The sequence below is a fragment of the Brassicibacter mesophilus genome (assembly GCF_050433385.1).
Lineage (GTDB): Bacteria > Bacillota > Clostridia > Tissierellales > Proteiniboraceae > Brassicibacter > Brassicibacter mesophilus.
The window spans coordinates 288,358-403,700 of sequence record NZ_JBNPXI010000001.1 but is presented as its reverse complement, the minus strand read 5'-3'; the positions used below and the strand labels follow the sequence as shown (position 1 = coordinate 403,700).

Genomic DNA, 115,343 nt, shown 5'->3' with positions numbered 1-115,343 from the left:
ACCAGGTGGCAGATTAGTTTATTCAACATGTACTTTTTCTCCAGAAGAAAATGAAGGAACAATAGAATGGCTTTTAAACGAGTTTCCAGAGTTTGAAGTTGAAGAAATAACCAATATTGAAGGACTTGAAGGTGGAAGACCAGAGTGGATTAATGCTAGAGAGGATATAAGAAAAACCGGACGTGCTTGGCCACACAAGATTGATGGAGATGGACATTTTGTTGCATCATTGCGAAAAAAAAGTGGTAAGAATTCTAAGAATCCTTTGTTTAAAAAAGAAGCACTTGACATAGAAGAATTCCTACTTTTTGAAACTGGAAACTTAAATATCAAGTTTAGAGAAGGGTTGTCGAGAATAGGGAATAGATTATTTGTAGTTCCTAATGATTTACCAGACTTGTCAGGAATAAAAGTTGTTAGCTTTGGATTATATTTAGGTGAATTTTTAAAAGGAAGATTTGAGCCTAGTCAAGCTTTAGCTATGGCTTTAAAACAAGAAGAAGTAATTAATACAATTAATTTTCAAAGTAATAGTATTGAGGCTATTAAATATTTAAAGGGAGAGACTATACTAGCAGATGGGGACAAAGGATGGAAATTAGTTTGTATAGATGGATACCCAGTAGGATGGGCAAAGCAGGTAGAAGGAAGCTTGAAAAACCATTATGAAGCTGAATGGAGAATGAAATAGTTTTAGGAGGTTCATATGCAAAAAAAAGAAAGATTAGACAAAATACTTTCTAACTTAGGTTATGGGAGTAGAAAAGATGTAAAAAGTTTAGCAAAAAGTGGTTCTATAAAAGTTGATGGTGAAGTAATAAAAGATAACTCATTTAAACTAGATCCTAACGTTAGTAAAATTGAAGTAAATGATCAAGAAGTATCTTATAGAAAATACATATATTTAATGATGAACAAGCCAAGTGGAGTAATCTCTTCTACGGATGATTGGAGAGATAAAACAGTACTTGACCTTATTGATAACGAATATAAGGTTTTTAACCCTTTTCCAGTTGGAAGACTTGATAAAGATACTGAAGGACTACTGATATTATCAAATGATGGTCAATTAGCTCATCAAATACTATCTCCTAAAAAACATGTGAAGAAGAAATATTATGTTGAGGTGAATGGCATAGTTACTGATGATGACAAAAAAGAATTTAAGCAAGGTGTAATAATTGATGATGGGTATAAGACTCTTCCAGCAGAGCTTGAAATATTATTTTCTGGTGAAATATCAAAGGTATATTTAACGATAGTAGAAGGGAAATTCCATCAGGTTAAGAGAATGTTTAAAGCGGTAGATAAAGAAGTTACATACTTAAAGAGAGTGGCTATGGGGGACTTGTATCTTGATGAAAGTATTCTATTAGGAGAGTACAGAGAATTAACAGAAGAAGAAATAAGCTTATTACAAGAGCATGATGTAATAGATAGTACCAAAAAGTAGATATATATGGTTATGTTCAAAGTAAAGCAAAATATAAAGGTTTGATATTAAACTAACGATAATATATAATATTAGAATGCAATAATTATATATTATATATTATTAATCTGTATGTTTTTTAAGTAATACATAGTTAGTGCAAAATAATAATTGGAGTGGTATAGAATGAAAATTAAAAGTAAAATACCTAATTTATTTACTCTGTTGAATCTTTCTCTTGGAATATTGTCTATACTGTATATATTTGATAATGATTATTACATGTCAGCACTATTAATTTTGTTAGCAGCATTATTTGATAGGTTTGACGGACTTTTAGCAAGAAAGTTTAACGCTACATCAAGCATAGGCAAGGAGCTTGATTCTCTATGTGATTTAATATCATTTGGAGTAGCCCCTTCAATTTTAGCCTGGCATATTAAATTAATTGATTTTGGAATAATAGGAATTATAATAATTATTCTTTATGCAGTAACAGGAGCATATAGGCTTGCAAGGTACAATACTACAGAATTTCATGGCATATATTTAGGGGTACCCATCACATTAGCTGGAGGGATTGTTGCGATTACCTCATTGTATACAATTAGATATAGTATAAATATATATTTTCTAGCAGTTCTTATGCTTCTTTTATCTTATTCAATGATTAGTACTAAAATTAGGCTAAAGAAAAGGTAAAAGACACAATTTTATGCTATAATATAATATATCAAAATCAGATTAGATAGGGTGTTAGTATTGAAGCAGTTCAAAAGAGAAAATATATTTGATAGATTTTTTAAGCACAGGGATTCTCTAATTATACAATATAAAAATGGTGATATAACTAAAAGAGAGTTTTTACAAGGAAATTTTGATTTTGTTCAAAAAATACGACTAAAGCCTTTTACTAAGGTTGATAGCTATGAAAAAGGGATATATAACTACCAGTACTATAATGTATTAGCAAAGTATTATAATATGCTGGCTGCAGAGATTAAAAATGACGAAAATTTTGTTAAACAGTACAAATCCTATATTAATAAAGCAAATTATTATTATAATGAAAAAGATAAAGCTACGTTAAGATTATTAAGATTTTTAGAATTTCAAAATGTTGAGGCATATTTTATTAAGGTAGAGTCGCAGTACTTAAAAGATAAACTATATGAAATAGTATTAAAAGATTATGAATATGCTATTTTTCATTCTAAAAGCAATTGGCTTATTAAGATACTTAGAGAAAACGGAGTATTTATAGAGAAGAAGAAAACATCTCTTATAGATGGGTATATAAATGAAAAATACTAATTAAGCCTTGCAAAAGGCTATTTTACTTTACAGAATGTCGTTTTGTCAAAAAAAGTCAAAAATTAATTAGAAATTATATTTATCGTGTTGATAGCCGTGTTAATCATATCTGAATTAACATGGCTATATGTTTTCATAGTTATTTTTATTGTATGTCCTAGAAACTTTGCAACAGTTTTTAAATCAATGCCGTTACCAATTAACATAGTCACGTATGTGTGTTTAAGGTCATGTATCGAAACGTCATATCCAAGTCGTCTGTATTTGTAATACAATCTGTTGGCAGTTGATTGTGTAACCTTATCTAAGAATAGCCTTTTGTTCAAGTCGGTTTGAGCAGTTTTCTTGTATTTTATTAATTCACTAAAAGCAGTTGGAGGTAAAGGCACAACTCTATTAGAATTTTTAGTTTTAACATCTCCAAAACCTATAGTTCCATCTTTTAACTTTTTCCACTGCTCATTTACTTTTAATGTTGAACTTTTCAAGTCTATATCATTCCAAGTTAATCCTAGTATTTCTCCAATTCTAAGTCCACATGTAGCAGCTATTAATGTGATAACACGATCCTTTTGAGGATGCACTCTTTGTATCAAATCGTCTAGTTCTGCTTTATTTAATGCTTTTATTTTATCCTTTTTTTGATTCAGGTATCCTTTATATCATTTAAAGCAACGATTATGATTGCAATATTAGTACAAAAGCTTACAAGTGCCGATAAAATTGAAAAATAAGGTAGAAGAGCATAAGGGAATTTATTAAACATAGAAAGAACTTCCATGACAACACCACCTTTCATAATTAATTGAGATCATCATAACATAATGAATTTGTAATAACAATAAATACTTAAGGTGTTGTTAAATCTATAATTAGTCACAATTTAGCTATATTGTTTCATAGCTATTAATACTTAAAGTATGAACATTGAACCTTGATAACTGAATAAAACGGTATTCTTTTTGCGATTATTGTCTATATTAGACAAAACATGGTATGATAAGTTTATCAGATAAAATGTAGATGATGCTTATAATGGGAAGTTGGAGTGTCGTGAGTAAAGTGGCTAAGAGATTAGCAAATAAATTAAAGTTTTGGATATGATACGGGGAATCGTACCATAAGTGACTGCGATTTTTTATAAAAAGGCTTAAGTATATAGAATACAAAAGGAGGAATAAAAATGTTTAAAAAAATAATAGTAATACTTTTATTTTGTTCATTAACAATGTTTCCTATAGTGTATGGAGAAGGCGAGACAAAAATTACTGAGGAAGAGTTAGATTCAAATATCTTATTTAAAACAAGCGAAGAGATAAAATATACTATTAGTACAAATGAAATGATTGATACATATATTATCGCCAGTGCTGTATACATGGATTTTAACAGTCAGATACTAATGCCAAATACTGAGAATAATGCAATATATAAAAGGGCTAAAAATTATTTTAGCCCATATAAAAACCATAAATTTCTGAAGGATTTTGATAAATATGTATTTAATGGAGACATAAATGGAGATGTAATCGGAGTATTATTAAGCTATAGTCCAACACCATCTCTTGATAAAATATGTGAGGTTGATGAAAAGTATAGAAATTATATTTTTAAGGACAATGCAGAAATAAAATCTTTTATAGAAGGGCTTAAATCGTTTTATGAAGATACTAATGCTAAAGAATTCTTTGATAATAATAAAGATTTAATGAATAGTGTGAAAAGTTATGTTAATTACAATATTAAAGACAGTAGATTAATTGAACTTATTAAAAGTACAGAAGAATATGTAAATACTAAGGACAAATATTTTGGCGATTTACCTATAGAATATGAAACTGTGCTAACAATATTTAGACCATCTATGGCAAGTTTCTATTCATACAAGACTGATAGTTCAAATAAAATTGTAACTTTTCAGTCTCTAAATGATTTCACACAGGATCCTTATAAATTAGATATTAATTATATGGTTGAAAATATTATTCATGAATATCTTCATTCATACATAAATACACCAATATATGATATTACAGCTAAAAAATGTGCTGATACAAACAAATATTATTCAAGGTTAACTAATAACAGCTTGTATAGTAATATGCCAATATATAGACAGGTAGATGAATATCTAGTTAGAGCTATTCAAGGAAGAATATACACTCAAACATTTGGTGAAAAATATACATTTAATCGATTACTAAATAAAGAAATTAAATATGGTGGATTTGAACGATTAGAGGATGTCTATAAATACCTATTCAATTACGAGACAAATAGAAACAAATTCCCTACAATTGACGACTTTTTACCAGAGGTAGTCGAGAAGTTAACTAGGAGGTTAGAGTAGAATTTTTTTGCGTTGATTGCAAAAGTAACTGTCACTTTTTCGATGTTATTTATTATTGCAAGGGTAATCTTACCCTTAAATGTATTAAAAAACTGATTAAAGAGTATTATAATGAACTTAAAGCAACTAGTTTTATTAAAAAAATACATGGCAAACAATCAACTGGGCGAAAGTGTGCAAGACTTACTGTCCACTTACCTATAACAGTTTATGGAATGCTGTCTGCCTGCACATTTGCGAACTATTTTTTCAATAATTCTGGTTTTAAAAGAACTTCATCATGGGGTATAGCCTGAAGTTCTAATGCTTTTAAGAAATCATTATCCATTAGCATAGTAGCCAGTTCAAATGGAGTTCTTTCATTAAGGCTGACTCTTGCTATGTTATTGATATGATTTGCCGTTAGTGTTACATCGTGTTGCCCTAATCCATCAAAAGATTTTCCTAAAGATTTGTAATCGTGCATGTTTTAAGTTTGTTCTTTCATATGTAAACTCCTTCCTAGTACAGGCAGGCAACCTAACCTTTATTATACTAGGAATTCGTGCAGAGCTTAATGTCCTTTTTAATATAAAGAACCGCTAAATTATTTTTTCATTTAACTAATTAGATGGTCAGATTCGTCTAATAAGATTTCGTTTATTAGAAGATGAAGAATGATATGTTATTGAAGTTAATAAAGTAATTGTAAGAAATATTGAGAAAATAGCTGGTAAAACAATACATACTTTTAGATGTCAAAGTGTAATAAATGGAGTAGAGAAGGTGTATGAAATAAGATTTATTGCTGACGATATGAGGGGGTATAAGTATGCTTACACGAAAACAAAAAGATGTATTAAGAGCTATTGATTTATATATAAATGCAAATGGAATAAGTCCTATCAAAACATGCATTTGACTATAAATGACGGGTTTTGACTACATATAATATACATAAAAAATATATACATGAAAAATATTAAAAGCGACCGTTGGTCGCTTTTATTTTGCTAATGCTTTAATTATGGTTTCGAGAGAACTATTTCTTTTTATTTCAAATTCTCCGGACTTCAATTTTGTATCTAATTTTAATTCTTGAGACTTTTTGAGAAAATCCATTTTATTGTCTATTAAACCTTTTTCTAATAAAATATTTGCTATAGTTGGGGGAAGCGAGCCATTAGGTATTTTTACAGTTACCACTTCATCTGCTGCAACATCTTGAGCATCATCTGATGAATTATCTTGCTCATCAGGTGTATCTGTTTCACTTGTAGCATCATTATTTTGTAAATCTGCTTTATTGTCTTGGTTATCTTTATTGTCTTCAGTATCTTCATTAGCCTTCAAGTCTTCATCGTCTTTACTTTCAGAATCATTGCTTTCTTCATCTTTATTTTCATTATTTGAATTATTATCCGTTATATGTTCAACAGGAGGTTTGTCCATGTCCTTTGCAAAAAGTATATCCAATCTCCAGCCAATAATTCCAGCTACAGCTACAATTATTACAAAAATTAATACAAAGTCAATTGCGTCATATAAAAAATCCTTAACTTTTTCAATAAATTTTTTCATCACATATACCTCCATTGTTATACTAACTAAATAATATCACATAATATCTATGTTTTTCAACAATATAGATTACCAATATTTGAAAAAATCCTATGAATCCTATGATTGATGTAGGTTTTGGTTTAAATGTGTATAAATATGAGATATTATTATATAAGATAAATTTATAAGTAAATGATTACAATTTAATTAAAATAAGCAGTAAATTTATGATATACATAGAAAGGTGTGTTATAGTTGAAGGAATTACTAATAGATAAAAATGAACATAATCAAAGAATAGATAGATTTTTAAAAAAATATTTGACGAAGGCTTCATCTGGGTTTATTTATAAAATGCTGAGAAAGAAAAATATAAAACTAAATGGAAGTAAGGCTAACCCTGAAGATATCATAAAAGAAGGGGATAAAATCCAGTTATATCTTTCTGATGATACTATTGATAAGTTCAAATCAGAGCCAAAGAAAATAAACAAAGCTATAGGTCTTGATATAGTTTATGAAGATTCAAATATTGTTCTTATAAATAAGCCAAAAGGAATATTATCTCATGCAGTAAATAAAGAATATGAAATAAATGTAGTAGATCAACTAGTAAGCTATTTACATGAAAAGAAAGAGTATATACCTAGATTGGAGAAGACTTTTACTCCTTCAATATGCAATAGATTAGATAGAAATACTAGTGGCTTGATAATTGGTGCAAAAAACTATGTAGCCTTGCAGCAGATAAATGAGGCAATAAGGTTAGGATATATAAAGAAATACTATAGATGTATAGTTAAAGGAAGAGTGAGAAAAGATTTAGACTTAAAAGGGTATCTAACTAAGGATGAAAGAAACAATAGAGTATATATAACTAACAGTTCTAAAGAAAACTCAAAAGAGATAAACACTGTTATAAAGGTAATATCATATAATGATAACTATAGTCTTTTAGAAGTTGACCTTATAACAGGAAGAACGCATCAAATTAGAGCGCATTTAGCTTCCATAGGGCATCCAATTCTAGGTGATACAAAATATGGGGATAAAAGAATAAATAAAATATTTAGTGAGAAATATGGTTTAAATAGCCAATATCTACATGCTTATAGAATTATCTTTAATGGATTAACTGAGTCATTAGATTATTTAAACAATAAGGAGTTCAAAGCCCAGGCTAGTGAAAAAATATCTATTATAGAAAATGATTTATTTAACACAAATGATACTAAAAGTATATAATTTAATATAAGAAAAATGTATATCATTCTGCGTATAAGGGGGCTTATGAGTGGAAGTAGTTGAGTTAAAAAGAAAAGAAATCAACTCATTAGTAAGATTGTGGGGAAAACTTTCAAACTATCATAAAAATTTTGATGACTATATTATGCCTTCAAGTTATTGGAAAGAATATATGAGAGATTATTTTGCAAATGATATGGATAAGCAAAATAAAATAACCTTTATAGCCAAAAACGATAACATTTATGCTGGATTCATCAAAGCTGAGATTAGAACTGCACCTGAAATTTTTGGAGGATCAAGATCAGGATATATCAGTGAATTGTTTATTGAAGAAAAATATAGGGGAAACGGGTTAGCTCTAACCTTAATGGAAAAAGCTATTTCTTGGGTTAAGTCTAAAGATGCGGATTCTATACGATTAAATGTAAATTCAGAGAATTTAAGAGCTATAAGATTTTATGAAAAACTAGGTTTTAAGGAAGTTAACAAAACTCTTAGGCTAGATATATAGTATATTAGAATATGGCTTATAGTTTATATTTATAACTATGTTTAAAAAAAACAAAACTACATATCCTAAATATGAAAATGATTTAGGAGGGTGATAGTTTTGAAAGTAAAAGACGTTATGACTACAAACGTATCTACTGTTAATGAAAGCAATACACTTAAAGAAGTAGCTAGTAAGATGCAAAGCTTAAATGTAGGTTCTATTCCAGTATGTGATAGCTCAAACAAACCAATTGGTATTGTAACTGATAGAGATATGGTTATTAGAGGACTATCTACAGGAATAGAGTCGAGTATGCCTGTTAGTAATGTAATGACTAAAAATATAGTATCAGTATCACCAGATACAGGAATACATGAAGCAGCTAGGATAATGGCTCAAAATCAGATTAGAAGATTACCTGTTGTTGAGAATAATACTATAGTAGGTATACTATCTATTGGAGATTTAGCCGTAAGAGATATCTATATAAACGAAGCCGGAGACGCTTTATCTAATATATCAGAACCAAGTAAGCCTATGATGTAGTAAAATTAGTTCCTGAATTTCAGGAACTAATTTTTTTGATTTGTACTTGTAGGACATGCAGTATGTGATATAGAATAGAGGTTAGTGAGGAATATTATTAAAACATTAGGAGGGGTTGTGGTGAATAGCAACTTCGATAAAATCACTGCTAAAGTACACAATTATGAAGCACTTTCAATAGAGAAGGGCACTAAGCTAAGTAGTATATTAAATAGTATCGGCTTAGGAAAGACAAAGCAGTTTTTAGCAGCCGTAGTTAATAATCAGATCAGGCATTTAAATTATGAAGTTAGTGAGGATAGTAATATAAGGTTTATCGATATTACAGACAAAGATGGTTTAAGAATATATATAAGAACTTTATCCTTAATCTATATAAAAGCTTGTAAGGATTTGTTTAATGACGTAGATGTTACTATTGAACACTCTATTAGCAAAGGTATATATTCAGAGGTACATAAGGAATCAAAATTGACACTAGATGATATTGATAAAATCAAGCAAAAAATGAAGGAAATCATTGCTTCAGATATTGATATTACAAGAGAATTAGTATCGGTAGAACAGGCGAAGGATATTTTTACAGCCCAAAATATGAACGATAAAGTTAGGTTACTAAATCACACCAATAAGGAAAATGTACACATATATAAGCTTGATAAATACTATGATACGTTCTATGGATTTCTGGCACCATCGACAGGATATATAGATAGATTTGAACTAGTATATTATCCACCGGGGATTATAATACAGTTTCCTATAAAAGAAACAAATTATCTGATTCCGAAATTTGAAGAACAGGAAAAATTATCAAAAATATTTAGAGAGTCTGAGCGTTGGGGAGATATACTTGATGTAGGATATGTAGGTTCACTGAATGATAAAATTGATGATGGCTCAATTGAAGATATAATTCGTATATCTGAAGCACTACACGAAAAGAAGATAGCCTATATTGCTGATAAGATATGTGAAAATGAAGATGTCAGAATTATACTTATTGCTGGTCCTTCTTCTTCGGGAAAAACTACTTTTGCTGAGAGATTGTCAACGCAGCTAAAGGTTAATGGTAAAAAACCTATTTCTATTTCATTAGATGACTATTTTGTAAATAGAGAAGACACTCCGTTAGATGAAAATGGAGAATATGATTTTGAATCTATCTACTCTATAGACTTAGAACTTTTTAATATGGATTTAATAAAGCTATTATCAGGTAAAGAAGTTGAAATACCAAGATTTAACTTTGTTACTGGCAAAAGAGAGTATGTTGGAAATAAAATAAAGATAGATAAAACACACCCTATAATCATCGAAGGGATACATGGATTAAATGAAATGTTAACTTCGTCTATACCTCAAAAGAATAAATTTAAAATATATATTAGTGCTTTAACTCAATTAAACGTTGATTCACATAACAGAATACATACCACGGATACCAGACTTATACGAAGAATGGTTAGAGACAGTAAATATAGAGGTTATGATGGAGCTACGACATTAAAACGATGGGATTCTGTTAGAAGAGGAGAAGAGCGAAATATTTTTCCGTTTCAAGAAGAAGCAGATGTAATGTTCAATTCTGCACTAGTCTATGAATTAGCAGTGTTAAAAAAATATGTAGAGCCTTTGCTTGAGAAAATAGATGAATCAAATGAATTTTATAAGGAAAGCAAAAGACTTCTAAAATTTATGAGCTATTTTAAAGATATAAGTCAAGAAGAAAGCATACCATGTACTTCTATTATTAAAGAATTTATAGGAGGAAGCTGCTTTAGAAAGGAATAGGTGATAGGGATGAATAATCTTTTAGACAGAATTGTTGAAAAAAACAGAGCATTTACTGCTAATGGTAAAGTTGCATGTTATATACCAGCTTTAGCAAGGACTAATCCAAATCTTCTAGGAATATGTGTGGCTGATATTGATGGAAATATGTATACAGCAGGTGATTATAACCATAAATTTACTTTGCAGAGTATATCAAAAACAATTTCTTTGATGCTAGCTATTATGGATAATGGTATGGATTATGTTTTTAATAAAGTTGGAATGGAGCCAACTGGGGATGCATTTAATTCTATAATCAAGCTTGAAACCATTTCACCGTCAAAGCCATTAAATCCTATGATTAATGCTGGAGCAATAGCAGTGGCTTCAATGATAAAGGGAAAAGATAATAAAGAAAAATTTGATAGACTTCTTAATCTTTTCAAGAAAATATGTGATAATGAGAACCTAGACATTAATACAGAAGTTTATCAATCAGAGAAATCTACTGGACACAGAAACCGCGCTTTGGCTTACTTCATGAAAGATGTAGGAATAATTGAAGGAGATGTCGAAGAGGTTCTTGATGTATATTTCAAGCAGTGTTCAATAGAAGTAGATTGTATTGATATAGCACGAATAGGGCTATTCTTAGCAAATAAAGGAATAGTACCAAAAACAGGAGAGAAAATAACAACAGAAGCTGTTGCAAGGACTATAAAAACATTTATGGTTACATGCGGTATGTATAATGAATCAGGAGAGTTTGCTATCAATGTTGGTATACCGTCAAAAAGTGGCGTAGGTGGTGGAATAATGTCTACTGTACCACATAGAATGGGCATAGGTGTATATGGACCAGCACTTGATAGTAAGGGAAACTCTATAGCTGGATATAGTTTATTGAAGGACTTATCTAAAGAGCTTAATCTCAGTATATTTTAATCAAATGGTACCATTGAGCAAAAGTTACATAATATATTGTAGACATGATACTATGAAATAGTGGGTGATAATATGGATTTAAAATTGAAGATTGATGGTACCAATGGGAATATAGAGATTTATCTTGGAAAAGATTCAACTAACAAACTCAAAGATTCAGATGGTAGTATAGTATTTACATTCTATGAAGGAAAGTATGTTATGTCTTATCATTCAAAGAGAAAGGGATGGGAGTTCCCAGCTGGAAGAAGAGAAGAAGGAGAAACGGCTGCTGAATGTGCCATAAGGGAAACCTTTGAAGAAACAGGAGCAATTTTAGTAGATGTTATTCCTTTAGGTTATTATTTAGTAAGTAAACATAACAATGTATTTAAAACAGCAGTCTTTATGTCGAGGGTTGAAAAATTTGAGCCAAAGCCTCATTGGAGTGAAACGGACATTGTAAAGCTTTTTGAAGAATTACCTGGAGACATATCATACAAGGATGATGTCTATAAAATTGTTCTAGAATACATTGAAAAAATAGATAGCGGCTGCTTATAGCCGCTATCTTCAATTAGTCAGTACTTATATCCTCACTAAAATCCTTTGTAAATTTTAAATTTATACTATTATCATTAGTCGAAAGTCCTAACATGTAAAGTATAGGACAAAAACGTGTGACACCTTCTGCTACCTTCATAGCTCCAAATGCTATGGCAGGAGTAGATTTTTTTACAATACCTACTCCAAACATTGTTAATCCACCTGTAAGTCTTATGTACGCATCTAAGTCACCTACATTTTTCTTCATAAGTTCACCACCTTATCAATATGAATTAGAATTAGTTTTCCAAAATGTATAAAATATTATTACATGAAAATTGCATCAAAAAAAGAAATAAGGATGTTTAAACATCCTTATTAAAAACTTAATCCATCTTTTTTTACTGCTACGCTTAACGTCAAACCGATACTTATCATATTAGAAAGCATAAAGGTACCACCTTTGCTTATAAATGGAAGTGGAATACCGGTAACAGGCATCAATCCCATAGTCATCCCTACGTTTTCAAGTATATGAAATACCATCATTGAAGCAATTCCAATTACTATCAGAGATCCAAACAAGTCCTTTGAATTTCTTGCTATTTTAATCAGTCTGTATATCATGATAAAATATAGTACAAGTAGAATTACTCCTCCAACTAAACCTAATTCTTCACCAATAACTGCAAAAATGAAGTCAGTCTGCTTTTCAGGTAGATAGCCAAATTGAGTTTGGTTTCCATTATATAGACCCATGCCCAATAGCTTGCCTGATCCAATAGCAATTTTAGATTGTATAACTTGATATCCAGATCCCATAGCATCACGGGCCGGATCAACAAAAACTAAAATTCTATCCTTTTGATATGGAGCAAGAGAAAACCACAAAATTGGGAGACTGATTATTCCAGCAATAGCTGCGTATAAAATATATTTAAAATCAAGTCCAGCTATAAAAAGCATAGTAACTATGAAGAAAATAAAAACTAAAGCTGTTCCAAAATCAGGCTGCATAAGAACTAATCCAACTGGAATAAAGGCGAATACTAAAATCTTAGCTAAAGTAAACAGCTGATTTATTTTATCTTGATTTTTTTCAATATATTTAGCTACCGACACTATTATACCTATTTTAACAAACTCGGCTGGTTGAAATCTTACTGGTCCTATTACTAACCAACTTTTTGCACCCCAAGTATCTTCACCAATTCCGAATACTAAAACAGCGAGTAATAGTAAATTACAGAATACATAAATAACCATATAAAGTTTACCAAAGGTTTCGTAATTAATCATAACTAAAATTACTACTGTAACTATACCTAAAACAAACGCTATACCTTGAGTTTTCAAATCCTGCATACTGTTTTCACCAGCTGTTGCACTTGATAGTATGACTAACCCGTATATGCTGAGTAAAATAACAGTAAAAAACAGTACAAAATCAAATTTCTTCCAAAATTTTTTTCGCTTGTTAGCCATTTATAAAACCTCTCTCATACTAAACTATTACAATTATAACATATACATTCTATATTATAAACTGAATAAAGTAATATGAGTAGTAGTAAATTAGTGCAATTTTTTCACTATATATGCTACAATAAGAAATCGCTAAACATTTTATTGGGCAGTAATTCTGGGGTGTATTCTCCAGTTTCTTGGTTGAAATTATACTGGCTAGCTATATCTTTACTATTTCTACAGATCTTATTAAGCAAGTCAACAAATATATCAATTTCTTGGATGGTATTATACATTCCAAAGCTTACCCTAACTAATCCAGGAATATCTGAAAGTCTATGAAATATTAAATCCTGTTGTAATTTCAATATTTCGCTTGTTGAAAGACCTAACAATCTATGAACATAAGGATGTGCACAGAAGCATCCATTTCTGACGCCTATTCCGCCTTCATATGAGAGCATTGAAGCTAGAAGTGCATGGTTTATATCTTTAACATTAAATGTTATGACACCAACAATCTTTTCAAAATCTCTTTTGTCAGTTTTGGAATATATTATGATATTAGGAATCTGATTAAGCTTGTTAATAAGATATTTTGTCATCTCTATTTCATGTTCTTTTATTTGATCTAATCCTATTTGTTCTAGTACTTTAATTACTTCTGCTAAAGCTATTGCTCCTACAACATTTGGAGATCCAGCTTCTTCTCTATCTGGAGGATCTGTCCAATAGCAATTGTGCTGTGTAACGCTGATAATTGTTCCTCCACCAACATATTCTGGATCACCTTTTTGAAAAACTGACTTTGGCCCAATTAGAGCACCTGTACCAAATGGTGCGTACATTTTATGACCAGATATAGCTAAAAAATCTATATAATCATCATCTTTAAAGCCTTTCATATTTATCCTACGGTGAGGAGCAAGCTGGGCTCCATCGACTAGTATTTTAGTATCATGCTTGTGTGCTAAAGAAGCAACATAGTGAATATCGTTAACTATACCAGTTACATTAGAGCATCCAGTTATAGCCACTAGCTTAACTTTTCCTCTATTGAATTTTAACTTGCTTTCCAGATCCTCTAGGTCTAATCTTCCATCCATCATTACTTTTGCATGCAAAGTCTTAGCCTTATTTCTCCAAGGAAGATCATTAGAGTGATGCTCCATCAACGAAGTAATAACTATATCATCTTTAGTTAAATTTAACCTATAAGAAAGCTTGTTTATAGCTTCAGTAGTGTTCTTAACAAATATCACAGTATTTTTATTAGGATCAGAATTAAAAAAGTCAGAAACTATTTCTCGTGCTCTTTCGTAAGCAGCTGTAGATATTTTTGACTTATAACCTGTGCCTCTATGTATACTAGAGTACCATTCCAAAAACTCATTTACCTTATTTAAAACTGGTGATAGAGTAGGAGTGCTTGCAGCATTATCAAAATTTATATAATTGACTTTTTTACCATCTCTTAAAAAAATCTTTTTGTCTATGCCTACTACATTTCTTCTTATGTTGTTTATTGTATAATTGTTTTTAAACAACATGGTTATCCCCCTAAAGATAAATAGTATATATACTATTAGAATATGTAGTTTGTTTTTTTTTGACACAATAACCTTTATTAATAGTTGGTTTCGATGGTCAAATGTGGGTATAATAGATAAATAGTGAGGATAAAGGAGGCTATAATTTGCTAGAAGTTGTAACTGTGGTTGTTATGATTATTGGATTTATTGGAACGTTCATACCGGCTATTCCAGGGACAGGATTAGTTTTTGTTTCTGCACTTGTTTATGGTATCATTACGAAGTTTAATGATATTACTGTTACTATGACTATAGTATTTGGGGTGCTTACAGTAGTTGCAATAATACTGGATTATTCTGCTTCACTTATAACCACCAAAAAAGTTGGAGCATCAAGATATGGAGTTATGGGTGCAATTATAGGAGGAATAATAGGATTCATCATATTTAATATAATTGGACTCATAATTGGGCAATCTGCAGGAGCAATTGTTGGAGAGTTGCTACGCAGCCGTGATTTAGGCGCATCTATAAAGGTTGGTTTTGCTACGTTTATAGGGTATCTTTTAGGTGTAGTTGCCAATAGCACTATTTCACTAATAATAATAATTAGCTTTTTACTAAAGGTAATATTTTAAGGAGTGATTATATATGTATATAGGAAGTCATTTATCAATTTCTCAAGGGTTTTTTAAAGCTGGGAAAGTAGCTGTTAGTATTAATGCAAATACATTCCAGTTTTTCACTAGGAACCCTAGAGGAGGAAATGCTAAGGCATTAGATATGAAGGATATAGAAAAGTTCAAGGAGCTAATGTCTGAAAATAATTTTGGACCATTATTAGCTCATGCACCTTACACACTTAACATGGCCTCACATAAAGAAGATACATGGGATTTTGCAAAAATGGCATTTAAAGATGATTTGAAAAGATTAGAGATTATACCATGCTCATTATACAATTTCCATCCAGGAAGCCATACTGGCAAAGGTATAGATTACGGAATAGATAGGATAGCAGCTGTATTAAATGAAATAATAACTGGAAATGAGAGCACTATGATTTTATTAGAAACCATGTCAGGAAAAGGAACAGAAATAGGAAGTACTTTTGAAGAATTAAGAAGAATAATCGATAAAGTAAAACATTCAGAACTAATAGGAGTATGTCTAGATACCTGTCATGTATACAGTGCTGGTTATGATATTGTAAATGATTTGGATAATGTTCTAGAGAAGTTTGACAAAGTAATAGGAATAGACAAACTAAAAGCAATACATCTTAATGATAGTATGACAGAGTTTAATAGTAAAAAGGACAGGCATGCAGGTATTGGGGAAGGGACAATAGGACTTGAAGCGATAATAAACTTCGTTAGTCATCCTCAGCTAAAAAATTTACCTTTCTTTTTGGAAACTCCTTATGAACCTGAAGGACACAAACATGAAATTGAAATGATAAAGAGATACATTTAAGGCGGCGAGAATTACTTGCCGTCTTAAATATTTTTTGATGTAAGTTTTATAATATACTTTCACTAGCATTAAATATTTACCATTATCTGTGTTATGTATTATAACAATGAGAAAATCAATAATGAAAAGCAAAAACTTTATTATTATGATATAACACTAAATCACTAGATATAGCATATGAAGTTTACAATATATAGAAATGAGGTATAATTTAGTTAAGTAAGAGCTTAAGATTTGTTTGAGTTACTCGAATGAGGAGGATATTATGAAATTAAAAAAACATATCCATATTTTACTATTGATTGCTATAGTTTTAGCAGGGTCAGTTTTTTTAATAACAAGATTTAGTATTGATAATAATAAGCATAGTGCCTATAGCCTAGAGCGTGTGTTTAGTACTACAGATGAGTTGGTTAAAAACAGTGATGCTATAGTTGTAGGTGTAATTGAAAAAATTCATAAACCTAAAGTACGTCCAGTAGAAACAGATTCTGATATACCTGTTGAAAAAATAGTTGTGAGAATAGATGTGAAACTAGACAAATCGTTTAAAGGTACTTTTTCTAAATAATAATGGCGATTCATACTACTATTTCATAAGCAATATTCAAGGAGGAATAAAAGTAAAGAGTGAAAAATACTCTGATTTTAGTGATGATTATGAAATAAGCATCGATAGAAACTCTTTTCCAATGTTTGATGATAAAATGAAAGTAAAAGAATTAGAAGAAAAAATTAAAAAATCAAAAGAATGAAGAAAAATAATAACCATTGTTATCAAATATATCCACATAAAAAGATACTAATGTAGAGTCTGTAGTAATTAATTGTAAGGCTGCAGTAATAAAAATATTATTTAAATACCTGAAGTTGCTTGTGCAAAAGAAGTTGTCGTTCAAATTTTTTACATATATGGTATAATATTATTTGATTACTAGATTAAAAAATGGGGTGATAGGGTGAGAAAAAAGTATAAAAAGTTATTTATTTCTTTAGGTATTTTCCTGATAATTTTTTCAAGTATAACTATTTATGCTGATGATTTGAAGGAAAATATTGAGGTAATTTTCAACTCAATTAATATTGTCGTAAATGGGCAGAAGATAACAGCAGATAATATAATGTACAAAGATACAACATATGTTCCTCTACGAACCGTTGCAGAAATGCTTGAAAAAGAAATAAACTGGGATTCAAAAACAAATACTGCAACAATAGTTGAACCTGTTAACGATGAACTAAAGATAGTGTATGCTTTTCCGCAAGAGTTTAGTGAAGATGCTTTTTTGCATTGGGGATATTTAGACTTAGTATTTGATAAAGAAATGACAAGGATAAAAGACATTGAAGATATATATCTTGTGGACTGTTTTGGTGAGAGGATGTCTATAGAAAAAGTTATGCCAGGTGTGACAATAAAAACTAATCTTTTAATTATTCCTAAAAAGCAGCTCAAGCTAAATACTAATTACAATCTATTTATCCCTGCATCTACACTTGAAAGTAAAGAAGGCGAAATGTATAAGCAAGATGTGAACCTACATTTTAAAACGGCATATAATGTTTTACAAGGGTAAATAGTATCAGATAAAGATTATATGGATAAGACAGTTTACATTGATAATGAAAGTAACTATTATAAAACAAAAGTAATCGGTAAAGGCGTATTTCTTTTCAAAAACATTAACCCAGGCAAGTATAATATTTCATTGTTAGATGAGAAAGGTGATGTTTTATTTAAAAAGGAAGTCGAAGTGAGTGAAAAAGGGTTGACACATACAAAAATACATTTGAACTCAAACAATAATCCAGATGATATATCTAAATAATAAAATATTTTAAAGAAGTAGTGACATTTTGTCACTACTTTTCTTTAGCTTAAAACAGTATAAACATACACTGAAGAAATAATAATATATATATCTTCACATTATAAGGAGGACATACATGAATGGAATTTTGGTCAGTATTATTGTAGGACTATGTGCTGGTTTTGGATCATTGCCGCTTATTTTTGTAAAAACGATACCTACTGCTGTAAAAAATGGTCTCTTAGGCTTTGCTGGCGGAATCATGGTATTTGCAAGCTCTTTTAATCTAATACAGCCTGCTTTAAAAGAGGGAAGTATTATAGCTGTAATCGGAGGGATAATAACTGGAACATTGATAATAACAATAATAGAGTTTACTGTTCCTCACTTGCATGCTGATGATTATAGAAAAGATAAAAAGAGAAGTTCATTTTACAAGACTTTATTACTAGGAATTGCAGTTGCAATACACAATATCCCAGAAGGATTTGCAATTGGAGTGGGATACGGAACAGGGAAAATAGCAACTGGTTTAAACTTGGCGCTAGCAATTGGAGTACAAAATATCCCTGAAGGACTGGTGGTAGCAGCCTCGATGATAGAAGAAGGAAATTCAAAGTTAAAATCAATATTATTCTCTTTTTTAACTGGACTAGGGGAGCCTATCGCTGCAATATTTGGTCTTCTTACAATTGGCTTCACATCTAAATATATGCCATTTATCTTATCACTTACAGCAGGAGCTATGTTTTATGTAGTATCACACGAGCTAATCCCTGAGAGTCACTGCGATGGAAATGAGCTAATAGCAACATATGGATTTATATTAGGACTTATACTTATGATAGTATTTAGAACAGTTATAGGTGAATAATTTTATTTATGTTTAAAAATCAAATTGAATTTTTTCATATCTGAAAGAATATTATTTAGAAATAGCTTATTTTATTTTTGTAATGATTAAATATTAAAAATAGATATAATATCCGAAAAAAATAGCAATAATACAAATAATAGCGGATTATAAGCGAATATATTTCTATAGATAGGAAGTGTGGATATGAAAAAAGGTCTTATATATGATTTAATAAAAGTGGGCAAAGTAATAATTATTGCATTAATTATCTCAATTTTAATCGAGAATTATATAATTGGACTTACTATAGTAAGTGGAGAATCGATGCTATACACAATTAAAAATAATGATAGAGTTTTAATTAATAAGATATGCTATATTTATAATAATCCTAAAAGAGGAGAGATAGTTGTATTTAATCCTCCTATAGAAAAAAGGCAGCAGGAACTGTTTATTAAAAGAGTGGTTGCAGTTCCAGGAGATAGTTTTAAAGTGGAAAAAAATAGAGTATACATAAACGACCTATTGCTTAATGAAAACTATATATTAGATAATGACTTTAAGGATAGAGACTATAATCTAGTTGAAGGTATAGTTCCCGACGGATATGTTTTTGTTATGGGAGACAACCGTAATAATAGTAATGATAGCAGAATGTTTGGATTAGTTCCTATGGAAAATATTAAAGGAAAAGCAATTACTAAGGTTTGGCCAGTGAACGGAATAAAAAGCTTTGCAGTTCAATATGATGAATAATAATAAAGGATTGGGATAAATGGATTTGAAGAAATATATTATAGATAGCTCAATAGAGCTTGGGATTGATATAATAGGATTTACAAGCTGTGAGCCGTTTGCTCATTTAGAAGAGATGCTCACAAATAGACGAAAGCAAAATCATGAAACAGAGTTTGAACATAGCTCTATATCTGATAGGATAACTCCTAGTATGCTTATGCCAGAATGTAGGACAATCATTGTGATTGGAGTATCTTATAATACTGGATTTAGGAATAAAGATATTAATACTACTCCTCATGGAAAGCTTTCAAAGTCATCATGGGGTATGGATTATCATGATATATTAAAAAATAAAATGGAATTATTGGTAGAGAAAATAAAAAAAGTAAAAGATCTTAGATATGTTATCAGTGTTGATACATCACCAATAATTGACAGAGAGGTTGCAAAAAAAGCTGGCATAGGTTGGTATGGTAAAAACTGCTCAATAATAAATGATGATTATGGTTCATTTATTTTTATTGGTCACATTATAACAGATTTATTAATGCGTTATGATGTGGAGTCAGAATCAAAATGCGGAGAATGTTCACTTTGCGTAAGAGCATGTCCGACAAAAGCGATACAAGAGGGATATAGAATAAATGCAAAACACTGTATATCTTATTTAACTCAGACAAAGGAATGGATACCATATGAGCTAAGGGAGAAGATGGGAGCCAAGGTATATGGCTGTGACGTATGCCAACTAGTTTGCCCTAAAAATAAAGGAGTCAAGCTTGGAAATACAGATGAGTTTATACCAAATATAACCAATGGCAATATAAACATTGAAGAACTTTTTAATATGTCAAATAAAGAGTATAGAGATAAATATGGAAATATGTCTGGTAGCTGGCGAGGAAAAAATATTTTAAAAAGAAATTGTTTAATATCTTTAGGAAATATGAAAGACAAAACCTCATTAGATCTACTAAAAGCAGCTATTAATGATCCAAGTTCGTTAGTAAGGGAATATGCCGCATGGGCTATTTTAAAAACTGATTACAATATAGGATGTGAAATAATTAATTCTCATCTAAATAAAGAAAAAGATGACAAAGTAATAGAAGAAATGAAACGATTGCTAAGATATTTCTCTGATAAATAAAACATAGTGTTATATATTATAATTCCTTTGAAATAGGTAAGACTAATAAAGAATATTTTAAATGTTAAAAAAAAGTAGTAAATGAAGGAGAATAAAGATATATGTAGTATTTTAATAGTAGTATTTTAATAATAGTTTGTTCCATATCTATACATAAGGAGGAGTATAAAATGAGCAATGTCCATGAACTAAGTTTCTTGAAAGAAAAAATTCAAGAGTTAAAGGATCAAGGAGTTTACAGAAAGCTTCCGATATTAGAGGGTCCTAATGAGTCAGAGGTTATATTAAATGGCAAAAAAGTTATAAATCTATCATCTAACAACTACCTTGGTTTTGCAAATCATCCAAGATTAAAGAAAGCTGCAATTGAAGCTGTTGAAAAATATGGTGCAGGTGCTGGTGCAGTTAGAACTATTATAGGAAATATGGATATACATGAAGAATTAGAGGGGCTTCTTGCAAAATTTAAAAGAGAAGAAGCAGCTATGGTGTTCCAATCTGGATTTAATTGTAATGCTGGTGCAATACAAGCTATTACAGAAAAAGGAGATATAATCATATCGGATGAACTAAACCATGCAAGTATTATAGATGGTACAAGACTTAGTAAGGCAGACAGAGCTATTTACAAACACTCTGATATGAATAGCTTGGAGCAGGTTTTAAAAGAGAGTAGAGACAAATATAGAAACATCTTAGTTATTACTGATGGTGTGTTCAGCATGGATGGAGATATAGCTAAACTGCCAGAAATCGTTGAACTGGCTGAAAAGTATGAAGCTATGACCTATGTTGATGATGCACATGGCTCAGGAGTTCTAGGTGAAAGTGGAAGAGGTACTGTAGACCACTTTGGACTTCACGGCAGAGTAGACTTTTCAATTGGAACATTATCAAAAGCTATAGGCGTTGTAGGAGGATATGTAGCTGGTAGCAAGACTATGCAAGAGTGGCTAAATCATAGAGGAAGACCTATATTATTCAGTACTTCTTTACCTCCAGCAGCAGTTGGTTCAATAATGGAAGCTATTAGAATTTTAATGGAAACTACAGAATACACAGACAGGCTTTGGAGAAATGCTAAATACTTCAAACAAAAGCTAGGAAACCTTGGCTTTAATACTGGACACAGCGAAACTCCTATTACTCCAGTAATTATTGGAGATGAGGCTAAAACAATGGAATTCAGTAAAAAATTGTTTGATAATGGTGTATTTGTTTCAGGTATAGTATTCCCAACAGTTCCTAGAGGAACAGGAAGAGTAAGATGTATGGTAACTGCTGGCCACAATGAAGAACAATTAGATAGAGCAGTAGCTGCATTTGAAAAGGTTGGAAAGGAAATGAATATACTTAAATAGGCTTTAAACAAGGTGCAGAGAAAATCTGCACCTTTATTTGTTTAATTGACCACTAATTGGATATCTATATAAATATATTACATATTAAGGCAAGTTGATATCACTATGTAAGGGGGAAACGTTATGAGGTATATGGAATTAATTGAAAACATAAAAACAATTCGCGATTTTAAAAAGGAGTCAGTTTCTCGAGATACTATTGAACAAATAATAGAAACCGGCTATAACAGCTCTGGATTATTAGGATCAGATAACATATCAATCAGATTTATTGATAATATGGAGAGTCTTTTCACTGGACTAAAAAACAGTGCAGGATATTTTGGTAAAATAATAGAAGCACCTCATTATTTAGTTATTACCTCCAAGATGTTTAAAGGACTTATGGAAAACAGCGGATATATTATGGAATCCATGAGGCTAAAGGCTTGGGAGCTTGGTGTAGGCTCATGTTGGCTGAGTATTGAAGACTCAGAAGAACTTAAGAAGGTTTTAAAAATTGATACTGACAATGTAATTACAGCTTTTATAGCACTTGGCTATCAATATAAAGGTATTTTTAAAACTGATACATCCCAAAAAAGCAGTAGGTTAGGTATCGAAGACATAGTATATAAACATAAATGGGGAGAAAAAATCTCATTTGAAGAAATAGACAGTAGAGGATTAAGCAACGTATTCTATTATTCAAAACTTGCACCATCTTGGGGAAACATACAACCTTGGAGGTTTATACTATGTGATGATAAAGTTGCTCTTACTGTATCGCAAAGTAATGAAAGCAATGGACTTGACTCAGGAATCATAATGTTATACTTTGAGAAAGCAGCACATGAGGAAGGTATCACAGGAAATTGGAGCTTATATGATTGCTGCTCTGATGAGTATGATTTGCCTGAAAACTATAAGGCTGTTGCATATTATAGTATTTAATTATTTAAAATAGAAAGACTCGTATCACTGATTTGAGTTGTGGATACGAGTTTTTCCTTTAAGAAAGATAAAAAAATAAAATTAATGTATAATAGTAATTAGTGGTATAAATAAATACCCACAAATTGTTTTTTAGTAAGATATCAAGAGAGGTGTCATAAATGATTATAGGTGCTTGTACAATTGAATTGATGATATACGAAGCTAACTCATTAAAAGATAAGAGACATGTTATTAAAAGTATTATAGGAAAAATACAGTCGAGGTTTAATGTTTCTATTGCAGAGATTGATTTAAATGATAAGTGGAGAAGCTCTATAATTGGATTTGCATGTGTAACAAATGATACTATACATGCGCAACAGATGGTTTCAAATGTACTAAAATTTATTGAAGGTGACGGAAGAGTTGAGATAGTAAATCACCAAATAGAGATACTATAAATATACAGGTTATAGCGAAGCATTTAAAATGAAATATAAAAGGAGAGGAAAATGTTAAAAAAATATGAGATAAATGAGGTTCTAAAAATACTTAATGATTTTTATCCAGATGCGGCGTGTGAGCTAAACTACACAACTCCATTTGAACTGCTGATAGCCACTATGCTTTCTGCTCAATCAACAGACAAGAGGGTAAATATTGTAACAGAAGATTTATTTAAAAGTTTTAAAAAACCTGAAGATTTTTTAAAGCTTTCTGAGGAGAAGCTTGGTGAAATTATAAAGACCATAGGCTTCTATAGAACAAAGAGTAAGAACATATTGAAAACTTGTGAGATATTAGTTAATAATTATAGTTCAAATGTACCTGATGCTAGAGAAGAGCTTGTGAAGCTTCCAGGGGTAGGAAGAAAAACTGCAAATGTTGTAATCAGCAATGCTTTTGGTAAAAATGCTATAGCTGTTGATACTCATGTGTTTAGAGTATCTAATAGGATTGGATTAGCTGACAGTGAAAACGTTGATGATACTGAAAAAGATTTGATGATGAATATTGATGAAAAAGATTGGTCAAAGGCACACCATTTATTGATTTTTCATGGAAGAAGAATATGTAAAGCGAGAAGACCGCTATGCGAGGAATGCCCTATAACTGAATATTGTTCATACTTTAAGAAATATAATAAAAAAGGAGATTAATCTCCTTTTTTTTGTCATAATTAAAGGAAAAAGGTACTTTCTTGGAGAATACTATTTAATTGCTTACTAATTTTTAAAAGGGGTGAAGCTATGGGTCCCGATAATATGATAAATACAAATACAGATGACCTTATATTTTCTTTAGATATAGGAACAAGAACTGTTATAGGAGTTGTAGGCACATATCAAAATAATAAGTTTAAGATTATTGCTAGTGAGATATTAGAACACCAGAAAAGAACGATGTATGATGGACAAATTCATGACATCAATGGAGTAACTGAAATTGTTAAAGAAATTAAAGAAAATCTAGAGAATAAATTAAATTTAAAACTTAGTAAAGTTGCAATAGCTGCTGCTGGTAGGGCTTTAAGAACATATCGAGCTAGAATTGATAGAGAAATTGATATTACTACGGAAATAAATCATAGAATGATTGAGAGTCTTGAGCTGGAAGCGATCCAACACGCCCAAGATACTTTGGACAAGAGCATATCTAAAGATGAAACAAGGTACTATTGTGTGGGATATACTGTTATTAATTATTATTTAGATGATAACTTTATTGAAAATCTAGAATGGCATAGGGGCAATAAAATAGGAATAGATGTATTGGCAACATTTTTACCGCATACTGTAATTGATAGCTTATACACTGTCATGAGCAGAGCTGGATTAGAGGTTGTAAACCTGACACTTGAGCCAATAGCTGCAATAAATGTAGCAATCAAAAAGAATTTAAGGTTATTGAATCTAGCTTTGGTAGATATAGGTGCCGGCACTTCAGATATTGCAATAACAAAGGGTGGAACTATTGTTGCTTATGCAATGGCTTCTATAGCAGGAGATGAGATAACAGAAAAAATTGCTACAACATATTTACTAGATTATGATGAAGCAGAAAGATTAAAAGTCAAGTTAACTTCAGATAATACACACAAATTCTTTGATATTGTAGGAATAGAGCACGAGCTGACAACTGATCAGATACTAGATAATATAGATGAAGCCATTAAAATGCTAGCAAAAGAAATAGCTGATAAAATATTAGAGTATAACGAGAAGGCTCCAAGTGCTATTTTTCTTATAGGAGGAGGAAGTCAGATACCACGTATTAGTGAATACATATCTGATTATCTTGAAATGCCAAAAGAAAGAGTAGTAGTTAAAGATACAGAAATAATAGAGAATGTTTTAGATATCCCTGAGCAAATAAGGGGACCTCATGCAATAACACCTATAGGAATAGCCATTACTGCTGCTAATAAAAAATATAAGGATTTCATAGATGTCATAGTGAATGATCAAAATGTTTCAATATTCAATTCGAATCAAGTAAAAATATCTGATGTTTTAGTTTTAATTGGATACAATCCGCGAAAGCTTATACCTAAACGAGGAGAAGCGCTTAATTATTATATTAATGGTATTAAGAAGAAGGTTTTAGGTGAAGTAGGAGAGTCTGCAAAAGTATATGTTAATAATCATTTAGCTAATTTAGAGCAGATAATTAATGATGGTGATAATATCAAAATAATCGACGCAACTAAAGGTAAAGATGCAAAGATAGACTTATATAGTTGTGTAAATATTGGACAAAAAATAATCTGTAACGATAAGGAGGTCAGCTTAATAAGCAATATCAGAATTAATGGAAATCAAGTTAAAGATAATATACATATTAATGAAAACGATTTTATTGAATTTGATAAAATTGATAATTTAGAACAATTGCTATCATACTTAAAGCTAGCTCCATCTGAATATACAGTACTTAAAGAAGGAAAAACTATTGACTATAACTATTTATTAAAAGATGGGGATGTTTTAACTACTAACTTGAAAAGTGTTAGTATTGATGATCATGATAATAGTGCAGGAGAAAATATAACACTATTCATTAATGGTAAGGAAGTAAATATTAATCATAATAAAGAAAGCTTTATTTTTGTAGATGTTTTTGAATATATTGATTTTGATTTATCCAAGCCACAAGGAAGTTTAACACTTAAGGTAAATGGAGAAAGAGCTGAATACATACAAGACATAAAAGATGGTGACAATATAGAAATCTACTGGGAAAAATGATGTTAATCAACAATAAAGCCATACTACTAAATATTTAGTAGTATGGCTTTATATCTATCTAAAAACCAGCCAATAAAACCAAAACTGCAAATATCATTCTATATATTGCAAATATTCTCATTGGCTTTCTCTTCAAATATGAGATAAACTTATTAATTACAGCTAGAGCAACTAAAAACGATACTATAAAACCTATAGCAAGAGATATTATTTCTTGAGAAGTAAGTATAGATAGACCGCCAATTTTTAAGATTTTCAAAAAGCTCATTCCTACCATAACTGGAATTGCCAAGAAAAATGAAAATTCTGCAGCTGCAACAGTAGAAAGTCCTGATACCCATCCCCCTATAATGGTTGAAGCTGAACGCGACATTCCAGGGATTATAGCTAAACATTGAAACAATCCGATTATCCATGCCTGCTTCATTGTAACATTTAATTCCCGTCCTCTAGTATTATTATTTCTAAATTTCATTTCTGCATATATCATCCATATTCCGCCTAAAAATAAGGTTATAGCTACAGATACAGGTGTAAATAAATACTTTTCTGCTATGTCGTCTAACAGTATTCCGAAAAATCCCCCAGGAATACAAGCAATAACTATCATAAACCAAAACTTGAATCCAGATTTTTCATACCCAACTTTTTGAGGAAAGAAATTTATAAGAGTGTCTTTAATTTTTTTCCAATAAAGTATAATTACTGCAAGTATAGCACCGAGTTGTATTACATATGTATACATTTCAACATAATTAGGAGTTATTCCCTCAAACCCTATCAAATTTTGAAAAATAACAAGGTGACCCGTTGAAGATACTGGCAAGAACTCTGTTATACCTTCTACAATTCCTAATAAAATAGACTTCAATATCAATAATATAGTTTCCATAATCAATGAATACCCCCTATAACATATTAATTTTATTATATATTATTTTATCTTTTTGTTCTGACATGCATCTTACATAATTCTTACTTTTTCTTACTTTTTGCTAAAGGATTTTATGCAAGTAGGCTATCGTAATTTTCTTAGTCTATCATATTATATTTCTATAATGCAAAAGTTTCAAGATGTAGACATGTTTTCTTTGAATAAATTGTTAAGTACTACCTAAAAATAATGTGTAATCACATTAGGGGTATATTTGTATAGCTATAGTAATATCCTTTATTAAAGATAAAACATATATAGTAATTGTAGGTGGGGGTTATATGAAATATTTAAAAGAATATAGTTTTAAAAAAGTAATTATAGCTATTATAATAGGTATGATATTAACTCTATTATTATTTTTATTTTTTGTATTAAACACAACATCAATTCATAAAGGAGTAGCTATTAACGGAGTTTCTGTTAGTGGCAAGAATGCTATAGAGGCTTCTAAATATCTAGAAAATAGATTTCAAAAACAGCTTATGGATAGAAGAATTAATCTGAAATATAAAGATTATATATTAGCAGTTAAGTATGAAGATATAGGTGTTAAATATGATTATTATCTAGCTTCAAAAAAAGCTTACCAAATAGGTCGTGAAGGAAATATACGCGAAAGACTGAAAAGTATTTTGAGTGCAAAAATCTATGGAAAAGATATAAATATGGAAATAATATATGACAATCGGAAGATAAGTAGTATAATAGATATAGTAAAATATGGTGTGAATGATGAAAGTAAAGATGCTGAAATAAGGATTGTCAACGATAAACCTGCTATAACACGTGAAGTTATAGGAAAAAAGGTACAAGAAGATGCTCTAAAGGAAAGAATTGTTAACTCCTTAATGTATTCAGATATTGTTGAAATTCCTGTTATAGAAGATATACCTAGACTTACAAAAGCTACATTAAGTAAGATAACGTCAAAAATAGGGTCATTTTCATCATCATTTAAAGGCAGTACAGCTGGTAGAATACATAACATTAATCTTGCATCAAAATCAATAGATGGAAGGATAATTCTTTCTGGTGAAACATTTTCTTTTAATAATACAACTGGTAGTAGGGATGCAGATGCAGGATATAAAGAGTCTATAGTAATAGTAGATGGTGACTATACATCGGGAGTAGGTGGAGGTGTATGCCAAGTTTCTACTACTCTGTATAACGCACTGCTGTTGTCGAATATAGAAATAGTTGAAAGACATCCCCATTCAATACCTGCAAGCTATGTTAAGCATGGAAGAGATGCTGCCGTTGCGTATAATTATTTAGACTTAAAGTTCAGAAACAGCTTAGATGTTCCTATATATTTACGTGCTAGAACCAGCGCAAATAACCTTATAATTGATATATTTAGTAAAGAAGATGAAAATGGTAAAGCAATAAAAATTGAATCGGATATTGTTGAGAAAATAGAACCAGAAATTGAAGAGAGTATAGATAGTTTATTGAGTCCTGGTGAGAAAATAGTTGTCCAAAAAGGCAGGTATGGATATAAAGTAAAAACATATAAAATTACATATCATAAGGGAAAAGAAATAGATAGAGAATTAATAACAAATGATTATTATAAACCTAAAAAATACATAATTAAAAAAGGACCAGCAATAGAAATTGACACCGAAGAGGAGGCTGAAAATGGAGGAACTATACAATAAGAAAATACAATGCCCATCATGCAATAAGGAGTTTACTTCAAGTAAAGTAAAATCTTCTAGACTAAGAGTAGATAAAAGAGATAGTGACCTCTTAGTTTATTATAAAGGAGAAAATCCTATCAAATATAGTGTCTTTGTTTGTCCGCATTGTGGCTATGCAGCTCAAGAAGCAAACTTTAATTCTTTACCTCAAGGCAAGAAAGATATTATAAAGATAAATATAACTGCTAGATGGTATAAGAAGGAGTACGCAGGAGTAAGGTCAATAGATGACGCAATTATATGCAACAAACTTGCATTATATTGTGGACAGTTAATTGACTTAAAAAAGCTGGACCTTGGGAATATATGCTTAAGAATAGCATGGCTTTATAGAATGAATGAAGATAATGAAGAACAAAGATTTTTACAATATGCAGTAGCTTTATTTGAAGAAGCCTTTTACAGTGAAAGCTTATCAAATAGTGTCATGGATGAAGTGACTTTAGGCTATTTAATAGGTGAACTGTATAGGAGGATTGGGGAAAACAGTGTAGCTATATCATGGTTTGGGAAAATAGTATCTAGCCCTTCAATAAAAACAAATCCAAGAATTGAAAAACTTGTTAGAGAACAATGGCTTATGGCCAAAGAAGATAAAAGGAGAAAAGTTATATGAGAGTATATTATCATAGCTTTAGTACAGATATTGGGGATGTTATGGTAGCATTTAGTAACAAGGGAATTGTTAATTTAAGCTTTCTTACCAATGAAAAAATGGAGTATCCTAGGTATCTTAGCAAATTTTACGATGATATTATTGAGCACAATGGTGATGAAACGAACTATAGTGAGCAAATTAAATTGTTTTTAACAGGCAGGCTTAAGAAAATTGATGTGTCTTTAGACTTACATGGAACTGAGTTCCAAATGTCTGTATGGAATGAATTATTGAAAATTCCATATGGGGAAGTAAGATCCTATAAGGATATTGCTGAGGCTATTGGAAGAGATAAAGCATATAGGGCTGTTGGAATGGCTAACAATAGAAATCCTATTCCTATAATCATACCATGCCATAGAGTAGTTGGTAACAATGGTGACTTAGTTGGGTATGGTGGAGGAATAGACATAAAGATAAAGCTACTTGAACTTGAAGGAATAAAGATTTTTCAAAACAAAATAGTAAGAGCATAACCAAAGCTTAGTCTTTGGTTTTTTATTTTAAAATTCTGAATTCTTATTAAAAAACATTGTAAAATATACACAAATTATAAAAAAATAACAGGAAAACGTTCTCAAGAATCAAGATGTATTTGTTTTATTTGTAAAAAAAACACAAACAGTAAATCAAATAATTTACAAATTAGTAACATCAACCCACATAAAGTAAAATAAAAGAAAAAAATTATTATTTTCAATGAATAATGTTCATAAATTAAATACAAAGGTAAATTAGTAGGGAAATAGAACTCATATGAAGTAATTATAAAATAATACGCAATCCAAAATGGAGGGATAGTATGGCAAGTATTGCTAAAGAACCTATCAAAAAAACAGAAACAAGCTCATTAAGGTACAAGATTGATGACAAGCCTTCTCTAGGTGTAGCGATTCCACTAGCGATTCAGCACATAGTTGCTGCTTTTAGTGGAATAGTAGCAGTTCCTTTAGTAGTAGGTGGTGCACTAGGTTTACCGATCGATGACATGACATTTTTGGTAAATGCCGCATTGTTTATGGCTGGATTAGCTACAATAATACAAGCTTACGGGATAGGGCCAGTTGGTTCAAGACTACCATGTATCATGGGTACAGACTTTACTTTCGTGGGACCATCTATAGCAGTAGGCAGTGCGTTTGGATTACAAGGAATGTTTGGTGCTTCAATGATAGCTGCATTTGTTGAAGTTATTTTAAGTAGATTTATAAAACCTCTTATGAGAATCTTCCCACCAGTTGTTACAGGTACAGTAGTTACTCTTATAGGATTAACTATATTGCCGGTTTCAGTAGACTGGGCAGCTGGAGGATTTGGTTCACCAACATATGGTAGTTTACAGAATCTTTTGTTAGCAGGTATTGTAATGGTTATTGTAATAGTTTTAAATCAATGGGGAAAAGGTTTTATCAGTTCAGCATCAATTTTAATCGGTATTATTTGTGGTTATTTAATATCAATACCAATGGGATTATTAGACTTATCAGCAGTGAGTAATGCTTCTTGGGCAGCAATTCCTATGCCATTCAAATATGGAATTAAGTTTAGTATACCAGCAATTATAGCATTTATACCAGCTTATTTAGTTACAACTGTTGAGACAGTTGGAGACTTAATGGCAGTTGCAGAGGCAAGCGAACATGAAATAACTAGTGAAGAGCTAGGAGGAGGTTTACTAGCAGATGGTGTTGGCAGCTTCTTTGCAGGTATATTTAATGCTGGACCAAATACATCATTCAGTCAAAACGTTGGTATTATACCTATTACTGGAGTAGCAAGTAGATTTGTTGTAATAATTGCAGGTATTATCTTAATGTTAGCAGGTATTTTCCCTAAATTAGGTGCATTAGTTGCAATTATGCCAAATCCTGTACTAGGTGGAGCAGGGATTATAATGTTTGGAACAATAGCAGTAGGTGGTATTAAGATACTAAAAGAAGTTGAATTGACAAGAAGAAATATGTTAGTTATAGCAGTTTCACTAGGATTAGGTCTTGCAGTTGCTTTTAGACCTGCGATTTTAGATCATTTTCCTCAAGCAGTTAAAACAATTCTAGAATCAGGAATCACTACTGGAACATTTGCGGCATTGTTGTTAAATACAGTGCTACCTAAAGATAAATAAGTGAGTTAGTACAGAAGGCCAATTTTAAAGGTCTTCTGTTTTTTTATGTAGTTCCCCAATATATGAGCTTTACATAAAATAATAATATATAAAGTTGGGGAAGTGAAGATATGTTTTATAGAAGAAAATTAAATGTTAAAGATGAAAATCCTGTTGTATTTATTCCTGGCCTTTTTGGTTCTATGGGAAGAGATATAATCCCTGGTACCGGGGATTTTGATTTTGGTATGTCAGAATATATTTATAGGCCGCTGATCGACAATTTAGAAGATATGGGTTACAAAGAAGGAAAGGATTTGTTTGTTGCCCACTATGATTGGAGAAAAAAGAATATATATAGTGCAGAAAAATATCTGATACCAGTCATAAAAAAAGCAAAAGATACTACAGGAAAACATAAGGTAAACTTGATATGTCATAGTATGGGTGGAATTGTAGCAAGATCATATATACAAACACAATTATATAAACATGATGTACAAAAACTAATAATGATTGGAACACCTAATTGTGGCTCAATAAATGCTTACTATTTTTGGAGTGGAGGAATGCTCCCATATGATAAGATAGAAAATAATGTGTTCTACAGATTATTAAAAGCAGGATTTTTGTGGATATTTAAGCTTATTCATGGGACCAGGTGTAATCTAGAAATACTTCGAGGGCTTTTTCCGGTAGTTGAAGAACTACTTCCTAGCTATGAAAATGGAGACTATTTAATTTTAAAAGAAGATAACAAACTTGATAGATACATTCCTATTAGTAAAATGAGTATCAGAAACGACTTACTGAACTCACTCAATAAAAAAGCTAATCTAATATATAGATATGGAATAAAGACCTATCTTATAGTCGGATCAAGTGTAAAAACTAATTATCAAATATATGTTAAAAACTTTAACTCTAACTGTAATACTTGGAAAGACGGAAAACCATTGCATTCAGTTGAGACGCTATATGGAGATGGAACCGTAACTTGTAAGAGCGCTCAAAGTTTTGCAGGCAGAATTAAATATATTAATGGTGATCATATGAATATTTTGACGGATTCAAAGGAAATAATCGCAAATATTTTAATGCGCAAAACTGAAGAAAGCAATATGCGGATAGAAAAAGACAGGGTGGCTAAAATATACAGTATTTTGGCTGACAATATATCTGAAATACAGATAGCTGTCGATAATAAAAAAATAAGCATTAATAAAGGGAAATTTACAGTGAATGATAGTTATATAGTACGCAAAGTTGGTGAGAATATTTATTGGGTGATGCTTAAATCTATAACTGAAAATGAAATAGATTTAAAAATTTACCCTGAAAAAGATAAAGAGTCTCATGTACTAATACTTTGCGGAGAAAAAAATAATAAGATAACTAAGATAAGTGATAAAACTATAAAAAGTAAATTAGTTTTGACTTTGTAAGATTAAATTTCAGTATGTATTACTATGCAAGCTTGAACAATAAAAAAGGATTTGCTATTATTAAATGTGACATATGATATTTTTTATAAAATTACTAAAGTAAGTCAAAATGATGAAAGGAGCATGAAAATGAACTATAGCTTAAAAAAATCAGTTGTGTTGTTATTAGTTCTATCATTGATTATAGGAACTTTTACTGGCTGTATAAAAGAAGAGGAAGAACCTATTAAAAATGATGAAAATCAGAATATAACAGAAGAAGGTGCTCAGCTATATCCATTGGAGGTTGAAGACGATTTTGGATATAAAGCGACAATAGAGAAACAGCCTTCAAGAATTATTTCATTAGCTCCAAGTCACACTGAGATACTATTTAAATTAGGATTAGGAGATAGTGTGGTTGGAGTTACTACATACTGTGATTATCCTGAAGAAGCTAAGGCGAAGGAAAAAGTAGGAGATTCAATGACTGTTAATGTTGAAAAGATTATTGAACTAAATCCTGACTTAGTTATTCAGTATGGTTCTGGAAGTGAAGAGTCAAATAAAAAAATACGTGATGCGGGTATTACTCTTTTAAGTTATGAACCTGAATCTATTGATGAAGTCATATCAGTAATTGAGAAAATAGGAGATATTACTAATAGCAAAATAGCAGCTACAATGGTCACTGTAGATATGATGAGCAAAAAAGAATATATTGTAAATAGGGTTAGTAAAGCCGAAAAGGTAAAGGTGTTTTATGAAGTATGGGATGAACCATTAATGGCAGCGGGTCCAGGATCATTTTTAGACGAGCTTATTACCTTAGCTGGCGGAGATAATATAGCAAAAGATGCTCAAAGTGCGTATGCTCAATTTGATGTAGAGCAGATGATAGAAAGAAACCCAGACGTTTATATAACGGCCAAAGACAGTGAAAATAAAACTGTAGAGTCTATTAAATCAAGGCAAGGGTATGACATAATAAATGCTATAAAAAACGATAGAGTTTATATTTTAGAACCAAACATTATATCTAGACCTGGTCCAAGAATAGTTGATGGATTAGAATTAATAGCTAAAAGTATTCATCCAGAGCTATTTAAAAAATAGAGAATAACTTATTTTAAGATATTTAGGGGTTCAGTCTTTTGAACCCCTAAAATTAATATATAAACCGCTAATAAAAATATTCATAATTAATATGCAAAGTAGGGATAGGTATGATTTTAAAACTAAGTAGAAAAACTAAGTGGAATATTATTATAATAATTCTCTTTGTTGTATTATTCATAAGCGTTGCCTTTTTTGCTACTGTTGGTTCTGCTAATATTACCGTAAAAGATACAATCAGAATTGTTATGTCTAAAATACCGATTATAAACAGATTTGTTGATATAAGTGACATACCAAAGACCCACCAAATTATCATTTTAAATATCAGAATACCAAGAGTATTATTAGGCGTTATTGTAGGTGCTGCACTATCAAGTGTAGGTACTGTTTTTCAAGGGATGTTTAAAAATCCAATGGCAGATCCATATGTAATAGGAATATCATCTGGTGCTGCCTTAGGTGCAGGTATAGTAATAATCACTGGAGCAAGATTTGAAAGCATACCTGTTTCTATGATTACCTTAGGTGCTTTTATTGGTTCTGTAGTGACAACATTTATTGTCTATTTAATATCTAGAGTAAAAAACAAGGTTCCAGTAACAACATTGCTTTTGTCAGGAATAGCAATAGGACAATTTTTAACTGCGATTCTTTCATTCCTAATGGTAATATATACGAAAGATATGCAAAAGATAATTTATTGGACTTTAGGAAGCTTCTCAGGTAAAGGATGGGATGAGCTTCTTCCTATCGCTATCCCAATACTTACTTTGCTAATCGTTTTAAACTTTTTTTCAAGAGATTTAAATGTACTGTTGCTTGGAGAAGAATCTGCCCAAAACCTTGGTATTGAGGTAGAGAAGGTTAAGATATTTATGCTACTAGTTTGTTCGACAATTACAGCTATAGCAGTTTCAGTCAGCGGGATTATAGGTTTTGTGGGACTCATTATACCTCATACAGTTAGGTTAATTGTTGGTCCTGACCACAGAATTTTAATGCCTTCAGCAATATTTGTTGGTGGGATTTTTATGATATTTGCAGATTCAATAGCTAGAACTATAATATCTCCAACGGAGGTACCGGTAGGCATAATAACCGCGTTATTTGGAGGACCATTTTTTATTTATCTTTTGAGAAAGTCAAAAAACAATATCTAGGGTCAGGAGTGAATTAGATGAATTCAAAACTAGAGATAAAAGCCCTTAGCTTTGAATATAGTAGTAACTTGATTTTAAAAGACATTTCCTTTGAAGTAAAAGAAGGAGAGTTTGTAAGTATAATAGGTCCTAATGGCTCTGGCAAGTCTACTTTGTTAAAATGTATTACTAATATCAATAAGCCTAAGAGTGGAGATATTTTTATAGAAGGCAAAAAAATAAATGATCATAAAACAAAGGAACTAGCTAAGAAGGTTGCAGTTGTTCCTCAGGATACATTTATAGATTTTGATTTTACTGTTTTTGATATTGTACTAATGGGTAGAAGTCCATATTTAAGTAGATTTGAAAGGGAAACAGAAGAAGATTTTAGAATTACAAAAGAAGCACTGAAGCTTACTGACACTTTAGGGTTAAGAGATAGAAAAATAAGCGAACTAAGTGGTGGAGAAAGACAAAGAGTAATAATTGCACGAGCACTAGCACAACAGCCGGACATAATTTTACTAGATGAACCTACATCTCATTTAGATATTAATCATCAGATGGAAGTCTTGAATTTCTTAAAAGAGTTAAATAAGCAGAATAAGATGACACTATTGATAGTAATACATGATATCAACCTAGCTGCAAGATACAGTGATAAGCTAGTTCTGCTTAAGGATGGCGAAATACTTGATATTGGAACTCCTGAAGATGTAATAACTTCTGAAAACATGGAAAAAGCATATGAAATGAATATGCTTATCAATCATAATCTATTTACAAATAGTCCTCATATAATACCATTATGTTCAAATAAACATATTCATGAGAAAGTATCAAATAAGAGAGTGCATATAATATGTGGTGGGGGTACAGGAAGCGAAGTCATCACAACATTGGAAATGAAAGGATATGATATTTCTGTAGGAGTTGTAAACATAGGGGATAGCGATTGGGATTTAAGTAAAAAGCTATCGCTTAAGATAGTAGAGGAGACCCCATTTTCAGAAATAACTCCATTATCTTATTCGAGGAATATTGAAGAAATAAGCAAAAGTGATGTAATTGTGCTTACAAGTGTTCCTTATGGTAATGGAAACATAAAAAACCTTCAAGCTGCTCAACATGGTCTTGAGCTCGGGAAAAGTGTACTTCTAATTGATCAATATGATAGATATGATCAATTTGATTATGTTGAAGGAAATGCTAAGAAACTGATAGAAATGATGAAGGAAAAGGGACTTGTTGTAGTTAATAGTGTAGAGAGACTGCTAGAAGTAATATAACTATGGAAGATTTGAAAATACAAAAATCCGGTACATCATTTATAATTGTGTTTTTCTTTATAATGTATTAAATGGATGCACCGGATGATCACTATTTACATTATTTCCTGTTTGAGTATGCTGGGTTTATACCTATTTTTTTTAATATCTCATTAACTCTTATAGCTTTATCAAGAAGTCTCATCAAGAAGTATGCTATAATTATAGCATATTTCTTATGGCATAACGTTTAAATATCCTGTTACAAAATAATTATTAATTAAGCAAGCTCCATCACATACAGGGTCAAATTTACAGCTGCTACATTTATCAGCCCTATCACTACAGACCACTTTTCTTTGATCAAACTTTCTTATGAGATTTAGTCTAGCATTGTTATCCTCACCATTATATATATCACCAATAATAAACATATCACTTTTGCTTTACTACCTACCATTTTTTTACAACTGCATAGAGTATCATCAGTCCCTACACTTGCAAATTTACTAGCATCAATTCCACACCTGCAAAATCCTAATATATTAACCTTTTTACTTTTAAAATCTTCTTTTTTTCTAGCATCTTCAATACGATTTATTTTATAAAATATTTCATTAAAAGGCGAAAAAGATACTTTTCTTCCGTTTCTAGTTAGTTCAATATAATATTCTCCTAAAAGGTGCACTTGTTTTTTTAGTTCTTCTTTTTCACTCTCGCTCCATTGAGAGAAAACATTAACTATGTTAAATGCGTTATTGTATCCATTTTCGATAGAGAACTTATGATTATGAAAGAATTGAACGACGTTATCGCGATTAAAGGTCGATCTAAAAGTCATATTTGGATAATAATTTAGAATCAGATGAATGACTAAGTGAACCACTTACGGAAATGTCGAAAGCGTAGAAATTCCATCAAAACTAGGGGGTAGTCGTTTTCTACGAGTGAACAAAGAAAAGACGACGGTAGGATATATAGGAAAATAAAAATTCTAGGATTTGGATTCTATATATATAAGGAGAGGTAGAAAGTAGAGAGGTACTTTTCAGGGGCTGAGACATTCATAGTAGTGATGAAGTTTCTGTAATGGAAATATGGAATCACTTTCCATAAGTTTGAAGAAGACTTGTACAAAACCTAGAATCGAGTGAGTTCAGGCAGCTACTGCCAGCAACAGTTTTGACAGTAGAGAAACCTAAGAAAAATGGTGGAGTCATGAGACTGGGTGTACCAACAATAGCTGACAGAGTGGCTCAAATGGTAGCCAGAATGTATGTATAAAGAAAAGTTGAACCGATATTTCATGAAGATTCATATGGATATTGCTCAGAGAAATCAGCACTCGATGCGATAGGAACAGCAAGAGAAAGAACGTGGAAGTACAATTCAGATAATTTCAGAAGTATGGTTATTAGAGGTTTGATTAACTATTTTCGAAGATATGACCATCCACTATGAGATACATGATGAGGTTATAGAAAGATGGATTGTGAAGTGGCTATGTGTAACTTTAGGTGAGTTTAAAAGGTGAATGATAGGGTTGTATGAAGGGATATTTTTACATACGGTTTTGTAGTTCGAGGTCAAATTCCTCTTACTTACTTGACTGAGAGGTCGGTAACTGAACTAATCAGCTACCTTCTACTCAATTTAGCGAAAAAATAATTATTGACAAAAGCAGATAATCATAGTAAAATAGACCACGTGGACTAGACTTAGTGGTCTAATTGAAATGAAGGAGATGATTTTATGTGTTTAACAAGTCTTATCAACAATAAAAGATACCTATATCGATTTATGGGAATCAGTTCATTTATTGCTGCATTACTTATTTCTTTTGCCGATTTTATACTGGAATTTAATGAGGAATACGGTGTTTCTACCAGTTCAATTATAGAAACAGGCTGGGTGAACATGGCTCATTGGAGGTTTTCTACATCCATTTATCTCTGCGCTTTTCTAATCCCCCTCTATATACTGGGTTTTTGGCTTTTATATAAAGTATTAAGCAAGACCAACAAAAAAACAGCTTTGATACTTTTTATATTATTTTCTTATGGGGTTATCATGGGATCACCTTTAATCCATGGCTTAATGAGCATGAATGCCATTATCTATAAATTTGGTATAGCCAATGGATTCAATCATGAATTAATGAAGTTGCTCATAGAAGGAGAAATTACCAAAACAATTTTACCGGTATTCTTGATTCATTACACTGTAACATGGTTCATTGCACCTAGTATTTTGTTTGTACATATAATAAGAGGCAAAACACAATTAAAGCGTTGGACAGCTTTTTTGAATCCTTTAGTATTCTTAATTATAGGCATGATCGGTTTGAAAATTGCTCCGGGTCTATTTGTATATCTAACACCAGGTGCCATTAATAAAGGAAATGCAGCATTATTTCTATTAGTGACGATAAAAATGTGGAATTATAGAGGAGAATAATTGTTTCATTATAGTATAATGACTATATTATGTAAAGCATTCAATATCTTATTGGTGCAATAAGCTTAACTAAAAAAGGAAGGTTGATATGAGAAAAGATGATATTGTTCAAGTGGCGTTAAAGGAGTTTTGTCATAATGATTATGACCATGTATCCATTAATACGATTATAAAGGAATCAAAAACCAGTAAGGGTGTATTTTACCATTATTTTAAAAATAAAGAAGAACTCTATTTTCATATTGTGGATTTAATTATAGATGAAAAAATAAGATTTTTCAAGAAAAGAGAAAAACTACAAGAACAACCTAAAGCAGACTCAATTTTCTCTTTACTAAGACAGCAAATTGATAAATCACTAGATTTTTCTTTAGTTTATCCTGAATTTACCATGTTTTGTATTCAGGCAAGAAAAGGTACTAATGAAGGCATCAAGAAAAAAGTATATGAAAAGATGGAATATACGACAAACGAGTATTACGTGAATCTAATAAAAAATAATATTAAAAAGGGTATCATAAGAAAAGACCTTCCAGAAGAATTCGTTGTATCAATAGTAACCTATATGATTCCGATTTTTTTAGATTATGTTTATTCTCAAGGCATTGAGATATCCAGTGAAAATAACCATGTTATAAAAGAATATTACTTGCATTATATTGATTTTATGGAAAATGGATTAGGCAAATAGGTCCACTGTCTATAATGGGAAAGTGCAGTGAAGGTTATAGTGGATTGAACCCTGTAAAAAATGATGATATAATGCGGATGTTAACTATTCTAACAATCTTTGCAGATTATATAAGACTTCAAATCATAATCATAGGTCTGTACTACAATGATTTACAAGATAGACTGAGGAAAAAGTCGACTAGGTAAATTCAATAAGCTAGTAAGAAAATAGATATAGTATTACAGTCATTAGATTATTCTGTTATTGATTATAATCAAAAGGTATTTAAAATGAAATATAGAAATAACTGTTGTAGTTATTAAAACTATTCATTATTTTGAAAAATATAATTTAGTAGAGAGGAGGATGTTCAGAGAGATAACAATTAGGTGTAATCCCTCTGATCAATTATGAATAAAAAATATACTGTATTTAAAGACCTTGTGTTATTTATAGTATTTCTCATTATTGTTGCATCTATAATTAAATCTGTTTTCGGAGAATATTTCTGGATTATCTATTTATTTGGTATAGTGTGTTCTTTTATTATATTTAATGATTATAAAATAGTTATTTATGATGAAGAAATAGAGTTTTATAGCTTATTTAGAAAAATAAAAGTAATTAAGCTAGATGATATAGATAAAATTGAGATAGGTGAAATTAGGATAACTAGTGCTGCTTTAGGATCAAAAAGAAATATGTACATATATATAAATGATGAAAAGTATACTTTCAATATAGATAAGATAGAAAACGAAAATTTTTATAATGATATGAAAAAGCTTAGTGAAAAATATAAGTTTATATATGCACATGTAAAAAAATAAAATTAAAAGATTACTGAGAATTGTAGTAAAATAAAGCAGGCATTATAGCTAAGATAATTTTGCGAAACCATTGAAGCATTCTATATAAAAAATCTATTTTTCCTCTTTTATAATCCCCAAATATTCATCTGTACTATAATCAAATATATATCCTGTAATAGTATCAACTTTGTACTCTCTTATAATTTTATTTTTATTATTTGGCTGTGGTATCCAATGAGTCATAATTAAATAACCAAAAGCATATCCTGATGAGTTGATAATACTTTGTTCTGGATTTTCTTTTATAAGATACTTCGTTAACAACTCTGCAATTTTGGACTCTTCTAATTATATTCAAATTATTTTTGTCAACAAATAAATTAGTTTTCAAGTGATTACTAATATAGTCATAGACGGTACTATTGTAAGGGGCTATCACACAAGTAATATGATCACCATGAATGTTAATGTTTTCTTTAGGCTTAGTATCAAACATATACCCTCCGTTTTCATCATTACCTAAATGTGAAAGATTTAATGAAATATCTTTAGCTTCTGAAGAGTAGCCATAAAGCAGTTTTTGAGCTTGCTCTATTGTAAATCTATCTTTTTTTTGCCTATACTCTCTAATTTATAAGTGCTGCTATTCTTTTGCTCCTTATTGTAGCTAATGAATAGAAAAAAACATCAATACGCATAAAGTAGCAGTTCTATAATTCTTTATTAATTAAATCACCTTCTAAAAGCATAATGTTTTACTAATTACATCTACTGCACCATAATATGCCATAAATTAATATAGTAAACATTAAAATATTACATGAGAAGATGATTATTATTTAATAAAATGATAAATTTTTCATATGTTATATTACGCAATCTTAATAATTTTAAAGAGGAATTATGAGTATTTATATAGAAATAAAATAAATCTGAAAATTAAAAATATTCGCAAACAACAAGGAGGAATACCATGAAAAGTATCGACGTCCTAATACATAATATGAGTAAAGCTATAATTGGAAAAGAGAATGTTACTAAGAAGATTATTATCTGTGTATTATGCAATGGACACATACTACTTGAAGATGTTCCAGGTGTCGGCAAAACAACAATGGTATATTCATTAGCAAAATCACTTGATATGTCATTTAATAGGATTCAATTTACACCAGATTTATTACCATCAGATGTTACAGGGATTTCTATATACAACCAGAAGAATGGTGAATTTGAATTTAAGAGCGGACCTATATTTAATAATATCATCTTGGCAGACGAGATTAACAGAACATCTCCGAAAACCCAGTCAAGTCTATTAGAGGCTATGCAGGAAGGAAAAGTAACAGTAGATGGAAACACATATCTTCTTCCAAGACCGTTTATAGTGCTTGCAACTCAAAATCCCATTGAATATGAAGGAACATTTCCTCTGCCTGAGGCTCAACTAGATAGATTCATGATGAGACTATCTATAGGTTATCCTGATAGAATGAGTGAAAAAATGATAATTAGAAGATACAAAGGTGAAAATTTATTAAACTATATTAAATCTGTCTTAACGGTAGAAGACATATTAGAAATGCAAGAAGAAATTGAAAACATATATGTAGATGAATCTATTGAGAACTACATTATAGATATTATCACAAGAACGAGAGGTGACGAAAATATTGCTTTAGGCGTAAGTCCAAGAGGGTCTATTTCATTATATAAAGCTGCAAAAGGATTGGCGTACATTAATAATAGAAAATATGTAATACCTGATGATGTAAAGGAAATGACCATTCCTGTTTTAAGTCACAGGATAATAATGAAAGCTGAATCAAGAATAAGAGCTGTTGATGAGGTAAGCGTATTAAACAACATACTTGCTAGAGCACCTGTTCCAATGGTGAAACGAGATGAATAAAAGATTACTTGTCATTATATTAATATTGTGTTTAGTATTTGCATTATTAGTTGGAGGAAGATTTTTTTATTTCATGTTTTTCATAGTTTCATCAATAGCCGCATATTCGTATTTTTCAGTTAAAAATGTTAGCAATCAGCTAGTAGGGCTGTGCTGGATAAACACAAATACAGTTGAACGGGATACAAGTGTTGAAGTAAGTTATAAGATATATAACAGCAGTATGCTACCTATACCATACGTAGAGATTGATTATAATATTCCCCATAAGCTGTTCTCAAGAACAGTAAATGAAGATGCATTAACCTTGCTTCCATTTGAAACGATTGAAGTTAAAAAGGAAGTAGAATGTCAGCGTAGAGGAATCTACCATTTAGGCAATATTAAAATTACTATTTCTGATATATTTAGTTTAGTCAATAAGACTGTTTGTTTAAAAGATGATGTTATGGTAACTGTGTATCCCAAAATTTATGAACTAAGTAATTTAAGGCTTTTGGGAAATGAAAGCTATGGGTTATTAAAGTCAAACACCGGGCATGATGAAGACTACTCGAGTATTAGAGATATTAGAAAATACCATGTTGGTGATAGCTTAAAAAGAATTAATTGGAAGGTAACAGCAAGAAAAGGAGAGCTGTTTATTAAGAACTATGATATTTACAATAATATAAAAATCAGACTATATGTAGATTTTGATCTTGATAAATATTGTGATGATGCAGATGGGTTAGTAGAAGAGAAGATAGTTGAATGTGCTATAAGCATAATTAAATATACTTTAACAAGAGATATACCTATTGAATTTACAACTTATACAGAAGGTAGAATTAGTATGTATGGTAAAAACTTAAATAATTTTAAAGGCTTTTTAGAATTATTGACCACAATATCCCCACAGAAGAATATAAGTTTAAAGGATGTAATTGATTTTGAAAAAAAGATACTTCCGTTATCAGATACAATAATCATGATAACCCCTAGAGTAGATGACAGACTAGTAACACTGGCAATTTCATTAAAGAAAAGAGGACATAGTGTAGCGGTAATTAGCGTAGCTGACTTTAAAAAAATACAATCTTGGTATAATAATATAGCTTTGTTAGAGAAGTCAGCAATTGAAGCATATCAGGTTAGAATAGAAGATGATATTGCAAGAGTGTTGAGGTGATGATATGGACAATAACAGCAGCTATGAAAAAAGATTTAAGTATGAAATAGTAATAGCTATTTTTATAAGCTTTTTTATGACGCTAGTCTTATTAGAATCTTTAGATGTAGATAGCAGTATTAAAGTATTAGCAATAGTTTTCGTATCATCAATAGCATCTATTTTATGGTGGAGTATTGTATTTAAAAAGCCGATAATTTTTCCAGCTTTAGCTCTTATATTTTTAATTGCTCTTTTTATTATTAAAAACTATTATGAAATATTATATAATTCATTTATATATATGATGAATGATTTTATTAACTGGACAGTCAGATTTATTTCGGAGCTTACCTTTGTTCATGATGTTTATTTATCAATACTAATTGTATTAATAACATTTTTGATGTCTTTCATAGCCTTCCTGCTTGTTATAAAGATTAGAAAAACTTATCCCTTGATAATGTTAGGTACATTGTTCTATTTGTACGAATGGTTAAACTTTATAGACAGTGCAATGATGTACTATGGATTCTATATATTCTTTGTAATGGTGCTTTACACCGTAAGGCAATATAAAGAGTATGAATATCTTTGGGCATCACAGAATAAGAGAGTCTCTAAAAATATGTTTAAGAGAGTTTTAATAAATTCTATTACTGTTTGTATGATAGTGATATTATTTTCTGCTATACTTCCTAAAGACATAGAGCCTGTATCATGGCGGTGGCTAGATGATAAGGCACAGGAAGCGTTCCCATGGCTTGTGAACTGGAGAAACTCCCAGAAGGGTTCATCAAATTATGGAATGAAAAATGTGTTTGATATGTCGTTTACTCAGTTCCAAGACGATCCAAAGCGTCTAGGTGGACCAGTACACAATAGTAATGAGCTAGTTATGGAGGTGAAAAGTGATAACTCGTTATATTTAAGAGGTAGAGTAAAAGATTTTTATACAGGATCTTATTGGAAAACAACAGAAAACATTGGACATAGACAGTATTCAAAATCTAGAATATCGTTTATAACTGAGCAACAAAGTAAATTTGATACTGAAAGAATTACTATAAAACACAAAAACCTTACAACTTCAACTATTTTTAGCCCATATATACCTCGAATGGTTGTACTTGAAGATGACTTTTATTATTCAACAGAGGAATTTGAACTATATACAAATAATATTATTTTAAAAGAACAGCCGTATACAGTATCTTATATTAATCCAAAAATAGATTGGGAGCTGATTTCTAAGTCGAAATACAAACAGAATGATGGGGATAGATTTGATAAGTACTTACAGCTACCAGAAACAATTACTGAAAGAACATATAAGCTTGCAGAGAATATTACAAAATATCGAAACAGTGATTATGATAAAGTAAGAGCCATAGAAGATTATCTTAAGACTGTATTTAAATATACACTAACTCCACCAACAACGCCATATAATAGTGACTTTGTTGATTATTTTTTATTCGATTTAAAAGAAGGATATTGCACTTACTATGCTTCATCAATGGCAGTACTAACAAGGTGTATTGGAATTCCTTCTAGGTATGTAGAAGGATATAGAGTAATTGAAAAAGATGAAGATGGAATATATAATGTTTACAGCTCAAATGCACATGCTTGGACAGAGGTATATATTGATGGATACGGGTGGATGACCTTTGAGCCTACATCAGGATTTTCAAATACATGGCTAAGTGAGCAGAAAATAATTGATGAAAATGAGGTTGAGGAAAAGCCATCATCAGTAAATCTTTCAACAAGAAAAAGGAAAAGCTTAGAAGGATTAGAAGATTATGAAGTAGCTGAGGTTGATGTAGATAATAATAAAGATATCAATTCAGTCAAGAAAAGCTTAAGGTATAAATCATATATTAAAACTGCTGTTGTTTTTTTACTTGTATCATTAATTTCAATTATAATAATTTTTGTAATATTATTGAAGCGAAGTGAGAAACATTTAGATAATAACAATAGAGTTATAAAATATTATAGTTATATTGAAAAACTACTAAGCAAGCTTAATAAAAAAAGATTAGCAAGTGAGACTGCTTATGAATATTGTAATAAGTTTGATATATTAGAATTAAGTGATAGATTGAATCAATTAACCTATATATTTAACAAAGCATGCTATAGTAATGAAAAAGTCACTTCTGAAGAAGCTAATATTGCATATTCTATTGTTTGTGAAATTGAGAAATATATAAAGAAAAACGTAGGACTGTTGAAATTAACTATATATAAATATATAATTACTCTTAGGCAAATAAAAAACATCTAAAGAAAAGGTGATTTAATGAAATATAAACTTATAGCAATTGATATGGATGGAACATTACTTAATAGCCAACATGAAATATCAGAAAGAAATAAAGTAGCTATAAAGTCAGCTTCAGAAAAGGGTGTCAATATAGTTATAACTACTGGTAGAATATTTACTTCCGCAAAGTATTATGCTAAACTGTTAGGAATAACAACGCCTATAATTGCATGTAATGGAGCTTTTATAAGCGAATACAACAAAAATAATGTATTATATGATAATCCTATGAGATTAGATGATTGCATTGAGATACTGAATGCAGCAGAAGAACATGGTATGTATTGTCATCTATATGATAACCAGAACTTTTACGTAAGAGAACTAAAATATAGCTCTCGAAAATATTATGAATGGAATAATAGACAAAAGCCGGAAGACAGGATTAATATACATATAGATAAGAACCTAACTCAATTGTTAAAAGATAAAAAACCTGAAATATATAAAATGGTATTAATAGACGAGGATAAATCAAAGTTATCAAACTTTAAAGAAATAATTCAGGATAATAACAATATCGAAATTGTAAGTTCATGGCATAATAATGTTGAAGTAATGAACAAAGAAGTCTCAAAAGGTAATGCATTATATAATTTGTGCAAAATATTAGATATAAGAAGTGAAGAAGTAATAGCAATAGGTGATAATTATAATGATGCGTCTATGTTCAAATACTCAGGAGTTTCTGTAGCTATGGGTAATGCAGAAATCGAAATCAAAGAAATTGCTGACCTTGTAACAGATACTAATGATAATGATGGGGTCGGAAAAGCTATAGAGAATCTAGTTTTATAACTTTGACGTTTTTAAACTGAATAAATAAATGACCTATAATAAATAATAGATTCTAAAGGTAATACTTTAGGGTCTATTTTTATTAGGAGGGTGAGTAAATGAGAAGCAGAAGAGTTAATGAACCAATAGTTTCAATAACTAAAAATCTTAGAGAAGAGATGTCACTTAAGGAATGTTTAAACAATATACCTATGGATAGAATTATTAAAAAAGGTGATAGAGTCGTAATAACTCCTAATTGGGTTAAGGCTAAGCCTGCATATACTGGCACTGTAGTAGGTCCAGAAACACTTGATATGCTAATTAAAATAGTAAAAGGCTATGAACCATCTGAGATAACGATAGCAACTGGTTCTGGAGGAGACCCAACAGACAAAGTGATGAAATATGTAGGATATGATAAAGTAATAAAAAATAATGAGGTCAAATTTGTTGACTTAAACTATGGACCTTATGTAGAAATACAGTTAGATCATGAAAATCCTTCTTTTACAAAAATTAGTTCATTGTATAACAATTTTGATGTGTTGATTTCTTTTACACAGTTAAAGGTACATGAAGAGGCAACTATGAGTGCAGGGATAAAAAATATAGCTCTTGGATGGCCACCAGCTGAAATTCATGGGTTTCCTAAAAAAAACCTAGGTATACATGAAGACTTGCATGGATTTATTGCAGCTATTATTCAGAAAATACCTATTGATCTGACAATTATAAGTGTGGATAAGACTATGATTGGAACGGGTCCTTCAGATGGAAAGGCAGTAGATACTCCTGGACTAGTTATATCTGGTACTGATCCTGTTGCATGTGATGCTACTGCGGCACGATTGCTGGGGTTCTTACCACAAGCAATTAGCTATTTGTATAAACTATATCGTATTGGAGTTGGAGAAGCACAGCTTGAAAACGTTGAGATGAAAGGAATAGAATTGAAAGAAGCTGAAAAGATTTTTAGTCAAATAGCATATGGTCAAGAGGTTGTACTAGATAAGAGTGGAATAAAGCCTTTGCATGGTAATAGATAAAATGACATTAAGTTATACTATGCTATAGCTTAATGTTATAATTTAACTGGAGGGATAAATATTACTACCTTACAATTAACAAATTCGCTTATAAAAAACACAAAAGAAACGATTAGGCAATTAGTAAATATACATATGAGTGAGATGAAGCCTTATGTAACAAACAACTTGATTCTAGGGAGTTGTATTAATGTTGTAATTGGAGTAACAGGTATACTATCGGGTCAAATAATAGTTGGATTTACTCAGAATCTTGCCATGTATTTTTCTTCTAAGATGTTGGGTAATATGGTTGTAACATTAGATGAACAGGTAAAAAAGTCTGTCTTTGAGCTATGCAAACTTATAATAGGCAATTCATGTATTAGTTTATTTGATAGCGGGGTATCGGTTAATATTGTATCCATGTGTATCATTAATGGAGAGAACATAGAGTATTCAAGTATTGACCAGGAAATAATCTGTATTCCATTTGAAGCGCAACACGGTAAAATGCTAGTTTATTTACAATTATCAAATAGTAAAGATAAGTATGTTGATGATTAATAATTGACTTTATTAAGAAAGATTAGTAAAATCATTAACGTTGGCCTTAACGAAAAATGTAAATTGTATTAATAATATTGGAAAATAGGGGGAATGAAAATGTCTTTAAATATTGTGCTGGTAGAACCAGAAATCCCACAAAACACTGGCAATATTGCAAGAAGTTGTGCTGCTACTGGAGCATCACTTCATTTAGTAAAGCCACTTGGTTTTTCACTAGATGATAAGCATTTAAAAAGAGCGGGACTAGACTATTGGGATCTTCTTGAGGTTTATTACTATGATAGTATTTATGAACTTCTTGAGAAAAACGATGATAGCAAATTTTATTTTGCAACCACAAAGGGAAGTAAAAATCACTCAGAGCATAAGTTTGAGGATGGTTGTTTTTTGGTGTTTGGTAAAGAAACAGCGGGATTGCCTAAGGACCTACTTGCCAAATATAAAGAGCAAACAATGAGAGTACCTATGATTGACAATGAAAGAGCTAGATCCTTAAATCTCTCAAATTCAGTAGCTATTATTTTATATGAGGCTCTAAGACAAATTAATTATCCTAACTTGAAATAAATATAGTTAACTGCTTGTTTTTACTGGCATATTTAATATAGATTTTACAATTTTATTTATATGTTAACAAATTTAACATGGATTTAACAAAATGTGTCCTAATATGTATTATTATTTATATGGTGTTTTCATTGATAATCTAAATAACTTTTTAGGAGGAATAAATAATATGCAAGTAGCTTTTGGTGTTCTTGGTGGACTGGGACTTTTCTTGTATGGGATGAATCTAATGGGGACAGGCCTTCAAAAAGCAGCTGGTGAAAAGCTAAAGAAGCTTATTGAGGTCCTAACGAACAACAGATTCATGGGAGTTATTGTAGGTACTATAGTTACTATGGTTGTTCAGAGTAGTAGTGCTACTACGGTTATGGTTATTGGTTTTGTTAATGCAGGTTTAATGAATTTGAGTCAAGCTGTAGGAGTAATAATGGGAGCCAATCTTGGTACAACTATTACAGCACAGCTTATTGCTTTTAAACTGACAGATATTGCTCCTGTAGTTGTAGCTATTGGAGTAGCTATTTGGTTATTTTCATCTAAAAAGAAATATAAGGAAATAGCAGAAATAATGATAGGATTTGGTATATTATTTATTGGTATGGATTTTATGTCAAATCATTTAAAACCTCTTAGTAAATCCCAGACATTTTCAGACATACTTAAGAGTCTTAACAATCCATTTTTAGGAATTTTAGTAGGATTTGGTTTGACAACTATAGTTCAAAGTAGTAGTGCTTCCATAGGATTGTTACTAGCATTGGCAAGTCAAGGATTTATAACTATTGATATGGCTTTTCCGATTCTGTTTGGTGACAATATAGGAACAACAACAACTGCATTATTGTCAAGTATTGGAGCTAGCAAGACAGCCAAAAAAGCAGCACTTATGCATTTCTTATTCAATCTAGTTGGTACAATACTTTTTATGGTAGTTCTAAAATATCCAATACAAGAATTAGTAAGGTATCTTTCTCCAAATGACATACAAAGACAAATTGCAAACGCTCATACCTTCTTTAATTTAACAAATGTTTTTATTCAGTTCCCATTTGCAGGTTTTCTTGTTATTGCAGCTAATAAGCTTATAAAAGGTGATGACGATGAAGACGTGCAAGGACTTAAGTATCTTGATACAAGAATCATTGAAACACCATCTATCGCAGTAGGTCAAGCATCAAAAGAAGTATTACGAATGGGAAAAATGGTACAAAACAACTTTAAAAATTCAATAGATTCCTTTTATTTTAAAGATGAGAAACTAACTAAGAAAGTTTTCGAAGAAGAGAAAAGAATTAATGAGATAGAAAAAGAAATTACTCAATATTTGATACAGCTCTCAAATGCACCTCTTACTAATGAACAGCATGCAACTGTTACAACATTGTTTCATGCTATTAATGATATTGAGCGTGTCGGTGACCACGCTGACAATATTGCTGAACTCGCTCAATATAGGATCGATAACAAGCTTTGGTTTACTGATACAGCATTAGATGAGTTAAAAATCATGTTTGATAAAGTAGAAAACATATACAAGAATGCTTTGCTTGCTTTTAAAACGGCTGATCCAAATATAGCAAGAAAAGTTATTGGTTCTGAAGACGAAATAGACATAATGGAAAAACAATACAGAGCACATCACATTGAAAGGCTAAATTCACAGACTTGTCAACCAAGTTCAGGTATTGTATTTTTAGATGTCATAAGCAACTTAGAGAGAGTTGCAGACCATTCATCTAATATTGCATTATATATTTTAGACGCTATAGAATAGTACAAAAAAATGAGTTTATTCATGTCAATATGTATAATTAACAAATGCTAATAAAAAAATTATCGAAATATAGATAAAAAAAATAAATTAGCTATTGTATATAGAAAAATAATATATTATAATATGGGTAAGAAACAACTTTGATTTTTATTTAACAAAACATAATATGAATATAGCTGGGTGAAAGATGCGGAAGAGACCAATTTAATTTGGCGCCGAAGGAGTAAATTATATGCTTGCCACATATAGTGAAACTCTCAGGCAAAAGGACCGTGTTTTGACAGTACTCTGGAAAGCCAAAAGCACCGAAGGAGCAACTCTTGAAAAAGAAGAATCTCTCAGGTTTAGAACAGAGTAGAGAGGCACATAATAATGTCATCTCTATTCTGTTTTTTTGTGTTTAAAAATACGTTTTCATTAAAATAAGGAGTGAAGTATTTGTCTAAGATTTTGATTACAAATAATCCTTTAGTCTTTAAAAATTACTCAGCTGAATATCAAGTGGAATTTCATGAAGTGGGTTACTTGAAAATTCTTGAAATTGTAAGAGATAGGATACATGTTGGACATAAATTATTATCACATCCTCTATCAAGCAGTTTAAAACCTAATGAAACTCCATATAAGACAATAATCGTATCAAAAGATAAAGGTAGTTTAGATGTTGATTCAGTTATGATAATTGAAAGCAGTATACAGACAGCTAATAAATTCATTAAAGATATGAAAACTCCAAACTGGAATCAAAAAGCTTTAGATGATTTTCAAGCTGTTGATTATTCACTAATTCAAAACACTTTAAGTAGAGACATATAGTATAAAAACACTATCTACTGGTTAAATTTAGATTGATATATATTTTTAAAAATAACATATACTTGTTAAATACTCGATTATATGGGTATAATACAACTAAAAAATGCTAAGGAGTGGTGAAAATGGAAAATATCTATGACGTTGTAATAATTGGTTCAGGCCCAGCAGGTTTAGCAGCAGGTTTATATGCAGCAAGGGCAAAAATGAAAACGTTAATTCTTGAAAAAGAAAAAGCAGGCGGACAGATTGTTACTACAGAAGAAGTTGCAAATTATCCAGGTTCAGTAGAGCATGCAACTGGACCATCATTAATAGCTAGAATGGTTGAACAAGCTGAAGAATTTGGTGCAGAAAGAGTTCTTGATGAAATAAAAGAAATACAATTAAATGACAAAGTTAAAGTTTTAAAAGGCGCAAAAGGCGAATATAAAGCAAAAAGTGTTATCATAGCTACTGGTGCAAAACCAAGACCAATAGGATGTCCAGGTGAGAAAGAACTTACAGGAAAAGGCGTATCTTACTGTGCAACTTGTGATGCTGACTTCTTTACAGACTTCGAAGTATATGTAATAGGTGGTGGAGACTCAGCAGTTGAAGAAGCTATGTACTTAACTAAATTCGCAAGAAAAGTTACTATAGTACATAGAAGAGATGAATTAAGAGCAGCTAAATCAATCCAGGAAAAAGCTTTCAAGAATGAGAAAATGAGCTTCATCTGGGATTCTGAAGTTAAAGAAATCAAAGGTGATGGTGTAGTTGAATCAATGATCTTAAAAAATCGTAAAACTGGTGAAGAAACTGAGATTGTTGCAGATGAGAACGATGGTACTTTTGGAATCTTTGTCTTTGTTGGATATAAGCCTGTGACAGATTTATTCAATGGTGTTATAGATATGGAAAATGGTTATGTTATAACTGATGACAATATGAAGACAAATATACCTGGAGTTTTTGCAGCAGGAGACTGTAGGGTAAAATCTTTGAGACAAGTTGTAACAGCTACTGCTGATGGTGCAATAGCAGCTGTTCAAGCTGAAAAATATATTGAAAATGCATTTCATGAATAATAGTAAGATAAGTTAATTTTAATTAATTTAAGTTTAAAATAAAAAAATAATATTCTGGAGGGATTTCGATGTTAGCAGTTGATAAAGATACTTTTGAACAAGAAGTTTTAAAGGCAGAAGGTTATGTATTGGTTGATTTTTGGAGTGAAGGCTGTGAGCCATGTAAAGCTTTAATGCCACATGTTGCTGAGCTTTCAGAAAAATATGGTGACAAAATGAAATTTACTAAGCTGGATACAGGAAAAGCTAGAAGATTAGCTATATCACAAAAAATATTAGGATTACCTGTAATAGCTATATACAAAGATGGTGCAAAAGTAGAAGAATTAGTTAAAGATGATGCTACACCAGCAAATATTGAAGCAATGATTCAAAAATACATTTAGTATTTGAATTGGTAACTCACCTAGATAATAGAGATTATAAATTCTATTATCTAGGGTTACAATAAATATATGTTTTGAAAAACATAAGTGGAATATTAAGAGGAGGTGAACTCTATGCGCCTAGAATTAGGTAATGTTTTTATCAAAGATGTACAATTTGGTAGTGAGACAAAAGTAGAAAATGGCACTTTATATGTTAATAAAGAAGAACTTATTGCACAAGTAAGTGACGACGAAAACATAAAGAGTGTCGATGTAGAGTTAGCAAGACCAGGTGAGAGCGTAAGGATTACTCCAGTTAAGGATGTAATCGAGCCAAGAGTTAAGGTAGAAGGACCTGGAGGGATTTTCCCAGGAGTACTATCAAAGGTTGAAACAGTTGGTACGGGTAGAACTCACGTACTAAAAGGCGCTGCAGTTGTAACAACAGGTAAAGTAGTTGCGTTCCAAGAAGGTATCATTGATATGACTGGAACAGGAGCAGATTACACACCATTTTCAAAAACTAACAATGTGGTTTTAGTTTGTCAACCAAAAGATGGATTAAAACAACATGAGCATGAGAAAGCATTGAGAATGGCAGGACTTAAAGCTGCAACTTATTTAGGAAACGCAGCAAAAAATGTAACACCAGACGAAGTAAAAACTTATGAGTCTTTACCATTATTAAAAAGCGTTGAGAAGTATCCAAATCTTCCAAAGGTAGCTTATGTGTTAATGCTTCAAAGTCAAGGCTTAATGCATGATACTTATGTATATGGCGTTGATGCAAAGCAAACAATATCTACACTAATTAACCCAACTGAATTAATGGATGGAGCAATAATCAGTGGTAACTGTGTATCTTCTTGTGACAAGAATACAACATATCACCACTTAAACAACCCAATAATCCATGATTTATTTGAAAAGCATGGTAAAGAATTAAATTTTGTTGGTGTAATAATTACAAATGAGAACGTTTATCTAGCTGATAAAGAGAGATCATCAAACTGGTCAGCTAAATTAGCGGAATACCTTGGAGTAGATGGAGTTATCATATCTCAAGAAGGTTTTGGTAACCCTGATACTGACTTAATAATGAACTGTAAGAAAATTGAACAAAAAGGTATAAAAACTGTAATTGTAACAGATGAATATGCTGGAAGAGATGGAGCATCTCAATCATTAGCAGATGCTGATCCGTTAGCAGATGCAGTTGTTACAGGTGGTAATGCAAATGAAGTTATCGTATTACCTAAATTAGATAAAGTAATAGGATACCTTGAGCCAGTTAATACTATTGCTGGTGGATTCGATGGAAGTTTACAAGAAGACGGTTCAATTGTTGTTGAGTTACAAGCTATAACTGGTGCAACAAATGAAATGGGCTTCAATAAACTAACAGCTAGAGGATTCTAATAATATAGTATGAAATATAACAGAATAAATATGTGAAAGGAAGTGTAATGATGGGACTATTTGACGGTAAAAAAGTTATCGTGATAGGCGATAGAGATGGTATTCCAGCTCCAGCGGTTGAAGAATGTCTTAAGTCAACTGGTGCAGAAATAGTTTTTGCATCAACTGAGTGTTTTGTCTGAACTGCTGCAGGAGCAATGGACTTAGAAAATCAACAAAGGGTTAAGGATTTAACTGAAAAGCACGGCGCTGAAAATATGGTTGTATTATTAGGCGCTGCTGAAGGTGAAGCTGCAGGATTAGCAGCTGAAACAGTTACAGCTGGAGACCCAACGTTTGCAGGTCCATTAGCAGGAGTCCAGTTAGGACTTAGAGTATACCATGTTGTAGAACCAGAATTCAAAAACGAAGTAGATGCTGAAGTATATGACGAGCAAATCGGTATGATGGAAATGGTTCTTGATGTTGATGATATAATTAGTGAAGTAAGCGGAATAAGAAGCGAATTCTGTAAATTTAATGACTAAAAAAAACCCAAAAATACGAGAGGGGGGAAACTAATGAGTAAAATAAAAGTTGTTCATTATATAAACCAATTCTTCGCTGGTATAGGTGGAGAAGAAAAAGCTGACTACAAACCAGAAGTAAGAGAAGGCGTTGTAGGACCAGGACTTGAGTTTAGCAAGAATTTCGGTGATGAGGCTGAAATAGTTGCTACTATAATCTGTGGTGACTCTTACTTTAATGAAAACTTAGAACAAGCTAAAGCGGAAGTAATTGACATGGTTAAAAAATACAACCCAGATTTATTCATAGCAGGCCCAGCATTTAATGCAGGAAGATATGGAGTTGCATGCGGAACAATTACTGAAGCTGTAAAAAATGAATTAGGAATCCCTGTATTAACAGGTATGTATATAGAAAATCCTGGTGCTGATATGTTCAAGAAGAGCGTTCACATTGTTTCTACTAAAAACAATGCTGCAGGTATGAGACCAGCAGTTAAAACAATGGCTAGTCTTGCATTAAAATTAACTAGGGGTGAAGAAATAGGAACTCCAGAAGAAGCAGGATATATTTCAAGAGGGATCAGAAAGAATCTTTTCGCTGATAAGAGAGGTTCTGAAAGAGCTGTTGAGATGATTATCAAGAAGCTTAAAGGAGAAGAATATGTTACTGAGTTCCCTATGCCAGATTTTGATAGAGTAGATCCTAACCCAGCAGTTAAGGATTTATCTAAAGCTAAAATAGCTATAGTTACTTCTGGTGGTATTGTGCCAAAAGGTAATCCAGATCATATCGAATCATCAAGTGCTTCTAAATATGGAAAATATGATATAGCAGGGTTCAACGATTTAACATCTGAAACTCATGAAACTGCACATGGTGGATATGACCCAACATATGCAAATGATGATGCTGATAGAGTTATACCAGTTGATGTTTTAAGAGATCTTGAAAAAGAAGGAAGAATTGGTGAACTTCACAGATACTTCTATACAACAACTGGGAATGGTACAGCTGTTGCTAGTTCAAAGGCTTTTGCTGCAGAGTTTGCAAAAGAGTTAAAAGCTGATGGAGTAGATGCAGTTATACTAACATCTACCTGAGGTACTTGTACACGTTGCGGTGCAACAATGGTTAAAGAAATTGAAAGAGCTGGTATTCCAGTTGTTCATATGTGTACAGTAGTGCCAATATCATTAACAGTAGGTGCGAATAGAATAGTTCCAACTATAGCTATACCACACCCACTTGGAAATCCAAGTTTAGACAAAACAGAAGAAAAAGCTTTAAGAAGAAAGCTTGTTGAAAAAGCACTTAAAGCTCTTGAAACTGAAGTAGACGGTCAAACTGTTTTTGAACAGTAATTCTTTGCTAGCTGCGATTCGCAGCTGGCAGCTGCAAAGATAAAAATGGGTGATGTTCATTCATCACCCATTTATAAGGTATGATAGCTATATGCAGATATAGACTATGTTGTCTGTAGCTGCGAGCTGCGACTTGTTTGAGATTGTTTTTATGCATGTATATTTTTATTCTTAATTATAGATTAAGAATATTTTTTAAAATATTTGGAGGTGAATATTATGTCATTCCCAGTAGTAAAAGGTGCAGGTTATATATTAGTTCATACACCGGATATGGTGATTCATAATGGTACAACACAAACTTCAGAGAGAATCATCAATCCAAATTCAGATTATTTAAAAGAGTTACCAAAACATCTTCGTAGCTTTGAAGATGTAGTAAGTTATCCACCTAACCAAACTTATATAGGTTCATTAACACCACAAGATTTAGCTAAATATGAAATGCCTTGGTGTGAAAGAAAAATTGAAGGCGCTGATAGATTTGGTAAATATGGTGAAATAATGCCACAAGATGAATTTATAGGTCTAATGAAAATTTGTGATGCTTTTGATCTTGTAAAACTTGAAAAAGCATTTACTGAAACAGTAAAAGAGAAATTAACTAGTCATCCACTTATTAGTGATGAGTTAGTAGCTAAGATAAAAGATGGCGAAGAAGTTGCAGATATTAAAAAATTAGTTGAAGAACAACATGCTGAGCCAATATATCATAACAATGAATTAATTGGTTGCGTTAAAAGAGCTCATGAAATAGATATCAATTTGAATGCTCATACAATTTTTGAAAATCTAGTTGTTAAAGCATCAGGAGTTTTAGCGTTATTAAATTTACTTGATAAGAATAATATTGATGCAAATTCAGTAGAATATGTAATTGAATGTTCAGAAGAAGCATGTGGAGATATGAACCAAAGAGGTGGCGGTAACTTTGCAAAATCAATAGCAGAAATTGCTGGATGTAATAACGCTACAGGTTCAGACACAAGAGGCTTCTGTGCTGCACCAACACATTCATTGATTGAAGCTTCTGCGTTAGTACAAGCAGGTGTTTATGACAATGTTGTTCTTGTAGCAGGAGGGGCATCAGCTAAATTAGGTATGAATGGTAAAGACCATGTTAAAAAGGGTTTACCTATACTAGAGGATGCACTTGGTGGATTTGCAATACTTGTAAGCAAAAATGACGGAGTAAACCCAGTACTAAGAACTGACTTAGTAGGACGTCACACTGTAGGAACTGGTTCATCACCACAAGCTGTTATAACTTCACTTATAACAATGCCTTTAGATAAAGGAAACTTAAAAATAACTGATATAGATAAATACTCTGTTGAAATGCAAAATCCTGATATAACTAAACCAGCAGGAGCAGGAGACGTTCCAGCTTCTAACTACAAAATGATTGCAGCACTAGGAGTAAAAAGAGGCGAGTTAGAAAGAGCTGATGTTGCAACATTTGGAGATAAGCACGGTTTACCAGGATGGGCTCCAACACAAGGACATATTCCATCAGGAGTTCCATATGTAGGATTTGCTAGAGAAGCTATGTTAAATGATGAAATAAATAAAGCTATGATTGTTGGTAAAGGAAGCTTATTCTTAGGACGTATGACAAATCTATTTGACGGTGTTTCTATCGTAATAGAGAAAAATAGCGGTAAAGTAGATGATGGCAAAGGAGTATCTGAAGAAGAAGTTAAAAAACTAGTAGCAGAGGCAATGAGAGAATTTGCGTCACATCTATTAGGAAATTAGAGGTGATATCAATGTCAGAAAACATTAAAAATATCATTGGTAAGGTATTCAATGACATAGCTGATGCAGTTGAAACTGGTCAATTCGGACAAAAAGTAAGAGTAGGTATTACTGTACTAGGCAGCGAGCATGGTGTTGAGAACATCGTTAAAGGCGCTGAAGCTGCTCAAAAAAGGGACTCTTCTGTTGAAGTCGTATTGATTGGACCAAAGGTTGAAACTGAGTTAAAAATATATGAAGCTAACACTGAAGATGAGCAGCATAGAAAAATGGAAGAGCTATTAGATAGTGGAGAAATACAAAGTGCTGTTACAATGCACTATAACTTTCCTATCGGAGTATCAACAGTAGGTAGAGTAGTTACTCCAGGAAAAGGTCAGGAAATGTTTATTGCAACAACTACAGGAACATCATCAGCACATAGAGTAGAAGGTATGGTTAAAAATGCTTTATATGGTATAGTAACAGCTAAAGCAATGGGTATAGAAAGACCAACCGTAGGTATTCTAAATGTTGATGGTGCAAGACAGGTAGAAAGAGCACTTAAAGAATTAAAAGCTAATGGCTATGACCTAGAGTTTGCTGAATCTATGAGAGCAGATGGTGGCTCTGTAATGAGAGGAAATGACTTATTAGCTGGAACACCAAATGTAATGGTTACTGATTCATTGACTGGTAATCTACTTATGAAGGTATTTTCTTCATATACAACTGGTGGCGACTATGAAGCTATGGGTTATGGATATGGTCCTGGTATAGGTGAAGGATATGAAAGAACTATATTGATTCTTTCTAGAGCTTCAGGAGTGCCTGTTGTAGCAAACGCAATTTCTTTTGCGGCTGATTTAGCTAAAGGAAAAGTAATAAATATATCTAAAGCAGAATTTGCTAATGCAAATAAAGCAAAGTTTGCCGACATATTAAAAGGACTCAAAAAAGACACAAAAAAAGAAAGCAAAGAAGATGAAGGTGAAGTTACAGCACCAGAAAAAGAAGTAGTTACTGGTTCAATATCTGGTGTAGATATCATGGAGCTTGAGGATGCAGTTTTAGCTTTATGGAAAAATGGTATATATGCTGAAAGTGGAATGGGTTGTACTGGACCAATAGTAATGGTTAATGAATCCAAGCTTGATAAAGCAGTAGAAGTATTAGCAAAAGCAGGATATGTAACTAAAGAGTCTGATCCTTGTTAATGATCTTAAAAATCCTGGGTATATACCCAGGATTTTTGTTCTGTTGGGTGCTTAAATTGAATATATTAATAAAAGTAGGTTTATATAGTAAAGTTAAGTAAAATTAATAAATTTTAGTAGTTCTAAAGAAGGGTTTTCACGATTTGCATAGAATATATAATTTATTGCTGTAATAACATGTTACAGTAGTACATCAATATAATCTAAAGGAGGAGCTTTATGTTGAAGAAAATATTAAGTTTATTATTAGTGACTACTCTAGTATTATCACTAGCAGTAGGCTGTGCAGGTAGTGGGGAAAAGCTTACAGTTGGAATGATTACTGATACAGGTGGACTAGGAGACCAATCATTCAATGATTCAGCTTGGGATGGACTTGGAAAAGCTGAAAAAGACTTAAAGATTGAAAGAAAAGTTCTTGAATCTGAAACTGCAGATGATTATGGTCCAAACCTAACAAGTTTTGCTGAAGAGAAGATAGACCTAATAATAGGTGTAGGTTTCTTGTTTGAAACAACTATGAAGGATGCAGCAAAGCAATTCCCAGAGCAAAAATTCGCTGTAGTTGATGCAGTTATTTTAGACGAAAATGGACAGCCAATTCCTAACGTGGCTTCATTGACTTTTGCTGAGCATGAAGGTTCATTCCTAGTAGGCGTAATAGCTGGTATGACAACAAAAACTAATAAAGTTGGATACATAGGTGGAATGAAATTCCCTACTATTCAAAAATTTGAGTATGGATTTAGAGCTGGTGTAAAAGCTGTAAACCCAGATGCAGAAGTTATAGTAAACTATGCAGATTCATTTGAGGATTCTGCAAAAGGAAAAGAAATCGCATTAGCACAAAATCAAATGGGCGCTGATGTTATTTATCATGCTGCTGGTGCAGTTGGAGTTGGTTTAATACAGGCTGCTGAAGAAAAAGGTTTCTGGGCTATAGGTGTTGATAAAGATCAATCTGATTTAGCACCTGAAAACGTTCTTTGTTCTATGATAAAGAGAGTTGATACATCAACATTTGCTATAACTGAATTAGTTAAAGAAAACAAATTTGAAGGCAAAAACTTTGTTTATGACTTAAAAAATGATGGAGTTGGCTATAGTGATAAAGCTGGCAATTTAACTGATGATTTAAAAGATGCTGCTGACAAATACAAAGAAGCTATTATTAATGGAAAGATAGCTGTTCCTTCAACAGAGGATGAATTTAATTCGTTTGAAATACCACAAATATAATGTATTAATAGCCTAATTCTGTAAAATATGCGAAAGAGTTGAAACTATAAAATATTACGGGTATAATATTAGGGTCAGATGTATACCATCTGGCCTTAATTATATCTAAGGAGGGAATAATTTTGTCTCATGTTGTTGAAATGAAGAATATAACTAAGATATTCCCTGGAGTTGTTGCTAACGATAATGTAAACTTCTCTTTAAAAAAAGGCGAAACACATGTTTTATTAGGAGAGAATGGAGCGGGCAAGACAACTTTAATGAATATATTATACGGTCTATATCAACCTACTTCTGGGGAAATATATATAAACGGTGAGCTTAATAAAATAAAGGACCCAAATGTTGCTATAGAAAACGGTATTGGTATGGTGCATCAGCACTTTATGCTAGTGCCTCCTTTTACAATTGCTGAAAATATCATATTAGGTACTGAACCATCTAAGCATAAAGGTCTTAAATTAGATATGAAAAAAGCAATTAAAGATGTTATGAAGATATCTGATGAATTTGGTTTAGCAGTAGATCCAAATGCCAAGATTCAAGATATCTCTGTTGGAATGCAGCAAAGAGTCGAAATATTAAAAGCTCTTTATAAAGGTGCGGATATACTAATATTAGACGAGCCTACAGCAGTTCTTACTCCTCAAGAAATTGAAGAACTAGGGGTAATACTCGATAGCTTGAAAAGTCAAGGAAAATCTATAATACTAATAACTCATAAACTTAAAGAAGTTATGTCTATGAGTGATAGGGTAACAGTAGTTCGTAGAGGCAAAGTTATTGATACTCTTAATACTGTAGACACAAATACTGATGAACTGGCAGAGCTTATGGTAGGAAGAAAGGTAAATTTAGTAGTGGAAAAAGAAAAGGTAGAAACTGGACACACAATACTAGAAGTTAAAGGACTTAAGGCAAAAGATAACAGAGGACTTCCTGCTATACAAGGCATTGATTTTGAGGTTAAAGCAGGAGAAATTTTAGCGATTGCAGGAGTAGATGGAAATGGGCAAACTGAACTTGTAGAAGTACTTACTAGTTTAAGACCTGCTGTTGGAGGAAGCATAAAAATTAACGGAAAAGATATTACAAAAGCATCTACTAGAGAAGTTATTGAAAGTGGGGTAGGGCATATTCCAGAAGATAGACATAAAAGAGGACTTGTACTAAGCCACTCTCTAGCCGAAAATATGATACTAGGAAATCACCATGAAGAACCATTTAGTAAAAATGGCATTATGGATTATAATATGATACATGAACATGCTAAAGATTTGATTAGTGAGTTTGATGTTAGAACACCTAGCGAAGAAGTTACAGCGAAATCACTTTCAGGTGGTAATCAACAAAAAGTTATTATTGCAAGGGAATTAAACAGAGATCCAGCACTTCTAATTGCATCACAACCAACAAGAGGCTTAGATGTAGGAGCCATAGAGTTTGTTCATAAGAGACTTGTTGACCAGAGAAACAGTGGCAAAGGAGTATTGTTAGTTTCATTAGAGCTTGATGAAGTTATGGCTCTAGCTGATAGAATAGCCGTAATATATGATGGTAAAATAGTAGGAATACTCAATGCCGAAGATGCTACTGAGAAGAAGCTTGGTATCATGATGGCAGGAGGAAAATTAGATAGTCAGTAACAATAGAAAGAGGTGATATGATGAGTAATGAAAAAGATAGTAGACTTAAGATATTTATAGAAAATGTCAAATTTCCTATGTTGGCTGTACTTTTATCTTTTATTATTGGAGCTATTTTTATAATTTTGTCTGGAAATAATCCTATAGTTGCATATGGTGCGCTATTTAGTGGAAGCTTAGGTGGTATTAGCAGAATAGGAGAAACACTATTGAAAACTACTCCTCTTATATTTACTGGACTAGCTATTTCATTTGCTTTTAGATGCGGTCTGTTTAATATAGGAGCAGAAGGTCAATATGTAATAGGTGCAATTTCTACTGTAGCAGCTGCGTATATATTTAGAGACTTGCCGCCATTCTTATTAGTACTAATTGTTTTGTTATTTGGTGCTCTTGGTGGTGCTGTTTGGGCTGGGATTACAGGATTTTTAAAAGCTAAATTAGGAGTTCACGAGGTTATAACATCCATAATGTTAAACTACACGAGTTTACATGTAAGTAACTATTTCGTTAGAACTGCTTTGAACCCTTCAACACTTCAAGGGGCTGCGAATAAGGCTCATACAGTATTGATTCCTGATACCGCTAAGCTGACAAAGCTTAATGAATGGATAAGCGTATTCGGACACTCTAGTGTTCATACAGGTATATTTATAGCGATAATTTGTGCTTTCATAGCTTACCTTATACTATTTAAAACAACCCTAGGCTATGAAATTAGATCTGTTGGGCAAAGTCCACTTGCTGCTGAATATGGAGGAATTAGTATTACTAAGAACTTGGTGCTTTCTATGCTAATTTCAGGAGCATTTGCAGGTCTAGCAGGTGCTACTCAGATAGCTGGGCTAACATATAAGGTTGACATGGCTCCTGCATCACCTGGATATGGGTTTACTGGAATAGCAGTTGCATTAGTAGGTAAGAACCATCCATTAGGAGTACTAATAAGTGCATTACTTTTTGGAATACTAAGCAATGGTGCAAGAAAAATGCAAATAGCAGGTATTCCTCAGGAAGTTGTAGGTATTATTCAAGGAGTTATTATTATATTCATTGCAGGTGAGCAAATATTAAAATATATATCTAAAATTAAAGCTAAAAAGAGCAAATCTGAGGAGGTGGCATAGATGGTAGTAGTATTAGCTATAATTGCTTCTGCCTTAAGACTAGCAACGCCTCTTATATTAGCATCATTAGGTGGAGTTTTTTCTGAACGTTCTGGAGTGTTTAACATTGCTTTAGAAGGTATAATGATAATGGGAGCTTTCTTTGCAATATTAATTACAAAATTTACTGGCATGCCATGGGTAGGTGTATTAGGAGCATTAGTTGTAGGTGTTCTTACGTCACTTATACTTGCTGTTTTAGCTATTCATTTAAGGGCAGATCAAACAGTAACAGGAGTTGCAATAAATCTTCTAGCAGCAAGCTTTGCAGCATACTTATTAGAATTAGTATGGCATAGATCTGGTCAAACAGATGCAATAAAGAACTCTTTAACTCAAAATCCATTTAAGTTTTTAGAGAGTATACCTATCATCGGAAATATAGCTGCTGAGCTAACACCATTTGTTTACTTAGCGCTAGTAATGGTATCAGTTTCATATTATGTGCTTTGGAAAACTCCATTTGGTTTAAGAGTTAGGGCTGTAGGAGAGCATCCAAGAGCTGCAGATACTGTTGGTATAGACGTATATAAAATTAGGTATATCTGTGTGATGATAAGTGGTGCTCTTGCTGGCGTGGCTGGAGCTGCGTTATCATTAGGTACTATAAGTTTGTTTAGAGAAGGTATGACTGCAGGTAAAGGTTTCATTGCAATAGCTGCTATGATATTTGGTAAATGGCATCCAGTGGGAGCTTTACTAGCAAGTTTATTCTTTGGATTGACAGAAGCTATTCAGATTCAAGCTTCTTCAATTGGATTAGGCTTTATACCTTCAGAGTTTTTGCAATCTATTCCTTATGTTGCTACTGTACTTGCTTTAGTTGGAGTAGTTGGAAAGGCAGTAGGACCAGCATCAGGTGGAATTCCTTATGAAAAAGGAGAAAAATAGTATAACGAATTAAGTAAATTCTAAAAGGTTTTAAATCTTATGATTTAAAGCCTTTTTTTCATTAGTTAAGAAAAGTATATTTTGAATATAAAAGAATATAATATAATTAAAGAAAGATTTAAAACGAAAAGAGGATTTTATCAAAAAAAGTCGAAATAACTACAATAGTTTTGATGATTGACATCGTTTTCTGCTATAATGTTATTATAAGGGCTTATGATATAATAGAATGAGAAGCATGATATAATAAAAATCTTAAAACTGGGAGTGAGCCATATGAGGCTAGGTTTTGACTTAACATTAGAACAGGCACAAAAGTTAATAATGACCCCCGAATTGAGACAAGCCATACAAATGCTACAGTTCACCAGTCAAGAATTATGGCAATATCTAGATAGACAAGTTGAGATAAATCCTTTGCTTGAAATAGATGGTGATCAAAGAAATGAGGAAAATATTGAAGAAATAAATAGTAAGATTGAAGAAATTGACTGGAAGGAATATTTAGGTCAATATGATGATATCAGCTATAGAAACACAAGTAAAAATGAGAATAAGGAAACCTCATTTGAAAACTATATATCTGCACAGACATCTTTAAAGGAGCATTTGTTATTTCAACTACATTTATCAATTTTCGAAAATAGTGCAAAAAGAGTTGGAGAGTTTATAATCGAAAGTATTGATAAAAACGGATATTTGAATAATTCATTAGAAGATATTGCTGCTCAACTTGATATTGATGTATCAGAGGTTGAGAAAATACTTCAAATAATCCAAACATTTGATCCAGCTGGAGTAGGGGCAAGAGATTTAAAAGAATGTCTTTTAATACAATTAAAAGTTAGGGGAGTTACAGATCCTGATGTGTATGAAATAGTAAACAACCACTTAGAGGATGTAGCACAAAATAGGTTGTCTAAAATTTCTAAAACCTTGAATATTAATCTGAAAAATGTTCAATGGATATGTGACTTGATCAAATCTTTGGAACCAAAACCAGGAAGAGGATTTGCTCATGATAGTGACGACATAAAATATGTTACTCCTGATGTTGTCTTACAATATGTTGATGGTGAATATGTGATAAGTGTAAATGATGTAACAGCACCTAGACTTATTATTAATAACTTCTATAAGCAACTTTTGACTAGAACTGAGGATGAGAATATTTCAAACTTCCTAAATGGTAAACTTAATTCAGCAATGTGGATAATTAAAAGCATTGAACAAAGGAGAACGACTATATATAAGGTTGTTGAATCTATATTAAAGTTTCAACTAGAGTTTTTTGACAAAGGTAAAAAATCTTTAAAACCTCTTACTTTAAAAGATGTTGCTGAGGATATAGGAGTACATGAATCCACTGTAAGCAGAGCAACTAATGGCAAGTATATTCAAACTCCACGAGGTATTTTTGAACTCAAATTTTTCTTTTCAAGTGGAGTTGGAAGTGATGAAGGCGGAATTTCATCAACTAGTATTAAATCCATGATTAAAGAAATAATTGACAATGAAAATCAAAAAAAACCACTTAGTGATCAACAGATTGTTAATATATTAAAGGCTAAAAGTATAGATATATCTAGAAGAACAGTGGCAAAATACAGGGATGAACTTGGTATACCATCATCGTCAGGAAGAAGAAGATTTTAACAGTGTAATATAAAGATAGTCAATTTTTACACTTAATTTACTTTCTTAGTGCACTATTCTATTAAATTAAGAGGGTAAATTGAAAGAAAAAGTTGGCTATTTTTTTAAAAATATAAAAAAAAAACCTATAAGCTATTGAATTTTTGAGTTGTATTAATTATAATCTAAGTATAGGAATTTTTTATGTAAGTAGTGGGACGCAGAACAATAAACCGGGACTTTAAATGACCATGCATTGTTTATATTATAAATTACTAACATAATGTGCATAATAATGTTGTTGGGTAGGTTAATGTACGGTTTGTGCGGGTCGAATTCTGACATCTAGGACAGAATATGTCCATAAGGAGTGTTCTATATGAAAGATTTACTAGAATTGCAAAAAAAGATTATACCCGAAATGACTGAAATCTTAGAAAAGAGATACAATATATTGAGAAACATATATTATAATCAGCCTATAGGACGTAGAGCACTTGCTAATAGTTTAAATGTAGGTGAAAGGGTCATTAGGACAGAAGTAAATATCTTAAAGCAACACGGGTTATTAGAAATCGAATCTATGGGTATGAATGTTACAGAAGAAGGTAAACAGATTATAGATGATTTAAAAGAATACATACATAGATTAAAGGGCTTAAATTCTCTTGAACAAGCTCTAGAGAAGGAACTTAATATAAGCAATGTCTTCATTGTACCTGGAAACTCTGATATGGATAATCTAATAATAAAGGATATTGGTAAAATTACCTCAGCATTTATAAAAAAGATTATTAAAGATGGAAATATTATTGGTATTACAGGTGGAACTACAATGGCTCAGGTAGCGGATGAAATGGATCAAGAAAAAGGGAATAGGGATATTTTAGTACTACCAGCCAGAGGAGGACTAGGAAAAAATGTTGAAACTCAAGCAAACAATATAGCTGCTAAACTAGCTCAAAAACTAGGAGGTAACTATAAACTGCTTCATGTTCCAGATAATATTGAAAAAGACGCTTTAGCAACATTGCTTAGTATACCAGAGATTAAAGAAGTAGTAGATATTATCAAAAATATAAACATACTAGTTTTTGGTATTGGTAGGGCTGATGTTATGGCAGAAAGAAGACATTTAACTAATGAAAAGATTAATGATTTAAAGAATAATGGGGCTGTAGCAGAAGCTTTTGGTTATTATTTTAATACAAAAGGTGAGATTGTGTGTGAGACTAGTACAGTAGGACTTTCTCTATTTGATTTTAAGAATATTGAGACAGTAATTGGTGTAGCAAGTGGAGAAGAAAAAGCTGAAGCAATTATATCAATAAGTACACTGCATAAAAACATGGTTCTTATAACTGACGAAGGAGCAGCAAAGAAGATTTTAGAATTGGTTGATAATGCTACAATAAGTAGCTAAATATACTAAATATAATTAAGGGAGGAATTATGATGTCAATTAAAGTTGCTATTAATGGTTTTGGAAGAATTGGAAGAAATGTTTTAAGAATTGCTATGGAGGATAATGTTAAAGAAATCGAGGTAGTTGCAATAAATAATTCTGGAGACCCTGCAAGTATAGCACACCTATTCAAATATGATACTTGTTTTGGTAAGTTTGAAGGGTCTGTTGAAGCAAAAGAAAATAGCATAGTAGTAAATGGACATGAAATAAAAATTGTAAACGATAGAGATCCTGAAAAACTACCATGGGCAGAACTAGGAATAGATCTTGTAGTAGAGGCTACAGGTAAGTTTAGAGATAAAGAAAGCTGTTCAAAGCATATTAAAGCTGGTGCTAAAAAAGTTTTAATTACTGCACCTGCAAAAAATGAAGACATAACTATAGTTATGGGTGTAAATGAAAAAGATTATGACCCTCAAAATCATCACATTATTTCAAATGCTTCATGCACAACTAACTGTCTAGCTCCATTTGCAAAGGTTGTATTAGATAAGTTTGGTATAGTAAAGGGTTTAATGACAACAGTGCATTCATATACAAATGATCAAAGAATACTTGACGGAAACCATAAAGATCTAAGAAGAGCTAGAGCAGCAGCTGAATCAATTATACCAACAACAACAGGAGCTGCTAAAGCAGTAGCTCTAGTTATCCCAGAGCTTAAGGGTAAATTAAACGGTTTTGCTATGAGAGTTCCTACACCAACTGTATCAGTTGTAGACGTAGTATTCGAAGTTGAAAAACCAGCAACAGCCGAAGAAATTAACAATGCACTTAGAGAAGCAGCAGAAGGAGAATTAAAAGGAATACTAGGTTATTCAGACGAACCATTAGTATCAGTTGACTACAAAAAAGATCCACATTCATCAATAATCGATGGACTATCTACTATGGCTATAGACAATATGGTAAAAATAGTTTCATGGTATGATAATGAGTGGGGATATTCAGCAAGAGTTGTTGATCTTGCAAGATATATAGCAAATAAAGGTATGTAATTGACTAAAAACCGGATTAATGGCTTAGCTATTAATCCGGAATTTTAAACTATTTATCAGAAACTGACGCAAGCAGTAAGGAGGGTAAATATGCTTAATAAAAAGACTATTGAAGATATGGATATTAGAGGGAAGAGAGTTTTAGTAAGATGTGATTTTAATGTTCCTATGGATGGGAATGGTGAAATTACTGATGATAGAAGAATAACAGGTGCACTACCTACAATTAAATACATAATAGAGAATGGTGGAAAAGCGATAGTAATGTCGCATTTTGGGAGACCAAAAGGAGAGCCAAATCAAAAATATAGCCTTAAGCCAATAGCAAAAAGATTAAGTGATCTTTTAAATCAAGAAGTTACATTCGCAGATGACGATTTAGTAGTAAGTGAAAAAACAATAGAAATAGTAAATAGTATGAAAGATTCAGATGTAGTTTTACTTCAAAATACTAGATATAGAAAAGAAGAAGAAAAAAATGGAGAAGATTTTTCTAGAGAATTAGCATCACTAGGTGATGTTTTCATAAATGATGCATTTGGAACTGCACATAGAGCCCACGCATCAAATGTAGGGGTTAGCAGCCACTTACCTTCTGCAGCTGGTTATTTAGTTAAGAAAGAGATAGAAGTTATGGGTAAGGCTATGTCAAACCCAGAGAAGCCTTTTATTGCTATATTAGGCGGCGCAAAGGTATCAGATAAAATAGGTGTTATTGAGAACCTTTTAGACAAGGTTGATAGCTTACTTATAGGTGGAGGTATGATGTTTACCTTCCTAAAAGCTCAAGGTTTAGAAATAGGAAATTCATTAGTTGAAGAGGACAAGATAGAGTTAGCAAAAAGTTTATTAGAAAAAGCACAACAAAAGGGTGTTTCTCTTGTATTACCAGTTGATACAGTTGTAGCTAAAGAATTTAAAAATGAAGCAGAGCATGAGATGGTTGATGTAAATAACATTCCGTCAGATATGATGGGATTAGATATAGGAGAAAAAACTATAGAGAAGTTTTCTAAAATAATAGCTGATGGAAAGACTATTGTTTGGAATGGACCTATGGGTGTTTTTGAAATGTCTAACTTTGCGAAAGGGACAGAAGCTATAGCAAAAGCAATGGCTGAAGCAAGTGGTGTTACAATAATAGGTGGAGGCGATAGTGCTGCTGCAGTTGAACAGACTGGACTTGATAGCAAGATTACACACATATCTACCGGAGGAGGAGCATCATTAGAATTTTTTGAAGGTAAAACTTTACCAGGGATTGCTGCTATAGATGATAAATAAGGAGGGTATCTTATGAGAATACCAATTATAGCTGGTAACTGGAAAATGAATAAGACTATTAAAGAAGCTGTTGAATTGGTGAATAAGATTAAAGATATAACAAACGAAACAGATGTTGAGGTAGTAGTTTGTGCTCCATATACTGCTTTAAGCCAAATAAAAAAGCAAATAGATGGTACAAAACTTAAGCTTGGCGCACAGAATATGCATTGGGAAGAAAGTGGAGCTTTTACTGGCGAAATATCTGCTGATATGCTTAATGAAATAGGAGTTGACTATTGTATAATTGGACATTCTGAAAGAAGACAATATTTCAACGAGACAGATGAAACAGTAAATAACAAGATAAAAACAGCATTGGCTCACCATATAAAGCCAATAGTATGTGTGGGAGAAGCACTAGATCAAAGAGAATCAGGTAATGAAAAAGAAGTTGTTAAGAAGCAGATAGTAAAAGGCTTTAAAGATATAGAAGCAAAAGACATGACTAATATAGTGATAGCTTATGAACCGATATGGGCAATAGGAACTGGTAAAACAGCTTCAAGCGAAGATGCAAACGAAATGGTTTCTTATATAAGGCAGATAGTAGAAGATATATACGGAGTTGACATATCAGAAGAAATAAGAATTCAATATGGCGGCAGTGTAAAACCAGCAAATATAACAGAAATCATGAATCAGTCTGACATAGATGGCGCTTTAGTAGGTGGAGCTAGCTTAAAGTCTGAGGATTTTGTTGAACTTATCAAGTTTTAGTCCCACCGCTTACGATTCTTGCACTCTAACTTCTATAAATGAGAGTTAAGAATTGTACAGCTTATGGATAGATACAATTATAGACAGACAACAGAAATCTTCGATTTCTAGTTAGTTACTTACACAGAGTGTAAATTTGTGCAAAGAAAAAGCTCTATCTGAATTAAGTTTCACTTATAAGGAGAGGTAATAATGTCAAAGAACTTAGTAGCAATTATTATATTAGATGGCTGGGGTTTAGGAAAAAATTATGATGGTAATGCTATAATTAAAGCAAAGACACCTAATTATAAAAGACTACTAGAAAACTATCCAAGTACTTCTTTAGAAGCAAGTGGGTTATCAGTAGGACTTCCAAGTGGTCAGATGGGCAATTCTGAGGTAGGTCATCTGAATATAGGAGCTGGAAGGATAGTATATCAAGAATTGACTAGAATAAGCAAATCTATAGAGAATGAAGAATTTTTCTCTAAGCAGGAATTCTTAGATGCTATAGAAAAATGTAAGAGAAATAATTCGAAGCTACATTTAATGGGCCTGTTATCTGATGGAGGAGTTCATAGTCACAATACCCATCTATATGCACTAATTGAGTTAGCAAAAAAACATAGACTAAAGGATGTATATATTCACTGTTTTCTTGATGGAAGGGATGTTCCACCACAAAGTGCAAAAGGATATCTAAAACAGCTTGAAGATAAACTTAATGAGATTGGCATTGGTCATATAGCTTCAATATCAGGAAGATATTATGCTATGGATAGAGACAAAAGATGGGACAGAGTTCAGAAAGCATATGATGCTATGACACTTGGTAAAGGTGTAACGGGTGGTTCATCGGCAGAGATTATTAATAGCTCTTATTCAGATAATACAACTGATGAATTTGTTTTACCTTCAGTAATTGTAAAAAATAACAAGCCTATCGCAACCGTTGAAGATAAAGACTCAATAATATTTTTTAATTTCAGGCCTGATAGAGCGAGAGAAATTACAAGAGCATTTGTTGATAAAGAATTTGATGGATTTGAAAGATCGAAAAAAGTAAAAACTCATTATGTATGCATGACACAATATGACAAAACTATTGAAAATGTTATAATAGCATTTAAGCCTCAAATGTATCGAAACACACTAGGTGAGTATTTAAGCTCTCAAGGAATGAAACAGCTTAGAATAGCGGAAACAGAAAAATACGCTCATGTTACCTTCTTTTTTAATGGTGGAGTGGAAAAACCTAGCGATGGTGAGGACAGAGTGCTCATACCTTCTCCCAAAGTTGCAACATATGACTTGAAACCCGAAATGAGTGCTATTGAAGTAAAAGATGAAGTGCTTAATAGACTTAGAAGTAAACAGTATGATTTTATGGTGCTTAATTTTGCAAATCCAGATATGGTAGGGCATACTGGAGATATAGAAGCTACTATTAAAGCTATTGAAACAGTAGATGCTTGTCTCGGAGAAATAGTTAAAGAAATTCAAAACATAGGTGGTAAGGCTCTAGTTACTGCTGATCATGGAAATGCAGAAGAGATGAAAGACGAAGATACAGGTGACAAACTTACAGCTCATACTACTCATAAAGTACCTTGTATTATCATTGGTGAAGGTGATATTAAATTAAGGGAAGGTATACTAGCAGATATAGCCCCAACGCTTTTAAACATGATGAACATTGAAATTCCCCGGGAAATGACAGGAAATTCGCTAATTATAAGAAAATAACTTAAAAATTTGTATGTTTGAAAAATACGAGGAGGTAAATACTATGACTATGATAACTGACATATATGCAAGAGAGATACTTGATTCAAGAGGAAATCCAACTATTGAAGTTGAGGTTTGGACCGAAAGTGATGCTTATGGTAGAGCAGCAGTGCCTTCAGGAGCTTCTACAGGAGCATTTGAAGCAGTAGAGTTAAGAGACGATGATAAAAATAGATATTTAGGAAAAGGTGTAATGAAGGCTGTAGATAATGTAAATGAAATAATTGCACCTGAAATAATTGGAATGGATGCATTAGATCAAGTAGGTATAGACATGAGAATGATAGAATTAGATGGAACAGAGAACAAAGGAAAGTTAGGAGCTAATGCAATATTAGGTGTTTCTATGGCAGTAGCAAAAGCTGCGGCAGATGCACTTGGTTTACCGTTATATCAATACTTAGGTGGGGTTAATTCAAAAACCTTACCAGTTCCTATGATGAACATACTAAATGGCGGAAAGCATGCCGATAATAACGTAGACATACAAGAATTTATGGTAATGCCAGTTGGTGCTTCAAACTTTAGAGAAGCATTAAGAATGGGGGCAGAAATATTCCATAATCTTAAGAAGGTTTTAAAAGATAAAGGTCTAAATACTGCAGTAGGAGATGAAGGTGGATTCGCACCAAACTTAAAATCAAATGAAGAAGCATTAGCTACTATTGTTGAAGCAATTGAAAAGGCAGGCTACAAGCCAGGAGAAGATGTATATCTAGCTTTAGATGTTGCAGCTACTGAGCTTTATGACAAGAATACTAAGATATATAAATTGGCTGGAGAAGGTAAAGAGCTTACATCAATACAGTTAATAGAATTCTATACAAGTTTAGTTGATAAATATCCTATAATTTCAATAGAAGATGGGCTTGATGAAGAAGATTGGGAAGGATGGAAGCTTATAACTGAAAGACTAGGAGCTAGAGTTCAGCTAGTAGGTGATGATTTATTTGTTACTAATACTAATAGATTAGAAAGTGGTATTAAAAAAGGAGTAGCTAACTCAATACTTATTAAGCTAAATCAAATAGGAACTATCACAGAAACTCTTGACGCTATAGAAATGGCTAAAAGAGCAGGATATACGGCAGTTATATCACATAGATCAGGTGAAACTGAAGACTCAACTATAGCTGATCTAGTTGTTGCAGTAAATTCAGGACAAATAAAAACTGGTGCACCATCTAGATCCGATAGAGTTGCTAAATATAACCAATTACTTAGAATAGAAGATATGCTAGGTGAAGTAAGTCAGTATAGAGGCAAAGAAGTTTTTTATAATATTAAAGAAAGATAAATTAAGCATAAACGTATGATATTTGGACATAAACCGAATAATATAGGTATAGTAAGACCTATATTATTCGGTTATTAATTGTAAAGAAGTAAATACTTGTTGATTTTATAATATTACTATGTTAAAATAATTTTGTTTATTACAAGACGGGAGGTGGAAATATGAATATATTATTTACAGTACTTATTGTCCTATCAAGTTTAGCACTTATAGCTAGTATATTATTGCAATCAGGAAAAAGCGCAGGTCTATCAGGAACTATAGGTGGTGGCGCAGAGAGCATATGGGGGAAAAACAAAGGCAGAAGCTACGAAGGATTACTTAGTAAGCTTACAACTATCTCAGCAATAGTATTTGTAATATCTGCATTAGTTCTTACAGCATTACAATAAAACTCAATATCACCAAGGAGGTAATCAGATGAACACATTCGTAATATTAGCACCAATAGTTGGTGTTATTGCTTTGTTATTTGCGCTGTATAAAGCATCGGTAATTAACAAAGTTGATGTAGGTACCGAAAGAATGAAAGAGATTTCATCTTACATTCAAGACGGAGCTATGGCTTTCTTATCAAGAGAATATAAGACATTAGCAATTTTTGTTGTTGTATTATTTATTGTTCTTGCAATAGGTATAGATATATTGACTGCAGTATGTTTCTTAATCGGAGCTGTATTCTCAGCACTAGCAGGATTTTTCGGCATGAAAGTGGCTACTAAAGCTAACGTAAGAACTGCTAACGCAGCTAAAGAATCAGGAATGAATCAAGCATTAAACGTTGCGTTTTCAGGTGGAGCAGTAATGGGAATGTCTGTTGTTGGATTAGGTCTATTAGGAATTGGAACATTATATATGATAATAGGCGATCCAGCTATCATAACTGGTTTTGGACTTGGTGCTTCATCAATAGCTCTTTTTGGACGTGTTGGTGGAGGCATATATACAAAAGCTGCTGACGTCGGAGCTGACTTAGTTGGTAAGGTTGAAGCTGGTATTCCAGAAGATGACCCAAGGAACCCAGCAGTTATTGCTGATAACGTTGGAGACAATGTTGGAGACGTTGCTGGTATGGGAGCTGACTTATTTGAATCATATGTTGGTTCAATTATTTCTGCTATAACATTAGGTATAGTAGCTTTTGATGTTAATGGAGCAATATTCCCATTATTATTGGCTGCTACAGGTATTGTAGCATCAATAATAGGTACATTTTTTGTTAAAGGAAAAGAAGGTTCAGACCCACATAAAGCACTAAACATGGGTACTATGGCTAGTGCACTTTTAACAATAGTAGTTGCATTTTTCTTAAGTAATTCTTTATTAGGTTCATACAAACCATTTATTGCAATAGTTGCAGGTTTAGCAGTAGGTTTAATTATAGCTAGATTTACTGAGTATTATACTTCAGGAGATTATAAACCAGTTCAAGGGATTGCAGATGACTCTGAAACTGGAAGCTCTACAAACATAATAGGTGGATTATCAGTGGGGATGATGTCTACTGCATGGCCTATTATAGTTATTGCAGCAGGCATATTAGTTGCATTCTATGCTGCTGGAGGAGCAGCAGATACTACGCAAGGATTATACGGTATAGCACTTGCAGCAGTAGGTATGTTATCAACAGCAGGTATGACAATAGCAGTAGATGCTTATGGTCCTATTGCTGATAACGCTGGTGGTATCGCAGAAATGAGTGAATTACCTAAAGAAGTTCGTAAAGTAACTGATAAATTAGATGCTGTTGGTAATACAACTGCAGCTATAGGTAAAGGATTTGCTATAGGTTCAGCTGCATTAACAGCTTTAGCATTATTTGCTTCTTATACACAAGCAGTAAATCTATCAAGCATAGATTTAACAAGACCAACTGTAATAGCAGGTTTATTAATAGGTGGTATGTTACCATTCCTATTCTCAGCTATTACTATGAAAGCTGTTGGAAAAGCAGCATTTAGTATGATTGAAGAAGTAAGAAGACAATTTAAAACTATTCCTGGATTAATGGAAGGAAAAGCTAAGCCAGACTATAGAAACTGTGTTGATATAAGTACAACAGCAGCGTTAAAAGAAATGATGATACCAGGATTAATTGCAGTGTTAGCACCTGTAGCTACTGGTATAATCTTAGGAACAGAAGCTTTAGGTGGACTGTTAGCTGGTGCACTAGTAACTGGAGTTCTTATGGCTATATTTATGGCTAACGCTGGTGGAGCATGGGATAATGCTAAGAAGTACATCGAAGAAGGCAATCACGGTGGAAAAGGTAGCGAAGCTCACAAAGCAGCAGTTGTTGGTGATACAGTAGGGGACCCATTCAAAGATACATCAGGACCATCTATTAATATTCTTATTAAGCTTATGACAATAGTTGCTCTAGTATTTGCGCCATTATTCTTAAAAGTTGGTGGATTACTAGTAAACCTATTCTAGAACATAAATTACATTAAGAGAGAGACAATTCAGATGAATTGTCTCTTTTAAATTACAGTATAATTTTATAATAGGATATGCTAACTTCACGAGTTGTGGTATAATTATTAGAGTTCTGATATAATCTTATATGAAAAATGCATAGTTTTTTTAGTTAAGTATAGTCATACTTAGTATATGTTAAATATAATAATAGAGTAAATAAGATAATAATTAGATAGGATGGTACATATGAAAATAGATATTGATGATATAGGCGTTAACTACATATGTGAAGGAGAAGGAGAAAATATCCTTATAGTACATGGATGGGGTGCTAATATAGATACTGTTATGCCTATATTTAACCACTTGAAAGATCGATTTAAAGTATACGCTATTGATTTACCTGGCCACGGAAAGAGCGATCAACCTAAAGACGTATGGAATTCATATGACTTTGCTGATATAACAAAAAAATTTATTGATGCTATGAATATGAAAGAAGTAATTCTTATAGGACATTCACATGGTGGTAGAGTATCTATTATATTAGCGAATAAATATCATGAACTTATAAAAAAAATGATCTTAATAGATAGTGCAGGTCTTATCCCTAAAAGGACTATAAAATACTATTCTAAGGTCTATACATTTAAGACATTGAAGTTTCTGTATAACAATATGTTTTTCTGGACAGATAGCAAGGAGCGGATGGAGAAGTTTTATAAAAAGTTTGGATCAACTGATTATAGGGAGGCTTCAGGTATAATGAGAAAGATAATGGTAAGAGTAGTTAACGACAACTTAAGACCATTGTTAGGTGGAATAAAAGCTTCTACTTTATTGATATGGGGAAGAGACGATGATGCAACACCTTTATATATGGGAGAAATCATGGAAAAAGAGATAAAAGGAAGTGGTCTTGTAGTACTTGATAATGCTGGACATTATTCTTATCTAGATCAATACAGTAGATTTAAAGTTATTATTGATAGCTTTTTAAGTTCAAAATAAAATTATATCATTAATAATGAGAAGTATAAAAAAGTAGGCAATTAGGGAGAGTGAAATAAATGAGTGGAATTAGCGGCTTAATGACGGCAGGAGTTGCAATATTAACCATTTTAGTGTGGGGAACTGCATTTTACTTAAGAAGTAGATTTATGCTTCATATGATGCAACTTGAAGGATATAAAAATAACAATTATTTGAATTGGATAAAGGAATTTAGATATAGGGTTTTCACAAGTAAAATGAATTTAATTGTTGCAGTTTCATTAGTTCTAGGTATTGTAACTTTAGCTACTAATGGGATTATGGCAAAATTAATTTATCCTGTTTTGTGGTCTATATTGATTATTTTATCTATAGATTTTAAAAAAGAAAAAGCTAAAAAAGATTTGATATATACAAAAAGAGCGCAAAGACTTTTAGCTTCATTGATTATAGTATGTTTAGTTTTTCTTGGAATATTCTTGACTGTATACAGTCTGATAGTTAGTAGATTTGTTGAATACTATGCAATAATTCTTATGTTTGCAGCATTATTATATTATTTTATACCGTATGTGTTATATCTAGGGAATATAGCAGTTGCCCCTGTTGAGAAAAGTGTAAATAAACATTTCTTTGATATGGCTTATAATAAAGTAAGAAGCTTTGAAGACTTAAAAATAGTAGGTATAACCGGAAGTTACGGTAAGACTAGTACAAAGTTTGTAACTGCAAAGATATTAGAGGAAAAATATAATGTACTTAAAACCCCAGAAAGCTATAATACACCAATGGGAGTTAGTAAAGTAATAAACAATACTCTAAACGATGAGTATGAGGCATTTGTCGTAGAAATGGGCGCTAGAAATGTAGGTGATATTAAGGAGATGGCTGAGCTAGCTAATCCACAGATAGGAATCATTACTTCAATTGGACCTACACATTTAGATACATTTATAAATATAGATAATATTATGAAGACAAAATATGAGTTGATAGAGGAATTACCTGCTGATGGAATTGCAATATTCAACTATGATAATCAATACGTTAAAAAGCTTGCTGACAAAACTTTTAAAGAAAAGATACTGTATGGTATGGAGGAAGTAGAGAGCCTAGACCTGTTCGCGTTAGATATTCAGGTAAATGAAACTGGTTCAACATTCATATTAAAAGATAAAGAAGGAAATTCTATTGAATGTAGAACAAAGTTACTAGGGAGGCATAATATAGCAAATTTATTAGCGGGTGCTGCAGTAGGAAAAGCATTAGGTTTGAGCTTAGAGCAGATATCTAAAGGTATAGAAAAGGTTGAGCCAGTGCCTCACAGATTGCAGTTAATTAATCCAGGTACAGGTGTTATAATTATTGATGATGCATTTAATTCCAATCCAGTAAGCTCAAAAGCAGCATTAGAGGTAATAAGCCAATTTAAAGATGGAAGAAAAATAATAGTAACTCCTGGAATGGTAGAGCTTGGCGAGCAAGAAGAAGAAGCTAATAGACAATTTGGAAGATATATATCAGAAGCATGTGATTATGTAATATTGGTAGGCAAGAATAGAACTAAGCCAATATATGAAGGAATAGTTGAAAAAGGATTTAATAATGATAATATTTTTGTTGTGAGTAGCTTAGATGAAGCATCAAAAGTATTACAGACAATAGTAAAACCTAAAGATGTAGTATTATTTGAAAATGATCTACCAGATACCTATAATGAATAAAAAGCAATATTCGTACCTGATATGATAAAGCATATTTAATTTAAATGAAGAATGGAGGATCTGTATGAAGAAAAAAGTAGGTGTGTTTTTCGGTGGACGTAGTGTTGAGCATGAAGTATCGGTTATTACAGGTATGCAGATAATTGAAAACATTGATAAAACAAAATATGAGGTTGTACCAGTGTATATAGATAAAGAAGGTAAATGGTATACTGGTGAAGCATTAATGAACTTTAAAAACTTTAAGAATAATAACCTAAAAAATCTGAAAGAAGTCATATTAACTCCTGTATATAATGATAATAAGATATATTCTCATCCTGAGACTATAGGTTTCTTAGGGAAGAAGCTTGTAGAAGATATTGATGTCATATTTCCAGCACTTCATGGAACAAATGGTGAAGATGGTTCACTACAAGGAGTATTTGAACTACTTAACTTACCATATGTAGGTGGTGGAGTATTAGCCTCATCAGTAGGTATGGATAAGATATTGATGAAGGATGTATTTAAATCGTACAATCTTCCAATAGTTGACTATATGTGGTTTTTCAGAAAAAGATGGTATAGTGAGAAGGATAGCATAATAAATGAAATTGAAAGCAAGCTAGGGTACCCTGTGTTTGTAAAACCAGCTAATCTTGGTTCTAGTGTTGGTATATCAAAAGCAAAAGATAGAGAGAAGTTAATTGATGCTATTGAAATAGCTATTAGGTACGATAGAAAGATTATAGTTGAACAAAGTATAGAAAACCCTAGAGAAATAAACTGTGCAGTAATAGGATATGAAGATAAAGTGAAAGCATCGTTATGTGAAGAACCAGTTGGTTGGAAAGATCTATTAACATATGAAGATAAATATGTTAATAGTAATACTAAAGGAAGCAAAATCGGAGGAAGAAACATACCAGCTGATTTGCCAGCAGATATAACAGAAAAGATACAAGACCTTGCAAAAAAAGCTTTTATGTCTATTGATTGTAGAGGAAATGCTAGAATAGATTTTTTACTTGATGATGCTGGCAACGTGTATGTGAATGAAATAAATACTCTTCCAGGTTCAATTGCATATTACTTATGGGAACCTATGGGAATATCTTTTAAAGAACTTATAACTGAAATGCTAGAAATAGCTATTGAAGCTCATAAAGAAAAGAATGAAAATATGTACTCTTATGATGTTGATTTGTTTAAGAGAATTGAATTTGGCGGAAAAGCTAAAAAAGTATAATAACTAATTTTAGAGCGAAAAGACATGAATATTACGAAATGAGCCTCCTAAAGTAGATGCAGCAAAATGGCTGTGATAAAAATTTACTTTAGGAGGTTCTAATATTTCTAATTCGTGTCTTTTTTTATAACCTTATATTATGCTATAATATGGAATAAGACATAGAACACAGAATATTTAATCAGTTATGCAGAGTCAAATTGAAATTCAAAAAAATCAAATGAGCATTAATAAAAAAACACAAAGGAGGTAATTCTATGAATAGGGACATTGCTTTAAAACATGTTAAAGAGAATATAAAGAATAAAAACCTATTAAAGCATATGTATGCAACTGAAGCAATCATGAGAGGATTAGCTGAAAGATTTGAAGAAGATGCTGATACATGGGGTATTGCAGGGTTGGTTCATGACATAGACTATGATAAAACTGTAGATGACCCACAGAGACATAGTATAGTTGGAGGTGAAATTCTTAAGAAGCTTGGATACTCTGAGGATATAGTATATGCTGTAAAAGCTCATAATGAGGTTCATGGTCTAGAACGAAAAGATTTGATTGATAAGGCGTTATATAGTTGTGATCCACTAACAGGATTAATTGTAGCTGCTGCATTGATTTCTCCTGAAAAGAAGCTAGATTTAATTGATGAGCAATTTGTGTTAAACAGATTTAAAGAAAAGACTTTTGCAAGAGGTGCGAATAGAGAACAAATCAATGCATGTAAAGAATTTGGATTAACCTTAGAAGAATTCATTCATATAGGGTTGGACTCAATGAGAAAAATAAAAGATGATTTGGGACTTTAATAGTTAAATGGAGGCATGTTATGAAAACTAAGGAAAAAATAGTTGAATTTATGAAAGAGCAGGCGTATAAGCCAATGCTAAGCGAAGAACTTGCACAAGCATTTAATATTGAGAGTAGCGATTATAAAGATTTCTTTAAGATACTTGATGAAATGGAAAATGAAGGCTTTATAATAAAAACTCATAAAAATAGATATGGCATTCCAGAAAGAATGAATTTAGTAGTAGGAAGACTACAAGGACATCAAAGAGGATTTGGATTTGTTGTCCCTGAAAATAAAGAACTCAACGATGTATTTATTTCAGCGCAGGATATGAATGGAGCCCTTCATGGAGATAAGGTTGTAGCTAGAATTATATCCAAGAGTAATGAAGGAAGAAGACAAGAAGGAGAAGTTATCAGGATATTAGAAAGAGTAAATAAAACTATAGTTGGTATATTTGAAAACAGTAGAAACTTTGGATTTGTTGTTCCAAACGACACTAGGCTTAACATGGATATATTTATACCTAAATCAGAAATAGGAAAAGCAAAAACTGACCAAATAGTTATTGTAGAAATAGCTAAATGGCCAGAAAAAAGACGTAATCCAGAAGGAAAAATAATTGATATACTTGGACATAAAAACGAAGTAGGCAACGACATATTAGCTATAATAAAAAAATATGGATTACCAGAAGAATTTCCAGACAATGTAATAGCAGAAGCAGAACGAATACCTGATGAGATACCAAAAAAAGAAATTAGTCGTAGAATGGACTTAAGAGATAAAATGATATTTACAATAGATGGTGCAGATGCAAAGGATTTAGATGATGCAGTATCTATTGAAAAGCTGGATAATGGTAATTATATGCTAGGAGTTCATATAGCTGATGTTACACATTATGTAAAAGAAAATGCGCCACTAGATAAAGAAGCTCTAAAAAGAGGAACAAGTGTATACTTAGTAGATAGAGTAATACCTATGCTTCCTAAAAAGCTGTCAAATGGAGTATGTAGTTTGCATCCAAATGTTCCTAGACTTACACTGAGCATTTTTATGGAAATTAATAAAGTAGGTAAGGTAGTAGATCATAAAGTAGCAGAAACTGTCATACAAAGTAAAGAGAGACTTGTGTATGATGATATTTCAGATCTACTCGAAAAAGATGATGTAGAAATTAAAGGAAGATATAGTCACATATTAGATGACTTAACACATATGGAACAGCTTTGTAAGGTACTAACTGCAAGACGTGAAGAGCGAGGAAGCATTGATTTTGACTTCCCAGAATCCAAAATAATTCTAGATGAAAATGGAAAGCCAATTGAAGTAAAGAAATATGATAGAAGAATAGCTAATAGAATGATAGAAGAATTTATGCTGATAAGTAATGAAACAATTGCAGAATACATGTATTGGGCTGACATTCCTTTTTTGTATAGAATACATGAGGATCCTGATCTAGATAGAATAAACGATTTTAATAAATTTATTCATAACTTTGGGTATCACTTAAAGGGTTCCCAAGAAATCCACCCAAAGGAGCTTCAAGCATTACTTAAGAAAATCGAGGGTACTAGAGAAGAAACAGTCATTAATACTCTGATGCTTAGATCACTTAAGAAAGCTAGATACAGTGCAGAGGCGGAAGGCCACTTTGGTTTAGCTGCTCAATACTATTGTCATTTTACTTCGCCAATAAGAAGATATCCTGACTTACAGATACATAGAATTATCAAAGAATTTATCAGTGGTAAAATGACAGAGGAAAAAATTGAGAAGTTAAGATTGAATTTGCCGAGGGTAGCTGAACAAACCTCAGTGAGAGAAAGAGTTGCAGATGAAGCTGAACGAGAGACAGATGATTTAAAGAAAGTGGAATATATGTCTGAGAGAATCGGCGAAGAACACGAAGGAATAATCTCAGGTGTAATGCCATTTGGAATATTTGTTGAGCTTGACAATACCATAGAAGGTTTAGTACATGTAAGCACACTTGTAGATGACTATTATCAACATGACCAACTAAATTACTGCTTTATTGGTGAAAGAACTAAGAAAACATACAGAATAGGCGATATTGTAAAGATAAGAGTTGTAAAGACTGATGTAATTAATAAACAAATTGATTTTATTATAATTGAAGATTAGTGCGCAGTTAAGGGTAACTATTATACAGAAACAGTCATAAACAAATGCATTCTGATTGTCTCATATAGTTAGCCTTGTTTTTTTATTTGCTTTTGAGGGGGAGAGGCGGATGAGTATAATCACAGGTTTTTTGATACTTGCCATTTTAGTATTTATAGTTGAAGTTTTGTCTATTGCATTAAAGCTAACAGGTTTAAATATTGAGAAAGCAAGGTTTCAAGTTATATCTATTATAACTAATACTGGATTTACCACTAAAGAGTCCGAGCTTATAGCACAACATCAAACTAGAAGAAGTATTGCCCAGATGCTTATGTTAATAAGTTATGTAGGATATGCTACTATTATAGGCTTAGTAGTTAATATACTTCAAAGTGATAATAAGCTTCTTTATATGGCTATAACTGTTATTATAATTCTAACTGTTATACTAGTTTTTATAAGAAATAAATGGCTGGTTAGAAGATTAGAATCTTTGATTGAAAAACAGCTTCGTACTAAAATGAAGAAAATGAGAAAATATAGAACAGTTGAAGAAGTATTGAACTTAAATGAAGAATATGGTGTAGCAGAGTTCGTTATTGAAGAGGGTAATAGACTAATAGGGATGTCTCTAGGTGAAGCAAAGCTGACGCGCATAGATATACAAGTATTAAATATTGATAGAGGATCATATATAATACATTTTCCAAAAGGAAGCTCTGTATTTATGCAAGGGGATAGAGTTACGGTTTATGGAAAATTAGTCAATATTAAAGAACTAGTTGTTAATCAATATAAGCTAGATAAAGCAGCAGCAAATTGAACAATGATAAGTAAATATTTTTCTATACTTTGGTGAGTGAATAGCCTCAGCTTATTTGATATAATTGTAATATACGAATAAGAGGGGAATAATATGAAAGACTTTAAAGATAAATTGAAAAAAGTACCTACAAATCCTGGTATATATTTGATGAAGGATGTAAACGGCAATATTATTTATGTAGGTAAAGCAAAAAACTTAACTAAAAGAGTAAGGCAATACTTTCAAAAATCTAGAAAGCATCCTCCAAAGATAGAAGAAATGAAAGTTGTTCTAAATGATTTTGACTATATAGTAACGGATACTGAACTTGAAGCCCTTATACTAGAGAATAAGCTTATTAAAAAATATAAACCTAGATATAATGCAATGCTTAAGAACTTCGAAAACTATAAATATATTAAGATAACTGACGAAAAATTTCCAAGGATTATAATGGAAATGGATTTAGATACTGATGGGAGATACTACGGACCATTTTCTAAGACTCATTTTATAACTGAAGCATTAGAGTTTATAAAAGATATTTTTCCTATAAGAAGATGTAATAGAAATTTAAATAATGATAAAAATAAACCATGTCTTAATTATTACATAAAGAAATGTATAGGCCCATGTAGTGGGAATATTACTGTAAAAGAGTATAATGAAATAGTAAATGAAGTGATTCTACTTCTTGATGGGAAAAATGAAGAACTAATCAAAATAACTGAGAAAAAGATGATAGATGCATCAAAAAACATGCAGTTTGAAAAGGCTGCACTTTATAGAGATAAGAATTCTATGATAAAACACATGGTGATAAAGCAGAGAGCTATAACGCATGCAACTATAGATAGTGATATAATAGCTTTTTTAACTGACGAAAACAGTATTAATTATTTATTTTATATACGCAATGGTAAAGTTCTAGGAAAATTTCATTTGAAGAGTCTAAGTAAAAATAACCATGGTTTTAATAAAGAAATCAAAGAATTTATGAATAAATACTATGCAGGATTAAGAGAGGCGGCAATATCAGTTGATGGAGTTGCAAAAGAAGATGTTGATGAAGCTCATATTATAGATAGATGGTTATTGAATGAAAATGGAATATATATCAGAATAGAACATATAGATAGTATTGAAAAAACTATAGACTTGACTGTAGAAAGGATTATCGTTATACTAGAACAAATGATGCTTGACGATTCAACTTTAAAGTTGACATAATCAGCATTTTTTGTTATAATTAGATTTGCACTTAATAAGGATGATGGTGATATTATGAGCAAAGGTAAACATGAAGGTAAGATATTAGCTACTAATAGAAAAGCGAGACATGACTTTTTCATAGAAGAGGCTTTTGAGACAGGAATAGCATTGACTGGAACTGAGGTTAAATCTTTTAGACAAGGTAAGGTTAATCTAAAAGAAAGCTATGCTGTGATTGAAGATGGAGAGGTTTATGTCTGTGGAATGCATGTAAGCCCTTATGAACAAGGAAACATATACAATGTTGATCCTTTAAGAAAAAGAAAGCTATTACTCCATAAAAGAGAAATTAGGAAACTGATAGGATATATTACTCAACAAGGTTACTCATTGGTGCCATTAAGTGCATATTTGAAGAATGGTAAGGTGAAAATTGAATTATCTATAGCAAAAGGTAAGAAACTATATGATAAGAGACAGGATATAGCTAAAAAAGATGCTGAAAGAAGAATGCAAAAACATCTAAGTGAAAAGTACTGATAATATTACTAGCAATAAAATTGTAATTATAATTATGAATTTCTAATTCTTAATTAATATATCTCGGGGGCGAAAATGGTTTCGACGGGGGTATAGAGTAAAGAGTAGCGAGTCGTTGTCGCCAAACAACGCTAAAAGTGGCAACAAAAATTAAACGCAAACGATAATTACGCATTAGCTGCCTAAGCGCAGCTCGTCTACTCTAACGGTCCTGCCCGCTGGAAGCTAGGCGTCAAGTAAGCAGGGAACTACTTTAGGGGTTCTCCGACCTAGAGTGGATAAATTGGGGATAGCTGATTAGAGAGTCTGTTGCTGGACGCTTTATGAGGCGAATTACAAATCAGTAACTGCACTCGGAGAAGCTCTTTATGAAGTGCTTTCGGACGTGGGTTCGACTCCCACCGTCTCCACCAAAGTTATCAGGCTAAAATGGATACGGAATGTATCTGTTTTAGCCTGATTGTTTATGTTATACTAAAAACAATTAGACAAGAGAACATTTGAATTTCAGATTATTTATATAATCTTTGGCGCAAAAGAAAACATTGATTTCCGCAAGTAAAATCAAGCAATGTAATTTCCATTACGCTATAATTGTTATAGGGTGATTGAAACGAGGTGAGCAGACGAATGTACGAGTGGCATAAGCAAATCCAAATAATCGTTGATGAAATTGACGAGTGTATCAGACATCATCACGATGAAGCACTAACGCTACGATTTCTTTCTCACAAATTGGGTTATTCTGAATTTCATACTACCAGAAAATTTAAGGAAATATTGGGTATGCAGTTTAGAGATTATTTGCGGCTTAGAAAGTTAGCCTTTGCACTAAAGAGGTTCGGGATAGTGAAAAAAACATTTTGGACATTGCTTTTGATTATGGTTTTTCATCACATGAAGCTTTTACCAGATCTTTCAAGGGATCATATGGTGTAACTCCAAGTGAATACCGAAAAAAGTCTAAGCCTGTCGTTCTTCGTACAAAAATAAACCCTTTCGACCGCTACTTTTTAGGATTGGGAGAGATTAGTATGATGAAATCTACAGATGATGTTAAAATTTATTTTGTAACCATTCCCGCACACAAATTTTTGCACATTAAAAACTATGAGAGTAATGGGTATTGGGATTTTTGGCAAAAGCAAAGTCTTATTCCGGGGCAGGACTGTGAAACAATTTGCGGCTTACTCGATAGTATCAAGGGCAAATTGGATGACGATGGTGGGAGCGAATCTAACAGCGGCAGCGGTCAGATTATGGCATACGTCAATGAACCGGACGGCAGACTCTGCGATTGGGGTATTCCACGTACAGAGTGTTATGGTGCACGTCTTCCTTTTGATTATAAAGGCGAAGTACCACCACAAATGCTTATGATTGATGTTCCCGAAGCCGAGTATATTGTTTTTGAACATGGGTCATTCGATTATGAGCAGGAAAATCGTAGTGTAGAGGAAAAGATTGAAAAGGCAATGGCAACTTTTGATTTTGCAGGCACCGGTTACTGCTTTGATACTTCTCCCGGTAGAATAATTTACTTTTATCATAATCCGGAACGGTTTTTTAAGTATATCAGACCAGTGCGGAAGTCATAATCGCAGGTTTATTTTCACGATAGACAGCAAGAAAATAAAAAGAACGCAAAATAACAAAAGATATTTTATATTAACAATGGCACAATATAAGTATTCTTTTTAGTTCTTATTACCATTCACCCTTGCTTCTTAGTAATCTCCATTATATATGAATATTCAAGAGGATATATTGTTTTCTGGTGACAAAGATAGTTTAGAGCGATTATTTAACATATTAGTAGATAATGCGATAAAGAATACACCTTGTAATGGGGTAATTTCTGCAAGTTTAATCTTGAAAAAAATACTATAGAAATAGAAATAAAAAATACAGGAAAAGGTATTTTTCCAGAAAACATTGATAGAGTATTCGAAAGATTTTATCGTGAAGATTCTTCTCGTACTGGAGAAAGTGGAGGCTATGGATTAGGGCTAGCTATAGCAAAATCAATTGTTGAAAAATATGATGGCAAAATCTATGCTAGAAGCAATTTGGGAGTTGATACATCTTTTATTGTGAAATTACCAGAGAAATAATTCGAAACATTAGGCAGTATATCCATATAAATAATTAACTATACCAAAAGTTACATCAGGAAGAGACTAGAAAAGTTGCAACTGATATTATTAAGCCTAATATGAGTGATAGTGAAGAAGTATAAACTATTAAGAAGGCTATGGATAATCATGGATAATATTGGAGGGAGCAATTTTCATAGTGCATATAACGTACTTGTTGAAAGGCTTTCTAATTCTTCAGGATGGGTATCTAGCGTTTAAACTAGTTTTTGAACTAGCTGGTCTTGAAACAGGTCCTGGGCATGGTTCAGAAGCTGCTAAGCTAGATTTCTCATATAAAGGTAAGGAGACATATAAGATTGCTGTCAAAATAGATGGTGAATGACAACATATTGATTTTTTACCACCTATGTATGAATTGCAATAAGTAAATAAATTAGAACAAAAGATATATTTAATGAACATAAGATAGATATACATTAGAAGAATTAATTATCTTGATGTCCACTACTTTCTAGATATAGAGGACATCAAGCTGAGTTTGTCTGTTTGATTTTTTTGGAAGTTTCACTATATGTTCATAATCCATAAACAAATTTTTTTACTTCACATCTTTCTGTTACAATGGCATCTATATCTCCAGGTTCAAAAAGACCTTCTAAAACTAGTGGAGCTTCAATTTTTCTTACTTTTTCTAATAAATAGAGCTGGTTTGCTGATAATAGCGGCATTCTTCCGTTGTTAGCATCATAGCCACTGACTAAGATCCTGTCAACTCTAGAGCTGAATTTAGCAATAAAATCATCTAAATAATTATATCCTCTTAAAGCTCTGTTTACATTTAATGCTAATGGAAAGTCATATTTTTGAGCTATGCTTCTAAGTTTCTCCCAGCAACCAATCTTATTTGAATTCTCAAGACATATAGGTAGTCCTGATTCTAATATAGGGGTTATATCTTCTATACAATCTATTCTAAATATTACTTTATCTACATGAATTATCTTTGAAACTTGAATAATATCTTTTAGTATTCGTTGTGTTCTGCTATTTTCCGCATAAACTACACCACACCAGGGAGCATGAATTGAAATTTTTTGAAATGAGTGCATTTCCAAGGAACAGTTTAAATATTTTAGTAATTTACGAAGCATCTTTTCAGTACTTAAGGCTATTTGTATATTTTCAAACTTTAAATCCTTGCTTATTTTAAGTTTTTCTGGTGCTTCAATGTTCCATAAACAAAATGCAGCAGTTGAAAGTATGATATCCCTCATATCCTCACTCCTTATACGCTGAATCAATGTGATATAAGATAGTACACAGCAGTGCAAAATACTATCTTATTGGAAGTCTATCATACTTTGAGAATGCCAATCAAATAGGATATTTCTATCTCTTGAGTTTTAGATATAAATATTTCTTATAACGCTATGAATGGTTTTGATATTATTCTTTTGTAATTTTTATTTCTTTATAATTATGCGTTCAAAAAGATAGATAAAATAATATTAAGAAAATATATCAATAGATTGTATTGTAATTGGTGAATTCTTTAAAGGTATATCTTTTGTTTTCAATATTAGGATGCCTTTTCTTATTATATAGTTTATACTTGGTTGGATAACCCCATTTACATAAAGGTGCTGGTAGGAAACATCTTTAGGATCAAATATTCCTTTATCACTATACATAGTTAATTCATCTTTATCAGTATATGTTCTTTTCTGGTCAGCAAGAGCATTATACTGATATGTTTCTCCTCTTAATAGTTGACTGCCTTTATCTTTTATCAATAAATATTGAAGAATAATCGGGACTCCGTTCTGAGGTACATCTAATGTTGTTAATGTCAAAACTCCTTTACTTACCACGTAATTTGCTTGTGGCTGGAGTACTCCATTAATAAAAAGATTAAAAAGAGATACTTTACTAGGATTAGGTATTCCTTTATTACCATACATTAATAATTCATCACTATCTGTATACTTTTTCTTTACTCCATTTGAAACAGTGTTATACTGGTAATTTTCCACACTAATAGTCCTATCTATGATACCGAAGGAACCAGTGATTTCAACCACAAGTACTACTGTAATAGCAGAATTTAAGATTCCTATATCCCAGATAAGCCTATTGTATTCTTGAGAAAAGTCACCTTGGGTAATACTAATAAGATGAATATTATCTATATTAGCTAAAAACAAATCATCTATTACGATAACATTACTAACTGGACTATATCCATCATTGGTTACTTTGATTTCTATTTTCCATGTATTAGATTCATGAGCTCTAACTTCTAGAGGACCAGAAACGATGTACTTATTAATAGTTAGATTGCCAAATATAGGGGGACACTGTGTATCTATACTGGTCTTAACTATCCTTTTTTTTATGCCTAATTTGTTTTGCCAAGTTATTTTAAGAGTGTTAATTCCAGGTACTGTATCAGTAAAAAATGTAGAAGTCCCAGGTGGAGCTGTATGTTTACCTGATTGTGTTGTATCAATGATTTGGTAATAATAGTCAATTGGAAAATTGTTTTGATTTTTTATTTGCCATCTACGTCGTATTGATGGATTATCGGAACATAGTGAGGTCAAAATCAAACTTTTGTCATCAACCTTGCTTTGTAGTGGGTAAAAGTTAGGAAAACCTTCAAACTGAAAGATATCACAAGTTAAATTCTGCGTAAATTCTTTACATACTAGAGGCATTTGACAGAATCCATAAGAAGGTATTAATAGCTGTGTTTTCCCAACTGCCTTAATAATTATAAAAGAACCTGCTGAAAAGCAAATTTGACTATTTAATATAGTAGGTTCTGTTAGAAGCCTTGAACTAGTTTCAACTACAATTTTAAAAGAAAATTCGTCTCTTAACTCTGGTATAAATAAAACAATATCTTTAGATATATCTGGCAAATAACCTCTAATTATAACTCCATCTTCAGTTATTATGTCGAAGGGTATTTTTAAAAGAAATTGAACTCTTTTATAGTTTGGTTTATTCTCTATATTAGTTATAAATAGACTGTTTTTTATGATGAATCCTGGCTTAAATACTATGCTTTTAAAGATATTATCTTCTATATCTATTGTGACGTTTTCAAAACAGCTTTTCTGCTTACATTGAGAATAAATTTTGTCAGTAATGATGCAATCACTTTTTAGATCTGTATTGCCTAGAACTCTAATTGATGGGCCAGAAACTATATTTGATATTGTAAAGCTATCTGAAGTATTATTCATAGCAAAGGCAATGACTCTGTTAATAGAGCGTATACCAGTAGAATTGAAACATCCTGTGACTTCAAAAATAGCTGTCACTGTTTCTCTAGGTGTAAGCTCACGAATTTCCCAAGTAATAGAGTTATGAGATATGAGAATGTTTCCTGAGGATACAAATAGAGTACGTATATTATCAAATTCATCTAGTAGAATATGGTCTGTGACGATAATGCTTTGCAAAGTATCATTTGTTAAGTTGATAAGCTCAAAAGTAAAACGCCAAGTTTTAGATGTACCTAAAAATGTGACCAATGGTCCTCTAGTGACGTATTTTTGTAATACCAGCTGTCTCTCTGCCGGCTCTGCATCTGGAAATATTATTATTCTTATATCTTCTGAAGGTCCTGCAAAGATCTTGCCGGCAGATATATTTCCTACTACTGAAGCACTATCTAAACTTTTAAATCCTTCTTTAGTAAAGTAACCTGTTATGTCAATAACTAGAACAACGGTTTCTAATTCTTTTAGTGCATCAATTTTCCATAGAATCTTATTCTCTGATATATCAATGTTACCTTTAGCAATACTAATAATTTTAATTTCACTAATATTCTCTATAAATAAGGTATCTGTAATAAGAACATCAGATACATTAGTATAACTGGAATTCACCACTTTTATTTCTGCTCTCCAGGTATTAATTTTTCCAACATTAACTTCTATTGGTCCAGAGGTAATAGTTTTAGTAATGTCTAATCCTTTAACAACCTCTATTGCTTTTCCAGAGATAATGTCTGATTTTATATATCCTAATAATCTATTTCCAGATGATAAAGCTCTATCGAGGAAACGAATGCCGCTAGCTTTAAAATAACCTTTTACTTCAAAACTTGCAGTAGCAGATTTTCCTATGTCTAGAGTACCTATACTCCAGTTAATTATATTATCAGTTATGGCGATATCACCTTGAGATGGAGGGAAGTCTATGATACTTGAAATAGCGTCTAGAAGAACAGTGTCTATCACAGAAATATCGCTAATTGGTACAGTTCCGATGTTGGTTACTATTAGTTCAAATTTCCAAGTGTTAATATGACCTGTTAAAGTAACTACAGGACCATAGGTAATATTTTTATCAAGTTTTAAATATGGCAATATAGGTTGTGCAGTACTATGAATTATAATGTCAGCATCTGTTACAGGTTCATCAGAGATAGGACCTGATGGTATATTGCCTTTTACACAGGCTATATTAAGTTTGGTTGTTTCTTTGTTAAAGGTGATGAAAGTAATAATAATAGGAGACCCTTCTAGCGGAACATCGTCAGTTTCTAGTAAAAGTAGTCCTTTTTCAATTCTATAGTTTGTCATTGGTTGTAATATACCATTGATGAAAAGGTTATAATAAGAGACCTCATTAGGATCAAGAATACCTTGATTGCCATATTCACTTAATTCATCTTTATTAGTATAGACATTTTTTCCGCTTTTAGATAAAGCGTTATATTGATAAACTTCAGCTCTTAATTTTGCTTTTTTAGTATTTTTATCTATTGAATTATAAATGATATTAGTTGAGTTATTTTTAATCATAATTATCACTTCCAAAAAATTAAATACTTAATATTGATAATTTTTATCGAATTATAATGTTTTAATCAAAATTTGTTATTTATTTACTTATTAAAACAGTCTAGTCAAAATAAGAATATACTTCTTCCTTATATTATTTTATGTGCAAAATAAATAATATGTTACTCAAGAAAAATGTTAAGTACTAAGGATGTACTTATATTATTATGTAGGTTCTATTTCATGAAATATTAAATAAAATATATAGAGATAATAATCATACTTGAGGTGATAAAATGATTTTAAGAGAGAAGAAGATTCTTATTACTGGAGCAGACGGCTTTATTGGCTCTCACCTAACAGAGGAGTTAGTTAGAATAGGATATAGTGTTCGTGCTTTTGTTTGTTATAATTCACTTAATTCATGGGGATGGCTTGATTATTCTCCACTGAGCATAAAAAATAATGTAGAAATATTCCATGGAGATATTAGAGATACTTATAGAGTTAGAGAAGCAATGAAAGGGTGTGATGTGGTCTTTCATTTAGCTGCATTAGTTTCTATTCCATACTCTTATCACTCTCCTAATACATATATTGAGACAAATGTAAAAGGAACATTAAATATTTTACAGGCAGCTCGAGAATTGGAAGTAGAAAAGATTATACACACGTCTACTAGTGAGGTTTATGGGACAGCTCAATATGTTCCTATACCAGAAGAACACCCTTTGCAAGGTCAATCCCCTTATGCTGCATCAAAGATTGGAGCAGATCAACTGGCATCCTCTTTTTATCACTCTTTTTGTACACCAGTCTCTATTATCCGGCCTTTTAATACATATGGTCCAAGACAATCAGCTAGAGCAGTTATACCAACAATTATTACTCAGATCGCCCAAGGAGAACAAGAAATTAAGTTAGGTTCTCTAACTCCTACAAGGGATTTTAATTATATTAAGGATACAGTGCGAGGATTTATTAAGGTTGCAGAGTCTATTGAAACAATTGGTGAGGTAGTAAATATAGGAAGTGATTTTGAGGTTTCTATAGAAGAAACAGCTCAGACTATTGCAGAAATTATGGGCGTAAAAATTGAGATTGTAACAGATATCAACCGGATTCGTCCAAAGAGAAGTGAAGTGGAGCGACTTAGAGCAGACATCTCAAAGGCCAAAAGGTTATTTAATTGGCAGCCTAATTACGGTGGGAAAGACGGATTTAAGCGAGGATTGCAGGAAACTGTAGAGTGGTTTATAAATCCTGAGCATCTTAAGATGTATAAAGGAGACAGATATAATATATGAATAAGGACTTAGATATTTATTACATAGTTTCTGTGATAAAAAATATTTTAAATAAAACAAATAAGCCAATTTCTCTACACGAACCATTATTTAAAGGGAATGAATGGGTATACGTAAAGGATTGTTTGGATACAGGTTGGGTATCTTCTGTAGGAAAATACGTAGATAAGTTTGAGCAGGCATTAGCTCGATATACTGGTGTAAATCATGCTGTAGCTATAGTCAATGGTACAGCTGCCCTGCATATTTGTTTGAAGCTTGCTGGAGTTGAGCAAGGGGATGAAATACTTCTCCCTGCGCTTACATTTGTTGCAACAGCTAATGCGATACACTATTGTGGAGCTATTCCACATTTTATTGACAGTGATTTTCGAAGCCTTGGAATTAATTCTGAAAAGCTTAATGATTATTTGAAAGAAATAGCTATCATAAAAAATGATGTTTGCTATAACAAACATACAATAAGACCTATCAAGGCTGTTGTTGCAATGCATACATTTGGTCATCCTGTGGATTTAGACACACTTTTAGAAGTATGTCAAAAATATAAATTGACATTAATTGAAGATGCAGCCGAAGCATTAGGTTCTTTTTATAAAAAGAGACATGTAGGAAACTGGGGAAAGCTTTCTGCACTTAGTTTTAATGGAAATAAAATCATTACAACTGGTGGGGGAGGTGCTATCCTTACTAATGATTCAAGTTTAGCCAAACTAGCAAAGCATCTAAGTACAACAGCAAAGATTTCTCATCGTTGGGCTTTTGTTCATGATCAGATAGGATATAATTATCGTTTACCAAATATTAATGCAGCTTTAGGCTGTGCTCAAATAGAACAGATTGATGTCTTTATCCAAAATAAACGAATGCTAGCAGATAAATATCGACAAGCTTTTAAGGAAATACAAGGAGTTTCTTTTTTTATAGAGCCTGAATATGCACAAAGTAATTACTGGCTTAATGTATTACTTCTTGATAAAGAATATGCAGTATTGCGTGATTCTCTTCTTTTAGCAACTCATGAACAGGAAATATTGACTCGTCCTTCATGGATATTATTGAATAAACTTGTAATGTTTGAAAACTGTCCATGTATGGATTTATCTATAGCTGAAAGCTTGGAGCAACGCATTATTAATATTCCTAGCAGTGCTTGTTTAGGAGGAGATGCCAGTGAAACGTAAAATTTGTGTAATTACAGGAACGCGTGCCGAATACGGATTACTTTACACATTAATGAGAGAAATAGATAAAGATCAAGACCTACAGTTACAAGTGGTTGTTACAGGAATGCACTTATCTCCTGAATTTGGGTTGACTTACCAAGAAATAGAACGAGATGGCTTTGAAATTTACAGTAAAGTAGAGATGCTTTTATCTAGCGATACTGTTATAGGAGTTACTAAATCAATTGGTTTAGGGGTAATAGGATTTGCAGATGTATTTGCTCAATTACAGCCTAACCTTTTAGTGTTACTTGGTGATCGATATGAAATCTTAGCTGCTGCTCAAGCTGCATTAATAGCTAAAATTCCCATTGCTCACATTGCTGGAGGTGATATGACAGAGGGAGCTTTTGACGAATCTATTAGGCACAGTATAACAAAAATGTCTCATCTTCACTTTGTAACTAATGAGAATTCCTTACAAATAGTGAGACAGCTAGGGGAGAATCCTAACTATATTTATAACGTTGGAAGTCCTGGAATAGACCGTATTATTAGCTTAAAACGAATGAACCGTTATCAATTAGAAGATTTGCTTCAATTTACATTCTTAAAGAAGAATTTACTCATAACCTTTCATCCTGTAACGTTATCTCAACAGTCGTCTAGTCAACAGTTCAATGAATTATTAGAAGCACTACATAATCTTGGTCCAGAAGTTGGATTGATATTCACTAAGCCTAATGCAGATCCGGGAGGACGAGAAATTATACGTCTATTAAGTAATTTTGCTGATCGTCATTCTAATGCAATTATTTATACTTCTTTAGGGCAATTATGTTATTTCAGTATCATTGCTCAAGTGGATGCAGTGGTAGGCAACTCATCTAGTGGAATATATGAAGTTCCATCCTTTAAAAAGCCTACAGTTAATATTGGAGATAGACAAAAAGGAAGACTTTTAGCTTCCTCAGTAATTAATTGTGTCCCTGAAAAGACAGAAATTAAAAAAGCAATAATGAATGCATTTGTTAAAGATTGTTCTGATGTAGTTAATCCATATGGTGAAGGGAATAGCTCTAAAAAAATCATTCATATCATTAAATCTATTAAAGATTATAAAGTTCTATTAAAAAAACATTTTCATAAAGCAGGTGAAATATGAAAAACATAGATAAAGTTTTTATTATTGCTGAGATAGGAGTAAACCATAACGGTTCTCTTGCAATTGCGAAGAGTTTAATTGATGTTGCAGCTGAAGCAGGGGCTGATGCAGTCAAATTTCAAACCTTCAATACAGAACAGAATATATCTCCACATGCACCAAAAGCTGCTTATCAAGTTAAGAATACAGGCTTAATAGAAACTCAATATGAAATGGTAAAGAAATTAGAATTAAGTCAGAAAATACATTTTACCTTAATGGAATATTGTGTTAGTAAAAATATTCGATTTCTATCAACACCTTTTGATTTACAGAGTCTTGATTTTTTAGTTCATTCGTTAAATCTGCCAATAATAAAAATCGCCTCTGGCGAAATTACTAACGCCCCTCTATTGCTGAAAGCAGGTCGGTATGGCAAAAAAATAATTCTTTCTACAGGGATGTCTACTTTAGGAGATATTGAAGAAGCATTAGGTGTTCTTGCCTTTGGATATATAGAGGGAATGGAAAGAAATAAGAATCCTTCACATACTGCTTTTAAAGAAGCTTATTGTTCTGAAAAGGGACAGATGCTTTTGCGTCAAAATGTAAGCTTACTTCACTGTACGACTGAATATCCTGCACCCTTTGAAGAAATTAATTTGCGTGTATTAAACACTTTGCATCAATGCTTTGGACTACCAGTTGGATATTCAGACCACACTTTAGGAATAGCTTTGCCTATAGCAGCAGTAGCTTTAGGTGCTGTTATCATAGAGAAACATATTACTTTAGATAGGAAATTACCTGGTCCTGATCATAAGGCGTCTTTAGAGCCTGAAGAATTATTCCAAATGGTTCAAGGGATACGACAAACAGAGAAAGCTGTTGGGAACTCCTATAAAATACCAGTACCTTCCGAATTTAAAAATCAAAAAATAGTCCGAAAAAGTATTGTAGCAGCATGTAACATTTACAAGGGAGAGTTGTTCACACAAGAAAATTTAACAGTAAAAAGGCCAGAAGAAGGCCTATCTCCTCTACAATTTTGGAATCTGTTAGGAGAGACAGCACAGAGGGATTATCTGAAAGATGAGGTGATTAAATGAAGATTGCTATTTTTGGCATCTCTGGATTTCCGCAGGAGGTGCGTGATATAGCTTTTATTTTAGGTTATAAAGAAATCGTATTTATCGATAAAACGAAACAAGAAAAATTAGGAGATTTTCCTGTAGTTGCTGAGGGTGAAGTGTATACTCTTGTTAAAACTGGTTATAAATTTGCAATTGGTATTGGAAATCCAAAGATACGTAAGGATATAAGAGAAAGATATCCTGATTTGAATTATGTCAATCTTATTCATCCCACGGCAACCTTTGGCTATGGACAATTAGAAGAGGTTCAAAAGAGTATTGGGAATATCATTTGTGCAGGAGTAAGAATGACTAATAATATCAAAATTGGGAATTTTGGAATATATAATTTAAATTGCACTATTGGACATGAATGCATTATTGAAGACTTTGTCACAATTTCGCCAGGAGCTAATATATCGGGGAATGTAAAACTCTCATCAGGTTCCTATATCGGTTCCAATGCATGTATCCTCCAAGGTAAATCTATTACTGAAAAAATGATTATAGGTAAAAATTCAATCGTAGGTGCAGGTGCTGTTGTAACAAAAAATATCTCGGATCATAAAATAGTAAAGGGGAGCCCAGCTAAATAATATAAAGTAAGTTTGTATGGGAAGGGACAGACGCATCATGAAAGAATGGAAGAATATATTGATATTACCTAATACTAAGATCCAGGAAACGATGAAAATTATTGATTTATATTCATTACAAATTGCAATTGTCGTTGATAATGATAATAAATTATTAGGTACCGTTACTGATGGAGATATTCGAAGGGGATTATTAAATGGTATATCTTTAGATGATCCTGTTACGCAAATTATGAGCAAAACCCCTATTACTATTACTGGAACCAAAGATAAAAAAAGCATATTAAATATTTTAAAGAAGAATAAGCTTCGTCATCTTCTCGTAGTAGATGATTCGGGGTGTGTAATAGGGATTGAAAGATTAGATGATTTGCTTCATTCTTCTAGATGTGAAAATTGGATTGTTTTAATGCTAGGAGGGTTAGGAAGTAGACTTAAGCCATTAACTGATAATTGTCCTAAACCAATGTTACCGATTGGAGAGAAACCCCTTTTAGAGATCATATTAAATAACTTTATAGAATTGGGATTTTATAAATTTTGTTTTTCGATTAATTACAAGGGAGAGCAAATTGAGAGCTATTTTGGTGATGGTTCTAAGTGGGGAGTAGAAATTCATTATATACATGAAAAAATAAGGATGGGAACAGCTGGTTCATTAAGCTTGTTTTCAATAAAAGTAAACAATCCAATTATTGTAATGAATGGAGATGTTTTGACAAGAGTTAATTTTGAACAATTAATTAATTTTCATCTAGAGCATCAGGCTGAAGCTACGATTGCCGTACGGAGCTATGATTTTCAAATTCCCTATGGTGTAGTTAAAATAAATAAAGATAGACTTATAGGATTTGAGGAAAAACCTGTGTATACAAACTTTATAAATGCAGGAATTTATGTGTTTAATCCAGATATAATAAATAGAATTCCTAAAAACTCATATTATGATATGAATCAATTATTGGAAACTATGCTAGTGAATGGGGAAAAAATATCTATTTTTCCTATTCGAGAATATTGGATGGATATTGGAGAAATCAAGGATTTTAATCAAGCTAAATTAGATTTTTATAAGGTGTTCATATGAATTGTATTATCATAGGCTATGGTTCAATTGGGCAGAGACATGCACGGATATTAGAGCAACTTGATTGCAGGGTAGCTGTCGTCAGTCAAAGGAATATTGATTTTCCTTTAAGTTATTCTAGTTTATACAGTGCACTCATACATGAAAAGGCAGATTATATTGTTGTTGCTAATGAAACAAATGAACATTATCATTCCTTGACAGAACTGACTGGCTATGGTTTTAATGGTATCGTCCTCATAGAAAAACCACTTTTTCATATTGTTCAAAAGATTCCAGACAATAGCTTTAAACAAGGATATGTTGGCTATAATCTAAGATTCCACCCAATAATTCAAAAAATATCCGAACTTATCCAAAAAGAACAAACATTATATGCTCAGATTTATACAGGACAATATCTGCCTGATTGGAGACCAAATAGAGATTATCGCATGAATTATTCAGCTAGAAGGGCTGATGGTGGAGGAGTTTTACTTGACCTTAGTCATGAATTAGACTATGTTAGGCTATTTTTTAAAGATTGGAATAATATTGCAGCAATTGGAGGAAAGTATAGTTCTTTGCAAATAGACAGCGATGATATGTATAGTATTATGCTCACCATGGAAAAATGCCCGATGGTACAAATACATTTAAATTATCTTGATCGTATTAGCAGAAGAGAGATAACTGTTATTACCGAAAATTATGCTATTAAAGCAGACTTAGCAAAACAAACTTTGCAAATAAATGATGAGCTAATTAAATATGATATTAACCGTGATTACACCTATTATATGCAACACAAAGCGATTATAAATGGCAGGAGTAATTACTTATGTACTTTAGTTGAAGGGTTAAAGGTATTAGAAATGATAGATGCGGCTGAACAATCAGTAAAGGAAAGGAAATGGGTATATAAATGAAAAGGTTATGTACAATTTGTGTACGGTCTGGTTCAAAAGGAGTTGCTAATAAAAATAGTCGGGAACTTGCAGGTAAACCTCTTTTGGTCTACAGCATTTTACAAGCTAAAGAGTCTAATCTGTTTCAAGCTATTGCTGTAAGTAGTAATAGTGATGAAATTTTAGATATAGCAAATATATGGGGAGTAGATTATTTAATTAAAAGACCTCTTAATCTTGCTACAGATGAAGCACCTAAGATACCTGTTATTCAACATGCTCTTCGAACAGTAGAAGAATTAATTCAACAATATTTTGATGTAATAGTGGATTTAGATGCCACTTCTCCCCTTCGGATTATATCTGATATAAATAATGTAGTTAATATGCTTGAAGTAAAGCAGGTATCCAATGTAATCACATGTACTCCTGCACGTCGTTCTCCTTATTTTAATATTGTAGAACTAAATAATCAAGGAATTGTACAGTTGTCTAAACCTTTACCAAAACCGATTTTTTGTAGGCAAAATGCACCAAAATGTTATGATTTGAATGCTTCTATCTATGCTTGGCAAAGAGAAGCTTTAATGAATTGTCAAACTATTTTTAATCAAGATACACTACTATATATCATGCCAGAGGAGCGTTCTTTTGATATAGATTCAGAACTAGACTTTCAGATTGTTGAACTATTAATGAAAAGAAGGTGTGAAAACATTGGCTAGAACATCATATAAAGAACTGTTCAATTTAGAGAAAAAAGTTGCTGTAGTTACAGGAGGGATAGGTATATTAGGCAAACGTTTCTGCTCAGGTTTAGCAGAGTTTGGAGCTAATGTAGTAGTTGTGGATTTAGATGAGAAGGAAACAGAAGCTTTTGCCAAAGAATTAATGGAAAATTATCAAATAAAATCTTTGGGTATTGCTTGTGATGTTTCTTCTGTTAGAGATGTAAAAGTGATGGTTTCTAAGGTGATAGAGGAATTTGGTGAAATTCATATTTTACATAATAATGCTGCGAGTAAATCAGACGATTTAAACGCTTTTTTCGCCCCTTTTGAGGAGTATTCTCTAGATGAATGGCGTAAAATTATGTCTGTAAATTTAGATGGAATGTTTTTGGTAGCTCAGGCTATTGGTGCTCAAATGGTTAAACAGGGCAAAGGTGGAAGTATTATTCAAACATCTTCAATATATGGAATACTGGCACCGGATCATCGAATTTATGAGGGTTCATTTTATTTAGATAGGGAAATTAATACTCCAGCTGTCTATACTGCTTCAAAGGCAGCAGTGATAGGATTGAGTAAATATTTGGCTAGTTATTGGGCAAATAAAAAAATTCGTGTAAATACGCTAACTCCAGGTGGAAATGAAAGTGGACAGAATGATACTTTTCTTAAAAAATATTCTTCAAGAATACCTCTAGGTAGAATGGGTAGGCCAGACGAAATGGTATCTGCTCTAATTTTTCTGGCATCGGAAGCATCTAGTTATATTACAGGACAAAACATAGTTGTAGATGGTGGATTGAGTGCTTGGTAATAATTAAGGAGGAAATCAATGAGGATAAAAGGCAATATTTATGATGACTATGAATCCTATTCTTGTGCATTACGAGAACAGGTTGCAGAAGTATTCCAATATGTTTCTCAAATTACAACAGTAAAAAGATTGTTATATGATATTAAAAAAGAATCTTTGAGCCTGCGAAAACTTTTTTGGACGGAAGAAGAGTTAAAAAAAAGAAAAGAGTCACTAAGTTTTTTTGATGCAAGGATGCAGGCAACGGTATATTATACATTAAAAAATATAGAAGGCTATAAACAAAGCGGCTGGAAAGAATTAATTGATGAAGGAGAAAATAGTGATGAAAGAATTAACTCCATTCAAAAAGAGAAGTGATAGATTTCAAAAATCTTTGCTATATACCATCGAGCATTTTAGAAAAGGCAATGATCATCTTGGATTAGATAATTTTTTAAATAGTATCGATGATATGGAAAATCTACTAGAATATCAGCAATATGCTGGAGATGTAAAAATAAAACTGGATGAAATAATGCCAGTACTTCAGATTCTCTATGATTGTATAAGAAATCAAGATGTGACTGCGATGACAGATGTATTGGAATTTACAGTTTATTCTCTGACAAAAGAATGGAATGAAAGGTGTGGCGATTAATGCTTATAGCTAAAAAAAATGAAATAAAGGAGATGTTTCAGAAAAACTTGCAATTATTAACTCCCTGGTTAAAGGAATCAGTACTGCAAATAGATGAAATTGAATTATGGGAGAAAGTGAAGATTAGCTATAATGACGAAGGTTATCCTGTCTGTAGGTATTGTGAAGAGAATAGAAGTTTTCAGATTACTAGTGTACAACCAGTACAAGAAGCAAAAAAATGGTGTGAAAGCATTTCTATACAGGGGGCTGGATCTATTTTTATGTACGGCTCCGGCTTTGGCTATTCTCTATTTGAAGTATTTGCACAAAAACGACCTCATACCTTAGTTGTTCTTTTTGAACAGAATATTTTTCTTTTTACAGCTATGCTTTATTATTTTGATTTGGAGCCTATTATCAAAACTCAAAAAATAACTTTTCTTATTGGTGATATGGAATATTTTGCTAAAGCTTTTGATAGTTTATTTTTTAGTATTATCTTTGCTAATTGTACTTTTCCTGTTGTAGCTTTTACACCTATTGCACAGCGGAATTTTAAAGTTCAATATATGAAAATTCACCAATATATTTTTTCGCAGTTAGGATTATTCATATTTTATATTGGAAATGACCATTTAGACAATTTAATAGGATTGCATAATTTGCTGGCTAATATGAGAGAGATTGTACAAAATCCCTATATTAGTTGTTTAAAAGATAAATATAAGAATGTCCCAGCGTTTATTATAGCTAATGGACCTTCATTGGATAAAAATATCCATCATCTAAATGAGATCCAAGATAAAGGGTTAATTATATGTACAGAATCTGCTATTGTTCCTTTAATGAAGAATCATATTAAGCCTGATGTTTTAACTATTATCGAACGTACAAAATACACCTATACTTATCATTTTGAAGGTATTGAATACCCCGAAGATATGGCTCTACTCTGCTTGGGTCTGGTTGATAAAAATGTTTTTCCTTCTTTTCCTGGAGCTAAAATTCCAATATTTCGTAATGTAGAGGCAATAAATCAATGGATAAATAAATATATTGGAGATGGAAGTGCTATTGATGCAGGAGCCAATGTTTCTCATCTTGCTTTTGAATTAGCTGCATACATGGGAGCAAATCCGATTGTTTTTGTAGGGCAGGATTATGCTTACGGACCTGAGGGTGCTACTCATAGTAAAGATGCAGTTTATTCAGAAGAGAAGGGTAAACGCGCGAGAGATATCTTAAAATCAAAACCAATTGTTTATGTTGAAAGTAATGAAGGAGCTATGATTCCGTCTAATCAGCTGTGGCTTGATTTTAAGCAAGGATTAGAGCGAAAAATTGCAGCTCATTCTGATAAAATTATCATAAACGCTACAGAAGGTGGTGTAAAGATTAAAGGAACTAAATGTGAGCAGTTAGTTCATGTTATTGAAAAATATTGTGCTGAGACAATACCATATCATATCTACGGATTGATTACCGATAATAAAAATAAGATATCTATTATGGAAAGAAAAATGGGACTAACAAAATTTATAAAAAGCGTAGAAGAATATGCTGGTTTGTTTCGCAATCTAAGTCGAGAGACCGCTAAAGGAAAGCTAGTCTGTCAGGAAATGATTCATTTGTCTAAAGAAAAAGATAGTATAAAATATCGTAATATTCTTGAAGAGACTTATCAAAAAAATATTAACATTTATCAAACTTTTATTGAAGATGAATTGTATCGTTGTTTTTCTCAACAAGTTATTTTTGTATATTATTACCTAATGAATCGTCTAGGATTAATCGATACATCACAGAAGATTACTAAAATTTTTGAAATTCAGCATGGATTTTTTCATCATTTGAATATTGTTTATCAAAGCTTATCAATTTATTTAGAAGATGCCATAGAACCGTTAAGGAGAATATTGAATGAGTTAGAAATTAAAGAAGAATAGGGAGGTTGTAAATTATATGGAAGAAATAGAAAGAAAGTTGGATCAGTTATTGAAAGATCCTATTAATCCTCATCTCTTTAACGAGATTGGCATACTTCTTTATCAAGTCAAAGATTGGGAAAATGCTGAAATGTATTTGCAAAGAGCTTATGAACTAAATGCATTAAATAGTGATATTTTATACAATTACGCTTCATTATTATATCAAAGAGCCAAATTTCAAAAAGCTATTACGATATATGAAGCTTATTTAGAGTTTCACATAGATGATGTGGAAATCATTCAAAAGATGGGGGACTGTTATTATCAATTAGGAGAATATGAATTAGCAGCAAAGATGTATGAACAGCTTAAAAAAGTGTAGAGAGGAGAAATTTTGATTCATGACTGAAAAAAAACGCTTAAGTTTATGTATGATAACGAAAAATAATGAAAAGCATATTTCTAATTGTTTAGAAAACATGAAAAAAATCGTAGATGAAATAGTAATTGTAGATATAGGCTCAACGGATTTAACTATTAATATAGCTAGACAAGCAGGTGCTAATGTTCATCAAATTGAGTGGAATAACAATTATAGTGAAGCTAAAAACTTTTGCTTAGATCGAGCTAAAGGAAGATGGGTTCTATTTCTTCAGGCAAATGAAACTATTTCTATAGAACAATTAAAAGAGATTGATTCACTATTGAATGATCCTAATGCAGAAGGATACTTACTATATATTGATCATCCATGGGAAAACTATCAAATATCTTCTCCTGTACAGTCATTACGTCTGTTTCGAAACCGCAAGGAATACCGTTATCAATACAGAATATTTGAACGAATTCCAGATGAAATTTTAAGTAATGTCAAAGATACAAGTATTCGAATTGTTCAACAAAATGATGAAAATTTATGTAGGGAAGCTTATTCGTCTGTATTGTTACTAGAAGAGGAGCTTAAAGAATATCCAGAAAATTGTTATCTGCAATATATGTATGGAATAGAGCTTTTAAATCAACAGAGATACGAAGAAAGTATAGTATATTTTCAAAAAGCATGTAAAAACTTAAACTTGGATTATTTATTTGCTCCTCATTTATATAAATGTTTAAGCTGGTCGCTTATTTCTCTTAAGAGATATAATGATGCTTTAGATGTATTAGAGGAAGGAATAAAGGTGTTTCCTTTCTATACAGATATTTTAGTTTTGAGGTGTGAAATACGTATGCAGTTATATCAGTACGAAGAAGCTATCCGAGACTTAGAGATCAGCTTAAAAACAAGAGAAAAGTATGACATTATGGTACCTGCACCAGAGATTGGGATTCCTATTATTCTGGAAACACTAGGAGAAATTCATCAGGAAATATTTAATTATCAGCAAGCCCTAGTTTGTTATCAGCAAGCCTATGAATTAAACAAAACTAATTACATTCTTTTATACAAAATAGGCAAATTGGCAAAAAAAGTAAATTCCGTTGAAGTACTGGAAAATTTACTAAAGACAGCAAAGGAGTATAAGAATCTTAATCAGCTGACGACGCTTATGGATATTCTTTTACAACAACGAGAGTATACTCAAGTTTTAACTCATTTAGAGTATTTAGAAGCTTTATTGGATAAAAGGGATCAAATAGAAAGCATTAAATCTTTTTGTTATATGATGTTAGGAGAAATGGAAGAAGCAGAGCTTCATTTTTCTGCAATAAATGAAAATAGCTTTTTATATAATCATATGCTATTAAAGAGAATCGAAAGCTATTGGCTTTATAATAAATGGAAAGAAGCTGTGGTTCTTTTAAAGGAAATGGACCGCATTAAAAGTATCGAAAGTCCTATCAAAGGTTTATACCATTTACTTCATAATTTACTTATGAAAAAAGAGTTATGTTATCCTATATTAGGAGAGCAGGAATATGAAATTGTCAGTACACTGCTAGAAGATTTCTTATGGCTGGAGCAGACTGAAAAAGCACAATTGCTTCTACCTTTATTACTACAAGAGACGAAAGAGGACCAATATATTAAACTAGCTGAGTATTGGGCGAAACGAGATGATTATCAAACTATTGAAAGGATTTTCCAGTGCATTTCAAATAAACAAGAGCAGTTAAAATTTAAACAAAAAATTATTGAACGGCTATTGTACAGTGAACATATAGAATCAGCTCAAAAGCTAATGAAACTGGGAGATCCACAGCCATTGGAAGCATTAGAATATGTGTTGTGGTCAAAAAACTTCACAAAGAAACTTAAAAAATGGATAAAGAAGATATATCAAAGGAATATAGGAGTTACTATATCTAATGCATTAACTCTTCAAATACCTGCTAAACCAAATAAAGCTTTATTAGCCTTTTATCATAGTTTAGGTTTAACCAAAAACATGGAAAATGAAGGAAGTTTCATTCAAAATGATACCGATCTGACATGTACTAAGATATATGTGGAAATAGGTAATTATTATGCAAAAGCAGAAAAAAGAAATGAGACGCTATCTGCATATTTACGTGCAATACAATGGGATCCATTAAATTATCTGGCACAAGAAAAAATAAAAGATATGTTTCACGAAAATCCTAGCCAATTCAATGCTTTTTTAGAGGAAAAAAGTTGGATATTAGAAGGTAATAGGTTTCATCAAAAACAGGATTTTATTAATTATATTATTGGATTGATGCATTTCATGAATCAGCAATTCGATCAAGCGTTGACATTCTTCTTAAAAATATCAGAGGATGAGGCTATTTATTCAGTGATTCATGCTTATATTATCAGTAGTTTATGGATTATGAGAAAGGAAGAAGAAGCAGAGAGATGGCTAGATGAACAAAATAGAACAGCTAAATTTTTATCATCATTTTTCTATATTTGTAAAGGATATGCTTTGTATAGATTAGATGAAGGATTTAAACAATATCGATATAGCGAGTTAATAATGATGGAAAAACAGAGAATAAATAATATTAGTTTTAAAGAGTGTTTACTTCAAAGTAGCTTATAAATATGAAAAGGATGTGCAAATCACAGCACATCCTTTGATTTAATTATTAAGTTGTTACTGTAGTTGTAGAAGTAGAATTTGGCGCAAAATTATTTACAGCTAATGTGATTGGTGCACTAACAGGAACTGTAGAAGCTTGAGTGATAACAATTTGAGAACCATTAGCGCCAACTGTAAATAAGCTGGACTGTTGTATTTGACCGTTAACAGTTAATAAATAGTATCCATTGTCTGTTGATATAGTTGTTAGATTTCCAGTCATAGTGTTACCTGAATCATCCGTAAAATTGGCAGCTGGAATTGTGATGGTGCCACTAGTTCTATGAGCTGAATTAAATTTATAAAAATATTTCTCTACAGCTGGATTGCTAGTAGTAGTCGTTGTTGTTTCAGCAGTCATAACAAGTCTAAATAATGATGTAGCCATACCTTTCATCTCCTTTTTAATATTTTTGATCATATTAAGCTTTTAATTTTTATCATACGACCATATTTAATCTCTTCTTCTTATGCAGTATATTATATTGATGAATATATTATTTTGACACTAAAACTATAAATACTTAATTATAAAATTATAGAGAACAGGGAGCTGTTTGGTAAGCTTGTTGTTAGAGCTATATGATATGAAATATCCTATATAAAAAGTCCTTGATTAGAATAAAATCTATTCAAGGACTTTCATATTATTTATTTATAAAACACGTGATTTCCAATTCTCATAACATAAGCTTTATTATTTACAATCCATTTTCCTTCTGCTTTATCGGGATTGAAAAAATAAGTTGCACTTCCAACTGGTCTTACACCATTTAAAGCGTCATTTGCAGCGTTTACACTTGCCTGAGAAGGAGTATTATATATAGTACCTTCTGCAACAGGGCTGAACTGAGGAATTCCTTTGTAATCTTCAAATATAACCTCTTTTACAGTATTAGGGAAGTCGCTTGAAATTACTCTGTTTAATATTACATTTCCTACTGATACTTTTCCATTGTACGGTTCAGCTCCAGCTTCAGCTTCAATTATTCGAGAAAGCCAGTATATATCAACTGAAGAAGTATTTCTACTTAGGGTCGTCTCTCGAGTTGCACTAACTGCATATAGCAAAGATTGAGTTTGCTTACCAGCTATTCCATCGATAGTGATTTTATTTGCTTTCTGAAAATTGATAACTGACTTTTCGGTTTTTGGGCCATAGATTCCATCAACAGCTCCAGCTGAAAAACCTTTGTTATTAAGAGCTTGTTGTAATTTTGATACTTCGCTTCCTCTGCTACCAAACTTTAATGTCACATATGGACTTGCTTGACCTTGGGCAGCATATGCACCTGCTATGTTAAATGAGATTAATAATAGTACGAGGAATAAAGATACTATCCTCTTTAAATATATTTTCATGCACTAAACACTCCTTCCTTTTGATTGCTTCCGAAGTTAGCTGACGGGTTCGGGATAGAAGGCTCCCTACCATAACATGTATGGATTAACCCCTATAATGGTTCCTCCGTACCTGAGTATTCCAGGATTCAGCAAGCGCAGTGACTTTGCATATGTAACATTATATAGACTTGACAATGTTATGTCAACTAATTCAAAAAATTGGCACAAATAGCTATCTGTACTAACAATTATAAAAGCCTTAACTCTTTTAGAATTAAGGCTTTATTGATTGTTTACTATAAATTGAATATTATTTGCATTATGCTAAACTAGGTTAAATTGATTTTTACCATTATTGTTAACTATATTATTTTAAGTTAAGCTCTGCTTCAGTAACTAGTTCGTCGATTAACTCCTTTACTGAAACTATTCTATCTATTCGGTAGGCATTTACACCGGCAAAAGCGAACCCAGATGCTAATTTTCCTTTTTGTGCATTAATCAATGCACTAGCTATACAATACTGCACTTCAGCAGGTTTACATGGCTTTAAACAGTTAGTAATGCATTTTATTGGCTTTCTTAATCCTGCTTTAGCCTCGTTTAAGAAATCATTTGATATCGCACGACCAATCATACCAACAGGACTTTGAATTATTTCAATATCCTCAGATTTACACTCTATATATGCTTGCTTAAACCCTTCTGAGGCATCACACTCATGAGTAGCAACGAATCTGCTTCCTATCTGAACTCCAGATGCACCAGCTTTTATTAGCTCAGCTATATCTTTTCCGTTGAAAATACCACCACCTGCTATAACAGGTATTTTCTTTCTATGTTTTTCTTCATAAGGCTTTATTGCATTTAATACATCACGCAATAGTTTGTTTAACTGATATGCTGGTTCATTTAGTTCTTCTTTAGAAAATCCAAGATGTCCACCTGCTTTAGGACCCTCTACAACAACTGCGTCAGGAATAACTTGATAATGCTTATCCCAACTTTTACATATTATTGATGCGGTTCTTCCTGAAGAAACAATCGGAACTATTTTTGTCTCAGTTCCTTTTGTGAACTTAGGGAGACTTAGTGGAAGTCCAGCCCCTGAAAATATGATATCTATTTTTTCTTTAACCGACTCTTTAACCATTTCTTCGAAGTTGTTGAGTACGGTCATCAAGTTTACGCCTATAATCCCATTGCTACATATCTCTTTAGCTTTTCTTATATGAGCTTTTAATGCTCGAATATTAGCTTCTTTCTTATTTTTAAAGTAATCTGGCTCGTTAAAACCAATTTCAACACCAGATATTACTCCAATGCCACCATTTAATGAGACATGACCAGCTAAGTTTGATAAAGAAATTCCTACACCCATACCACCTTGAACAATAGGAACTCTTGCTACGAGATTTCCGATTTTTAGATTTGGCAAATTCATATATTTTTATACCTCCTATATATTATTATCCAATATTAGCACTAGGTAATAAAACCTACTATTAAATTATACAATTAATGAATAGAAAATGATAGCTAATTTTAGTAACTTTATTCTTAATTTGAGTATTTGCATTATTATGTAGTCTATACATTTTACATGTATATTTAGAAAAGGAAATAAAAAAGGGCCTGTTGCAAACGAACTGCTTAGTTCGTTGTTCGACAGACCCTTTTAGCATTACTCTTATCTAGGAATTAGTCTCATTTCCATCCAGTCTAGCCCAATCCAATCATAATTTCCTGTGTTTGAAGTATTTACGATTTGTACTCTATTAGTTCTCCTCAAATTTGGAACATTAAACGTTAAGTCCTTCCAGTTTGTAAATTTTTGTCCAGCAGGACGACCATGCTCTAGAGGAACTCGTCCCCGATGTACAACTGTGCCATTTATTGATATTGTTGCTGAATATTGACGTTCAGGTACATTAGAATGATCATCTAATACTGCACGGATAATTAGGCGTGCTCTGTAGTTGCCAGTAACAAAAATTTGAGGTGGTATTAGTAATGTCCATTGGCCAGTATTTCCGGTATAGAGAATATCTGCATTTCCACTTGGATTTCCATAGTTTGGATAACCTGTAAGCTCTTTGAATGCAGTAATCCTTATCTCAGTAGGTCTATCGCTTAATATAGGTGGTGGGTCACCTGCACTAGGTGGAGCAAAAGGATATGTCATATATGGGTAAGACATTTCAGGTTGCATATATCCATAGTAAGGCATCATTTTCATAACCTCCTTTATTTATTGTCAATATATATTATGAGACGAGGAGTGACTATGTCACTTATAATTTATTATCAGACTAATAGAATAGTACTGTTTTTAAAACAGTATAAGTCCTATTTCAAAAAACAAATAAATAATGTATTATATCTTTATATACATATTATTAAATTATATAGATTATAAAGAGAGGTAGACCATGATAGAATCACATATTGGTGAAATGGCTGCACTTATTACAGCTTTATTTTGGACTGTTACAGCAGCTGCTTTTGAAATGGCAGGGAAAAAGGTAGGATCATTATCAGTAAATTTTATAAGATTGATGATTGGCTTTGTTCTAATTAGTATATTCACTTATTTTACTAGAGGAATGCTTTTCCCACTTGATGCTTCAACTAATTCATGGATATGGCTTAGCATATCAGGAGTTATAGGATTTTTTATTGGAGATTTGTTCTTGTTTCAAGCTTATGTAGAAATTGGTTCAAGGATTTCGATGCTTATAATGGCATTATCACCACCGATTACAGCATTACTTGGATATATTATTATGAGAGAGATGATTAGCATTACTAATATGATCGGTATGGCTATAACTATTTCTGGCATAGCTCTTGTTGTATTAGTAAGAAAATCAGATAGCAGGAGGTTTGAATTTTCACATTCTATAAAGGGAATAATTTTTGCGTTTGTAGGAGCTATAGGGCAATCACTAGGATTGATATTTAGCAAAATTGGTATGCAGAATTTAAATCCTTTTGCAGCTACACAAATTAGAATAATAAGTGGATTGTGTGGATTTGCAGTGTTGTTTATTGTAATGAGGAAATGGAGTGGATTAAAAACTGCATTTACTAACTTGAGGGCTATGACAAGTATTACAATAGGATCAATTTTCGGTCCTTTCTTAGGGGTTTCATTTTCACTTATTGCTATACAACATACTACCACAGGTGTTGCTTCAACTATAACATCTGTGGTACCAGTGATGATAATTCCTGTGTCAATATTAGTATTTAAGGAAAAGGTAAGTCTTAAAGAGATAATAGGAGCTATAATTACAGTAACAGGAGTTGTCTTATTATTTTTGTAATTCATAAAAAAACAGCTTCATTTGAAGCTGTTTTTAGTATCCAGGAGCATCATTTTTATCTATTTCTACAAATTCATCCTTATAAGCATAACAAATAGGACAATACATAGGTGGTTCTTCTCCTGTTGCTGTGTGACCGCATACTTTGCATAAAAAAGTCTTCATATTAATTACCTCCTCGAATAAAAAATATTATTGCCACTTATTTATACCCAAATATTTTTATTTAACACGTGATATTTATAAAAGATAATTATGTTATATTCAGCTATACAAGGGTATAAAGAAAATACATATTAAATTATGAGGTGGTAGAGATGACTGAAAATAATAGATCAATAGTAGGAGACAAGGCTCCTATCTTTAGACTTCCTGATGCCAATGGAAATCATATTTCTCTTGCTGATTATAAAGGCAATAAAAATGTTGTATTATACTTTTATCCAAAAGATAATACACCTGGATGTACCGTCGAAGCTTCAGAGTTTAGAGACAATTATGATAAAATAGAATCAACTGATACTATAGTTATTGGTATAAGCAGGGATGGCATAAAGTCCCATACAAAATTCATTGAAAAACTAGGCTTGCCATTTATTTTACTGAGTGATGAAGAGCAAGAGGTTCATAAAATGTATGATGTCCTTAAGCTAAAGAAGTTATATGGAAAAGAATATTTAGGTACTGAAAGGTCAACATTTTTAATTGATAAAGAAGGAGTTTTAGTCAAAGAATTTAGAAATGTTAGAGCAAAAGGGCATGCTGAAAAAGTTATAGACTATATTAACGAAGAATTAAAGTAGTTTCATCCATAAAATATTATATATTCGATTATTATGTTTATATCAGACACTAATCTTATCTTTAATATTAACGCAGAGATAAAGTTAGTGTCTGATTTTTTGCGATAATTAAAAAAGTATTTCTAAGGCATCAATATATGCTACAATAGTTAATGATATACTATTTATAGTCATAGTAAATAGTAAAAGATAGTATAGTATTAAAATTGATAAAAAATATTTAATAAATAGATTAGGGGTAGGCATAATGATGGAACAGGTTTTTAATTCGAAAGAACATATTTTAGAAAACGGACTAAAACTAGTATCGATTCATAAAGATACTGAAATTTCTTCTATTCATGTAGGTGTAAATGTTGGAGCTATAAACGAAGATTTTGAAGAAAAAGGGATTTGTCATTTCATTGAACATATGTTATTTAAGGGTACAGAATTAAGAGATAATAGTAAAATAGATCAAGATTTTGAAGATAGAGCAGGGTCGTATAACGCATACACTACATATACTGCAACAGTATTTGCTATTACAGCACTGTGTGAGGAACTGGAAGCATCAGTAGAACTTCTATCAGATATTATTATAAACTCGACGTTTCCTGTACATGAAATAGAAAAAGAACGTGGAGTTATATTAGCTGAAATAAGAAATAGTGCAGATGACATAGAGCACTATAGCTTCAATATGACTAACAATATTGCATTTTCAAATAGTCCTTTAAAATATGATATTGTAGGAACTGAAAAAACAGTTAAAAAGCTTACTAAGAAACAGCTTGAAGAATTTTATAAAGCACATTATGTTCCTAATAATTGTGTTATTAGTATTGTGTCTTCTTTTAGTCATGAGGAAGTGAAGGAAATGGTGGAGAAGTATTTTGACAGTTGGAAGAGTAAGACAGTAGTAGAAAAGCCAGTAATAATAGAGAAGAATAGACATGTTGAAAAAACAACATATAGAAAAGACATTGAGCAAAATACCTTGGTATATCTCTATACATTTTATGGACTCAATAGAGATGAGGAACTAGCTTTAGAAATTCTTAATCATAAGTTTGGAGAGAGCGCGAACTCTATATTGTTTAGAGCTTTGAGAGAAGATAAAGGATTAGCATACGACGTATACTCTGAGATGGATGTAACAGATTGGATAAAAACACTATATATTTACACTGCTGTAGGAGAAAATGATGTAGCCGAGGCGAAAGAGACAATAGATAAATGTATTAGTGGGATAATTAATAGGGAAATAATAATTGATGATAGAAATATTCTTTTAATGAAGAAAGTAATGAAAACTGGTATAGCCTCTATGTTAGAAGATTCAGAAGGATTATGTAATTATGTCTTGCATCAAAAATTAACAGGGAAAAACATTTATGCTTTTAATGAGGACATGAAAGCATTAGATCATATTAGTGGAAACGAAGTGTATGAGGTTGCGAAAATGGTGCTTGATAGTCCAACAGTCCATATTCTAGTAAACAGTAAAAAACAATAAAGAAGGCAGTGATTAGCTATATTATGAGAGATAACTGGCCCACAAACGACTGGATAAAACTTGAACCACAAAAAGTAGGAATGAATTATGATAAGTTTATAAGTGCTGATAGAGAGATAGTTAAAAATTTGAAGCATGTTAATAGCTTTCTAGTAATTAGAAATGGGTATTTAGTTTTTGAAGAATACTATAACGGTACAGATGCAAACACTTTAAATCCTGTGAATTCAATAACTAAAAGTATCATTTCCTTGCTTATAGGGATAGCTATAGAAAAAAGATATATTAAAAATGTGAATCAAAAACTCATAGAGTTCTTACCTGAATACGAAAATGATATAGGCAACTCATTGATAGGGGAGATAGCAATATCTCATCTATTAAAGATGGGTGCCGGATTTGAGTGGGAAAGTGCTGATTTTAAAGAACCTTTGCTTAAGAATATGATTAAAAGTAGTGACTGGATTAAGTATATATTGAATATACCTTTAAATAGAGACAGAATTGGAAAATTTGAGTATAACAGTGGTGTTTCACATTTATTATCTGTAATTATAACAAAGGCAATAGGCATGAGAACTCAGGATTTTGCTAATAAATTTTTATTACAAAGCATTGGAGTAGAAGGTATAAGAGATACTGAAATAAATAAGACTTATTATTTAAATAGCACTAAATGGACTAGAAAAAGACAATGGGATATTGATAGTCAAGGAATTAATATTGGTGGCTTTGGATTATCTTTTAAGTCTAGAGATTTAGCTAAAATAGGTTATCTGATTATAAATAACGGTATTTGGGAAAATAAACAGGTAGTATCAAAGGAATGGATAATTAATTCTACTAAGCCTCATATAGATGTCCAAGGAATGATGAAGTATGGATATCACTGGTGGGTAATGGATAGAAAGAATATTAAAATAATATTTGCTTTAGGATATGGGGGACAGTATCTAGCTATTATTCCGCAGCTTGATTTAATTACTGTGATTACTTCTGAGAATGATATTGATTGTGATAGCAATAGAGATCCTGGATATATTTTATATAAATATGTATTAAAAGCACTAGAATAGAAAATACACTCGTTATTGTCTTGAGTGTATTTTTCTTTTATGTTCAGCAATTAAAAGATCAACCATTCTTCCATAGCTTTTTACGCCATCTTTTTGATTGTTTGCTTTTAGGTAGGCATTATTAATCTTTGTAGATGCTTTTTCTATTGGACCTTGATATTGTTTCCAAAACTCGTTGATTTCAGCTAAATCCTTAATAACTTCTTCGCTATATAGTTTCTTTATTTTTTTGTATCTTTCTTTATCATTTCGATATAACGCATTAGATGAATGGATTAAAGCTAAT

At 31.8% G+C, this 115,343-nt stretch carries 114 protein-coding genes, 1 other RNA gene and 2 riboswitches (2 of these 117 only partly in view); of the genes, 96 read left to right on the top strand and 19 right to left on the bottom strand.

What is annotated here, in order from left to right:
- From HNR33_RS02030 to HNR33_RS02015, 4 genes are all read left to right on the top strand, one after another.
- Window positions 1-691, top strand: the 3' portion of a protein-coding gene (locus HNR33_RS02030; protein ID WP_429079436.1) for an RsmF rRNA methyltransferase first C-terminal domain-containing protein. It extends 668 nt beyond the left edge of the window; only the last 691 of its 1,359 coding nucleotides appear in the window; its start codon lies off the left edge, out of view; it ends in the stop codon at window positions 689-691.
- 15 nt (window positions 692-706) lie between these two features.
- Complete coding sequence (locus HNR33_RS02025) at window positions 707-1,453, top strand: pseudouridine synthase (RefSeq protein ID WP_429079434.1); 747 nt, start codon at window positions 707-709, stop codon at window positions 1,451-1,453.
- A gap of 165 nt (window positions 1,454-1,618) precedes the next feature.
- Window positions 1,619-2,134 (top strand): CDP-diacylglycerol--serine O-phosphatidyltransferase, encoded by a 516-nt coding sequence (gene pssA, locus HNR33_RS02020; RefSeq protein ID WP_429079432.1) that lies wholly within the window; start codon window positions 1,619-1,621, stop codon window positions 2,132-2,134.
- 60 nt (window positions 2,135-2,194) lie between these two features.
- Entirely contained in the window at window positions 2,195-2,746 is a 552-nt protein-coding gene (locus HNR33_RS02015) for a DUF6648 family protein (protein WP_429079431.1), read from the top strand.
- Between the two features lie 62 nt (window positions 2,747-2,808).
- Here the strand turns inward: HNR33_RS02015 and HNR33_RS02010 are convergent, their stop codons facing one another.
- Together HNR33_RS02010 and HNR33_RS02005 are read right to left on the bottom strand one after the other, a co-directional pair.
- On the bottom strand, window positions 2,809-3,375 hold the full coding sequence (locus tag HNR33_RS02010; protein ID WP_429079554.1) for a site-specific integrase: 567 nt from the start codon (window positions 3,373-3,375) through the stop codon (window positions 2,809-2,811).
- Between the two features lie 17 nt (window positions 3,376-3,392).
- Window positions 3,393-3,527: a hypothetical protein gene (locus tag HNR33_RS02005; RefSeq protein WP_429079430.1), complete on the bottom strand. Its 135-nt coding sequence runs from the start codon at window positions 3,525-3,527 to the stop codon at window positions 3,393-3,395.
- Window positions 3,528-3,929: 402 nt separating this feature from the next.
- On the opposite strand from HNR33_RS02005, the gene HNR33_RS02000 reads away from it, so the two are divergent.
- Window positions 3,930-5,096 carry a DUF4932 domain-containing protein gene (locus HNR33_RS02000; RefSeq protein WP_429079429.1) on the top strand — a complete coding sequence of 389 codons (1,167 nt, stop codon included), beginning with the start codon at window positions 3,930-3,932 and terminating at the stop codon, window positions 5,094-5,096.
- Between the two features lie 241 nt (window positions 5,097-5,337).
- Here the strand turns inward: HNR33_RS02000 and HNR33_RS01995 are convergent, their stop codons facing one another.
- Window positions 5,338-5,562, bottom strand: coding sequence for a hypothetical protein (locus tag HNR33_RS01995; RefSeq protein WP_429079428.1), 225 nt, complete (start codon window positions 5,560-5,562; stop codon window positions 5,338-5,340).
- A 518-nt stretch (window positions 5,563-6,080) separates the two neighbouring features.
- Window positions 6,081-6,656 carry a hypothetical protein gene (locus tag HNR33_RS01990; RefSeq protein WP_429079426.1) on the bottom strand — a complete coding sequence of 192 codons (576 nt, stop codon included), beginning with the start codon at window positions 6,654-6,656 and terminating at the stop codon, window positions 6,081-6,083.
- Window positions 6,657-6,893: 237 nt separating this feature from the next.
- Here HNR33_RS01990 and HNR33_RS01985 point away from each other — a divergent pair, with 237 nt between their 5' ends.
- From HNR33_RS01985 to HNR33_RS01960, 6 genes are all read left to right on the top strand, one after another.
- A complete protein-coding gene (locus HNR33_RS01985) occupies window positions 6,894-7,883 on the top strand; it encodes an RluA family pseudouridine synthase (protein ID WP_429079425.1) in 990 nt (329 codons plus the stop codon).
- Window positions 7,884-7,932: 49 nt separating this feature from the next.
- Window positions 7,933-8,397, top strand: coding sequence for a GNAT family N-acetyltransferase (locus HNR33_RS01980; protein WP_429079423.1), 465 nt, complete (start codon window positions 7,933-7,935; stop codon window positions 8,395-8,397).
- Between the two features lie 99 nt (window positions 8,398-8,496).
- Complete coding sequence (locus tag HNR33_RS01975) at window positions 8,497-8,925, top strand: CBS domain-containing protein (protein ID WP_429079422.1); 429 nt, start codon at window positions 8,497-8,499, stop codon at window positions 8,923-8,925.
- A gap of 120 nt (window positions 8,926-9,045) precedes the next feature.
- Entirely contained in the window at window positions 9,046-10,719 is a 1,674-nt protein-coding gene (locus tag HNR33_RS01970; RefSeq protein WP_429079420.1) for a uridine kinase family protein, read from the top strand.
- Between the two features lie 9 nt (window positions 10,720-10,728).
- A complete protein-coding gene (glsA, locus tag HNR33_RS01965; protein ID WP_429079418.1) occupies window positions 10,729-11,646 on the top strand; it encodes a glutaminase A in 918 nt (305 codons plus the stop codon).
- A gap of 72 nt (window positions 11,647-11,718) precedes the next feature.
- Entirely contained in the window at window positions 11,719-12,189 is a 471-nt protein-coding gene (locus tag HNR33_RS01960) for an NUDIX domain-containing protein (RefSeq protein ID WP_429079417.1), read from the top strand.
- A 13-nt stretch (window positions 12,190-12,202) separates the two neighbouring features.
- Here the strand turns inward: HNR33_RS01960 and HNR33_RS01955 are convergent, their stop codons facing one another.
- The 3 genes from HNR33_RS01955 to HNR33_RS01945 all read right to left on the bottom strand — a co-directional run bounded on the left by HNR33_RS01955 (window position 12,203) and on the right by HNR33_RS01945 (window position 15,188).
- Window positions 12,203-12,439 carry a YgaP family membrane protein gene (locus HNR33_RS01955; RefSeq protein WP_429079415.1) on the bottom strand — a complete coding sequence of 79 codons (237 nt, stop codon included), beginning with the start codon at window positions 12,437-12,439 and terminating at the stop codon, window positions 12,203-12,205.
- Between the two features lie 110 nt (window positions 12,440-12,549).
- Window positions 12,550-13,656: a rod shape-determining protein RodA gene (gene rodA / locus HNR33_RS01950; protein ID WP_429079413.1), complete on the bottom strand. Its 1,107-nt coding sequence runs from the start codon at window positions 13,654-13,656 to the stop codon at window positions 12,550-12,552.
- Window positions 13,657-13,772: 116 nt separating this feature from the next.
- Window positions 13,773-15,188, bottom strand: a complete 1,416-nt coding sequence (locus tag HNR33_RS01945) for an aminotransferase class V-fold PLP-dependent enzyme (protein ID WP_429079411.1) — start codon at window positions 15,186-15,188, stop codon at window positions 13,773-13,775.
- Window positions 15,189-15,334: 146 nt separating this feature from the next.
- Here HNR33_RS01945 and HNR33_RS01940 point away from each other — a divergent pair, with 146 nt between their 5' ends.
- From HNR33_RS01940 to HNR33_RS01880, 13 genes are all read left to right on the top strand, one after another.
- Window positions 15,335-15,808, top strand: a complete 474-nt coding sequence (locus HNR33_RS01940; protein ID WP_429079409.1) for a DUF456 domain-containing protein — start codon at window positions 15,335-15,337, stop codon at window positions 15,806-15,808.
- Between the two features lie 13 nt (window positions 15,809-15,821).
- The gene (locus HNR33_RS01935) at window positions 15,822-16,646 is read left to right on the top strand and encodes a deoxyribonuclease IV (protein ID WP_429079407.1); all 825 of its coding nucleotides are present in this window, start codon (window positions 15,822-15,824) and stop codon (window positions 16,644-16,646) included.
- A gap of 265 nt (window positions 16,647-16,911) precedes the next feature.
- Window positions 16,912-17,217 (top strand): hypothetical protein, encoded by a 306-nt coding sequence (locus HNR33_RS01930; RefSeq protein WP_429079406.1) that lies wholly within the window; start codon window positions 16,912-16,914, stop codon window positions 17,215-17,217.
- A gap of 388 nt (window positions 17,218-17,605) precedes the next feature.
- Window positions 17,606-18,223, top strand: coding sequence for a stalk domain-containing protein (locus HNR33_RS01925; protein WP_429079404.1), 618 nt, complete (start codon window positions 17,606-17,608; stop codon window positions 18,221-18,223).
- A 21-nt stretch (window positions 18,224-18,244) separates the two neighbouring features.
- Complete coding sequence (locus HNR33_RS01920) at window positions 18,245-18,475, top strand: hypothetical protein (RefSeq protein ID WP_429079402.1); 231 nt, start codon at window positions 18,245-18,247, stop codon at window positions 18,473-18,475.
- Window positions 18,476-18,593: 118 nt separating this feature from the next.
- On the top strand, window positions 18,594-19,331 hold the full coding sequence (locus tag HNR33_RS01915) for a ZIP family metal transporter (RefSeq protein WP_429079400.1): 738 nt from the start codon (window positions 18,594-18,596) through the stop codon (window positions 19,329-19,331).
- A gap of 186 nt (window positions 19,332-19,517) precedes the next feature.
- Window positions 19,518-20,069, top strand: coding sequence for a signal peptidase I (gene lepB, locus HNR33_RS01910; protein WP_429079398.1), 552 nt, complete (start codon window positions 19,518-19,520; stop codon window positions 20,067-20,069).
- Window positions 20,070-20,088: 19 nt separating this feature from the next.
- The gene (queG, locus tag HNR33_RS01905) at window positions 20,089-21,204 is read left to right on the top strand and encodes a tRNA epoxyqueuosine(34) reductase QueG (protein ID WP_429079397.1); all 1,116 of its coding nucleotides are present in this window, start codon (window positions 20,089-20,091) and stop codon (window positions 21,202-21,204) included.
- Between the two features lie 170 nt (window positions 21,205-21,374).
- The gene (locus HNR33_RS01900; protein ID WP_429079396.1) at window positions 21,375-22,565 is read left to right on the top strand and encodes a glycine C-acetyltransferase; all 1,191 of its coding nucleotides are present in this window, start codon (window positions 21,375-21,377) and stop codon (window positions 22,563-22,565) included.
- A gap of 123 nt (window positions 22,566-22,688) precedes the next feature.
- A complete protein-coding gene (locus tag HNR33_RS01895; RefSeq protein WP_429079394.1) occupies window positions 22,689-23,498 on the top strand; it encodes a nitroreductase family protein in 810 nt (269 codons plus the stop codon).
- A 161-nt stretch (window positions 23,499-23,659) separates the two neighbouring features.
- Window positions 23,660-23,941, top strand: coding sequence for a DUF503 domain-containing protein (locus HNR33_RS01890; protein WP_429079392.1), 282 nt, complete (start codon window positions 23,660-23,662; stop codon window positions 23,939-23,941).
- 51 nt (window positions 23,942-23,992) lie between these two features.
- Window positions 23,993-24,640: an endonuclease III gene (gene nth / locus HNR33_RS01885; RefSeq protein ID WP_429079391.1), complete on the top strand. Its 648-nt coding sequence runs from the start codon at window positions 23,993-23,995 to the stop codon at window positions 24,638-24,640.
- A 90-nt stretch (window positions 24,641-24,730) separates the two neighbouring features.
- Entirely contained in the window at window positions 24,731-26,728 is a 1,998-nt protein-coding gene (locus HNR33_RS01880; protein ID WP_429079390.1) for a cell division protein FtsA, read from the top strand.
- A 58-nt stretch (window positions 26,729-26,786) separates the two neighbouring features.
- Here the strand turns inward: HNR33_RS01880 and HNR33_RS01875 are convergent, their stop codons facing one another.
- Complete coding sequence (locus HNR33_RS01875; RefSeq protein ID WP_429079389.1) at window positions 26,787-27,620, bottom strand: undecaprenyl-diphosphate phosphatase; 834 nt, start codon at window positions 27,618-27,620, stop codon at window positions 26,787-26,789.
- Window positions 27,621-27,943: 323 nt separating this feature from the next.
- Between HNR33_RS01875 and HNR33_RS01870 the strand changes: the two genes are divergently transcribed.
- From HNR33_RS01870 to HNR33_RS01835, 8 genes are all read left to right on the top strand, one after another.
- Complete coding sequence (locus HNR33_RS01870; RefSeq protein WP_429079388.1) at window positions 27,944-29,329, top strand: VanW family protein; 1,386 nt, start codon at window positions 27,944-27,946, stop codon at window positions 29,327-29,329.
- Window positions 29,310-29,987: a DUF2225 domain-containing protein gene (locus tag HNR33_RS01865; RefSeq protein ID WP_429079387.1), complete on the top strand. Its 678-nt coding sequence runs from the start codon at window positions 29,310-29,312 to the stop codon at window positions 29,985-29,987. Before HNR33_RS01870 ends, HNR33_RS01865 begins: the two co-directional genes overlap by 20 nt.
- Window positions 29,984-30,505, top strand: coding sequence for a methylated-DNA--[protein]-cysteine S-methyltransferase (locus HNR33_RS01860; RefSeq protein ID WP_429079385.1), 522 nt, complete (start codon window positions 29,984-29,986; stop codon window positions 30,503-30,505). The genes HNR33_RS01865 and HNR33_RS01860 overlap by 4 nt, the downstream gene beginning before the upstream one ends.
- Window positions 30,506-30,831: 326 nt before the next feature.
- Window positions 30,832-32,154, top strand: a complete 1,323-nt coding sequence (locus tag HNR33_RS01855) for a nucleobase:cation symporter-2 family protein (protein ID WP_429079383.1) — start codon at window positions 30,832-30,834, stop codon at window positions 32,152-32,154.
- Window positions 32,155-32,264: 110 nt separating this feature from the next.
- Entirely contained in the window at window positions 32,265-33,578 is a 1,314-nt protein-coding gene (locus HNR33_RS01850) for an esterase/lipase family protein (protein WP_429079381.1), read from the top strand.
- 129 nt (window positions 33,579-33,707) lie between these two features.
- Complete coding sequence (locus HNR33_RS01845; protein WP_429079380.1) at window positions 33,708-34,673, top strand: ABC transporter substrate-binding protein; 966 nt, start codon at window positions 33,708-33,710, stop codon at window positions 34,671-34,673.
- Between the two features lie 110 nt (window positions 34,674-34,783).
- A complete protein-coding gene (locus HNR33_RS01840) occupies window positions 34,784-35,836 on the top strand; it encodes a FecCD family ABC transporter permease (protein ID WP_429079378.1) in 1,053 nt (350 codons plus the stop codon).
- Between the two features lie 17 nt (window positions 35,837-35,853).
- Window positions 35,854-37,107 (top strand): heme ABC transporter ATP-binding protein, encoded by a 1,254-nt coding sequence (locus HNR33_RS01835; protein ID WP_429079376.1) that lies wholly within the window; start codon window positions 35,854-35,856, stop codon window positions 37,105-37,107.
- A gap of 215 nt (window positions 37,108-37,322) precedes the next feature.
- Here HNR33_RS01835 and HNR33_RS01830 read toward each other — a convergent pair whose 3' ends face one another.
- Together HNR33_RS01830 and HNR33_RS01825 are read right to left on the bottom strand one after the other, a co-directional pair.
- A complete protein-coding gene (locus HNR33_RS01830) occupies window positions 37,323-37,520 on the bottom strand; it encodes an SPASM domain-containing protein (RefSeq protein WP_429079374.1) in 198 nt (65 codons plus the stop codon).
- The gene (locus HNR33_RS01825; RefSeq protein WP_429079372.1) at window positions 37,469-37,927 is read right to left on the bottom strand and encodes a hypothetical protein; all 459 of its coding nucleotides are present in this window, start codon (window positions 37,925-37,927) and stop codon (window positions 37,469-37,471) included. The genes HNR33_RS01830 and HNR33_RS01825 overlap by 52 nt, the downstream gene beginning before the upstream one ends.
- A 911-nt stretch (window positions 37,928-38,838) precedes the next feature.
- Between HNR33_RS01825 and HNR33_RS01820 the strand changes: the two genes are divergently transcribed.
- The 4 genes from HNR33_RS01820 to HNR33_RS01805 all read left to right on the top strand — a co-directional run bounded on the left by HNR33_RS01820 (window position 38,839) and on the right by HNR33_RS01805 (window position 41,046).
- Window positions 38,839-39,543, top strand: coding sequence for a DUF6796 family protein (locus HNR33_RS01820; protein ID WP_429079371.1), 705 nt, complete (start codon window positions 38,839-38,841; stop codon window positions 39,541-39,543).
- Between the two features lie 88 nt (window positions 39,544-39,631).
- A complete protein-coding gene (locus HNR33_RS01815; RefSeq protein ID WP_429079369.1) occupies window positions 39,632-40,234 on the top strand; it encodes a TetR/AcrR family transcriptional regulator in 603 nt (200 codons plus the stop codon).
- A gap of 14 nt (window positions 40,235-40,248) precedes the next feature.
- Window positions 40,249-40,422, top strand: a complete 174-nt coding sequence (locus tag HNR33_RS01810; protein WP_429079367.1) for a hypothetical protein — start codon at window positions 40,249-40,251, stop codon at window positions 40,420-40,422.
- 204 nt (window positions 40,423-40,626) lie between these two features.
- Window positions 40,627-41,046 (top strand): hypothetical protein, encoded by a 420-nt coding sequence (locus HNR33_RS01805; RefSeq protein WP_429079366.1) that lies wholly within the window; start codon window positions 40,627-40,629, stop codon window positions 41,044-41,046.
- 93 nt (window positions 41,047-41,139) lie between these two features.
- Here the strand turns inward: HNR33_RS01805 and HNR33_RS01800 are convergent, their stop codons facing one another.
- Window positions 41,140-41,352 (bottom strand): hypothetical protein, encoded by a 213-nt coding sequence (locus tag HNR33_RS01800; protein WP_429079364.1) that lies wholly within the window; start codon window positions 41,350-41,352, stop codon window positions 41,140-41,142.
- A 649-nt stretch (window positions 41,353-42,001) separates the two neighbouring features.
- Between HNR33_RS01800 and HNR33_RS01795 the strand changes: the two genes are divergently transcribed.
- The 42 genes from HNR33_RS01795 (at window position 42,002) to HNR33_RS01590 (ending at window position 88,125) form a co-directional block, all read left to right on the top strand.
- On the top strand, window positions 42,002-42,940 hold the full coding sequence (locus tag HNR33_RS01795; RefSeq protein WP_429079362.1) for an AAA family ATPase: 939 nt from the start codon (window positions 42,002-42,004) through the stop codon (window positions 42,938-42,940).
- A complete protein-coding gene (locus HNR33_RS01790) occupies window positions 42,933-44,111 on the top strand; it encodes a DUF58 domain-containing protein (protein ID WP_429079361.1) in 1,179 nt (392 codons plus the stop codon). Before HNR33_RS01795 ends, HNR33_RS01790 begins: the two co-directional genes overlap by 8 nt.
- A gap of 4 nt (window positions 44,112-44,115) precedes the next feature.
- The gene (locus HNR33_RS01785) at window positions 44,116-46,386 is read left to right on the top strand and encodes a transglutaminase TgpA family protein (RefSeq protein ID WP_429079359.1); all 2,271 of its coding nucleotides are present in this window, start codon (window positions 44,116-44,118) and stop codon (window positions 46,384-46,386) included.
- Between the two features lie 15 nt (window positions 46,387-46,401).
- Entirely contained in the window at window positions 46,402-47,223 is an 822-nt protein-coding gene (locus HNR33_RS01780; protein WP_429079358.1) for a Cof-type HAD-IIB family hydrolase, read from the top strand.
- A gap of 98 nt (window positions 47,224-47,321) precedes the next feature.
- Window positions 47,322-48,251: a DUF362 domain-containing protein gene (locus HNR33_RS01775; protein WP_429079357.1), complete on the top strand. Its 930-nt coding sequence runs from the start codon at window positions 47,322-47,324 to the stop codon at window positions 48,249-48,251.
- Window positions 48,252-48,386: 135 nt separating this feature from the next.
- On the top strand, window positions 48,387-48,797 hold the full coding sequence (locus tag HNR33_RS01770) for a chemotaxis protein CheX (protein ID WP_429079356.1): 411 nt from the start codon (window positions 48,387-48,389) through the stop codon (window positions 48,795-48,797).
- Between the two features lie 99 nt (window positions 48,798-48,896).
- Complete coding sequence (trmL, locus tag HNR33_RS01765) at window positions 48,897-49,367, top strand: tRNA (uridine(34)/cytosine(34)/5-carboxymethylaminomethyluridine(34)-2'-O)-methyltransferase TrmL (RefSeq protein ID WP_429079355.1); 471 nt, start codon at window positions 48,897-48,899, stop codon at window positions 49,365-49,367.
- 169 nt (window positions 49,368-49,536) lie between these two features.
- On the top strand, window positions 49,537-51,141 hold the full coding sequence (locus HNR33_RS01760; RefSeq protein WP_429079354.1) for a Na/Pi cotransporter family protein: 1,605 nt from the start codon (window positions 49,537-49,539) through the stop codon (window positions 51,139-51,141).
- A gap of 180 nt (window positions 51,142-51,321) precedes the next feature.
- A riboswitch (glycine riboswitch) is annotated at window positions 51,322-51,424 on the top strand.
- Between the two features lie 146 nt (window positions 51,425-51,570).
- Entirely contained in the window at window positions 51,571-51,957 is a 387-nt protein-coding gene (locus HNR33_RS01755) for a GrdX family protein (protein WP_429079353.1), read from the top strand.
- A 122-nt stretch (window positions 51,958-52,079) separates the two neighbouring features.
- Window positions 52,080-53,024: a thioredoxin-disulfide reductase gene (gene trxB / locus HNR33_RS01750; RefSeq protein ID WP_429079352.1), complete on the top strand. Its 945-nt coding sequence runs from the start codon at window positions 52,080-52,082 to the stop codon at window positions 53,022-53,024.
- 68 nt (window positions 53,025-53,092) lie between these two features.
- A complete protein-coding gene (trxA, locus tag HNR33_RS01745; protein WP_429079351.1) occupies window positions 53,093-53,410 on the top strand; it encodes a thioredoxin TrxA in 318 nt (105 codons plus the stop codon).
- Window positions 53,411-53,524: 114 nt separating this feature from the next.
- Complete coding sequence (locus HNR33_RS01740; RefSeq protein WP_429079350.1) at window positions 53,525-54,811, top strand: glycine/sarcosine/betaine reductase component B subunit; 1,287 nt, start codon at window positions 53,525-53,527, stop codon at window positions 54,809-54,811.
- 50 nt (window positions 54,812-54,861) lie between these two features.
- Window positions 54,862-55,338: a glycine/sarcosine/betaine reductase complex selenoprotein A gene (gene grdA, locus HNR33_RS01735; protein ID WP_429079349.1), complete on the top strand. Its 477-nt coding sequence runs from the start codon at window positions 54,862-54,864 to the stop codon at window positions 55,336-55,338.
- 33 nt (window positions 55,339-55,371) lie between these two features.
- On the top strand, window positions 55,372-56,682 hold the full coding sequence (gene grdB, locus HNR33_RS01730; protein WP_429079348.1) for a glycine reductase complex selenoprotein B: 1,311 nt from the start codon (window positions 55,372-55,374) through the stop codon (window positions 56,680-56,682).
- 219 nt (window positions 56,683-56,901) lie between these two features.
- Window positions 56,902-58,440 carry a glycine/sarcosine/betaine reductase complex component C subunit beta gene (grdC, locus tag HNR33_RS01725; RefSeq protein ID WP_429079347.1) on the top strand — a complete coding sequence of 513 codons (1,539 nt, stop codon included), beginning with the start codon at window positions 56,902-56,904 and terminating at the stop codon, window positions 58,438-58,440.
- 11 nt (window positions 58,441-58,451) lie between these two features.
- Window positions 58,452-59,636: a glycine/sarcosine/betaine reductase complex component C subunit alpha gene (grdD, locus tag HNR33_RS01720; RefSeq protein WP_429079346.1), complete on the top strand. Its 1,185-nt coding sequence runs from the start codon at window positions 58,452-58,454 to the stop codon at window positions 59,634-59,636.
- A gap of 219 nt (window positions 59,637-59,855) precedes the next feature.
- The gene (locus tag HNR33_RS01715; protein ID WP_429079345.1) at window positions 59,856-60,875 is read left to right on the top strand and encodes a BMP family lipoprotein; all 1,020 of its coding nucleotides are present in this window, start codon (window positions 59,856-59,858) and stop codon (window positions 60,873-60,875) included.
- 140 nt (window positions 60,876-61,015) lie between these two features.
- The gene (locus HNR33_RS01710) at window positions 61,016-62,521 is read left to right on the top strand and encodes an ABC transporter ATP-binding protein (RefSeq protein WP_429079552.1); all 1,506 of its coding nucleotides are present in this window, start codon (window positions 61,016-61,018) and stop codon (window positions 62,519-62,521) included.
- Between the two features lie 20 nt (window positions 62,522-62,541).
- Entirely contained in the window at window positions 62,542-63,648 is a 1,107-nt protein-coding gene (locus HNR33_RS01705) for an ABC transporter permease (protein ID WP_429079344.1), read from the top strand.
- Window positions 63,649-64,578 carry an ABC transporter permease gene (locus HNR33_RS01700; protein WP_429079343.1) on the top strand — a complete coding sequence of 310 codons (930 nt, stop codon included), beginning with the start codon at window positions 63,649-63,651 and terminating at the stop codon, window positions 64,576-64,578.
- A 276-nt stretch (window positions 64,579-64,854) separates the two neighbouring features.
- Window positions 64,855-66,234: an RNA polymerase factor sigma-54 gene (gene rpoN, locus HNR33_RS01695; protein WP_429079342.1), complete on the top strand. Its 1,380-nt coding sequence runs from the start codon at window positions 64,855-64,857 to the stop codon at window positions 66,232-66,234.
- Window positions 66,235-66,592: 358 nt separating this feature from the next.
- Window positions 66,593-67,636: a sugar-binding transcriptional regulator gene (locus tag HNR33_RS01690; protein ID WP_429079341.1), complete on the top strand. Its 1,044-nt coding sequence runs from the start codon at window positions 66,593-66,595 to the stop codon at window positions 67,634-67,636.
- 32 nt (window positions 67,637-67,668) lie between these two features.
- The gene (gap, locus tag HNR33_RS01685) at window positions 67,669-68,679 is read left to right on the top strand and encodes a type I glyceraldehyde-3-phosphate dehydrogenase (protein WP_429079340.1); all 1,011 of its coding nucleotides are present in this window, start codon (window positions 67,669-67,671) and stop codon (window positions 68,677-68,679) included.
- Window positions 68,680-68,769: 90 nt separating this feature from the next.
- On the top strand, window positions 68,770-69,963 hold the full coding sequence (locus tag HNR33_RS01680) for a phosphoglycerate kinase (protein WP_429079339.1): 1,194 nt from the start codon (window positions 68,770-68,772) through the stop codon (window positions 69,961-69,963).
- 12 nt (window positions 69,964-69,975) lie between these two features.
- Window positions 69,976-70,722 (top strand): triose-phosphate isomerase, encoded by a 747-nt coding sequence (gene tpiA, locus HNR33_RS01675; RefSeq protein ID WP_429079338.1) that lies wholly within the window; start codon window positions 69,976-69,978, stop codon window positions 70,720-70,722.
- Between the two features lie 192 nt (window positions 70,723-70,914).
- Complete coding sequence (gene gpmI, locus HNR33_RS01670) at window positions 70,915-72,450, top strand: 2,3-bisphosphoglycerate-independent phosphoglycerate mutase (protein ID WP_429079337.1); 1,536 nt, start codon at window positions 70,915-70,917, stop codon at window positions 72,448-72,450.
- Window positions 72,451-72,493: 43 nt separating this feature from the next.
- On the top strand, window positions 72,494-73,789 hold the full coding sequence (gene eno, locus HNR33_RS01665) for a phosphopyruvate hydratase (protein ID WP_429079336.1): 1,296 nt from the start codon (window positions 72,494-72,496) through the stop codon (window positions 73,787-73,789).
- A gap of 161 nt (window positions 73,790-73,950) precedes the next feature.
- Window positions 73,951-74,181 carry a preprotein translocase subunit SecG gene (gene secG, locus HNR33_RS01660; protein WP_429079335.1) on the top strand — a complete coding sequence of 77 codons (231 nt, stop codon included), beginning with the start codon at window positions 73,951-73,953 and terminating at the stop codon, window positions 74,179-74,181.
- A 28-nt stretch (window positions 74,182-74,209) separates the two neighbouring features.
- On the top strand, window positions 74,210-76,225 hold the full coding sequence (locus HNR33_RS01655) for a sodium-translocating pyrophosphatase (RefSeq protein WP_429079334.1): 2,016 nt from the start codon (window positions 74,210-74,212) through the stop codon (window positions 76,223-76,225).
- A 231-nt stretch (window positions 76,226-76,456) separates the two neighbouring features.
- Entirely contained in the window at window positions 76,457-77,221 is a 765-nt protein-coding gene (locus HNR33_RS01650) for an alpha/beta fold hydrolase (protein WP_429079333.1), read from the top strand.
- A 59-nt stretch (window positions 77,222-77,280) separates the two neighbouring features.
- Window positions 77,281-78,927, top strand: coding sequence for a UDP-N-acetylmuramoyl-tripeptide--D-alanyl-D-alanine ligase (locus HNR33_RS01645; protein WP_429079332.1), 1,647 nt, complete (start codon window positions 77,281-77,283; stop codon window positions 78,925-78,927).
- 64 nt (window positions 78,928-78,991) lie between these two features.
- Complete coding sequence (locus tag HNR33_RS01640) at window positions 78,992-80,158, top strand: D-alanine--D-alanine ligase family protein (protein WP_429079331.1); 1,167 nt, start codon at window positions 78,992-78,994, stop codon at window positions 80,156-80,158.
- 257 nt (window positions 80,159-80,415) lie between these two features.
- Window positions 80,416-80,967, top strand: a complete 552-nt coding sequence (locus tag HNR33_RS01635; protein WP_429079330.1) for an HD domain-containing protein — start codon at window positions 80,416-80,418, stop codon at window positions 80,965-80,967.
- 20 nt (window positions 80,968-80,987) lie between these two features.
- Window positions 80,988-83,105, top strand: coding sequence for a ribonuclease R (gene rnr, locus HNR33_RS01630; protein WP_429079329.1), 2,118 nt, complete (start codon window positions 80,988-80,990; stop codon window positions 83,103-83,105).
- Window positions 83,106-83,214: 109 nt separating this feature from the next.
- Complete coding sequence (locus HNR33_RS01625; protein ID WP_429079328.1) at window positions 83,215-83,910, top strand: TrkA C-terminal domain-containing protein; 696 nt, start codon at window positions 83,215-83,217, stop codon at window positions 83,908-83,910.
- Window positions 83,911-84,003: 93 nt separating this feature from the next.
- A complete protein-coding gene (uvrC, locus tag HNR33_RS01620) occupies window positions 84,004-85,122 on the top strand; it encodes an excinuclease ABC subunit UvrC (RefSeq protein ID WP_429079327.1) in 1,119 nt (372 codons plus the stop codon).
- A gap of 54 nt (window positions 85,123-85,176) precedes the next feature.
- Entirely contained in the window at window positions 85,177-85,644 is a 468-nt protein-coding gene (smpB, locus tag HNR33_RS01615; RefSeq protein ID WP_429079326.1) for an SsrA-binding protein SmpB, read from the top strand.
- A 65-nt stretch (window positions 85,645-85,709) separates the two neighbouring features.
- Window positions 85,710-86,057, top strand: a transfer-messenger RNA (tmRNA) gene (ssrA, locus tag HNR33_RS01610).
- Window positions 86,058-86,262: 205 nt separating this feature from the next.
- Complete coding sequence (locus HNR33_RS01605) at window positions 86,263-86,583, top strand: hypothetical protein (RefSeq protein WP_429079325.1); 321 nt, start codon at window positions 86,263-86,265, stop codon at window positions 86,581-86,583.
- Window positions 86,508-87,242: a helix-turn-helix transcriptional regulator gene (locus tag HNR33_RS01600; protein ID WP_429079324.1), complete on the top strand. Its 735-nt coding sequence runs from the start codon at window positions 86,508-86,510 to the stop codon at window positions 87,240-87,242. The genes HNR33_RS01605 and HNR33_RS01600 overlap by 76 nt, the downstream gene beginning before the upstream one ends.
- 288 nt (window positions 87,243-87,530) lie before the next feature.
- Window positions 87,531-87,758, top strand: coding sequence for an ATP-binding protein (locus tag HNR33_RS01595; protein WP_429079550.1), 228 nt, complete (start codon window positions 87,531-87,533; stop codon window positions 87,756-87,758).
- Window positions 87,759-87,939: 181 nt separating this feature from the next.
- Window positions 87,940-88,125: a hypothetical protein gene (locus HNR33_RS01590; RefSeq protein ID WP_429079323.1), complete on the top strand. Its 186-nt coding sequence runs from the start codon at window positions 87,940-87,942 to the stop codon at window positions 88,123-88,125.
- Window positions 88,126-88,318: 193 nt separating this feature from the next.
- Here HNR33_RS01590 and HNR33_RS01585 read toward each other — a convergent pair whose 3' ends face one another.
- Window positions 88,319-89,017 carry a hypothetical protein gene (locus HNR33_RS01585; protein ID WP_429079322.1) on the bottom strand — a complete coding sequence of 233 codons (699 nt, stop codon included), beginning with the start codon at window positions 89,015-89,017 and terminating at the stop codon, window positions 88,319-88,321.
- Between the two features lie 234 nt (window positions 89,018-89,251).
- Window positions 89,252-92,566: a DUF4183 domain-containing protein gene (locus HNR33_RS01580; protein WP_429079321.1), complete on the bottom strand. Its 3,315-nt coding sequence runs from the start codon at window positions 92,564-92,566 to the stop codon at window positions 89,252-89,254.
- Between the two features lie 275 nt (window positions 92,567-92,841).
- Between HNR33_RS01580 and HNR33_RS01575 the strand changes: the two genes are divergently transcribed.
- The 14 genes from HNR33_RS01575 to HNR33_RS01510 are packed head-to-tail and all read left to right on the top strand — an operon-like array spanning window position 92,842 to window position 106,968.
- Window positions 92,842-93,852 carry an NAD-dependent 4,6-dehydratase LegB gene (locus tag HNR33_RS01575; RefSeq protein WP_429079320.1) on the top strand — a complete coding sequence of 337 codons (1,011 nt, stop codon included), beginning with the start codon at window positions 92,842-92,844 and terminating at the stop codon, window positions 93,850-93,852.
- Window positions 93,849-95,036, top strand: coding sequence for a LegC family aminotransferase (locus HNR33_RS01570; protein WP_429079319.1), 1,188 nt, complete (start codon window positions 93,849-93,851; stop codon window positions 95,034-95,036). Before HNR33_RS01575 ends, HNR33_RS01570 begins: the two co-directional genes overlap by 4 nt.
- On the top strand, window positions 95,026-96,183 hold the full coding sequence (gene neuC / locus HNR33_RS01565) for a UDP-N-acetylglucosamine 2-epimerase (RefSeq protein ID WP_429079318.1): 1,158 nt from the start codon (window positions 95,026-95,028) through the stop codon (window positions 96,181-96,183). The genes HNR33_RS01570 and neuC overlap by 11 nt, the downstream gene beginning before the upstream one ends.
- The gene (gene neuB / locus HNR33_RS01560) at window positions 96,180-97,271 is read left to right on the top strand and encodes an N-acetylneuraminate synthase (protein WP_429079317.1); all 1,092 of its coding nucleotides are present in this window, start codon (window positions 96,180-96,182) and stop codon (window positions 97,269-97,271) included. The genes neuC and neuB overlap by 4 nt, the downstream gene beginning before the upstream one ends.
- A complete protein-coding gene (locus HNR33_RS01555; RefSeq protein WP_429079316.1) occupies window positions 97,268-97,891 on the top strand; it encodes an acetyltransferase in 624 nt (207 codons plus the stop codon). Before neuB ends, HNR33_RS01555 begins: the two co-directional genes overlap by 4 nt.
- 37 nt (window positions 97,892-97,928) lie before the next feature.
- On the top strand, window positions 97,929-98,978 hold the full coding sequence (locus HNR33_RS01550; RefSeq protein ID WP_429079315.1) for a nucleotidyltransferase family protein: 1,050 nt from the start codon (window positions 97,929-97,931) through the stop codon (window positions 98,976-98,978).
- Window positions 98,975-99,886, top strand: coding sequence for a Gfo/Idh/MocA family protein (locus tag HNR33_RS01545; RefSeq protein ID WP_429079314.1), 912 nt, complete (start codon window positions 98,975-98,977; stop codon window positions 99,884-99,886). The genes HNR33_RS01550 and HNR33_RS01545 overlap by 4 nt, the downstream gene beginning before the upstream one ends.
- Window positions 99,883-100,590: an acylneuraminate cytidylyltransferase family protein gene (locus HNR33_RS01540; protein WP_429079313.1), complete on the top strand. Its 708-nt coding sequence runs from the start codon at window positions 99,883-99,885 to the stop codon at window positions 100,588-100,590. The genes HNR33_RS01545 and HNR33_RS01540 overlap by 4 nt, the downstream gene beginning before the upstream one ends.
- Entirely contained in the window at window positions 100,583-101,410 is an 828-nt protein-coding gene (locus HNR33_RS01535) for an SDR family oxidoreductase (RefSeq protein ID WP_429079312.1), read from the top strand. Before HNR33_RS01540 ends, HNR33_RS01535 begins: the two co-directional genes overlap by 8 nt.
- An 18-nt stretch (window positions 101,411-101,428) precedes the next feature.
- Window positions 101,429-101,770 carry a hypothetical protein gene (locus HNR33_RS01530; protein WP_429079311.1) on the top strand — a complete coding sequence of 114 codons (342 nt, stop codon included), beginning with the start codon at window positions 101,429-101,431 and terminating at the stop codon, window positions 101,768-101,770.
- Window positions 101,736-102,050: a DUF8042 domain-containing protein gene (locus HNR33_RS01525; protein WP_429079310.1), complete on the top strand. Its 315-nt coding sequence runs from the start codon at window positions 101,736-101,738 to the stop codon at window positions 102,048-102,050. Before HNR33_RS01530 ends, HNR33_RS01525 begins: the two co-directional genes overlap by 35 nt.
- On the top strand, window positions 102,050-103,978 hold the full coding sequence (locus HNR33_RS01520) for a motility associated factor glycosyltransferase family protein (RefSeq protein WP_429079309.1): 1,929 nt from the start codon (window positions 102,050-102,052) through the stop codon (window positions 103,976-103,978). Before HNR33_RS01525 ends, HNR33_RS01520 begins: the two co-directional genes overlap by 1 nt.
- Before the next feature lie 16 nt (window positions 103,979-103,994).
- Entirely contained in the window at window positions 103,995-104,342 is a 348-nt protein-coding gene (locus HNR33_RS01515; protein WP_429079308.1) for a tetratricopeptide repeat protein, read from the top strand.
- A gap of 19 nt (window positions 104,343-104,361) precedes the next feature.
- The gene (locus tag HNR33_RS01510; protein ID WP_429079307.1) at window positions 104,362-106,968 is read left to right on the top strand and encodes a glycosyltransferase; all 2,607 of its coding nucleotides are present in this window, start codon (window positions 104,362-104,364) and stop codon (window positions 106,966-106,968) included.
- Between the two features lie 46 nt (window positions 106,969-107,014).
- On the opposite strand, the gene HNR33_RS01505 is transcribed toward HNR33_RS01510, so the two are convergent.
- The 4 genes from HNR33_RS01505 to HNR33_RS01490 form a co-directional block, all read right to left on the bottom strand.
- Window positions 107,015-107,395: a DUF4183 domain-containing protein gene (locus HNR33_RS01505; protein ID WP_429079306.1), complete on the bottom strand. Its 381-nt coding sequence runs from the start codon at window positions 107,393-107,395 to the stop codon at window positions 107,015-107,017.
- Window positions 107,396-107,658: 263 nt separating this feature from the next.
- Window positions 107,659-108,369 carry a cell wall hydrolase gene (locus tag HNR33_RS01500; protein WP_429079305.1) on the bottom strand — a complete coding sequence of 237 codons (711 nt, stop codon included), beginning with the start codon at window positions 108,367-108,369 and terminating at the stop codon, window positions 107,659-107,661.
- Window positions 108,370-108,379: 10 nt separating this feature from the next.
- A riboswitch (cyclic di-AMP (ydaO/yuaA leader) is annotated at window positions 108,380-108,513 on the bottom strand.
- Between the two features lie 205 nt (window positions 108,514-108,718).
- Entirely contained in the window at window positions 108,719-109,795 is a 1,077-nt protein-coding gene (locus HNR33_RS01495) for an NAD(P)H-dependent flavin oxidoreductase (protein ID WP_429079304.1), read from the bottom strand.
- Between the two features lie 246 nt (window positions 109,796-110,041).
- On the bottom strand, window positions 110,042-110,584 hold the full coding sequence (locus HNR33_RS01490; RefSeq protein ID WP_429079303.1) for a hypothetical protein: 543 nt from the start codon (window positions 110,582-110,584) through the stop codon (window positions 110,042-110,044).
- A gap of 199 nt (window positions 110,585-110,783) precedes the next feature.
- Here HNR33_RS01490 and HNR33_RS01485 point away from each other — a divergent pair, with 199 nt between their 5' ends.
- Window positions 110,784-111,680: a DMT family transporter gene (locus HNR33_RS01485; protein WP_429079302.1), complete on the top strand. Its 897-nt coding sequence runs from the start codon at window positions 110,784-110,786 to the stop codon at window positions 111,678-111,680.
- Between the two features lie 33 nt (window positions 111,681-111,713).
- Here the strand turns inward: HNR33_RS01485 and HNR33_RS01480 are convergent, their stop codons facing one another.
- Window positions 111,714-111,845: a rubredoxin-like domain-containing protein gene (locus tag HNR33_RS01480; protein WP_429079301.1), complete on the bottom strand. Its 132-nt coding sequence runs from the start codon at window positions 111,843-111,845 to the stop codon at window positions 111,714-111,716.
- A 152-nt stretch (window positions 111,846-111,997) separates the two neighbouring features.
- Between HNR33_RS01480 and bcp the strand changes: the two genes are divergently transcribed.
- From bcp to HNR33_RS01465, 3 genes are all read left to right on the top strand, one after another.
- Window positions 111,998-112,483 (top strand): thioredoxin-dependent thiol peroxidase, encoded by a 486-nt coding sequence (bcp, locus tag HNR33_RS01475; RefSeq protein WP_429079300.1) that lies wholly within the window; start codon window positions 111,998-112,000, stop codon window positions 112,481-112,483.
- A gap of 247 nt (window positions 112,484-112,730) precedes the next feature.
- Window positions 112,731-113,981 (top strand): M16 family metallopeptidase, encoded by a 1,251-nt coding sequence (locus HNR33_RS01470; protein WP_429079299.1) that lies wholly within the window; start codon window positions 112,731-112,733, stop codon window positions 113,979-113,981.
- Between the two features lie 23 nt (window positions 113,982-114,004).
- Entirely contained in the window at window positions 114,005-115,057 is a 1,053-nt protein-coding gene (locus HNR33_RS01465) for a serine hydrolase domain-containing protein (RefSeq protein ID WP_429079298.1), read from the top strand.
- Between the two features lie 12 nt (window positions 115,058-115,069).
- Here the strand turns inward: HNR33_RS01465 and HNR33_RS01460 are convergent, their stop codons facing one another.
- A protein-coding gene (locus HNR33_RS01460) for a DUF3810 domain-containing protein (protein ID WP_429079297.1) crosses the window boundary here: on the bottom strand, window positions 115,070-115,343 show its 3' portion. It continues 839 nt past the right edge of the window; the window shows 274 of its 1,113 coding nt (coding positions 840-1,113); its start codon lies off the right edge, out of view; it ends in the stop codon at window positions 115,070-115,072.

What these genes read in the sequence shown, in the direction of transcription:
- HNR33_RS02025 (WP_429079434.1), top strand. Translation starts at nt 707, where the DNA reads ATGCAAAAAAAAGAAAGATTAGACAAAATACTTTCTAACTTAGGTTAT.
- pssA (WP_429079432.1), top strand. Translation starts at nt 1,619, where the DNA reads ATGAAAATTAAAAGTAAAATACCTAATTTATTTACTCTGTTGAATCTT.
- HNR33_RS02005 (WP_429079430.1), bottom strand. Translation starts at nt 3,527, where the DNA reads ATGGAAGTTCTTTCTATGTTTAATAAATTCCCTTATGCTCTTCTACCT.
- HNR33_RS02000 (WP_429079429.1), top strand. Translation starts at nt 3,930, where the DNA reads ATGTTTAAAAAAATAATAGTAATACTTTTATTTTGTTCATTAACAATG.
- HNR33_RS01995 (WP_429079428.1), bottom strand. Translation starts at nt 5,562, where the DNA reads ATGCACGATTACAAATCTTTAGGAAAATCTTTTGATGGATTAGGGCAA.
- HNR33_RS01990 (WP_429079426.1), bottom strand. Translation starts at nt 6,656, where the DNA reads ATGAAAAAATTTATTGAAAAAGTTAAGGATTTTTTATATGACGCAATT.
- glsA (WP_429079418.1), top strand. Translation starts at nt 10,729, where the DNA reads ATGAATAATCTTTTAGACAGAATTGTTGAAAAAAACAGAGCATTTACT.
- HNR33_RS01960 (WP_429079417.1), top strand. Translation starts at nt 11,719, where the DNA reads ATGGATTTAAAATTGAAGATTGATGGTACCAATGGGAATATAGAGATT.
- HNR33_RS01955 (WP_429079415.1), bottom strand. Translation starts at nt 12,439, where the DNA reads ATGAAGAAAAATGTAGGTGACTTAGATGCGTACATAAGACTTACAGGT.
- rodA (WP_429079413.1), bottom strand. Translation starts at nt 13,656, where the DNA reads ATGGCTAACAAGCGAAAAAAATTTTGGAAGAAATTTGATTTTGTACTG.
- HNR33_RS01945 (WP_429079411.1), bottom strand. Translation starts at nt 15,188, where the DNA reads ATGTTGTTTAAAAACAATTATACAATAAACAACATAAGAAGAAATGTA.
- HNR33_RS01935 (WP_429079407.1), top strand. Translation starts at nt 15,822, where the DNA reads ATGTATATAGGAAGTCATTTATCAATTTCTCAAGGGTTTTTTAAAGCT.
- HNR33_RS01930 (WP_429079406.1), top strand. Translation starts at nt 16,912, where the DNA reads ATGAAATTAAAAAAACATATCCATATTTTACTATTGATTGCTATAGTT.
- HNR33_RS01920 (WP_429079402.1), top strand. Translation starts at nt 18,245, where the DNA reads ATGGATAAGACAGTTTACATTGATAATGAAAGTAACTATTATAAAACA.
- HNR33_RS01915 (WP_429079400.1), top strand. Translation starts at nt 18,594, where the DNA reads ATGAATGGAATTTTGGTCAGTATTATTGTAGGACTATGTGCTGGTTTT.
- lepB (WP_429079398.1), top strand. Translation starts at nt 19,518, where the DNA reads ATGAAAAAAGGTCTTATATATGATTTAATAAAAGTGGGCAAAGTAATA.
- queG (WP_429079397.1), top strand. Translation starts at nt 20,089, where the DNA reads ATGGATTTGAAGAAATATATTATAGATAGCTCAATAGAGCTTGGGATT.
- HNR33_RS01900 (WP_429079396.1), top strand. Translation starts at nt 21,375, where the DNA reads ATGAGCAATGTCCATGAACTAAGTTTCTTGAAAGAAAAAATTCAAGAG.
- HNR33_RS01895 (WP_429079394.1), top strand. Translation starts at nt 22,689, where the DNA reads ATGAGGTATATGGAATTAATTGAAAACATAAAAACAATTCGCGATTTT.
- HNR33_RS01890 (WP_429079392.1), top strand. Translation starts at nt 23,660, where the DNA reads ATGATTATAGGTGCTTGTACAATTGAATTGATGATATACGAAGCTAAC.
- nth (WP_429079391.1), top strand. Translation starts at nt 23,993, where the DNA reads ATGTTAAAAAAATATGAGATAAATGAGGTTCTAAAAATACTTAATGAT.
- HNR33_RS01880 (WP_429079390.1), top strand. Translation starts at nt 24,731, where the DNA reads ATGGGTCCCGATAATATGATAAATACAAATACAGATGACCTTATATTT.
- HNR33_RS01875 (WP_429079389.1), bottom strand. Translation starts at nt 27,620, where the DNA reads ATGGAAACTATATTATTGATATTGAAGTCTATTTTATTAGGAATTGTA.
- HNR33_RS01870 (WP_429079388.1), top strand. Translation starts at nt 27,944, where the DNA reads ATGAAATATTTAAAAGAATATAGTTTTAAAAAAGTAATTATAGCTATT.
- HNR33_RS01865 (WP_429079387.1), top strand. Translation starts at nt 29,310, where the DNA reads ATGGAGGAACTATACAATAAGAAAATACAATGCCCATCATGCAATAAG.
- HNR33_RS01860 (WP_429079385.1), top strand. Translation starts at nt 29,984, where the DNA reads ATGAGAGTATATTATCATAGCTTTAGTACAGATATTGGGGATGTTATG.
- HNR33_RS01855 (WP_429079383.1), top strand. Translation starts at nt 30,832, where the DNA reads ATGGCAAGTATTGCTAAAGAACCTATCAAAAAAACAGAAACAAGCTCA.
- HNR33_RS01850 (WP_429079381.1), top strand. Translation starts at nt 32,265, where the DNA reads ATGTTTTATAGAAGAAAATTAAATGTTAAAGATGAAAATCCTGTTGTA.
- HNR33_RS01845 (WP_429079380.1), top strand. Translation starts at nt 33,708, where the DNA reads ATGAACTATAGCTTAAAAAAATCAGTTGTGTTGTTATTAGTTCTATCA.
- HNR33_RS01840 (WP_429079378.1), top strand. Translation starts at nt 34,784, where the DNA reads ATGATTTTAAAACTAAGTAGAAAAACTAAGTGGAATATTATTATAATA.
- HNR33_RS01835 (WP_429079376.1), top strand. Translation starts at nt 35,854, where the DNA reads ATGAATTCAAAACTAGAGATAAAAGCCCTTAGCTTTGAATATAGTAGT.
- HNR33_RS01830 (WP_429079374.1), bottom strand. Translation starts at nt 37,520, where the DNA reads ATGTTTATTATTGGTGATATATATAATGGTGAGGATAACAATGCTAGA.
- HNR33_RS01825 (WP_429079372.1), bottom strand. Translation starts at nt 37,927, where the DNA reads ATGACTTTTAGATCGACCTTTAATCGCGATAACGTCGTTCAATTCTTT.
- HNR33_RS01820 (WP_429079371.1), top strand. Translation starts at nt 38,839, where the DNA reads ATGTGTTTAACAAGTCTTATCAACAATAAAAGATACCTATATCGATTT.
- HNR33_RS01815 (WP_429079369.1), top strand. Translation starts at nt 39,632, where the DNA reads ATGAGAAAAGATGATATTGTTCAAGTGGCGTTAAAGGAGTTTTGTCAT.
- HNR33_RS01810 (WP_429079367.1), top strand. Translation starts at nt 40,249, where the DNA reads ATGGGAAAGTGCAGTGAAGGTTATAGTGGATTGAACCCTGTAAAAAAT.
- HNR33_RS01805 (WP_429079366.1), top strand. Translation starts at nt 40,627, where the DNA reads ATGAATAAAAAATATACTGTATTTAAAGACCTTGTGTTATTTATAGTA.
- HNR33_RS01795 (WP_429079362.1), top strand. Translation starts at nt 42,002, where the DNA reads ATGAAAAGTATCGACGTCCTAATACATAATATGAGTAAAGCTATAATT.
- HNR33_RS01790 (WP_429079361.1), top strand. Translation starts at nt 42,933, where the DNA reads ATGAATAAAAGATTACTTGTCATTATATTAATATTGTGTTTAGTATTT.
- HNR33_RS01785 (WP_429079359.1), top strand. Translation starts at nt 44,116, where the DNA reads ATGGACAATAACAGCAGCTATGAAAAAAGATTTAAGTATGAAATAGTA.
- HNR33_RS01780 (WP_429079358.1), top strand. Translation starts at nt 46,402, where the DNA reads ATGAAATATAAACTTATAGCAATTGATATGGATGGAACATTACTTAAT.
- HNR33_RS01775 (WP_429079357.1), top strand. Translation starts at nt 47,322, where the DNA reads ATGAGAAGCAGAAGAGTTAATGAACCAATAGTTTCAATAACTAAAAAT.
- HNR33_RS01770 (WP_429079356.1), top strand. Translation starts at nt 48,387, where the DNA reads ATGAGTGAGATGAAGCCTTATGTAACAAACAACTTGATTCTAGGGAGT.
- trmL (WP_429079355.1), top strand. Translation starts at nt 48,897, where the DNA reads ATGTCTTTAAATATTGTGCTGGTAGAACCAGAAATCCCACAAAACACT.
- HNR33_RS01760 (WP_429079354.1), top strand. Translation starts at nt 49,537, where the DNA reads ATGCAAGTAGCTTTTGGTGTTCTTGGTGGACTGGGACTTTTCTTGTAT.
- trxB (WP_429079352.1), top strand. Translation starts at nt 52,080, where the DNA reads ATGGAAAATATCTATGACGTTGTAATAATTGGTTCAGGCCCAGCAGGT.
- trxA (WP_429079351.1), top strand. Translation starts at nt 53,093, where the DNA reads ATGTTAGCAGTTGATAAAGATACTTTTGAACAAGAAGTTTTAAAGGCA.
- HNR33_RS01740 (WP_429079350.1), top strand. Translation starts at nt 53,525, where the DNA reads ATGCGCCTAGAATTAGGTAATGTTTTTATCAAAGATGTACAATTTGGT.
- grdC (WP_429079347.1), top strand. Translation starts at nt 56,902, where the DNA reads ATGTCATTCCCAGTAGTAAAAGGTGCAGGTTATATATTAGTTCATACA.
- grdD (WP_429079346.1), top strand. Translation starts at nt 58,452, where the DNA reads ATGTCAGAAAACATTAAAAATATCATTGGTAAGGTATTCAATGACATA.
- HNR33_RS01715 (WP_429079345.1), top strand. Translation starts at nt 59,856, where the DNA reads ATGTTGAAGAAAATATTAAGTTTATTATTAGTGACTACTCTAGTATTA.
- HNR33_RS01710 (WP_429079552.1), top strand. Translation starts at nt 61,016, where the DNA reads ATGAAGAATATAACTAAGATATTCCCTGGAGTTGTTGCTAACGATAAT.
- HNR33_RS01705 (WP_429079344.1), top strand. Translation starts at nt 62,542, where the DNA reads ATGAGTAATGAAAAAGATAGTAGACTTAAGATATTTATAGAAAATGTC.
- HNR33_RS01700 (WP_429079343.1), top strand. Translation starts at nt 63,649, where the DNA reads ATGGTAGTAGTATTAGCTATAATTGCTTCTGCCTTAAGACTAGCAACG.
- rpoN (WP_429079342.1), top strand. Translation starts at nt 64,855, where the DNA reads ATGAGGCTAGGTTTTGACTTAACATTAGAACAGGCACAAAAGTTAATA.
- HNR33_RS01690 (WP_429079341.1), top strand. Translation starts at nt 66,593, where the DNA reads ATGAAAGATTTACTAGAATTGCAAAAAAAGATTATACCCGAAATGACT.
- gap (WP_429079340.1), top strand. Translation starts at nt 67,669, where the DNA reads ATGTCAATTAAAGTTGCTATTAATGGTTTTGGAAGAATTGGAAGAAAT.
- HNR33_RS01680 (WP_429079339.1), top strand. Translation starts at nt 68,770, where the DNA reads ATGCTTAATAAAAAGACTATTGAAGATATGGATATTAGAGGGAAGAGA.
- tpiA (WP_429079338.1), top strand. Translation starts at nt 69,976, where the DNA reads ATGAGAATACCAATTATAGCTGGTAACTGGAAAATGAATAAGACTATT.
- gpmI (WP_429079337.1), top strand. Translation starts at nt 70,915, where the DNA reads ATGTCAAAGAACTTAGTAGCAATTATTATATTAGATGGCTGGGGTTTA.
- eno (WP_429079336.1), top strand. Translation starts at nt 72,494, where the DNA reads ATGACTATGATAACTGACATATATGCAAGAGAGATACTTGATTCAAGA.
- secG (WP_429079335.1), top strand. Translation starts at nt 73,951, where the DNA reads ATGAATATATTATTTACAGTACTTATTGTCCTATCAAGTTTAGCACTT.
- HNR33_RS01655 (WP_429079334.1), top strand. Translation starts at nt 74,210, where the DNA reads ATGAACACATTCGTAATATTAGCACCAATAGTTGGTGTTATTGCTTTG.
- HNR33_RS01650 (WP_429079333.1), top strand. Translation starts at nt 76,457, where the DNA reads ATGAAAATAGATATTGATGATATAGGCGTTAACTACATATGTGAAGGA.
- HNR33_RS01645 (WP_429079332.1), top strand. Translation starts at nt 77,281, where the DNA reads ATGAGTGGAATTAGCGGCTTAATGACGGCAGGAGTTGCAATATTAACC.
- HNR33_RS01640 (WP_429079331.1), top strand. Translation starts at nt 78,992, where the DNA reads ATGAAGAAAAAAGTAGGTGTGTTTTTCGGTGGACGTAGTGTTGAGCAT.
- HNR33_RS01635 (WP_429079330.1), top strand. Translation starts at nt 80,416, where the DNA reads ATGAATAGGGACATTGCTTTAAAACATGTTAAAGAGAATATAAAGAAT.
- rnr (WP_429079329.1), top strand. Translation starts at nt 80,988, where the DNA reads ATGAAAACTAAGGAAAAAATAGTTGAATTTATGAAAGAGCAGGCGTAT.
- HNR33_RS01625 (WP_429079328.1), top strand. Translation starts at nt 83,215, where the DNA reads ATGAGTATAATCACAGGTTTTTTGATACTTGCCATTTTAGTATTTATA.
- uvrC (WP_429079327.1), top strand. Translation starts at nt 84,004, where the DNA reads ATGAAAGACTTTAAAGATAAATTGAAAAAAGTACCTACAAATCCTGGT.
- smpB (WP_429079326.1), top strand. Translation starts at nt 85,177, where the DNA reads ATGAGCAAAGGTAAACATGAAGGTAAGATATTAGCTACTAATAGAAAA.
- HNR33_RS01585 (WP_429079322.1), bottom strand. Translation starts at nt 89,017, where the DNA reads ATGAGGGATATCATACTTTCAACTGCTGCATTTTGTTTATGGAACATT.
- HNR33_RS01580 (WP_429079321.1), bottom strand. Translation starts at nt 92,566, where the DNA reads ATGATTAAAAATAACTCAACTAATATCATTTATAATTCAATAGATAAA.
- HNR33_RS01575 (WP_429079320.1), top strand. Translation starts at nt 92,842, where the DNA reads ATGATTTTAAGAGAGAAGAAGATTCTTATTACTGGAGCAGACGGCTTT.
- HNR33_RS01570 (WP_429079319.1), top strand. Translation starts at nt 93,849, where the DNA reads ATGAATAAGGACTTAGATATTTATTACATAGTTTCTGTGATAAAAAAT.
- neuB (WP_429079317.1), top strand. Translation starts at nt 96,180, where the DNA reads ATGAAAAACATAGATAAAGTTTTTATTATTGCTGAGATAGGAGTAAAC.
- HNR33_RS01555 (WP_429079316.1), top strand. Translation starts at nt 97,268, where the DNA reads ATGAAGATTGCTATTTTTGGCATCTCTGGATTTCCGCAGGAGGTGCGT.
- HNR33_RS01550 (WP_429079315.1), top strand. Translation starts at nt 97,929, where the DNA reads ATGAAAGAATGGAAGAATATATTGATATTACCTAATACTAAGATCCAG.
- HNR33_RS01545 (WP_429079314.1), top strand. Translation starts at nt 98,975, where the DNA reads ATGAATTGTATTATCATAGGCTATGGTTCAATTGGGCAGAGACATGCA.
- HNR33_RS01540 (WP_429079313.1), top strand. Translation starts at nt 99,883, where the DNA reads ATGAAAAGGTTATGTACAATTTGTGTACGGTCTGGTTCAAAAGGAGTT.
- HNR33_RS01530 (WP_429079311.1), top strand. Translation starts at nt 101,429, where the DNA reads ATGAGGATAAAAGGCAATATTTATGATGACTATGAATCCTATTCTTGT.
- HNR33_RS01525 (WP_429079310.1), top strand. Translation starts at nt 101,736, where the DNA reads ATGAAAGAATTAACTCCATTCAAAAAGAGAAGTGATAGATTTCAAAAA.
- HNR33_RS01520 (WP_429079309.1), top strand. Translation starts at nt 102,050, where the DNA reads ATGCTTATAGCTAAAAAAAATGAAATAAAGGAGATGTTTCAGAAAAAC.
- HNR33_RS01515 (WP_429079308.1), top strand. Translation starts at nt 103,995, where the DNA reads ATGGAAGAAATAGAAAGAAAGTTGGATCAGTTATTGAAAGATCCTATT.
- HNR33_RS01510 (WP_429079307.1), top strand. Translation starts at nt 104,362, where the DNA reads ATGACTGAAAAAAAACGCTTAAGTTTATGTATGATAACGAAAAATAAT.
- HNR33_RS01505 (WP_429079306.1), bottom strand. Translation starts at nt 107,395, where the DNA reads ATGGCTACATCATTATTTAGACTTGTTATGACTGCTGAAACAACAACG.
- HNR33_RS01500 (WP_429079305.1), bottom strand. Translation starts at nt 108,369, where the DNA reads ATGAAAATATATTTAAAGAGGATAGTATCTTTATTCCTCGTACTATTA.
- HNR33_RS01495 (WP_429079304.1), bottom strand. Translation starts at nt 109,795, where the DNA reads ATGAATTTGCCAAATCTAAAAATCGGAAATCTCGTAGCAAGAGTTCCT.
- HNR33_RS01490 (WP_429079303.1), bottom strand. Translation starts at nt 110,584, where the DNA reads ATGATGCCTTACTATGGATATATGCAACCTGAAATGTCTTACCCATAT.
- HNR33_RS01485 (WP_429079302.1), top strand. Translation starts at nt 110,784, where the DNA reads ATGATAGAATCACATATTGGTGAAATGGCTGCACTTATTACAGCTTTA.
- HNR33_RS01480 (WP_429079301.1), bottom strand. Translation starts at nt 111,845, where the DNA reads ATGAAGACTTTTTTATGCAAAGTATGCGGTCACACAGCAACAGGAGAA.
- bcp (WP_429079300.1), top strand. Translation starts at nt 111,998, where the DNA reads ATGACTGAAAATAATAGATCAATAGTAGGAGACAAGGCTCCTATCTTT.
- HNR33_RS01470 (WP_429079299.1), top strand. Translation starts at nt 112,731, where the DNA reads ATGATGGAACAGGTTTTTAATTCGAAAGAACATATTTTAGAAAACGGA.
- HNR33_RS01465 (WP_429079298.1), top strand. Translation starts at nt 114,005, where the DNA reads ATGAGAGATAACTGGCCCACAAACGACTGGATAAAACTTGAACCACAA.